Annotated in this window: 90 protein-coding genes, 1 pseudogene and 1 CRISPR repeat array (1 of these 92 cut by a window edge); of the genes and pseudogenes, 43 read left to right on the plus strand and 48 right to left on the minus strand. The window is 42.4% G+C overall.

What is annotated here, in order from left to right; genetic code table 11:
* Positions 1-1,064 precede the first annotated feature (1,064 nt).
* Positions 1,065-1,418, plus strand: a complete 354-nt coding sequence (locus tag V7L31_RS07535; protein ID WP_334695669.1) for a hypothetical protein — start codon at positions 1,065-1,067, stop codon at positions 1,416-1,418.
* A 140-nt stretch (positions 1,419-1,558) separates the two neighbouring features.
* Here V7L31_RS07535 and V7L31_RS07540 read toward each other — a convergent pair whose 3' ends face one another.
* Together V7L31_RS07540 and thrC are read right to left on the minus strand one after the other, a co-directional pair.
* A complete protein-coding gene (locus V7L31_RS07540; protein ID WP_179064724.1) occupies positions 1,559-1,834 on the minus strand; it encodes a ubiquitin-like small modifier protein 1 in 276 nt (91 codons plus the stop codon).
* A 146-nt stretch (positions 1,835-1,980) separates the two neighbouring features.
* Positions 1,981-3,285, minus strand: coding sequence for a threonine synthase (gene thrC / locus V7L31_RS07545; RefSeq protein WP_179064723.1), 1,305 nt, complete (start codon positions 3,283-3,285; stop codon positions 1,981-1,983).
* 827 nt (positions 3,286-4,112) lie between these two features.
* On the opposite strand from thrC, the gene V7L31_RS07550 reads away from it, so the two are divergent.
* From V7L31_RS07550 to V7L31_RS07575, 6 genes are all read left to right on the plus strand, one after another.
* Positions 4,113-6,602, plus strand: coding sequence for a beta strand repeat-containing protein (locus tag V7L31_RS07550; protein WP_334695670.1), 2,490 nt, complete (start codon positions 4,113-4,115; stop codon positions 6,600-6,602).
* A gap of 177 nt (positions 6,603-6,779) precedes the next feature.
* On the plus strand, positions 6,780-7,343 hold the full coding sequence (locus tag V7L31_RS07555) for a hypothetical protein (RefSeq protein WP_334695671.1): 564 nt from the start codon (positions 6,780-6,782) through the stop codon (positions 7,341-7,343).
* A gap of 142 nt (positions 7,344-7,485) precedes the next feature.
* Complete coding sequence (locus tag V7L31_RS07560; RefSeq protein ID WP_334695672.1) at positions 7,486-9,039, plus strand: hypothetical protein; 1,554 nt, start codon at positions 7,486-7,488, stop codon at positions 9,037-9,039.
* Positions 9,036-13,001 (plus strand): TonB-dependent receptor, encoded by a 3,966-nt coding sequence (locus tag V7L31_RS07565; RefSeq protein ID WP_334695673.1) that lies wholly within the window; start codon positions 9,036-9,038, stop codon positions 12,999-13,001. The genes V7L31_RS07560 and V7L31_RS07565 overlap by 4 nt, the downstream gene beginning before the upstream one ends.
* Positions 13,002-13,079: 78 nt before the next feature.
* Positions 13,080-13,238 carry a hypothetical protein gene (locus V7L31_RS07570; RefSeq protein ID WP_334695674.1) on the plus strand — a complete coding sequence of 53 codons (159 nt, stop codon included), beginning with the start codon at positions 13,080-13,082 and terminating at the stop codon, positions 13,236-13,238.
* A gap of 24 nt (positions 13,239-13,262) precedes the next feature.
* The gene (locus V7L31_RS07575) at positions 13,263-15,695 is read left to right on the plus strand and encodes a hypothetical protein (protein WP_334695675.1); all 2,433 of its coding nucleotides are present in this window, start codon (positions 13,263-13,265) and stop codon (positions 15,693-15,695) included.
* A gap of 125 nt (positions 15,696-15,820) precedes the next feature.
* On the opposite strand, the gene argC is transcribed toward V7L31_RS07575, so the two are convergent.
* From argC to V7L31_RS07590, 3 genes are all read right to left on the minus strand, one after another.
* Positions 15,821-16,795 carry an N-acetyl-gamma-glutamyl-phosphate reductase gene (gene argC, locus V7L31_RS07580; RefSeq protein ID WP_334695676.1) on the minus strand — a complete coding sequence of 325 codons (975 nt, stop codon included), beginning with the start codon at positions 16,793-16,795 and terminating at the stop codon, positions 15,821-15,823.
* A 106-nt stretch (positions 16,796-16,901) separates the two neighbouring features.
* Positions 16,902-17,270, minus strand: a complete 369-nt coding sequence (locus V7L31_RS07585; RefSeq protein WP_334695763.1) for a pentapeptide repeat-containing protein — start codon at positions 17,268-17,270, stop codon at positions 16,902-16,904.
* A 137-nt stretch (positions 17,271-17,407) separates the two neighbouring features.
* Positions 17,408-17,953, minus strand: coding sequence for a hypothetical protein (locus V7L31_RS07590; protein ID WP_334695677.1), 546 nt, complete (start codon positions 17,951-17,953; stop codon positions 17,408-17,410).
* Between the two features lie 417 nt (positions 17,954-18,370).
* Here V7L31_RS07590 and V7L31_RS07595 point away from each other — a divergent pair, with 417 nt between their 5' ends.
* Both V7L31_RS07595 and V7L31_RS07600 read left to right on the plus strand, forming a co-directional pair.
* Positions 18,371-19,471: a D-alanine--D-alanine ligase family protein gene (locus V7L31_RS07595; protein WP_334695678.1), complete on the plus strand. Its 1,101-nt coding sequence runs from the start codon at positions 18,371-18,373 to the stop codon at positions 19,469-19,471.
* Positions 19,472-19,672: 201 nt separating this feature from the next.
* Positions 19,673-20,323 carry a hypothetical protein gene (locus V7L31_RS07600; RefSeq protein ID WP_334695679.1) on the plus strand — a complete coding sequence of 217 codons (651 nt, stop codon included), beginning with the start codon at positions 19,673-19,675 and terminating at the stop codon, positions 20,321-20,323.
* 861 nt (positions 20,324-21,184) lie between these two features.
* Here V7L31_RS07600 and V7L31_RS07605 read toward each other — a convergent pair.
* From V7L31_RS07605 to V7L31_RS07615, 3 genes are all read right to left on the minus strand, one after another.
* Positions 21,185-22,117: an alpha/beta fold hydrolase gene (locus V7L31_RS07605; protein WP_334695680.1), complete on the minus strand. Its 933-nt coding sequence runs from the start codon at positions 22,115-22,117 to the stop codon at positions 21,185-21,187.
* 337 nt (positions 22,118-22,454) lie between these two features.
* A complete protein-coding gene (locus V7L31_RS07610; RefSeq protein ID WP_334695681.1) occupies positions 22,455-22,961 on the minus strand; it encodes a DUF4112 domain-containing protein in 507 nt (168 codons plus the stop codon).
* A gap of 88 nt (positions 22,962-23,049) precedes the next feature.
* Complete coding sequence (locus tag V7L31_RS07615; protein ID WP_334695682.1) at positions 23,050-23,949, minus strand: YihY/virulence factor BrkB family protein; 900 nt, start codon at positions 23,947-23,949, stop codon at positions 23,050-23,052.
* Here V7L31_RS07615 and V7L31_RS07620 point away from each other — a divergent pair.
* A complete protein-coding gene (locus V7L31_RS07620) occupies positions 23,914-24,123 on the plus strand; it encodes a hypothetical protein (protein ID WP_334695765.1) in 210 nt (69 codons plus the stop codon). The genes V7L31_RS07615 and V7L31_RS07620 overlap by 36 nt on opposite strands.
* Before the next feature lie 34 nt (positions 24,124-24,157).
* Here the strand turns inward: V7L31_RS07620 and groL are convergent, their stop codons facing one another.
* From groL to V7L31_RS07665, 9 genes are all read right to left on the minus strand, one after another.
* Complete coding sequence (gene groL / locus V7L31_RS07625) at positions 24,158-25,798, minus strand: chaperonin GroEL (protein WP_334695683.1); 1,641 nt, start codon at positions 25,796-25,798, stop codon at positions 24,158-24,160.
* A 104-nt stretch (positions 25,799-25,902) separates the two neighbouring features.
* A complete protein-coding gene (gene groES / locus V7L31_RS07630; RefSeq protein WP_179063948.1) occupies positions 25,903-26,214 on the minus strand; it encodes a co-chaperone GroES in 312 nt (103 codons plus the stop codon).
* A 1,004-nt stretch (positions 26,215-27,218) separates the two neighbouring features.
* Positions 27,219-27,947: a HEAT repeat domain-containing protein gene (locus tag V7L31_RS07635; protein ID WP_334695684.1), complete on the minus strand. Its 729-nt coding sequence runs from the start codon at positions 27,945-27,947 to the stop codon at positions 27,219-27,221.
* Positions 27,948-28,116: 169 nt separating this feature from the next.
* Positions 28,117-28,962, minus strand: a complete 846-nt coding sequence (locus V7L31_RS07640; RefSeq protein ID WP_334695685.1) for a HEAT repeat domain-containing protein — start codon at positions 28,960-28,962, stop codon at positions 28,117-28,119.
* On the minus strand, positions 28,962-29,258 hold the full coding sequence (locus tag V7L31_RS07645; protein ID WP_334695686.1) for a phycobilisome linker polypeptide: 297 nt from the start codon (positions 29,256-29,258) through the stop codon (positions 28,962-28,964). Before V7L31_RS07645 ends, V7L31_RS07640 begins: the two co-directional genes overlap by 1 nt.
* 54 nt (positions 29,259-29,312) lie before the next feature.
* On the minus strand, positions 29,313-30,182 hold the full coding sequence (locus V7L31_RS07650; protein WP_334695687.1) for a phycobilisome linker polypeptide: 870 nt from the start codon (positions 30,180-30,182) through the stop codon (positions 29,313-29,315).
* A 149-nt stretch (positions 30,183-30,331) separates the two neighbouring features.
* Positions 30,332-31,144: a phycobilisome linker polypeptide gene (locus tag V7L31_RS07655; protein ID WP_334695688.1), complete on the minus strand. Its 813-nt coding sequence runs from the start codon at positions 31,142-31,144 to the stop codon at positions 30,332-30,334.
* A 603-nt stretch (positions 31,145-31,747) separates the two neighbouring features.
* Positions 31,748-32,239 (minus strand): phycocyanin subunit alpha, encoded by a 492-nt coding sequence (cpcA, locus tag V7L31_RS07660; RefSeq protein WP_012411562.1) that lies wholly within the window; start codon positions 32,237-32,239, stop codon positions 31,748-31,750.
* A gap of 91 nt (positions 32,240-32,330) precedes the next feature.
* Entirely contained in the window at positions 32,331-32,852 is a 522-nt protein-coding gene (locus tag V7L31_RS07665) for a phycocyanin subunit beta (RefSeq protein ID WP_179063954.1), read from the minus strand.
* Positions 32,853-33,670: 818 nt separating this feature from the next.
* On the opposite strand from V7L31_RS07665, the gene V7L31_RS07670 reads away from it, so the two are divergent.
* The gene (locus V7L31_RS07670) at positions 33,671-34,327 is read left to right on the plus strand and encodes a class I SAM-dependent methyltransferase family protein (RefSeq protein ID WP_334695689.1); all 657 of its coding nucleotides are present in this window, start codon (positions 33,671-33,673) and stop codon (positions 34,325-34,327) included.
* A gap of 157 nt (positions 34,328-34,484) precedes the next feature.
* Positions 34,485-35,579 (plus strand): aliphatic sulfonate ABC transporter substrate-binding protein, encoded by a 1,095-nt coding sequence (locus tag V7L31_RS07675; RefSeq protein WP_334695690.1) that lies wholly within the window; start codon positions 34,485-34,487, stop codon positions 35,577-35,579.
* Between the two features lie 276 nt (positions 35,580-35,855).
* On the opposite strand, the gene V7L31_RS07680 is transcribed toward V7L31_RS07675, so the two are convergent.
* From V7L31_RS07680 to V7L31_RS07695, 4 genes are all read right to left on the minus strand, one after another.
* Complete coding sequence (locus V7L31_RS07680; RefSeq protein WP_334695691.1) at positions 35,856-36,671, minus strand: alpha/beta fold hydrolase; 816 nt, start codon at positions 36,669-36,671, stop codon at positions 35,856-35,858.
* A gap of 453 nt (positions 36,672-37,124) precedes the next feature.
* Complete coding sequence (gene hpnH / locus V7L31_RS07685) at positions 37,125-38,144, minus strand: adenosyl-hopene transferase HpnH (protein ID WP_334695692.1); 1,020 nt, start codon at positions 38,142-38,144, stop codon at positions 37,125-37,127.
* A 107-nt stretch (positions 38,145-38,251) separates the two neighbouring features.
* Positions 38,252-39,238 carry a hopanoid-associated sugar epimerase gene (gene hpnA, locus V7L31_RS07690; protein ID WP_334695693.1) on the minus strand — a complete coding sequence of 329 codons (987 nt, stop codon included), beginning with the start codon at positions 39,236-39,238 and terminating at the stop codon, positions 38,252-38,254.
* Positions 39,235-42,021, minus strand: coding sequence for an efflux RND transporter permease subunit (locus V7L31_RS07695; protein ID WP_334695694.1), 2,787 nt, complete (start codon positions 42,019-42,021; stop codon positions 39,235-39,237). Before V7L31_RS07695 ends, hpnA begins: the two co-directional genes overlap by 4 nt.
* Before the next feature lie 221 nt (positions 42,022-42,242).
* Between V7L31_RS07695 and V7L31_RS07700 the strand changes: the two genes are divergently transcribed.
* From V7L31_RS07700 to V7L31_RS07715, 4 genes are all read left to right on the plus strand, one after another.
* Positions 42,243-42,941, plus strand: coding sequence for a 5'-methylthioadenosine/S-adenosylhomocysteine nucleosidase family protein (locus tag V7L31_RS07700; RefSeq protein WP_334695695.1), 699 nt, complete (start codon positions 42,243-42,245; stop codon positions 42,939-42,941).
* A 414-nt stretch (positions 42,942-43,355) separates the two neighbouring features.
* Positions 43,356-45,068 (plus strand): putative bifunctional diguanylate cyclase/phosphodiesterase, encoded by a 1,713-nt coding sequence (locus V7L31_RS07705; RefSeq protein ID WP_334695696.1) that lies wholly within the window; start codon positions 43,356-43,358, stop codon positions 45,066-45,068.
* Between the two features lie 309 nt (positions 45,069-45,377).
* Complete coding sequence (gene yhdJ / locus V7L31_RS07710; RefSeq protein WP_334695697.1) at positions 45,378-46,310, plus strand: adenine-specific DNA-methyltransferase; 933 nt, start codon at positions 45,378-45,380, stop codon at positions 46,308-46,310.
* A gap of 249 nt (positions 46,311-46,559) precedes the next feature.
* Entirely contained in the window at positions 46,560-47,684 is a 1,125-nt protein-coding gene (locus V7L31_RS07715; protein ID WP_334695698.1) for a site-2 protease family protein, read from the plus strand.
* Positions 47,685-47,737: 53 nt separating this feature from the next.
* Here V7L31_RS07715 and V7L31_RS07720 read toward each other — a convergent pair whose 3' ends face one another.
* The 8 genes and pseudogenes from V7L31_RS07720 to V7L31_RS07750 all read right to left on the minus strand — a co-directional run bounded on the left by V7L31_RS07720 (position 47,738) and on the right by V7L31_RS07750 (position 55,445).
* Positions 47,738-48,460, minus strand: a complete 723-nt coding sequence (locus V7L31_RS07720) for a choice-of-anchor K domain-containing protein (RefSeq protein WP_334695699.1) — start codon at positions 48,458-48,460, stop codon at positions 47,738-47,740.
* 566 nt (positions 48,461-49,026) lie between these two features.
* Entirely contained in the window at positions 49,027-49,572 is a 546-nt protein-coding gene (locus tag V7L31_RS07725; RefSeq protein ID WP_334695700.1) for an imm11 family protein, read from the minus strand.
* 78 nt (positions 49,573-49,650) lie between these two features.
* Positions 49,651-51,864, minus strand: a complete 2,214-nt coding sequence (locus V7L31_RS07730; protein WP_334695701.1) for a tetratricopeptide repeat protein — start codon at positions 51,862-51,864, stop codon at positions 49,651-49,653.
* Positions 51,865-52,102: 238 nt separating this feature from the next.
* Entirely contained in the window at positions 52,103-52,282 is a 180-nt protein-coding gene (psb34, locus tag V7L31_RS07735) for a photosystem II assembly protein Psb34 (RefSeq protein WP_334695702.1), read from the minus strand.
* A 214-nt stretch (positions 52,283-52,496) separates the two neighbouring features.
* On the minus strand, positions 52,497-53,354 hold the full coding sequence (locus V7L31_RS32555; RefSeq protein WP_442944380.1) for a thiazole synthase: 858 nt from the start codon (positions 53,352-53,354) through the stop codon (positions 52,497-52,499).
* A pseudogene (gene thiO, locus V7L31_RS32560) lies at positions 53,343-54,566 on the minus strand (glycine oxidase ThiO); the annotation flags it as partial. The pseudogene thiO and the gene V7L31_RS32555, both read right to left, overlap by 12 nt.
* A gap of 125 nt (positions 54,567-54,691) precedes the next feature.
* Positions 54,692-55,090 (minus strand): hypothetical protein, encoded by a 399-nt coding sequence (locus V7L31_RS07745; RefSeq protein WP_334695704.1) that lies wholly within the window; start codon positions 55,088-55,090, stop codon positions 54,692-54,694.
* Between the two features lie 16 nt (positions 55,091-55,106).
* Positions 55,107-55,445 (minus strand): 2Fe-2S iron-sulfur cluster-binding protein, encoded by a 339-nt coding sequence (locus V7L31_RS07750; protein WP_334695705.1) that lies wholly within the window; start codon positions 55,443-55,445, stop codon positions 55,107-55,109.
* Positions 55,446-55,520: 75 nt separating this feature from the next.
* Here V7L31_RS07750 and cimA point away from each other — a divergent pair, with 75 nt between their 5' ends.
* Positions 55,521-57,176, plus strand: coding sequence for a citramalate synthase (gene cimA / locus V7L31_RS07755; protein WP_334695706.1), 1,656 nt, complete (start codon positions 55,521-55,523; stop codon positions 57,174-57,176).
* A 414-nt stretch (positions 57,177-57,590) separates the two neighbouring features.
* Here the strand turns inward: cimA and V7L31_RS07760 are convergent, their stop codons facing one another.
* On the minus strand, positions 57,591-57,824 hold the full coding sequence (locus V7L31_RS07760) for a hypothetical protein (protein WP_179065172.1): 234 nt from the start codon (positions 57,822-57,824) through the stop codon (positions 57,591-57,593).
* A 160-nt stretch (positions 57,825-57,984) separates the two neighbouring features.
* Here V7L31_RS07760 and V7L31_RS07765 point away from each other — a divergent pair, with 160 nt between their 5' ends.
* Positions 57,985-60,159, plus strand: a complete 2,175-nt coding sequence (locus V7L31_RS07765; RefSeq protein ID WP_334695707.1) for an NAD(P)/FAD-dependent oxidoreductase — start codon at positions 57,985-57,987, stop codon at positions 60,157-60,159.
* A gap of 49 nt (positions 60,160-60,208) precedes the next feature.
* Here V7L31_RS07765 and V7L31_RS07770 read toward each other — a convergent pair whose 3' ends face one another.
* Entirely contained in the window at positions 60,209-61,750 is a 1,542-nt protein-coding gene (locus tag V7L31_RS07770; RefSeq protein WP_334695708.1) for a hypothetical protein, read from the minus strand.
* Positions 61,751-62,953: 1,203 nt separating this feature from the next.
* Here V7L31_RS07770 and V7L31_RS07775 point away from each other — a divergent pair.
* The 4 genes from V7L31_RS07775 (at position 62,954) to V7L31_RS07790 (ending at position 67,906) form a co-directional block, all read left to right on the plus strand.
* Positions 62,954-64,408 carry an aminotransferase class V-fold PLP-dependent enzyme gene (locus tag V7L31_RS07775; protein ID WP_334695709.1) on the plus strand — a complete coding sequence of 485 codons (1,455 nt, stop codon included), beginning with the start codon at positions 62,954-62,956 and terminating at the stop codon, positions 64,406-64,408.
* A gap of 312 nt (positions 64,409-64,720) precedes the next feature.
* Positions 64,721-66,007: a sulfite oxidase gene (locus V7L31_RS07780; protein WP_334695710.1), complete on the plus strand. Its 1,287-nt coding sequence runs from the start codon at positions 64,721-64,723 to the stop codon at positions 66,005-66,007.
* Positions 66,008-66,095: 88 nt separating this feature from the next.
* Complete coding sequence (locus tag V7L31_RS07785; protein ID WP_334695711.1) at positions 66,096-66,887, plus strand: sulfite exporter TauE/SafE family protein; 792 nt, start codon at positions 66,096-66,098, stop codon at positions 66,885-66,887.
* A gap of 26 nt (positions 66,888-66,913) precedes the next feature.
* Positions 66,914-67,906: an RNA ligase (ATP) gene (locus V7L31_RS07790; protein WP_334695712.1), complete on the plus strand. Its 993-nt coding sequence runs from the start codon at positions 66,914-66,916 to the stop codon at positions 67,904-67,906.
* 40 nt (positions 67,907-67,946) lie between these two features.
* Here the strand turns inward: V7L31_RS07790 and V7L31_RS07795 are convergent, their stop codons facing one another.
* From V7L31_RS07795 to V7L31_RS07815, 5 genes are all read right to left on the minus strand, one after another.
* Complete coding sequence (locus tag V7L31_RS07795) at positions 67,947-69,446, minus strand: Ig-like domain-containing protein (RefSeq protein WP_334695713.1); 1,500 nt, start codon at positions 69,444-69,446, stop codon at positions 67,947-67,949.
* A 46-nt stretch (positions 69,447-69,492) separates the two neighbouring features.
* Positions 69,493-70,263 carry a TIGR03943 family putative permease subunit gene (locus V7L31_RS07800; RefSeq protein WP_334695714.1) on the minus strand — a complete coding sequence of 257 codons (771 nt, stop codon included), beginning with the start codon at positions 70,261-70,263 and terminating at the stop codon, positions 69,493-69,495.
* 116 nt (positions 70,264-70,379) lie between these two features.
* Positions 70,380-71,432, minus strand: a complete 1,053-nt coding sequence (locus V7L31_RS07805; RefSeq protein WP_334695715.1) for a permease — start codon at positions 71,430-71,432, stop codon at positions 70,380-70,382.
* Between the two features lie 609 nt (positions 71,433-72,041).
* Complete coding sequence (locus V7L31_RS07810; protein WP_442944381.1) at positions 72,042-73,049, minus strand: WD40 repeat domain-containing protein; 1,008 nt, start codon at positions 73,047-73,049, stop codon at positions 72,042-72,044.
* Positions 73,050-73,187: 138 nt separating this feature from the next.
* Positions 73,188-73,484, minus strand: a complete 297-nt coding sequence (locus V7L31_RS07815; RefSeq protein ID WP_334695717.1) for a hypothetical protein — start codon at positions 73,482-73,484, stop codon at positions 73,188-73,190.
* Positions 73,485-73,710: 226 nt separating this feature from the next.
* Between V7L31_RS07815 and V7L31_RS07820 the strand changes: the two genes are divergently transcribed.
* Positions 73,711-73,836 (plus strand): hypothetical protein, encoded by a 126-nt coding sequence (locus V7L31_RS07820; RefSeq protein ID WP_334695718.1) that lies wholly within the window; start codon positions 73,711-73,713, stop codon positions 73,834-73,836.
* Between the two features lie 287 nt (positions 73,837-74,123).
* Here the strand turns inward: V7L31_RS07820 and V7L31_RS07825 are convergent, their stop codons facing one another.
* A complete protein-coding gene (locus V7L31_RS07825) occupies positions 74,124-74,294 on the minus strand; it encodes a chlorophyll a/b-binding protein (protein WP_094331136.1) in 171 nt (56 codons plus the stop codon).
* A 397-nt stretch (positions 74,295-74,691) separates the two neighbouring features.
* Between V7L31_RS07825 and ald the strand changes: the two genes are divergently transcribed.
* A complete protein-coding gene (ald, locus tag V7L31_RS07830) occupies positions 74,692-75,783 on the plus strand; it encodes an alanine dehydrogenase (protein ID WP_334695719.1) in 1,092 nt (363 codons plus the stop codon).
* 300 nt (positions 75,784-76,083) lie between these two features.
* Positions 76,084-77,052: a CRISPR direct-repeat array (repeat unit 37 nt; unit sequence ATTGCAATTAACCTAAATCCCTATTAGGGATTGAAAC).
* A 137-nt stretch (positions 77,053-77,189) separates the two neighbouring features.
* On the opposite strand, the gene V7L31_RS07835 is transcribed toward ald, so the two are convergent.
* From V7L31_RS07835 to V7L31_RS07845, 3 genes are all read right to left on the minus strand, one after another.
* Entirely contained in the window at positions 77,190-77,402 is a 213-nt protein-coding gene (locus V7L31_RS07835) for a hypothetical protein (protein ID WP_334695720.1), read from the minus strand.
* Between the two features lie 121 nt (positions 77,403-77,523).
* Positions 77,524-78,228, minus strand: coding sequence for an actin-binding WH2 domain-containing protein (locus V7L31_RS07840; RefSeq protein ID WP_334695721.1), 705 nt, complete (start codon positions 78,226-78,228; stop codon positions 77,524-77,526).
* 23 nt (positions 78,229-78,251) lie between these two features.
* Positions 78,252-79,799 carry an FAD-binding oxidoreductase gene (locus tag V7L31_RS07845; RefSeq protein ID WP_334695722.1) on the minus strand — a complete coding sequence of 516 codons (1,548 nt, stop codon included), beginning with the start codon at positions 79,797-79,799 and terminating at the stop codon, positions 78,252-78,254.
* An 83-nt stretch (positions 79,800-79,882) separates the two neighbouring features.
* Here V7L31_RS07845 and V7L31_RS07850 point away from each other — a divergent pair, with 83 nt between their 5' ends.
* Positions 79,883-80,197, plus strand: a complete 315-nt coding sequence (locus tag V7L31_RS07850; protein WP_334695723.1) for a hypothetical protein — start codon at positions 79,883-79,885, stop codon at positions 80,195-80,197.
* Positions 80,198-80,615: 418 nt separating this feature from the next.
* On the opposite strand, the gene V7L31_RS07855 is transcribed toward V7L31_RS07850, so the two are convergent.
* Entirely contained in the window at positions 80,616-81,230 is a 615-nt protein-coding gene (locus tag V7L31_RS07855) for a Uma2 family endonuclease (RefSeq protein ID WP_334695724.1), read from the minus strand.
* A 57-nt stretch (positions 81,231-81,287) separates the two neighbouring features.
* Here V7L31_RS07855 and V7L31_RS07860 point away from each other — a divergent pair, with 57 nt between their 5' ends.
* The 5 genes from V7L31_RS07860 to V7L31_RS07880 all read left to right on the plus strand — a co-directional run bounded on the left by V7L31_RS07860 (position 81,288) and on the right by V7L31_RS07880 (position 87,685).
* Positions 81,288-81,473: a hypothetical protein gene (locus tag V7L31_RS07860; protein ID WP_334695725.1), complete on the plus strand. Its 186-nt coding sequence runs from the start codon at positions 81,288-81,290 to the stop codon at positions 81,471-81,473.
* Positions 81,474-81,871: 398 nt separating this feature from the next.
* Positions 81,872-83,749: an NAD(P)H-quinone oxidoreductase subunit F gene (locus V7L31_RS07865; RefSeq protein ID WP_334695726.1), complete on the plus strand. Its 1,878-nt coding sequence runs from the start codon at positions 81,872-81,874 to the stop codon at positions 83,747-83,749.
* A 181-nt stretch (positions 83,750-83,930) separates the two neighbouring features.
* Positions 83,931-84,644, plus strand: a complete 714-nt coding sequence (locus tag V7L31_RS07870) for a carbonic anhydrase (protein WP_334695727.1) — start codon at positions 83,931-83,933, stop codon at positions 84,642-84,644.
* A gap of 102 nt (positions 84,645-84,746) precedes the next feature.
* Positions 84,747-86,243, plus strand: a complete 1,497-nt coding sequence (locus V7L31_RS07875) for an NADH-quinone oxidoreductase subunit M (RefSeq protein WP_334695728.1) — start codon at positions 84,747-84,749, stop codon at positions 86,241-86,243.
* A gap of 134 nt (positions 86,244-86,377) precedes the next feature.
* Positions 86,378-87,685 carry a CO2 hydration protein gene (locus tag V7L31_RS07880; protein WP_334695729.1) on the plus strand — a complete coding sequence of 436 codons (1,308 nt, stop codon included), beginning with the start codon at positions 86,378-86,380 and terminating at the stop codon, positions 87,683-87,685.
* Positions 87,686-87,945: 260 nt separating this feature from the next.
* On the opposite strand, the gene V7L31_RS07885 is transcribed toward V7L31_RS07880, so the two are convergent.
* The 3 genes from V7L31_RS07885 to V7L31_RS07895 form a co-directional block, all read right to left on the minus strand.
* The gene (locus V7L31_RS07885) at positions 87,946-92,157 is read right to left on the minus strand and encodes a DEAD/DEAH box helicase (protein WP_334695730.1); all 4,212 of its coding nucleotides are present in this window, start codon (positions 92,155-92,157) and stop codon (positions 87,946-87,948) included.
* A 174-nt stretch (positions 92,158-92,331) separates the two neighbouring features.
* Complete coding sequence (locus tag V7L31_RS07890; RefSeq protein ID WP_334695731.1) at positions 92,332-93,933, minus strand: SWIM zinc finger family protein; 1,602 nt, start codon at positions 93,931-93,933, stop codon at positions 92,332-92,334.
* 646 nt (positions 93,934-94,579) lie between these two features.
* The gene (locus V7L31_RS07895) at positions 94,580-95,491 is read right to left on the minus strand and encodes a polysaccharide deacetylase family protein (RefSeq protein WP_334695732.1); all 912 of its coding nucleotides are present in this window, start codon (positions 95,489-95,491) and stop codon (positions 94,580-94,582) included.
* 404 nt (positions 95,492-95,895) lie between these two features.
* Here V7L31_RS07895 and V7L31_RS07900 point away from each other — a divergent pair, with 404 nt between their 5' ends.
* Positions 95,896-96,954, plus strand: coding sequence for a serine hydrolase (locus V7L31_RS07900; RefSeq protein WP_334695733.1), 1,059 nt, complete (start codon positions 95,896-95,898; stop codon positions 96,952-96,954).
* 7 nt (positions 96,955-96,961) lie between these two features.
* Here V7L31_RS07900 and V7L31_RS07905 read toward each other — a convergent pair whose 3' ends face one another.
* Positions 96,962-98,107, minus strand: coding sequence for a SpoIID/LytB domain-containing protein (locus V7L31_RS07905; RefSeq protein ID WP_334695734.1), 1,146 nt, complete (start codon positions 98,105-98,107; stop codon positions 96,962-96,964).
* Between the two features lie 608 nt (positions 98,108-98,715).
* Here V7L31_RS07905 and V7L31_RS07910 point away from each other — a divergent pair.
* The 3 genes from V7L31_RS07910 (at position 98,716) to V7L31_RS07920 (ending at position 101,703) form a co-directional block, all read left to right on the plus strand.
* Positions 98,716-100,647: a TIGR02921 family PEP-CTERM protein gene (locus tag V7L31_RS07910; protein WP_334695735.1), complete on the plus strand. Its 1,932-nt coding sequence runs from the start codon at positions 98,716-98,718 to the stop codon at positions 100,645-100,647.
* Positions 100,648-100,960: 313 nt separating this feature from the next.
* The gene (locus V7L31_RS07915; RefSeq protein ID WP_334695736.1) at positions 100,961-101,374 is read left to right on the plus strand and encodes a XisH family protein; all 414 of its coding nucleotides are present in this window, start codon (positions 100,961-100,963) and stop codon (positions 101,372-101,374) included.
* Positions 101,362-101,703: a XisI protein gene (locus tag V7L31_RS07920; protein WP_334695737.1), complete on the plus strand. Its 342-nt coding sequence runs from the start codon at positions 101,362-101,364 to the stop codon at positions 101,701-101,703. Before V7L31_RS07915 ends, V7L31_RS07920 begins: the two co-directional genes overlap by 13 nt.
* Positions 101,704-101,833: 130 nt before the next feature.
* Here V7L31_RS07920 and V7L31_RS07925 read toward each other — a convergent pair whose 3' ends face one another.
* Entirely contained in the window at positions 101,834-104,845 is a 3,012-nt protein-coding gene (locus V7L31_RS07925) for a leucine-rich repeat domain-containing protein (protein WP_334695738.1), read from the minus strand.
* A 335-nt stretch (positions 104,846-105,180) separates the two neighbouring features.
* On the opposite strand from V7L31_RS07925, the gene V7L31_RS07930 reads away from it, so the two are divergent.
* The 4 genes from V7L31_RS07930 (at position 105,181) to V7L31_RS07945 (ending at position 108,803) form a co-directional block, all read left to right on the plus strand.
* Positions 105,181-105,498 carry a DUF433 domain-containing protein gene (locus tag V7L31_RS07930; protein ID WP_334695739.1) on the plus strand — a complete coding sequence of 106 codons (318 nt, stop codon included), beginning with the start codon at positions 105,181-105,183 and terminating at the stop codon, positions 105,496-105,498.
* Complete coding sequence (locus tag V7L31_RS07935) at positions 105,498-105,890, plus strand: DUF5615 family PIN-like protein (protein ID WP_334695740.1); 393 nt, start codon at positions 105,498-105,500, stop codon at positions 105,888-105,890. Before V7L31_RS07930 ends, V7L31_RS07935 begins: the two co-directional genes overlap by 1 nt.
* Positions 105,891-106,232: 342 nt before the next feature.
* Positions 106,233-106,979, plus strand: a complete 747-nt coding sequence (locus V7L31_RS07940; protein ID WP_334695741.1) for a DUF6920 family protein — start codon at positions 106,233-106,235, stop codon at positions 106,977-106,979.
* A 252-nt stretch (positions 106,980-107,231) separates the two neighbouring features.
* Complete coding sequence (locus tag V7L31_RS07945) at positions 107,232-108,803, plus strand: adenosine deaminase (protein WP_334695742.1); 1,572 nt, start codon at positions 107,232-107,234, stop codon at positions 108,801-108,803.
* A 168-nt stretch (positions 108,804-108,971) separates the two neighbouring features.
* Here V7L31_RS07945 and V7L31_RS07950 read toward each other — a convergent pair whose 3' ends face one another.
* Complete coding sequence (locus V7L31_RS07950; RefSeq protein WP_334695743.1) at positions 108,972-111,176, minus strand: PAS domain S-box protein; 2,205 nt, start codon at positions 111,174-111,176, stop codon at positions 108,972-108,974.
* A gap of 401 nt (positions 111,177-111,577) precedes the next feature.
* Positions 111,578-112,522, minus strand: coding sequence for an AraC family transcriptional regulator (locus V7L31_RS07955; protein WP_442944378.1), 945 nt, complete (start codon positions 112,520-112,522; stop codon positions 111,578-111,580).
* 170 nt (positions 112,523-112,692) lie between these two features.
* Here V7L31_RS07955 and V7L31_RS07960 point away from each other — a divergent pair, with 170 nt between their 5' ends.
* The 5 genes from V7L31_RS07960 to V7L31_RS07980 form a co-directional block, all read left to right on the plus strand.
* Positions 112,693-113,157: a (R)-mandelonitrile lyase gene (locus V7L31_RS07960; protein WP_334695744.1), complete on the plus strand. Its 465-nt coding sequence runs from the start codon at positions 112,693-112,695 to the stop codon at positions 113,155-113,157.
* A complete protein-coding gene (locus V7L31_RS07965) occupies positions 113,157-113,681 on the plus strand; it encodes a cyclophilin-like fold protein (protein WP_334695745.1) in 525 nt (174 codons plus the stop codon). Before V7L31_RS07960 ends, V7L31_RS07965 begins: the two co-directional genes overlap by 1 nt.
* A 24-nt stretch (positions 113,682-113,705) precedes the next feature.
* Positions 113,706-114,449, plus strand: coding sequence for an SDR family oxidoreductase (locus tag V7L31_RS07970; RefSeq protein ID WP_334695746.1), 744 nt, complete (start codon positions 113,706-113,708; stop codon positions 114,447-114,449).
* A gap of 70 nt (positions 114,450-114,519) precedes the next feature.
* On the plus strand, positions 114,520-114,798 hold the full coding sequence (locus tag V7L31_RS07975) for a hypothetical protein (protein ID WP_334695747.1): 279 nt from the start codon (positions 114,520-114,522) through the stop codon (positions 114,796-114,798).
* Between the two features lie 24 nt (positions 114,799-114,822).
* A protein-coding gene (locus V7L31_RS07980; RefSeq protein ID WP_334695748.1) for an aldo/keto reductase crosses the window boundary here: on the plus strand, positions 114,823-115,343 show its 5' portion. 487 nt of this gene lie beyond the right edge of the window; 521 of the gene's 1,008 nt are visible here — the first part of the coding sequence; the start codon lies at positions 114,823-114,825; its stop codon lies off the right edge, out of view.

A 115,343-nucleotide genomic window follows, 5' to 3' on the forward strand; every position in this document is an offset into this window, starting at 1 on the left:
CGATAAAATCTTATAGAACTTAAGTCTTGATAGAGGCTTATACCTAATTGCTTACAATAAAACAATGAAAATCTATTTGATAAGAAGAATTCAGAAGTCAGAATGGGCTAAACGCCCCGCTACCGCTAACAGTATGAATTCTGTACGAGTGGGTGCGTAGCGGTAGCGAGTGTTTTCGAGTCGCGTCTGAATATTGGTTAAAACCGTACTTCTCTATGAGACGCTACCGCGAACGTCTCGGTATGCGCTTTCGCCCCTAGTGGGCGAAAAAAATTAAAATATTCTCACCTTAAAACTCTATCCTTTTATGGGTAGAGTATTCTGAATTCTGAATTCTCGCTCTTGTTTTATAATGCCTCATACCCAATTTTAAATAGATATAAAAAAGGTTTGGTGGTGAGCCAAACCTTTATATAAATCCAGTGCATAACAACATCCCAAGTCAATTTACCCATTATTCATTTCATAGGGCATTTTCCTATAAGATGTGTGCAAATATCTTGAAACCTGATAGCGGATTGCTCGGTATAACTGAATACCTAGAATATAAAATTAATCTGCCATAAGTCAGGGTGTATTAATATAAATGTTAAAGATAGTCATACAACTACTTGATTGTAATTTAATCCTAAAATGTAATCAGCAACAAAAAAGACGGGGGTTAGCCCGTCCTCTGTATAATAAGTAAAAACATCTTGGTAATTTCTGCAATATATCAAAATACTCTAATTACAATCTGCCAAATTGCCAAGTACTTACCAATAAAACTAGAATATAAATCAATACAGTTCAGATATAGCGGTTCCCATTCAGATAAGGTACAACATTACATCGCAACGTGTAGGGGCACGGCAGTGTCCATTGGTATCGACTTAACGTGAAAATTAATCTAGTACAAGCTTTTAGAAATTGTCTCGTTCCCCCTCCGAAACTGGGAATGCTTGTCGTTAATTTCACAGTCATAGTAGATAATTTTGGCACTTGCCAATCCCCATCAAATACTGATTATGATCGGATGTTTGTAGGTAATACTAGAGAAAAAATTACTGGCAACAAAATTCATCATGAACCTAAGTATAGTTGATGATAAATTGCAGATAGAATTTACGTTTCAAGAGCAACTGCTAGCTGTTCGCTTGAATAAACTTTGGCAAATATCACTAGCCCATATTGAACAAGTTACGACAGCCGAACCCCAAAGTAATTGGCGAGAATTGCGTGCCCCTGGTAGCTTTATTCCTGGAGTGATTAAGGCTGGAACTTATTACACTAACCGTGGTAAAGAGTTTTGGTATGTAAATCGAGAGACAAATTATTTAACGATTCAATTGCGAGATGAATCCTACAAACGGATTATCTTAACTATCGATGACAATGAGTCTTGGCGACAAAGACTTTCTCAGATAATTACTGCATAGTTAGCAAAATGAAAAGCGTCCCTGCCGCGAGTAAGGGAGGCGGCAGCCCACTGATGAGAATTCCCAGTCTGAGACTGGGAATGGGGTAATCTTTCAAAGAGTTGTATCGTCAGGTTTCTACTGATTTGGGGTTCTCTATATTAACCACCAGCGACAGCTGGGACAATACTTACTTCATCGCCATCTTTAAGAGTTGTGTTAATACCATCTAAATGGCGGATATCTTCGCTATCGACGTAAAAATTTACAAACCGACGTAGTTTACCTTGTTCATCGCACAACCGAGATTTAATACCAGGAAAGCTTTGTTCTAAGGAATCTAACAATTCAGCAATAGTGCTGCCGGTGGATTCTAGAGTAGCTTGATTATTAGTAAAACTCTGAAGAGTTGTAGGAACTAAAACTTTTACAGCCATAGAAGTACAAAGTGAAGAGTGAAGAGTTAGTAAGGAGTAAGAGTGAAGAGTTAGGAGTAAGGAGTCATCTGTAAGGGGTGAGATGTGAGCAGTGAAGAATAAAGTAAAGAGTTATGAATAAAAAACTCCTAACTCCTAACTCTTACTTAAACGAGGACTTGTTGCCATTCCAAGCGATCTAGAGTACGCGATCGCTCTAGGGCACGTTCAAAACTATCGAGTTTCGCATCAATAGTCAAGGGTTCGCCAACGTAGCCTTGGATTGCTTCTTGAGTTTTCAGACCATTACCAGTAATGTAAATCACGGTAGTTTCATCTGGATCGATTTTGCCAGCTTCTACCAGTTTTTTCAGCACGGCAACGGTTGTACCACCAGCCGTTTCTGTGAAGATGCCTTCGGTTTCTGCCAGCAACTTGATGCCATCAATAATTTCGGCATCATTGACTGATTCAATGTTACCACCAGTCTTCTGAGCTAACTCCACAGCATAAATGCCGTCTGCCGGGTTGCCGATCGCTAGCGATTTCGCAATTGTATTTGGTTTAACTGGCTTAATAAAGTCGCGTCCTTCTTTGAAGGCTTGGGCGATGGGTGAACAACCTTCAGCTTGAGCGCCACTGAAACGAACGCTCTTGTTTTCTACTAAACCAACTTCGACAAATTCTTGGAATCCTTTATAAATTTTGGTAAACAGCGAACCAGATGCCAAAGGAGCAACAACATGATCGGGTAGTTCCCAGCCTAGTTGTTCTGCAACTTCAAAACCTAGCGTCTTAGAACCTTCAGAGTAATAAGGACGCAAATTAATATTGACAAAACCCCAGCCATGTGTATTAGCAACTTCTGAACAGAGACGATTTACTTGATCGTAGTTGCCCTTGACGGCCATTAGGGTGGGACTGTAGATCAGACTACCGAGAATTTTACCGGCTTCTAAATCTGCGGGGATAAATACACAGCAGTCTAAACCGGCGTGAGCTGCGATCGCCGCTGTAGAATTTGCCAAATTACCAGTACTAGCGCAAGAAACAGTAGTAAAACCCAACTCTCGCGCTCTCGACAGGGCAACTGATACCACCCGATCCTTAAAGCTCAGGGTGGGCATATTCACGGCATCATTTTTTATATAAAGCTTGTTTAGACCCAGGCGACGAGCAAGACGGTGAGAACGAACCAAGGGAGTCATCCCCGTTCCCACATCTATAACATTATCAGTTGCGACAGGCAAAAAGGGACGGTAACGCCAAATGGAATTGGGGCCAGCTTGAATTGTTTCACGAGTGACAGTTAGACGTAGGGCGTTGTAGTCATACTTTACTTCTAATGGCCCAAAACATAACTCACAAACATTGCTGGCCTTGAGTTCATATTCTGCACCACATTCTTTACACTTCAAGGCTTGAAAGTAGGCAGTGCTGGTTTGGGTTTGGGTTGTAATTGCCTGAGTCATAAACTAGCTTTCCCTGTTTGTCTGTCGACTGTCGCCTGATACTAACACGAGCAAAAATACCAGTCAAACATACCCGACTATTTTTATCGGGTATGTTTAGTGTTGAATGGAATCATTCTTGTAAAACTTTAATATCAGTAATTCCTATATTTAGTACTTGTACTTATACTATCAATGTTAAAAAAAAATAAAATAGCCTAGAATACTCAGGATTAATACTGTCAATAACTATGACTAAATCGCATCAAAGTTATGATTAAATTGCATTTAGTTAAAATGCTATCTCATTTAAGCAATCTAGATCGCTTAGTTAACTTTCAATTTTTTAATCTAAATAACTCCACAGAGTAATACAGATTTCTGACAGCCAAAACTCAAAAACGTCTTCAAATATAGCTTCTAGTCTTCCTAGAGTCTGAGTTAAATCATTAAAATTTATATGTGTGTTGCCAAAATAAAGCTAATTTCTCCGCTTTGATGCACTCATTCACAGCCAGAGAAGTTACTTATTTACACGGAAGATTTTTTTTGCTTTAAAAGCTACATTTCTATATACATTGATAAGTCAGCAAAACACAGTAATAAATTACACATATTTGCGATTGCCAGCCTTGATTTTCAAGGGTAAGCGTAAAACAAGTAGAGAAATTATTTCTGGTTATTGGCTCAATACGGCTAGGAGTGTCAATAATTTAACTCCTTAAATAGGCATTCCCCAAAGGTTGAAGATTTGGGGGGCTATAATCGGCAGTTCTTTAAGGAATTGCCGAACTTTATCCTGTCTCAAAATCCAAGATACAAGTTCAGCAAACAAACAAACTACTTCTATGGTAAATCGGAATCAATCTGTCAACAAGCAGCGTAAAGTTTACCAATCTCTAGTAGCAACAGCATTATTAACTGGTAGCCTTTTCCAATTTATCGCGCCTGTATTAGCTGACGGAACTACTGGGGGTACATCTATCAGTAACACTGCGACAGCAACCTATGAAGATCCCAACAATCCAGGGACAACTATAAATTCCACCTCTAATACTGTTACCGTGACTGTAGCAGAGGTTGCGGGTATTACTGTTACAGCGTCGGGTGTTACAGATAACAATGGTGGCACTGTTGGAGTTAACGATTTATTAACCTACACCTACACCCTAACAAACGTAGGTAACGACCCCACCAAATTCCATATTCCCAACCAAGCAACAACAACTGGGCCTGGTACGGTTTCTGGTATACTTCCTGCTGATAAAAATGGGGTAACACCAGCTAGTGGCACACTGCAATATAGTACTGATGGTGGCGCAACTTGGACAAACGTAACAGCTGGTGGTGTAGATACACCCTCAATTCCGGTTAGTGGTACTGTGTTGGTGCGTGTGCCGGTAACTGTACAGACTGGCGCTCAATCGGGCGACGTAATTAAAGTTACCCTTGGTAACACTCCTGGTGATGCCCAAAACCAACTGCGGAGTCCCGATGGTGGTGACGTTTATACTGTAGATAATGCTGATAACGCAGGTGGCGGGGAAGTTCCTGGCATACCAGTTAACGGTACACGAGAATCTAGTATTACCCAGCAAATTCAAGTAGGCAACACAGCTAAAACTGTTGCTCTAGCCACAATACTCAAAACTCGGACAGGCTATAACGCTGGTAACCCTTCTGTACTCAATGATGATGTGCTGACTTATGGTTTAAGCTTGCGAGTTGAGAGTAACGACGTAACCAATCGTGGGCTAACACCCGCAGCTTTAGCTGGTACAACCATCAATGTAGATGGTAGTGCAGTTACTCGCATCTTAGTTTCTGATGCACTTCCAGCATTAACAACTCTTAATGGAACCCCAACTGCTCCTTCAGGGTGGATAGTGGTTTACGCTGGTGAAGATCCTACAACTACAACTGCCGATCAGGCTTTGTGGAAAACTAACAGTGCTAATGTTACAGGTGGTGTAGTTAAACGGGTTGGTTTTATTAACGATCCTAACTCTATCTCTTCAGTTGCCACTGGGACAACCGTTACAGGTTTTACAGTACAAGTAAAGACCACTGGAATCACAGGAACAACAGCGACAAATGTTAACAACATCGCTCAAGTGTTCGGTAAAACTGCTGGAGATCCAAATAGCCCTCTACTCTTTGACGATTCAGGCGATCAAAATCCAGATAACATCAACCCCACTAATGGAGTCTTTCCTACTACAGTAGACTCTGGCTATTATCCTGGTACAGTTCCCGCCAATCAAACTGACACAGGTAATAACAACCAAGGTGGTAATTCTGTTACAGGAAATGTCAACGTCTACACAGTTTCAGTCGCCCAAGCAAACTCACTTTTAAACGGGCCGAATAATGCACCGGATGCTGTTGGCCCAACAGATAATAACGACGACTTCACAAACAAATCCTCTTTTGTTCCTCCTAATACATCACCTGGTAGTACGCTTGACCCACAATCAGTTGGTTTCACTAACACAATTAAGAACAGTGGGACTAACCCTAATGACATTACGATAGTACCAACAGTACCAGCTACAGCTACAGATTTGCCTAATGGTACAAAGGTGACTGTTAGCTATAACAGCCAATCTGCTGTCTATACTTACAGCATCACCAATAACGTTGGCACTTTCACCCTAGCAGCCAATAATACACCAATTAAAATCTCTGGTGTTGCTGCTGGGAGCAGTGTAAATTATGGCGTAGAAGTTGACCTACCGGCTGGTACGCAACTATCAACCGATATCAATAAGGGCTTCCCAGTACCGATTACTGCCTTTATTGACACTAATAATAATGGTGCAGTTGATACTGGTGAGGTTAACAACATCTCCATCGATCGCGTTTACACTGGTTTCCTGAAAATGGTGAAGATGTCACGAGTTCTATTAGGAACTGGCCCAGCAGTACAAGGGACTGATGGTACATTCAGTACTACTCCGAAGAAGCCTGCACCAGGAAACATTATTGAGTACCAAATTCAATACAGTAATATTTCCGATCCTCAAGCTGGAAGCGGTAACGTGATTTTGAATGCTAACAAAGTTGTGATTACTGAAGATGGTACGCAAACCCCCAACAACTGGGCGCTAGACAACGACAATAACACTCAAATTGATACTAGCAACATTGTTGGTTCAGCTAAAGATTCTGGAGCTTCAACTATCCAATTCTTCAATGGTAATCCAGCTAGTAACCTTGGTATCGATCAAACTGGAACTACAGTAAGTACTGATGTTGCTAAGTACATAAATACCGTAACTGGCACGATCGCACCGGGCGTTCAAAGAACATTTACCTTCCAACGCAAGGTGAACTAATTCCTTGGGATTGGGGACTCCGAAGTTTGCAGGCTTTGGTACAGAAGAGTCTGCGAACTATTTGACCTTATCCCCAACCCCAAACAGCAAGCAAATAGGAGAGTGACTTTTTCTTACCAAAAGCTGGGAAAGATAAGTCAACAATTCACATTCTGGAAGTTTTTTGAGGTTATTTATATGAAGCGTGTTTCTCTTGCAGGTTTAGGAGCATTCGCACTTATTGCTACAGTCCCATTTGTCGGTCAAATTCCGGGAATCGCAAATGTATGGCATTCTACAAGTGCTGTTGCTCAGAATATCAAAACTCAAGGGCAAATTCAATTGCGCTTAGAAGCAGAAAAGCAAGTAGTAGCACAGGATCAGCAGGGTAAGCAAAGTCAGAAATGGGAACCTTTGAAAGGTCAAGTTGTAGTGCAACCTGGAGATGTGTTGCGGTATACCTTAACTGGTGAAAATAAGAGCGATCGCCCAGTCAAGAATTTAACTTTTAATCAACCTATTCCGAAAGGAATGGTCTACGTGCTGAATTCTACTACTGTCGCCAACAATGCCAAAGTTATTTACAGCATTGATGGCGGACGTAGCTTTGTCGAAAATCCCACTGTGAAAGTTACTCTTCCTAACGGCAAAGTGGAAACAAAACCAGCACCAGCCAGTGCTTACACCCATATCCGTTTGCAGATTCCCTCACTTGCAGCTAAAACAACAGTCAAAGCGACTTATCAAACCCAAGTGCGCTGATTAGAACGCAGGGATACGCCGTCTTTCTGACTGTATTTCGAGATGGAAACTGGAAACGAAATTTTAAAGGGTTTTGGCTTAACTGGATTTCCACAAATAAATAAATGCTTTTATTAACAACAAGCTTGACATTTCATAGGAGATGTGTTCAGTGAGCCGTCCTCAAAACCAAAAGCAAATTACTTCTAGCCGTGGCTGGTGGCGACAGTTAACAGCTAGTGTTCTTTTGGGAAGTTTTTTGCATACTAGTATATCTATACCAGCGATCGCGCAACAGACTAATAATCTAGTTGCGTCTTCGCCATTATTAATAAATCAAGCTACTTACACTTATACAGATTCAGCTAATAATAATCAATATCAAGGAAGTTCTAGTCAGCTCAATGCTAGTCCTACCCCATTATTTGATCCTTTAGGACGGATCTTAGGTTGCGCTGGCACAATTTTATCTGACTATACAGGTTTTTCAGTTGGGGTATATGAACCTAACTCTAGCGATCCAACAGGGACAGAATTAGGCAGCTTGGTTGCTTTGACTCGAACAGAGTTACCAGATATTCCTAATAACAATGTTCCTGGTGGTAGATCGCCAAATACCGAGAATAGTAACCCCTACTTCGTTACGAATAACCCTGCGGGTGTTTACAATTTCCTACTCGATCCGAATAAGGGTCAAACCGATCCAGGTAGAACCTACATTTTTGTAGTTAATCCGCCACCAAATTCTATCTACAGACAGCGGCGGATCAAAATTGAAATCCTTGGTAGCACTGGCACACAAGGTAATAATATTGTGCGATATGTCGCTAGTTCTCTGGATGGTCAACCAATCAGTCTCACAGGCCAAACCAGAGTAGAGCAAACAGTTGTTTTAGTTCCCAATGCAGAAGTTGTGGGACTGGATTTATTAGCCTTTGAATTTACTACAAATCTGTGTCAAGCCAATCAGTTGCAGATTATCAAAACAAGCGATCGCGCTGCTGCTGAACCTGGAGATACAGTCATCTACCGCCTGTCGGTGAAAAATCTCGCTGATGCTGGTTTGAATAATATATTTGTCACCGACAACCTACCTTTAGGATTCGATTTTTTGCCGAAATCTGTACGGGGAGAGGTGGATGGTCAACTCGTCACTATCACTTCAGAACGCAATGGTAATACAGTGACATTCCGCACAGATGTAACCATTCCCACAGAGAAAGTCTTGAATATTGCCTACGCTGCTCAACTAACACCTGATGCGCTGCGTGGGACTGGTCGCAACAGTGCGATCGTTAATGCTCAACGAGCCGATAACCGTTTTAGCACCAAGGATGGCCCTGCAACACACCAGTTGAAAATTAGTTCAGGAATCGTTTCTGACTGTGGCACGATTATCGGTCGGGTGTTTGTTGATAAAAACTTTGACGGTGAACAACAAGCTGATGAGCCGGGGATACCAAATGCAGTAATTTTTCTGGAGGATGGAAACCGCATCACTACAGATCCGAATGGTTTGTTCTCCCTAGCTAATGCCTTACCTGGATATCACACAGGTGTACTAGACCTGAGCAGTTTACCCGGTTACACCTTAGCTCATAACGAAAAATTCCGCGAACGAAATAGCCAATCTCGCTTAGTGCATTTAGAGCCTGGTGGCTTGGTACGTATGAACTTCGCTCTCACCCCCACATTTCAGGAGCCAGTCAAGAAATGAAGCCCAGACTGCACTGTGCAACTATATTTAAGCTGAAATTGATGGGGGCAATGCCAGTAGCTCTTTGCCTGGTTTTGTATCCTACTATAGTCAAAGCTGAAATTACTAGTGAAAATCTCCTTTTTTCTGATTCACCTTCGCAAGTACACAAGGGTGTTGAAGAAGAGGCAAGGGAGCAGGGAGCAGGGAGCAGGGGAGAGGCTTATCTTTTGGGAAGTTCTAAGCAGCAGTTTCCATCTGATGAATTTTCTTCCACTTCTTCAGCACCGACTACTGATAGTTCAATTCCAAATGTCCAGGCAAGTGAAACGGAAATACAACCGTTTCAACCAGTAAACTCTGTTGATTTGCCCACAGCCTTAAGTAAAGTAGCTGGAATTGAGGAAAAGACGGAAGTACCAACGTTTCAACCAGCAAACTCTGTTGATTTACCCACAGCCTTAAGTAAAGTAGCTGAAATCAAGAATAAAAATGATGGAGGTAAAGAAACCGAGACACAGTTGCAAGCTTCTCCAACGGCAATACAACCATTTCAACCAGCAAATTCGGTAGGTTTGCCTAGAGGCTTACGCAAAATAGCAGGAGTAGAGAACGGACAAGGGGTGAATGAAAATCTTCCTGTATCTCCTACTCTACCCATCTCTACAGCCATCAAGATCCTGACTCCAACGGCTGACAGTGTTATAGATGTCCAAGCTAGCACGGTGATTGTGCAGTTTCCTGTTGGTAGTCAAGTGGAATTGCGGGTGAATGGCACTTTGGTAGACCCTTCTTTAGTGGGACGAACGGAAAGTGACGCTACCACTAACCTAGTAACGCAGACATGGTATGGTGTCTCGTTAAAAGAAGGGGCAAACACCATCTCTGCAAAAATTATTGGAGGAACAGAACCCGCTGTAACAGTGCAAGTCGCAGTGCGGGGAGCGCCACAGCAACTAACTTTAGAAACAGTTGAGTCCCGTATTCCAGCAGATGGACGTTCTACAGCAACAATTCGGGGTCAACTGCTCGATGCAAATGGCAATCGCTCTAATCGTGATGCTGTTGTCACCCTCATACCCAGTGCTGGGGAGTTTGTCGGGAAAGACTTCAAGCCCGATGAACCCGGATTTCAAGTGGAGGCGAAAGGAGGACAATTTACAGCAACGTTGCGATCGCAACTGAAGGCCGAAACTGTCCGAATTCGAGCCATAACTAACAATTTAGAAGCCTTTACTCAACTACAATTTGAAACGGCATTGCGTCCTAGTTTAGTTACTGGAGTCATAGATTTACGTTTGGGAGCTAGAGGTACAAATTATTACGGCAGTTTCCGTGATTTCCTCCCTCCTGACAAAAACAACGGTACGCAATTAGATTTCCATTCCGCAGTATTTGCCACTGGTGCGATCGGGGAATGGTTGTTTACGGGTGCATACAACAGTTCTCGTAGCCTCAACGAAGATTGTGACTGTAATAATCGGCTGTTTAGAACTTACCAATCCAACGAGCAAAACTATCCTGTTTATGGCGATAGCTCGAAAGTTGATGTCGTTACTCCTTCCATTGACAGTGTATTTCTGCGTTTCGAGCGTTCATCTCGTATTCCCGGAGTTTCCCCTGATTATGCTATGTGGGGTGACTACAACACAGAAGAATTTGCGCGGGGATCTCAGCAATTTACTGCGATTACCCGTCAACTCCACGGTTTTAAAGCTAACTACAACTTAGGAAATCTCCAAATTACAGGTTTCTATGGCGACCACTTAGAGGGGTTTCAACGGGATACCATTGCTCCCGATGGTACTAGTGGTTATTACTTCCTCTCTCGCAGACTACTACAAGCAGGTAGTGAAAATGTCTTTATCGAGTTAGAAGAACTCAATCGTCCTGGAACTGTATTAGAACGTAAACAGCTGAACCGAGGCCCAGACTACGAAATCGACTACGATCGCGGTACATTATTATTCCGCGAACCGATGCTTCGTACCGATGTCGATCAGGCTGGACAAGTATTGGTACGTCGGATTGTTGTTAGCTACCAGTACGACGATCAAAACTCTGATGGCAATATCTATGCTGGTCGTTTGCAATATAACCTTTCCCGCAAGCTGAATCAGGAAAGCTGGATTGGAGCAACTTATGTCCAAGAAAATCATGGAGTACGCGACTTTCAACTCTACGGTGCAGATGCGCTGATTGCTCTGGGTGAGAACGGTAAGTTAATCGCAGAATACGCCCATTCCACTAATGATTCTGATGTTGTGGGAAGAGTCAGAGGTGACGCTTACCGGTTGGAGGCTGAGGGACAAATTGCTAACGGAATTCAAGGTCGTGCCTATTATCGCTTTGCTGATACAGGCTTTGCTAATAATGCCACTGTCAGCTTTGTCCCAGGACAAACTCGTTATGGAGCGCAGGTTACAGCGAAAGTAACCTCAACTACCAACCTCAGAGCGCAATACGACCACGAAGACAATTTTGGGATTGCTCCCCAACCTCTAGATACCTTTGAAGAACTGTTTGCACCACGTTATGAATCCATACCTGGGAGCAGGGTTGATAATTCGCTGACGACAATTTCTGCTGGAATTGAACAACGTTTAGGTAGTGCCATTATTGATCTGGATTGGATTCATCGCCATCGGGAAGACCGCATCCCCGACAGTAGTTTGAGTAGTAATTCCGATCAACTGCGATCGCGTTTTTCCATTCCCCTTGCAAAAAACCTGACTTTCCAGGCGCAAAATGAACTAAGTTTATCTTCCCAAAAAGATCCTATTTACCCAGACCGCACCATCTTAGGTCTGAATTGGGCAGTAATTCCTGGTGTTAGTGTCAGTTTAGCCCAACAGTTTTATAGTAGCGGTCAATATTCGGGTAACTCCATCACTAGCTTGAGCGTCAACGGCGAACACAAACTCGGATCGGATACTACTTTGACCGGTCGTTATTCAATTTTGGGTGGTGCTAACGAAATGACTACCCAAGGGGCAATTGGTCTAAATAATCGCTGGACTATTGCTTCGGGATTGCGGCTGAATGTTGCTTACGAACACGTATTTGGCAACTTCTTCGGACGGACTGCGGCAGGTCAACAATATGCCCAACCCTTCGCTTTTGGTCAATCTGCATCTGCGATCGGATTTGATGGTGGCGATAGCTACAGCATTGGGCTGGAATACAGTGATAATCCGCAGTTTCAAGCCAGCGCCCGTTATGAACATCGTTCTTCTTCTGGTGGAGGGAATACAGTAATTACTGCTGCTGCTGCGGGTAAAATTTCTCCGGCTCTCACAGCCTTGGTGCGTTATCAACAAGCTGGTTCTTCCAATGAAAAGCTTTCAGGACTAGGAGATACTGCTAACCTCAAGCTGGGTTTAGCCTACCGCGACCCCAATAACGATAAATTTAATGCTTTATTGCGTTATGAATATCGCCAAAATCCTTCATCCATCCCTGACACCATCCTATTAGGAAGTGGTACGGGTTCCCAAGACCATACCTTTGCTTTAGAAGCAATTTACGCTCCTAATTGGCAATGGGAATTCTACGGTAAGTATGCTTTACGTAATAGCACCTCTTATTTAGCTAACGATTTAGCTGGTACTAGCACAGTAAATCTGGCGCAATTACGAGCTACTTATCGTTTGGGATATAGCTGGGATTTGGTAGGTGAAGCTCGTGTAATTAGCCAGTCTAGCTATAGCGAAACAGGCTTTGTTCTAGAAACAGGCTACTACCTCACACCCAACCTGCGTGTCTCTGCTGGATATGTATTTGGTAAAGTTGACGACCGAGATTTCTCAGGCACACGTTCTGCGGGAGGCGCATATTTAGGCTTTACGGTGAAGCTCAACGAATTGTTTGATGGTTTTGGACAGCAAAAGATTCCGCCACGCCAGCCACAAGAATCTGCGATGAAAACTTTGGTGAATAAACTCAAGGCTGCAACAACAGCAATGCAAAAACGTGAAATATAAAACGGTTATTTGTAGAGACGTAGCAGTGCTACATTTCTACAAATCGTCAATTTATAGCCAAGATTTATTAAATTTGAAATGAAATTTTTGTTTCACTATTTAAAAGCGATCGCCACACTCAATCTGAATACAAATGGTAGATTATCTAAGATTTTGGGCAAGCTAGAGACTGGAGATTTATTTGAGGTGAATCAGGCATCATTAATAATTAGGGTTAGGGTAATTAGCATTTTTTAAAGGTTATTTTATGGTGATTTACTAATGAAAAACTTAAGGCAAAATTTTCAGGCGTTGGGCTGGGGGCTGATGAGTGCAACATTAGTACTTCAACCTACATTAGTACAAGCTCAATATATCCAGAGATCGTTCTTAAATCCCGGCTTTGAGTCACCTGTTTTTGGTTCTGCTAATCAACAATGTTACGTCCAAGTGGATCAAAGCCTTATCCCTGGTTGGAGTACGACTCATGGCTCAGTAAAAGCCGGAACAGGTAATTGTACTGGTTATGTATCCCCCGGCTCAGTACCACTCATTGAGATTTGGACTTCAGGATTTCTTGGTGCTAGTACAGCAACCAATGCTGGGAATCAATTTGCGGAGTTAAATGCTGAACAAGCTTCTGAGTTGTATCAGAATATATGCCTAATTCAAAATGAGACGATCTCATTCTCTTTGTTACATCGTGGGCGTTCAAGTGCAACTACTGCTGATGTGGCGAATTTTCTCATTGGACTAAATACTAATCCAACATCAACTGTTTTTGGCAGATTCTCAACAACTAGCGATGGAACAGTTACAGCACAACCAGTAGCGCAGAATGGTGCAACTATTCCTACTGTAACTAACAATAACGCCGGAAATGGCTGGGTACGATACACTGGCACTGTTCCTTACACTGGTGCTTCTGCTAATCAACCTGTAGGATTTGCGGCTGTTTCGACGGCGGGTGGGGATAATACTGTAGGGAACTTCCTTGATGAAGTCCAATTTGCTGGTAAACCTGTGGTTGAGTTTACAGCAAGTTCAGGTGGTGCAGCAGAATCAGAAACTAACCCTACAACTAACCCCCCCAAACTCAGAATCGTTGGTTTAGTGCCAGCTGGAGGGATAAGCGTTCCTATCTCCGTGAGTGGTACAGCAACTTTGGGTACAGATTACAATACAACATCAGGCACATCCACCTTTAATATCACTATCCCTGCGGGAAACTACGATGGTAGTGATGCCACTAGTGTTTTTACCATTCCCTTTACTGTTATTAATAATAATGTTCCTCAAGGTGTGAGGACAATTATATTCACCATAGAAACTTCAACTAGTTTTTTCGCCAGTTCAACCACAACTTGTGGTGGTTCCCCAACAGTCGTCTCCAATTATACGATCTATGATGATGATTTCCTAAGCGGCAAGGTTTGGGATGATGCTGATAATAGCGCTAATAATACTTTTGCTAATATCAATACTGGCTCAGAAACAGGTACTAATGCAGGTGGGTTGTTAAATGCAATTCTGGTGGATGTAAATAATAAGGTTTTAAAAACAATACCTGTCGCAGCAGATGGTACTTACACTTTTCTCGATGTCCCCTTGAATCAAAGCAACGTTAAAATTATCTTAAGTACAACTGCTGGCACAGTGGGTAATACTGCACCTGCACCATCTCTACCCTCTAACTGGGTCAATACTAGCCCACTGACGACGGCTACTTTTGATACTGGCACAAACATCTCCAGTAAGGATTTTGGGATTGAACAGTTACCCGATACTAATAACGTCACTGCATCTCTGCAAACGAATCCAGGGGGAACCAATAAATCGCAAGTACCTACCCTATCAGCTACCGATCCTGAAGATGGTAACTTCAGTGTTGGCAAAAGTTTTAAGATTATTAGTCTGCCAACAAATGGGATACTTTATTACAACAACATAGCTGTGACAGCGAACCAAGTTATTAGTAATTATGACCCAACTCAGCTAACATTAGATCCAAATGATGGTGCGATAACGGTCACATTTACTGTGGCAGGTATAGATGCAGCAGGCAAAGAAGATCCTACACCCGCTACGGTAACCATGCCATTTACAACTAGTAAACCTAAGCTACTTTTAGTTAAACGGATCACACGCATCAATAACCAGGATTTAAACAATATTGTGGATGGTCGCAGTGACGTTTCTACCAGTGCTGCCAATTATGTATCACCCCTTTATGAGACTGATGATGATAGCGATAAACCTTGGCCAATTGGTTATTTGCGGGGATTGATTAATGCTGGGATAGTCAAACTAGGAGACGAATTAGAATATACTATATACTTTCTTTCTAATGGTCTGTCTAATGCTACTAATGTCCGCATTTGTGACTTAGTGCCTGGTAATGTTACTTTTATTCCTAATACTTTTAATGGGATGACTCCTAATGATGGCGGCTTGCCAGGAGCAGATCAAGGAATTGCCCTAGGTATTGGTTCTACTACACCTACGGCTTACCTAACTAATGTAGCGGATAACGATCGCGGGCGTTTTTATACAGCTAATGACTCAGCCACACCATCATACTGCGGTATTAACACCAATGGGGCAGTAGTGGTCAATATTACAGTCCCAAGTTTTCCCAGTCTGCCGGCTGCTACTGGATCTGGTACACCAGCTAATTCCTATGGTTTTGTGCGCTTCCGCGCTAAGGTGAAATAGCTTTAGCTACTGTTAACTGGGGTAATTAATTAACACTACTAATTAGAGAGACGCGATAAATCGCCGTCTCTACAAGTAATTTATCCATCAATTATTTGTTGACAGACTTCTACTTCATCGCCATTTCATGACAATCCCAACTCTTCTGGAAAACCGAGCATGATGTTTAGGTTTTGGACGGCGGCTCCTGATGCACCTTTACCCAGGTTATCAAGACGAGCAACTAACAACACTTCTTTGGTAGTGTCATTGGCAAATACAAAAACCTGAACAATATTAGTACCTTTTAGTGCGGTCGCATCTAGAAATGTTCCGTCTCGTAGTAGAGTAGAATCTTGGAATGGAGCAACCTGTACAAACTTTTCACTTTGGTAGTGGTTAGCGATCGCTTGATGAATAACTTCACCTGATGGCGGATTATCCAAAGTACCCAGAGGCAAAGGCACTTGTACTAGCATCCCCTGTTCAAAATCTCCCACTGCCGGTACGAATAGCGGCGGCGATGCTAACCCTGAGTAATGATGCATCTCTTTAACATGCTTATGCCCAAACTGCAAACCGTAGATGCCATAAGGATAGAGTGACTCTGCCCCGGCTTGCTGTTCATGGAAGCTATGATATTGTTTGATAAGATTCTTTCCGCCACCTGAGTAACCTGACACTGCATTCACGGTGACGGGAAAGTTACTATTTAGAAGTCCTTTAGCAATCAACGGACGGATACAGGCTAAAAATCCTGTAGGATAACAGCCTGGATTGCTGACAAACTGGGCGCTGGCGATTTTCTCTCGCTGTCCTGGATTTAGTTCAGGGAAGCCATATACCCAGTTTTTAGCCGTGCGATGGGCACTACTAGCATCCAGGATCTTAACCCTAGTATTACTGACTAAGCTAACAGCTTCGCGGGCCGCATCATCAGGCAAGCAGAGAATGACAACATCAACGGCATTGATTAGTTTGGCTCGTTCAGTTGCATCTCTATGTTTAGATGCCTCAATGCTAACTAACTCGATGTCATCCCGTTGGTTGAGACGCGAGTAAATCTGTAAGCCTGTGGTTCCCGATTCCCCATCAATGAAAATCTTCGGTTTGGTAGTCATGCGCTTCTGATATATGAGTGATATTTTGACTGATTAATACTTACTTGACCTCTGGTAAATGAATTATAGATGTTAATAGTTCACCAATTTAATGTCTCAATCCCCTTCACACCTTCTGCATTTTTCTACTGATGGGGTCAAAACCTTTAGAAAATCGTGTGCTTTCATCGTAGTAAGCGCCAGTCAGATTCGCTCCATACAACTTGGCATAATTGAGTTTGGCTCCCCGAAGATTTGCTTCATTCAGTTTGACACCGCTCAAATTAGCTCTAGTCAAGTTCGCATTGGCTAAGTTAGTTCTACTTAAATCTGCTCCCCAGAGTTTAGCTTTAGCTAGATTAGCTCCACTCAAGTCAGACCCCCATAAATTGATTCCAGGCAAATAGGCTCCAATTAACTTGTCTTTACTCAAGTTGACGGCTGTAAAATATCTTTCTCCTGCGGCAAAACGCCTTTTTAATTCTTCAGCATTCATCTGTGGCGTTGACCTCTCTTTATCTCTAAGATATTCTTCAGCTTCAGGTTCAGCAAAACAGCAAGCAAGGGAGAAGAGTTTTACCCTCAGCAAGAGCAGCACCCTGCTCCTCTGCCTCTTTTCAATGCCTTTTACATCTACTTAACGGGAATCAGTTCAAACTCGAAAGTACCGATCAAACGGTCATCAATATAGACTTCTATTCTATGCTTACCAACTGGATCGCCAGGAGCGATCGTCCAAAAATTTTCAATTATACCTTCTGGAGCCGATTGTGTACGCCGTGTTATGGATGTAGTGCCATCGGCTGATATTGAGAAGGCTTCACCGTTATCTGTACCCCAAGTTTCTGGAGGTTTTGGTAAACGTAAGACTTCGCGCCATTTCACTTCACCTCGGTAGTCTTTGAGTTTAATCCGCCATCCGTAGGTGTTTCCTTCCTGAAGTGGTACTCTTGTTGTCTGAAAAATGGTAACGTTCCCTTTGGAGTCAACTCTCTTCAGCCCAAACTCGGTGTTACTGACAACAATCTGTTTTACATTCGTTGGTACAGGAGATGATATAGCATTTTCTACCAAAACAGAAGTAGCGTTGATTGGCTCAGAACTGATGGCTCCAGATATTAGCCAAAAAGAAGCTAGCACAGCAGTAGTAGTCCAAATTCTCATTATTATGGTTTTCATGTCAGACTTTTGGTACTTATTCAAGTAATCTGCCATGTTTTCCGGGTCAAGGTTCCCTATGGTTGGGCAAAGATAAAATTATCGAACAGAATTCAGTAGTCAGGAGTCAGAATTCAGAATTAATTTTGACTGAAAAAGCGTATAGCACAGTGTGAGCGAGTATTTTCGAGTCGCGTCTTGATTCTGACCGGAGCTTCGGAGTCTCCGGCTCCGCTCCTGAATTCTGACTTCTGAATTCTTCTTCAATTTTAGGAATTGGGCAAATTGAACCAATCCAATCGCCTTGGGTAAGATCCATTGAATTTTGAATTTCGCCTTGCGGTACTAGTCTTAACAGTAAAAGAAATAAAAGAAAAAGATGGCAACTTTTGTAGGTTATGATACGCTATCTGCTGGAGAAGTGTCGAGGAACCGAAAATGACTAAGCTGCGCGTGGGGTTACTGTTTGGCGGTCGTTCGGGAGAACATGAAGTTTCAATCAACTCAGCACGGGCGATCGCTAAAGCCTTAAGTGCAGAGGAAAATGCTAACAAGTACGAAATCCTGCCTTTTTATATCCAAAAAAATGGTCGCTGGCTTGCAGGAGAAGCACCCGAAAAGGTTTTAGCAACCGGTAGTCCGCTACTGGAATCGGAAGAATCAACTTCTGAGGGAAATCTGACATCTAACCCGCAAGCCCAAACCCTAAGTAAGTGGCAATCTCCCTCTCAAGTTGCCCAAGTGGATGTTTGGTTTCCCATTCTCCACGGCCCCAATGGTGAAGACGGGACAATTCAAGGGTTACTTACTTTGATGCAGGTTCCCTTTGTGGGTTCTGGGGTGTTAGGTTCGGCAATGGGGATGGATAAAATTGCCATGAAAATTGCCTTTGAGCAAGCGGGACTACCACAGGTAAAATATAAGGCGATTACGAGAGCGCAGGTTTGGTCTAATCCTTGCGTATTTCCGAAACTTTGTGATGACATTGAGGCAGCATTAGGTTATCCTGCTTTTGTCAAGCCTGCGAATTTGGGTTCATCAGTGGGTATTGCGAAAGTGCGATCGCGCCAAGAATTAGAAGCAGCTTTAGATAGTGCTGCCAGTTACGATCGCCGATTAGTTGTAGAAGCTGGTGTTGTCGCCAGGGAAGTTGAGTGTGCCGTTTTAGGTAACGATCAACCCCAAGCCTCTATCGTTGGAGAGATTACTTATGACAGCGATTTTTATGATTATGAAACTAAATATACTGAAGGACGGGCAGATTTACTGATACCTGCACCGATTCCAGATGCGATCGCTCGTCAGGTTCAAGACATGGCTTTGCAGGCTTTTGCCGCTGTTGATGCTGCTGGGTTAGCAAGGGTAGATTTTTTCTATGTGGAAGCGACACAAGAAGTTTTAATTAACGAAATCAATACGTTGCCAGGCTTTACTGCAACTAGTATGTATCCTCAACTCTGGGCCCATAGTGGAGTTCCTTTTCCAGAATTAGTCGATCGGTTAATTCAACTTGCGATCGCTAGACATTCTTCTAGTTGATGGAAAAAATAAGCGAACTGATTTCAGATTATTACAGTGAAAAGTCACAATAAATACAGAATTTTGGCAAAAGTCAGCCAGATTTGGTAGCCTATATTTTACAAAAAAGCTACTTGAATCTACACTTTTGTTACGGATACCTGATGCTTGACTCCTCCAGTACAATTTATTGACTAGAGGGGTACAAATCTGAAAGTAATCATGGAAAAAAGTCAGAATGTACAGCGCGAGCCAACCCAACTAAGACGGGCTACTCCAGAGCTGACAAACAGGAAATCGAGATTAAGAAAAAGCTCGAATGTTCTGATCTATTTGGTTGTACATCATCCTTGGCTATTGCTAACTGGGTTTTTAGCCATGTTTATGGGAGGTGGTGCCTTTGCGCTGTATAGCTTAGGCAATGCCGGCCCGATAACACAGGAAGAACCAGAAAAAATCCCAGTTATAGTTGAAGAACCAATTAATGCGCCCTCTGAGAACACTAATCCTACACCTTTATGGATGGTGGCTGCGATCGCCCTCAGCTGTGGTAGTGGTTCCCTGTTCATTTTCCGAATGCTCAACCGGACAAAGCAATCGCAAAAAGTCCAAAAACAGGTTAACCGCCATCAGGCACGTTTGGCACAGAACCATTACCAAAAATTGGAACCACATCTTCCTAAGAACCAACCAATTTTTGTGCCACAGCCACAACTAATGCCCCTTATGCAGATGCAACCCAAAACAAAGCATCTGGTGACGGTTTTACCAGCAGAACACAAGCATCACCTCGATACGCCCACAGAACCTTTAGCAGACTTGATGGATCTTCGTAAAAATAGTTCATTGTCTGCAATTTTACGCCAGTATTAATACTACTGTAAAGTAAAACCCCGTTAAATTAACACTTTTTGCCAATTACTTGGCTGAGATTCCCGACTTATTTAAAAAGTCGGGAATCTTGTTATATACACATTATTTATTGTCATATAGAACAATACGCTTGGGTTAAGGGCTACTGGCAACAATTTTGGGTTTTCGAGACGCGATAAATCGCCGTCTCTACAAGTGTTTTGGGCTGATCTGAACTGTATTGCATTATATTTTTATTACCTGTTCCCTATTCCTCCATGAGTGATTCAGAAATCAAAGACGCTCGATAGCGCAGCGTAAAGCCTTCTCTTTCAGAGACGCTAACGCCAACGGCATGGCTTCGCTTAGAGCGACGCAGGAGCGTCTGACTCGCTATCGGATTGCTATAGCTGCTTCACAGCTTTTAAAAAGTTATATATGAGCAATTAGCAAATTTAAAAACCTGCCAAAATGGCAACCAGCTTTCGATTAACCAAGTTAAATTGTATAAAGATAAACGACTTCAAGGGTTTTGTTATCAGGGGCTACCACGTAAGCAAATTTATTTTTGTAAAACACTATTTACTAAGTGATTGGCAAACATAAAAAGCTATCTCTATCAATTATTTACAGAGTATTTTCTCAGCAAATAAATATCAATAATTAGGTTTAGCATTTGCTGCAACAGGAATATTAAATGCGTATGGGCGTTGTTGTTTAAGTACGCATTAGCCCCCAACTAACGGGCAACGTCTGTATAAATTCCTGTTCACTTCAGCAGCAAATGGCAGAGTGGGAGTTTGAAAGCTGACTGATATGCTTCCTCCCACTCTCTTTTTATGGAAACAGAATTCAGGTTGATTCTAAATTCTGAATTATTCTCTAAAAATTAGTATCACGTAAAAACTTAAGAATCGCTGCATTCAGTACTTCAAAAGCACCACTTGAGGCATCATGACAGCAGTTAGGCAAAATCTGTAATTTGGAATTGGGGATATGCTGATGCAATTTTTCACCATGACTAGGAGGAAACCAACTATCTTGCTCACCCCACAAAACTAGTGTAGGACACTTAATTGCACTCAGGTTATTTTGAATTTTGGTGAGCATATTTGGCTTATTTGCTTGCCAATTCTCAATTTCTTGCGCGGCTATTTGTAACTCTTCGGCAACTTTTGCAATTGTACCAGGCAATTCAATAAACGGGTAAGTGATCCAATAGACATCTTCTTGTGTCAGGATTGAGGGATCAAATAACACCCCACGTCTTTCTATTGCCATAATTTCTCTAAATAGAGGCGCAAACAGATATGCCATACGTAAGGAGTCAATTGTTTGCATTATTTCTAAAGGCGTTTGGGCTAGTAACCACATAGCCCAATGGGGTAGATATTCGCTAAAAACAGGTACGTTTACTACTATAAGCCGCCCGATTAATTGCGGATTTTCTTGAGCAAGGGCAAGGGCAACTAATCCCCCCAAAGATTCAGCCACAATTACTGCGGGTTCATCACATAATGCCTGAATAACTCTTTTAAACTCAATAACTTGATGCCCATTATGTTCTCTACGAAATAATGGTTTTTCTGAAAAACCAAAACCTTTAGCATCAAAACAAATTACCCGATAATATTTAGATAATGGTGCTATGCTGTGGCGCCAATTGTAGCTCCAACTCCCCATACCATGTAATAAAATTAGCGGTTTACCTTTACCTTTTTCGCCATAAGCAATTTGTATAGGATACCCTTTAGCATCAGTAATAATTAGATTTTGCCGCCCTTTAGGAAAAGTAGCTTGCCACCAATCTTTCATTCCGTTATCAATAAATAATTGGACATAATTGAACTAATTCTAGGGGTTTAAAATTATGCACAGATTAAGATTTTACGTTATTACAAGCGTTGACGTAAGTAGGTGGGTGAGAAAATTTATAACTATGTAATTGCGTACTCCTTTGGAGAATCCGTAGGGTACGTAACGTAGTGGAGTGTACCCCTACGGGGAAGCAAGCTACGCGTAGCGTCTCCTAGAGAAGCAATTGCAAGAAGGTTTTCACCGCTTTTACTTTTCGTTACATACATAGTTAGGTTTATTTGTGCCTACCTACTTAGCCTCTCAGCGAGAGCGTCATTACAAATTACGAATTATTTTAACCACCGGTGAAAGCGTTCCACAGGATTCTAATTAGGATCACAGGCAATGCTATTAAGACAATTGAGATTAGCAACAATCCCACTAAAACGGCAAAGATAAACCACCTGTCTGCACTCTTTTGCTCGCTGGGAAACTTTAAGTACTCTTCTAATAGCTTGATATTATTAGTGTTAGCTCTCCAGGCAAAATCAAAAAAGTCTCCCAAAACTGGAACAGTGCCTACTAAGCCATCAATAATCACATTTAAAACCATTTTACCTAAAGTGGCTCTAGATACACCCAGCCGCGCTGCTTCTAGGATGATGTAGCTAGAAAACATAACTCCCAAAAAATCACCACCAATCGGTATAAGTCCGATGATTGGATCTAAACCAAAACCAATCTTTGTACCAGGAATGGTAATAATATTATCCAGAAGCCGACTTAGCTGACGCAGGCGCTTTAAGGTGGGTGCTTTGGCATCAGGTTCAATCATCGAAAATCGAGGAGGAGAATCAGACATGAAGGCGATCGCTAGATTTGTATTGAATCGTTAGATATTTTACTCCCCTACTGATCTTTTGCAATCACTATTTTTAGGGATTTACTATTTAATATTTTTCTGGAGATTGCAACTGCCCTTTTAAGCGCATATCTTCGCCCACAGTTACGTTTAACTGATCGCCGATTAACAGCACAGCAGCGCTCATTGACAGCCAGAGCATTAAAACTATCACAGCCCCTACAGCACCATATACTTTATTATAATTGCCAAAATTCGCCACATACAACCGAAATAAGGCAGACAATATTGCCCAGAAAACAGCTGCTAAAATTGCTCCAGGCATCATTGGCGTGCCTGAGTTCCACTTGCTTGGGCCATAGCGATAGACGAAGCCAAAGGCGACAGCAACAATACTTAAAGCTAGAGGCCAGCGTAACAACTGCCAAAGATGTAATAAGAAGATTAAAGAAGCATTTTCATGTACTACTATTGCCAGCAGCCAATCACTGGTAAACACTAAGAAAGAAGCCAATACTAAAAGCAACATAGTCCCGACTGTTAATCCCAGAGAGACGAGTTTGGCTTTCCAAAAAGGACGTATGTTTTCTGGAGGAATTTGATGAATTTGGTCGAGGGCTGTCATCGCGGTATTCACCGCCCCAGAAGCAGCCCAAATTGCTAAGGCAAAGCTCAGAGAAAACAAACCACTGTTTTTGGAGTTGGTAATCTCTGTAATGGCAAAATCACGAATTAGATCCAAAGCTTGTTCGGGTAGAACTTGACTTAGTTCTACCGCCAGTTGTCTAAAGGTGGCTTGCAAAGATTCTGCCAATAAACCAATGGCTGTAATCAGAGCAAGAATTGCTGGAAACAGGGATAGCATCGCATTGAAGGCGATTTCCGAGGCAAGTCCCAAAAGTCGCCTTTCGATTGTCCTGGTAAAAGTTTTTTTGAGTGTGCCCCAATTGAGGTGGCGAAAGAAGCGGAAAAAACGAGACTTTGGCATAATCTAGAGTTAAAACTGGTTAGGTTTCTTAACTACTGTGCCAAATTTTGTGTAGCGATCGCATTGATCTTTTTACCGCAAGAATACGGGGTAGAAAATGAGGAAGATGAGGTAATATGCAATGAAACAAGAGGCGATCGTTATAATTTGGGACGATCGCCTCTTGAGATTTAGGCAAGACGCAAAAATTTTCGCCAGGGATTAACAATTAATAATCGAAGTCCCCACCCAAGCCGCCGCCACCAGGCCCAGCAGGAGCAGCATCTTTTGGTTCCGGCTTGTCAACTACAATCGCTTCAGTGGTCAGCACCATACCGGCAATTGACGCTGCATTCTGTACAGCCGAGCGTGTCACCTTGGCAGGGTCAACAATTCCAGCTTCAAACAAATCCACAAATTCGCCGGTGGTTGCATCATAGCCCACATTGAAGTCCTTCTCTTTCACGCGCTCCGCAATTACAGCACCGTTTTGACCTGCATTCTCGGCAATCCGCTTCAGAGGGGCACTCAGGGCGCGAGATACAATCAACGCTCCTGTTAACTCTTCATTCACTAGGGTAGATTTTGCCCAGCTTTCCAACTCAGGAGCTAGATGGGCTAGCGTCGTACCACCACCAGGAACGATGCCTTCTTCAACAGCAGCTTTTGTGGCGTTGATGGCATCTTCTAGACGTAGCTTGCGGTCTTTGAGTTCGGTTTCAGTGGCCGCACCAACTTTGATCACAGCAACCCCACCCGATAGCTTCGCCAAACGTTCTTGCAGCTTTTCCTTGTCGTAGGAAGATTCGGTTTCTTCGATTTGGCGGCGGATTTGCTCTACCCTGGCTTTAACGGCTGCTTCATTACCATCGGCAACGAGGGTTGTACTATCTTTGGTGATGGTGATTCGGCGAGCTTTACCGAGTTGATCAAGCTTGGTGGCATCTAGCCTCAAACCGGCATCTTCTGTAATCAATTGCCCACCTGTAAGAATGGCAATGTCTTCCAAAATAGCCTTACGGCGATCGCCAAAACCAGGAGCTTTCACAGCTGCTACATTCAGCACTCCGCGCAGCCGATTTACTACTAGGGTAGCCAGTGCCTCTTTCTCAATGTCTTCAGCCAGAATCAGCAATGGGCGACCTGCACGGGCAACCTGCTCTAGTACTGGTACTAAATCTTGTACCAGGGCAATTTTTTTATCTGTTATCAGTAGGAATGGCTCATCTAGCACTGCTTCCAACCGTTCGGCATCTGTGGCAAAATAGGGAGAAATATAACCCTTATCGAAGTTCAGCCCTTCTGTAACTTCTAGTTCGGTGGTGACTGACTTACCTTCTTCTAGAGAAATCACCCCTTCACGACCAACTTTATCTAATGCTTCTGCAATCAGCGCACCTACAGCTTCATCGTTGCCGGCAGAGATGGCAGCAACTTGAGCGATCGCTTTAGAGTCTTCTACGGGACGCGCGTGTTCTTTAATCTTGTTTACTAGAAAGCCTGTGGCTTTGTCGATACCACGCTTGAGTTCGATGGCATTAGCACCAGCAGCGACGTTCCGCAATCCTTCTTTGACAATGGCGTGAGCCAAAACGGTTGCAGTTGTAGTACCATCTCCGGCAGCATCATTGGTTTTGGAAGCGGCTTGCCGGATTAAGGCTACACCTGTGTTTTCAACGTGATCTTCTAGTTCAATTTCTTTAGCGATGGTTACACCGTCATTGACGATTTGAGGAGCGCCAAATTTCTTTTCCAAAACAACGTTACGGCCTTTCGGGCCAAGGGTGACAGCTACCGCCTCAGCAAGAATGTCAATTCCTCTTTCTAGAGCGCGACGAGCATTTTCGTTGTAAATGATGCGTTTTGCCATAGTAATTCCAGTTCCCTTTAATAGTTTGTAGGTTGAGCAGTTGCGACTGTCATTGGTTAGGGCAGCTTGTGGAGTAGCAATGACCAATAACTAATGGCAATCGACTATGAAACAATTGCCAGGATGTCTTTCTCAGACAACAGGACATATTCTTCTGTACCAAGCTTGATGTCGGTGCCTGCGTACTTGGAGTAGAGGACTTTATCGCCAACTGCAATATCGATCGCTTGACGAGTGCCATCATCGTTACGCTTACCAGAACCCACTGCCACAATTTCACCCACCTGCGGCTTTTCCTTGGCGCTATCAGGTAGAAAAATTCCACCCGCAGTTTTATCTTCTGACTCACTAACCTTGATGAAGACGCGATCGCCCAGAGGCTTGACAGTAGATACACTCAACGTTATAGCGGCCATACAAAATTCTCCAAATTAACTTTTTTCATGTGGACGAATGACTGTAATTAGGCGATCAATTGTTACTCAATGGCGAGTTACAGCTATTTTCAGGTCAATAGACCACACGGTAGGGGCACAGCATTACTGTGTCCTTACGACAGATACATGAAAACTGCTGTAAGTGATTAGGAGGACAGTTCATCATGCTTAGTGTTTCTCCAATCAAAAACTAGGGTGGATAGTTTTCTGATGAAACGAATCTAATGAACAGTGAAGCAGTCCAAGATTAAAATCCGGTAAGTCTATCGAAATACCGGATTTTGCTATGTTAAGTATCATGTCACATGGTCTTGTAAAAATCAAGCGGTTTGGAAGTGCTTGAGCTTAGTGAAGTCAGACGTTGTTTCAGGATTGGATTCGTATTTCGATTCTGGTAGTTCTTGCAGTTGCTAAATTGACGTGAGTTCGATAAACCTCTCCCTAGCCTTGAACTTTAGTTCAAGTCTCTCCCTCTCCGACTTGGAGAGGGACGATTTTGCGTAGTAAAACCAGGGAGAGGTCTTTTTTACGGCTATTATATGGACACTATATGATTCGTCGAACTCACGTTAAATTGGCATCTCTGCCAGGTTCGAGTATGTCTGTCACCAGATGAAATCTGCGATCGCTCCACTAAATTATTATTATCCCAACAGCTGTTTTCGGGGGAATGCTGTCATGGCTGATAGGTTGACCATAAACTAATGCGCTTGGGTTTTCGAGACGCGATAAATCGCCGTCTCTACAAGTGTTTTGGGCTTATGTAAAATTGATAAAATGTTGTTAAGACTGACTGTGCAGCAAATGCCTATTGTCATCAATCGCCAATCTCTCCTGGCATTGGTGGAACAAAAACTGATGCTAAAGAGGTTTTCTAGATAAGCTTGTATTCTCTGCAATTGGAATCGGCTAGAAATTTCTAGCCGATTGTAGAAGTCCCCAAGTACTCATAGCCTGGGGATTGTGAGAGAGTGATGTGTACTTCAACGTCTACCACCACCACGATGAGGTACTTCCGACACATCAGCATCTTCTAGCTTTCTTTTCGGTGCAAACACTTCTTGATGTTGCTGCTGTTGAATTTTTTGCTGTGCAAATTTGACGCGGGTGCGAACTCCCAAATCGGCATCGTTATCGAGTGTTTGCTGAAGTTGATTTGTAATTCGTGATGCTTGATCGGGTAAAGTGGTTGCTATAGCGATCGCTAATGTTTCTAAACTGGTCACTGCTGCATAGCGTACTACCCACTCTGGATCTTGAGAAATTAGTAATAGCGCCTCTAATACCTGAGTCTGAACAGATTCCACTTTCTCCGGCGGTAGTTGATGCCAGCGCAAAGTGCCTAATCCCCTAGCAGCTGCCCGCCGTACACTCAAGGAAAAATCGGTTTTTGCTGCCTCGAATAAAGTATCCAGTGCCCGAACATCGCCAATTCCTGCTAAGGCACGAATTGCCCAGGCTCTAGCACTGTAGTTGTAGTCATCAATTAGTTCCAATAGAGATGGGACTGCGGGTTCCCCGATCGCAATCAGTCCATCGACTGCCGCCACTGCCGCCCCTGGATTGTTGTAGCCCAAAGCTGCAATCAGAGTGGGAACAGATTCCTCTATACCAGCTGCCGCTAACTCCTGAACTGCGTCTAATAAGCGATCTGAGGAGTCTGCTTCTTCTACAGCACGGATCAATATTTGGGCAAGATCGCTGTTATTCATAATAATTTTTCATGGGTCATTAGGGATCAGCCAATTGTAGCTTAAGTTATCCGTAGTTGGCACTACACATAAACCCCCTAGCCCTGATTTTGCAGTTGGGTTGGGGGTTTACATCTGATCGGTATTTTTTTAAACGTATTAATAACAACTAATTCCTGGAAAATTATAACTACAACAGCGAGTCCATCAAATTCATCACTTTTATCGCACCATCTGACAAAGTGCTTATTGCTGTGTGGTTAACTTGATGTTCTAGTAATGCTTTCAGAGAAATTAGTTTCAGGCTATTTTCGGCAAGAGTCTCGGCGATCGCATCTGCGGCGGGTAGATATCCAATCGCTCCCAAATCTGCTAAAACTGCTCGACGCAATTGCAATTTCTCTCCCGCCAAAGCTTGTACCAACCGTTCTGCATAAACTGGCTCTTGGGTTAATTGATACATAGCTCGTGCGGCGGCATATTGCACCAATTCGATTGGATGCTCTAAAAATGGTTTTACCAAATGGGTGAATTCAGTCGCCCTCAAGGTTCCCAAGGCTTCTAATATGGCCTCGTAGGGTTGAGATAAATCAGGCTGCTTTGATATCAGCTGCTCACCATGCAAACCTACTTGTAATAAATTAATCAAGATGGGAATACAACCCGGATCGCCCAGCATTTCTAAGGATTGTGCTGCCGCTTCCCGCACATAAAAATCTGAGCAGTCTAAACACTTAATTAAAGGTGAGACTGCCTGGCGATCGCTTAGTTTTCCTAAGGCTCTAGCTGCGTTCCTTCGCAGAGGATATCCGCCTTCTGGTGTCCGATCGGCTTCATCTTCTAAAGCTTTAATTAATCCTGTAACCGCAGCTGTTTCAGATATCCGAAATCTACCCAACCACCAGGCAGCATAAAACCGCAGACCTAAATCTGCACTTTCTAGATTAGCGATCGCTTGCTCTACTGTTAAAGATTCACCATCGCCAGAGTTCCCTGTCGATGGTGAATCTTCAAATTTCTGCGGACTGGAATTCATTATGAAGATGGATGATCGCTTTGTTCGCTATCTGTTTTAGCTTCAGCGTTCAATGGCTGAATGCTGACTATTTTGCCACCCAAGCGAGTAATTCGCTGCATTTCTTGATTCATTCGGTTCTCTGGTACTGTGAAAAACACAGTGGCACTAGAACGAATGGGATAATTGGTTTTTTCAGTTTCTTCGCTTTGGCGCAGACCCACTACTTCATACCGAAAGTAGCGACTACTTGTTCTACTACTAATTTGTCCAACCATAAAATTAATTCCCAATTCTAAAATTGTCGTTATTGTCATTAGTCTTTTGTCTTTAATAATGACTAATGACTAATGACTATTGACTAAATGATACTAAAGTGGTTTCACACTAGCTATTTTACCACCTTGTTTTACCACTCTTTGGAAGTAACTAGATAGTTCTTCATAAGGTATGATCACCGCTTGATTAACACGGCGAGTGCTAGGATAGCCAGCACCGAAAACGCCTGCTACTTCAATGCGATAAAGTCTGCCTTCTTTGCCAAAAGTTCCCGCACCACCAAAAGTACTGTTGGGGGTAACGCCTTTTTCAGAAGCGACGTATGAAAAGCCGGAGGGGCCACCAGACGGAGGAACAACGATGGATGCGCTATTGCGACCTAGTTCGCTAGCAAGGCGAGAAGATTTGCCTTTGAGTTGGGACGTATCGCTACTGGCATAACCGCGATAAAGCTGGAATATCCGGCTAAATCCGACAGTTTTCTGCCCTGTTTGGGTTTTAAAGCCGCGATAGTAAGGCACTATATTTTCACCAAAGCTAGATTGATACTCTGGTGAATCAATATAAGAGTCAATGTCGGCTTCATATCCCTTGTTTTGATACAAGTCCAAGTGATAGACGACATCAGACTCATCATAAGGGGCACGACCCAACAAATGTTTGTAGTTGAGTTCGATGACGCGAGTTTGGAAGTTGTCGTAGAAAAATTTGGTTTTGTACAGTTCTGATTTAGCTAGTTGACGCACAAACTCTTGTACTGTACTTTTGCCATCGCGCAGGATGGATTCAGCACTTATGAGCCGGTCAGATGTCAAGATGTAGTTGTTGCCCAAAACTTGACGATAGACGGCAGCAATTACTCTCTCAATGTCTTCTTTGCTTGCATTTGGACGCAATTCGACAGGAGACTGATCGCTAAAAGGTTCTGTTCCCAGACGGGAAGCTGCTGTTGTAATAGCCATTGGTAATTTTTCCTTTGTAATTAATAATTGGGGACTGGGGATTAGGGATCGGGGATTGGGTACTGGGTATTAGGTATTGGTTATCCCCTTTATCCTCTTAGTCCCAATTCCTAGTCCCCAGTCCCCAGTCCCCAGTCCCCAGTCTCTATTTATACGGCTGTAATGCTAAGAACTCGGCTGCCCTTGCGATTCAACTGCTGCAATTTACTAGAAAGTTGCTCGTAGGGTACGATCAACTCCGCAGTCCCGCGCCTGACTACAGCTGAGTTTGGGGAAGCTGCTTGTAGCACTCTGATGCGGTATGTTTCGCCGCGACCACCTGTAGAGAGGCCAGTTAAGGCTCCAGCAGAAACGGGGTAAATGGGTGAAGCTAGATTCTTCGCCACTTCCCAGGTTAGCCGTCCTTGTTTTTGTCCTTGAGCGCGATCGCTATTGGCATAACCCCGATACAGTTGGAACAGTCGGCTATAGCCAACGTTTTTCTGTCCTACTTGACTCTTAAAGCCTCGATAGTAGGGGACAATATTTTCGCCAAAACTCTCTTGATATTCTAATGAGTCAATGTAGGAATTAATCTCAGCTTCGTAACCTTGTGAGTTATAAAGCTCAACATGGTAAGAAATCTCTGACTCATCTTGTGGGGCACGCCCCAATAAATGCTTATAATTCAACTCGATAAACCGAGTTTGGGAATTGGAGTGGAAAAACTTATCCCGATACAGTTCCGATTGAGCAATGGCTTGCACAAATCCCCGAACGGAGATTTCACCTTGCTGCAACAGTGATTCGGCGCTGACCAGACGCTCTACCTCAAGTAGATAGTCATTACCCAAAACCTGACGATAAGCCGCCCGGATAACCACTGCTACATCCGCTTCTGTTCTATCAGGACGTAGTTCTACTGGCGCTGAATCCTCAAACGCTCCAATCCCTAATCTTGCTGCTTGTCCCAAAGCTGCCATCTTTAAAACCTCCTCAGTTTTAACTGCAAAACTAAAAACTTTTTAGAAAAATTTTTTCTAGTCTTTTAACAGTCTTTTGAAATTGACACTCACTGCACCTTTAGGTACGGTGATTGTTAAAACATCGCTGCCTTAATATCCTGTTTTCACAGTTTCCCAGGCTCACTTTATGGATTCAGCATTCTCTAATCTGAGAAACTCCCAAACCCTGCACGTAGCTTGCTTCCCTCTAGGGTTATGCATACTCGCTACCGCTACGCTAGAGAAGATTGTACTGCCTCACCACATTTGCCACGAGGGCATAGTGATATCTCCTTACGTTATTTCGGGCGTATACTTTCCCCAGTTCAGGGGTAGGTTTTTAAATCTTGTACTGATAAAAATGTTGTGCCAATTGACGGTAGCTTAAAAGAGGCACTGAGTTGCGAACTTTCCCCAAAGTTGTAGCAAGTACCGCGCTACATCGGCAGCTTTCATCCCTGTCTAACTCTTTCTCCAGGGTATTCAGCTAGCGTTTCCTAAAAAACTGCCCGGAGAGGTAAACAACTCATAGAACTTACTTGTCATAAGAGCTGATTTCCTCTCCGGGCTAAAGAAATACTCTTAGCTTAGAGTATTGATTACATAGTCGATGTATGAATTTGCTTCAACAGCAGGATCGCCGCTTAAACCGTGGTTAGCTTTGATGTACTTGAGGGCTTCAATGTACCAGCTAGGAGACAGGTCAAAAGTCCGGTTGATTTCAGCCAAGCCAGAAATCAAGAAATCGTCCAAGGGGCCTGTACCACCAACAACTAAAGCGTAAGTGATAATCCGCAAGTAGTAGCCGACATCACGTACACACTTGCCTTTACCGCGTGCATCTGACGCGAAGTTAGGGCCTTGTTGTTGGGTGGTGTAAGGGAACTTGTTATATACTGCTTGAGCAGCACCTTCGGTCAAGCGTTGAGCGTTAGCGCTTAAAGCTTTTGCTGCTTGTAAGCTAGCTGGTGCTTGGCGGAAGCGACCAAAAGCAACTTGAATTTCGGTGCTGCTGAGATAACGACCTTGAGAATCAGCCGATGCGATCGCTTCAGTTAGAGGTGTTTTTGTCATTTTGGTATTTCCCTTTTACAAACGTTATGGTTGAAATTTTGTTTTGTCCTATGGACAATTATTTAGTCAACATCAGCAATGCAAGCTTTGCTTAAGCTACAGCAGCAGCAGCGCGATCGAAATAGCCAGCTATTTCAGATGCCAAAGCACTGCAATCGCCTCTGGTGATATTGTTTGTATCGTTGACAATTGCCAAAGAAGCTTGTTTGAGCTTCTGAATACCAACTGCAACTGAAGCTCCGGGAGTTCCCAATGCTAAGTAGGTTTCCCGTAAGCCGTTGAGGGCACGGTCATCTAGCACGCTAGAATCGCCAGCAAAGATTGCATAAGTGATGTAGCGGAGAATGATGTCCAAGTCTCTGATACAAGCAGCTGCACGACGGCTGGTATAAGCATTACCACCAGGAGTGATCAATTGGGGTTGTTCTGCCCACAAATCACGAGCCGCAGCAGCAACAAGAGCTGACGCATTGCTGGTAATACGGTTAACCGCATCTGCACGCTTGTTACCATCTTTTACTAGTTCGCTCAACGCATCCAATTGTGCATCAGAGAGATATTCGCCACGTGTATCAGCTTGGGATACTACTTTTGCAAATGCATCTAAAACCATTGCGTTAAATCTCCTAATTTGCTTGGTTAAGAATAATTTGGACTCAAAACTGAATGGTTCAGTTTATTTTTGATGTCAGCACTGCCTGACGAGTTACGAAAGGGTTAAAACAGACATCCAAGAAATAAGTTTACGATCTCCAGGCTTTCAGATTAAAACTTTTGTTAGAAAACTTCAAACTTCTATCAAGGACTGGAAAACCTGATTAAGATGTTGTTTTTTACTCTCAAGTTCTCTTTATACAATGCTGCCGCATCATTATTTATTACAAATTATTGTTATGTTTGTGAATTTTGTTTACATAACTTCATATCTTTGTCTCTGTCAGACTTTAATGAAATTTATTCTGAGAAATTCCTTAAGGAATGCTTAGGCGTAGCCTGCCGCAGGTATCGCGATTAGAATTATGTATTATTTACTACTTAAATGGCTTTTGGCAAAGGCACGCGTCATAAGTTTTTGTAACTGCTAGAAGTACGGAGCATTTAAGTCTTAAAAAATACAGCTTTAAAGCTTTGCTGTTCAGTATTCAAGTATGTAGCGTATTGTATTATATCTGTCGCATTTGCTCTAGCTCAGTATTTCTGTGAGTTTTTCTAGATTTGGAATACAACGCCGTCTAACTAAGAAGTTCTCAATTGTTAAATTGCAAGATTTACATACCAAAGAAAAAAGACTTGATTTTGGATGAATTTCCATGATAGTCTGCGTTCTATATATAAAATACGGTTTATTGATGTATTTACCGTAGTTAAGCTGTACAGTGTCTTTGTCACTTTGCTTTCCTCATAGTTAATGGAAACGAAAATCACCTCGTTATGGTAAAAAACTGGTTTGAATGGCACGATCTCTACAAGAACGAACCGAAATTGCAACAACGCCTGCAAATTGTGCAGGAATACATTGCCCATAGCTTGAATTTGTCCCAACCAGGGTTAATCCGTGTAGTTAGCGTTTGCGCGGGCGATGGACGAGATTTGCTAGGAACACTATCAAATCATCCACGAGCAAAAGATGTTTATGCCCGACTTGTAGAACTAAATCCCCAACTAGTTGAACGTGGACAAGAAACAATAGAATCGTTGGGTTTGACAAAACAAATTGAGTTTATCAATGGTGATGCAACTATTTCCTCAAACTATGTAGGAGCAGTACCAGCAGACATAGTGATTGTATGTGGTGTATTCGGCAATCTCGCAGATGAAACTGAACTTAATCGCTTACTAGCAAACCTGAGTTTTCTCAGCAAAAAAGGTGCTTTTGTAATTTGGACTCGTGGACACTCTCAAGGTATTGCTCACTCTGAAACTGTTCGTAAATTTTTCCGCGAACATGGATTTGAAGAAGTGGACTTCAAACTCACAGCAACAGGAGATATGGGAGTAGGTATTCATCGTTACTTGGGTGAAAGCTTGGCTGCACCCAAGGAGCAACAGTTTTTCGCCTTTACTGGTACTCCAAGTAAAGCCAGATAAAGAGTGCTGAGTTGAAAGACCGCCCACAATATGCGGGGCTTTTACCATAGTGCGAAAGTACTGAGTAATCTTCTTGTTACTCAGCACTCTTTTTATCGAGGCACTCAGGACTGAGTGTGGTAAATAATATCTCTAAAATTTTTTTGATACAAAACCTATGGCCGCTACAGTTAAGCCTCAGTATACAAATATATTTCGCCGTTTCAAGCGGCTTTTAGCACCTGGGTTGTTAACCTTGGCAACTTCGTTAACATTAGTTAGTTGCACAACCGAAGGGCAAAAAGCTCAAACCCCATCTGCTGCGACAAATGTATCTGAGACCAATGCCAATTCATCTGGAATCAAAGCTAAGGTACTCCGTATGGGGTATCAATCAGCAGGCGATTTGGTCAGATCGCAAAAAGTATTAGAAAAGCGTTTGGAACCTCTAGGGGTAAAGGTGGAGTGGGCACAATTTGTCCAAGGGCCACAACTAATGGAAGCGATGAATGTCGGCAAAATCGATTTAGGTTCCGTTGGGGAAACTCCGCCTATTTTCGCTCAAGCTGCTGGCGCTCAAATCGTTTATGTGGTTGGTTCTCGACGCACTCCAACCACGGGTAGAGCAAGTGTGATTGCTGTCCCGCCAAATTCTCCCATTAAGAGCGTCAAGGATCTCAAAGGACAAAAAATCGTCTTTCAAAAAGCTTCTGCATCTCACTATTTTGTCTTTAGAGCTTTGGAAGATGCGGGTTTAAAACCCAGCGATATTAAAATCTTGAGTATACCTACAGTAGAAGCTAGTAGTGCTTTTCTAGAAGGGAAAATTCCAGTTTGGGTAGCGGGCGATCCTTATCTAGCTTTGGCTGAAAAATCAAATAAGATCCGAGTAATTAAGACTGCTGTAGGACTTGATACCCCCGGTGGATACTATATTGGTGCAAGGCAGTTTGCGGTTGATAATCCAGGAATTCTGCGGATAGTGATTGAGGAGATTGACAAACTCCAGCGCTGGGCTGAGGCAAATCCCAAAGAAGTCGCAAAAATCATTGGGCCAATCCAAAAACTACCTCCTGACATTATGGAAAAGGTAGTTAGCCGCCGCAGTTATGGCTTGAGAGCCATTTCTCCAGAGTTAATTAAGGAACAACAGCGAGTTGCAGATTACTTTTATAAATATGGTGTGATTCCTAAACAGGTCAACATTCAGGAAGCTGTGTTGACACCTGAACAATATGCCGCAATTACTCCAGAATCTATTAGCCAAAAATAGTTTGAAGAAGGCAGCTATGGTGTAATACGGTTCATTTAAGGAAACTCAAAGAAATAAATTATCCAATATTGTCTGTGGGGTGGGCATCTTGCCCGCCATATAGCCTGGGCGGGCAAGATGCCCACCCCACAAGAGTTAATTGGATATTTTTTTGTCAGTCCCTAAGGGTTATTGGTGTAGATAATTGGTCTTTCAAGACGCGATAAATCGCGTCTCTACAACATCAGGGTTTTGGGATTAATGGGTTGAGAAACAAGACGAAATTCCTTTGTAAAATTACTCGAATTTATTTTGGAGAAAGGCGATAACGCGCTTGAATGCTTGGGGGTCTTGGTAAAGAAAGCGATGACCGCCTTGAAAGAACTCTAAATACGAACCTGGTATCTGTTTGTGTATCGCCTCAAGATTGGCAGGAGGAGATATGCCATCGTGATGACCGCCGCAGATATAGACTGGAAGATGCAGTTGAGAAAGTCGATTATGTGTATCGTGAGCAGCACGAGCCTCAAGCTGGCGACGACGGCCAATTTCACGACTTGGTTCGTCTACACCCTCTTGAGCAGCTGCTAGTGTCAGCTTCACTAAATCCTGAAATTGTGCAGTTCGGCTAGATAGCCAAGTTTCCTCTTGCCAACGGGTATCAGCAATTGTGATTTGCCGATGAGCCACTTCCTCAATTGGGAGGTTCACAAGTTCATGTAGTGGATATGATGAACCACCAGCGCCGCCACTACTAGTACAGGCTAAAACCAGACGTTCAACACGGTGTGGATAGCGCAGTGCTAGCTCTTGGGCTACCATACCCCCAAAGGAAATTCCGATCGCATGAGCGCTTTCCCAGCCGACTGCATTTAACAAAGAGTCTGCGTCGGCGGCGTAATCTGCTATGGTGTAGGGAATATCAGGTTTTGAAGTTTGACCGAGACCGCGCTGATCGTAAGCCAGAATCTCAAAGTGTGGGGCTAGCGGTGAGTCAAAAATAGTAGGCGATCGCCGCAAGTCTCCTCCAGTACCACTAATACTAAGTAGGCGTTGACCACTGCCGCAAATCTCATAATACATTTGCAAATCACGAACCGATACAAATGGCATGAGTATTTTTCCTGATTAATTTCGTAGAAGTCGATCGCAATATCTCTAAATAAGTATCCTCTTTTTATCCTCACTGGATGTTGTTGCATACATTCCAATGGAATCAGAACCTTTAAAGGGTGCATAGGCATAGCCATTGGTGTCAACTTAACGCGAAACCGCTTGTCCGCCGGGAATTGAAATTCCCGTCTCATAGCTAAAGTCATCTGAAGATGACTAAATATCGCCATATCACCAAAAATCTCCAGTCTACTTCAGTAGACTTAAACTATTAGCCCGAAAATTTATTTTTGAAGTAATAAGTAATGAGTAATGAGTATTACTTATTACTCATTACTCATTACTCATTACTCATTTATTTATTTCCGGGCGGGCATAGAAGCCAACAGTTAAGCTATTTCCAGCTTAAGTTGACACCAATGAGGCATAGCCCACCACACCCTTTAGTATTTACTAGTTTCTACCAAACACACTGCCAAGGGCACGCGCCATATTTTGCGGTTGCATTGCATCCATTGCGGCGGTGGGTTCGTAGCCGCAGTGAACCATACAATCGGCACACTTGGGATTACCACTCTTCTGGCCGTATTGACTCCAGTCAGTTTGGGCTAGTAATTCCTTGAAGGTAGAGTAATAACCTTCGTTTAGTAGATAGCAGGGTTTTTGCCAACCGAGAACGCTATAACTAGGGCTACCCCAAGGGGTGCATTCGTAGTCCTTATCACCAGTGAGAAAATCTAGGAATAACGGATTGTGATTGAAGTTCCAGTTTTTTTCACCACTTCTGTATGGAGCCAGAATTTGCCGGAAGAGGGCGCGGGTTTGTTCGCGGTGGAGAAAATGATCTTGATCCGGTGCCCACTCGTAACTGTAGCCGGGAGAAATCATCATCCCGTCAGTATTTAGGGTTTCCAGAAAGTCGAAGAACTCTTGCATATCTTTGGGTTCAGTACCTTCAAAGATCGTGGTGTTAGTGGTGACACGAAAGCCTTTGGCTTTAGCGGCGCGAATGGCTTTGACAGCAATATCAAAAACACCTTTGCGATCGACACACCGATCGTGTAACTCCCGCATTCCGTCTAAATGCACGCTGAAAGTTAGATAAGGGGAAGGTTGAAACTTATCTAGGCTCTTTTCTAACAACAAACCATTGGTACACAAGTAAATATATTTCTTGCGCTCAATTAATCCTTGGACAATCTCATCAATCTGGGGATGCAGCAGAGGTTCTCCGCCAGGAATTGAGACAACTGGTGCGCCGCATTCTTCCACTGCGGTAAAACATTGTTCTGGGGTGAGGTTTTGCTTTAAAATTTCCTTGGGATGCTGGATTTTACCACAACCTGTACAAGCGAGATTACACCGAAAAAGAGGTTCCAACATCAATACTAAGGGGAAGCGTTTACGTCCTTTCAAACGCTGCGTAACAAGATACTTCCCAATATCCATAGCTTGTTGTATGTTAACTGCCATTGTTGCGATCGCTCCTCTTTTAGAGATAAATACACCACAGTCATTGTCGGTCTGGGTACTTGTGCTACCCTAACGCGTATTGCATCTACACGTGAATCGCTATATTTTCATTTGACGTAACCTTGTGCAACAAACCAATCCACAGCATCTTTGAGTGCGGCGTTCAGCGAAGATTGAGGTAGACCCAACTCTCGTACAGCCTTTGAAGTATTGTAATACATAGGTTGTTTCGCCATCCGAACACCATCCAATGGCACTGAGGGCGATTTACCCAGTGGTGCGAGAATCTTTTCATCAACCCAGGCAACACTCAAGGGCAGCCAAGCGGGTACGGTTCTTTGAGGTGCCCTAAGACCTGTGATATCGGCGAGTTGTTCGAGTAGTTGCTTGAGACTGAGGTTTTGATGACCTAATATATAGCGATCGCCAGATTTACCCCGTTGCAAAGCCAGTAAATGCCCCCATGCCACATCCCGCACATCGATAAAATTTAGACCAGTATCCAAGTAAAAAGGCATTTGCCGTCGTAAAAACCGAAGTATTATATCACCAGTCGGGGTAGGTTTGATATCTAACGAACCAATGGGGCTGCTGGGATTGACAATAACTACTTCTTGACCTCTAGCAACGGCTTGGATAGCTTCTTGTTCAGCCAAAAACTTAGACTTTTTGTAGTCACCCACCAACTTTTCTAAGGGACTTTGATGTGTTTCATCGACGACTTCACCAGATAAGCCTACCCCAATCGCTGCTACTGAACTGGTGTAGACGGTGCGCTCAATCTCCGCTTTGCGAGCTGCTGCTAACACATTGCGCGTACCCAGGACATTGTGATGGTGGAGTAACTCTCGGTCTTTTTGCCACAGGGAATAATGGGCTGCGACATGAAATAGGTATTGACAACCTGCCATCTGTTGCCAAAGATTTGGATCGTTCAAATCGCCTTTGACAATTTCCACATCCAAACCGCGTAGATTCTCCAAATTGCTGCTTGAGCGTACCAGCGCTTTAACTGTGTAACCTTGTTGCAGAAGCAACCGTACTAAATGGGCACCAATAAAACCCGTACCTCCCGTGACAAAAACCTGGCTCAAGGTGTCCCCCTCTGCTTAAATCGGGGAAACCAATCATCCAAAATGGTGTAAACTACTGGCACAACAATCAAACTGAGGATAGTTGAAGTTACTAGCCCACCAGCGATCGCTACGGCCATAGGCGATCGCAATTCTGAACCTGCACCTAAACCTAAAGCGATCGGTAACATCCCTAAAATTGTAGAGGCAGTGGTCATCATAATTGGTCTGAGGCGCACTAGTCCGGTGCTGAGAATCGCTTCAGTGCGCTCTAAGCCAGCGTTGCGTAACTGGTTAATGTAATCCACAAGTAAAATGGCATTTTTATTTGCTAGTCCCAATAAAAAGACGAAACCGATCAGTGAGATCATGCCAAAGTCGCTCTTGGTGATTAGTAACGCCAACATTGCCCCTACCAGTGCTAAAGGTAAAGATACACCAATAATTAGAGGGTCTACCCAGCTTTTGAATAACAAAATTAGTACGATGACAATGCACAGGGCAGATAGAGCCAGAGTAGTGCCGAAACTGCTAAATACTTCACCTTGACGGGCAGAGTCTCCCCCTAAATCTAAGGAAACATTAGAGGGTAACACCGCCTTTGCTTCCGCTACCACTTTGTCAGTGGCATCACCTAAAGATAGATTTTTGCCTAAATTAGCACTGATGTAGGCTACGCGCTGATTATTCAGACGCTCGATCTGAAAAACCGTACCCTGTGGATTCGTTTCACCTGTAATTGTGACATCAGCGAATCCTGGTAGCCTCTGAATCCTTTCTTTAATCGCTTTAACTGCTTTGCTCAAAGCTTGGAGATTATCACCTTGTAATGCTATTTGCAGAGGTTTTTGACCGCCAGAATCGACAAATTGAATATCTTCAACACTAGTAGTTACTCCAGAAAGAGCAGGTAAGGAGGAGCGCAATTGGTCTTGTAGTTCTCCAGTGGTGATTTTGCGATCGCCCTTTAACTTTACATATAGTGTCCCTTTATTAGGCTCACCCTCACGAGAACCAACAGTAGTAAATACTGTTTCAACTGCTGGTGATTTTCTCACAACATTTTCTAATTTCTTCGCAACCTCTAGAGAATCGTTCAAGGGATTGGGAATTTGAGACTGGGGAATAGAGTTTCTCCCCTGCCCCTCTGCTCCTCTGCCCCCCTGCCCCTCTGCCCCTCTGCCCCCCTGCCCCTCTGCCCCTCTGCCCCCCTGCCCCTCTGCCCCTCTGCCCCTCTGCTCCTCTGCCCCCCTGCCCCCCTGCCCCTCTCCTCCACTCGGAATACTCGGCAAAGGAGCCGTATAAGCAATATTAAATTCGCCGCGATCGAGTTTGGGAATAAAGCCTTTGGGAATTAGTGGAATCAGGACTATACCTACGATGAAGCTGAGGACAGCTAACCCGATAACTATCTTGCGGTGATTTAAAGACCAACTCAGCAAGTTTCTGTAAAATTGGGTAAATGCTAACCAGATTTTTCCTTCTCGACGCGGGGAGAGTGAGGATTTAGGTTTCAGCCAGTAGATAGCTAGTACTGGAGATAAAGTCCGAGCAACTAGCATAGAAGCAAGCATTGCCGCTGAAACCGTGATGCCGAAAGGCTTGAAGAATTGACCGATGACACCACCCATCAAACCTATGGGCAGAAAAACTGCGACTGCTGTCAAAGTGGCGGCGGTAACTGTCAACCCAATCTCATTTGTCGCTAAAAGCGCCGCTTGACGAGGAGTTTCCCCATCTTCAACGTGTCGCATGATGTTTTCTACATCGACGATCGCATCATCAACAATACTACCAATCACCAAAGCTAAAGCCAGCAGGGTGATTGTTTCCAAGTTAAAGCCGAAAATCGCCATGACGATAAACGTCGCCAACAAGGACGTAGGAATCGCCAAGGCAGAGATAAGAGTTGCCCGCCAATTCCATAAGAAAGGAAAAATGACTACTATTGATAGCAAGACTGCTTCTAGCAAAGCATCAATTGTTGACTGGGTAGCTTGGCGGATATATTCTGCTTGGGTGACAGCTAAAGTGAGTTTGACATCTTTAAGGGTAGAGCGTAGCCTTTGAACTTCTTTCTCAACCTGACTCACTACTTCCAAAGTGTTAGCATTACCGCGTTTTATCACCTGAAATGCCAGTGCATCTTGACCATTAAACCTAACTAATGTCGCCCCACCTTGGGGGAGAGCCGCTGCACTCGCATTTGCTGGATTTACTGGAGAAGTTGCAGTAGCAGCGCCTAGTAGTGAGACTTTTAGAACTCCTGGTAGTTTAGCGATCGCACTGACAATCTCATCTTGCGCTAACTTCGTCAAATCTTTGAGATTCCGTGTAGAACTCTCAATGGCATAACTAATGGCGGCTGATTCATTTAGATTTAGGGGAATAATTTTGGAAGTTGCTCCTGGAGGCAAAGTTAGCTGCTTCAGGGCAGTTTCAACCTTTTTAGTCGATGTTTCTAAATTCGTCCCAACGGCAAAAGAAAGGGCAACGGCTGTTTGACTAGGATAGGTGGATGAGCGAATATTCTCCAATCCTTCTAGGGAGCGGAGGCGTTCTTCTAGGGGTTTTGTGAGCTTCGCCTCAGTATCCAGGGCAGTTGTCAGGGGGGCTGTAGCATTCACAACCACCACTGGAAAAGTTATATCTGGAAACAAGGCATACTTAAGAGAACTGAAAGCCAGAATCCCGGCTACCGTTACGGCAATCCAAAAACTCACCGTCAGCCACGAAAATTGAATCGCCAATTTGGAAATATTGAAGAGTTCTCGTGCGGATTTTGAGCGATCAAGCTTTACCATCTTGGAAAATTATCGTGTGGGTGACACAATTATTAAGCAATTCAAAATTCAAAATGAAAAAACCTAATCCTAGCCAGTTGTTTGGCAGCAGCAATTACCTTGGGATTACGAGTTTTGGTGACTAGTAAATGGCAACATTATTTATTGTCACTCAGATATGACCCAATCTTGAATGCGAAAGGAAACTTCAGAGATGAAACTTAGTTCTACTGAGATATCTAGTGTCTAATTTTTTACCCATCGACACAATTCTGGTGCCTCAGGGAGCAGAATATAAAGCTGTGTGTCGCGGATTAAGCGGCATTACTGGCTCCATTCCAATAGTAGTAGCTATACCTGTTGGGATGAAACCTTTACTCAAATATTTGCAACAAGGACAATTTCTGACTCCAAAATCCAGAGTGCTGATTATGGGTTTATGTGGCAGCTTGAGCGATCGCTATACAGTTGGCGATCTTGTGCTGTATCAAGATTGTATTTATCAGGGAAAGCAGCAAGAATGCGATCGCACTTTAACAACACAATTGCACTCCCTAATCCCTACTCCCCACTCCCCACCAAATTTAGTCAAGTCACTGACGAGCGATCGCGTTATTTGGTCTGCTGCCGAAAAACGCCGTTTGGGTAAGACTTTGACTGCTGATGTTGTTGATATGGAAGGATTTACCGCCCTAGAATTTTTCAACACAGCCGAGGTATCCGTAGCAATACTGCGAGTAGTCAGCGACGATTGTCAGTATAATATCCCCGATCTCACATCAGCAATTAACTCTGATGGCTCTTTAAATTATTTTCCTTTGGCAATGGCAATGCTTCGACAACCCCTTGCTGCTATTCGGTTGATTCGAGGTTCATTAACAGCATTAAAGGTATTAGAGCAAGTTACAAATCTGCTCTTTTCAGGCTCTAGTCAGAAATAACCTGTTGCATCTTTACAGCAATTTTTAGGTAAATAGACTATGCGTAAGGGCACAGATAGCAATCCTAAATCATTCGTGAAAATCTCTCTTTAACTCTGCGTCATCTGTGTTTATACAGTTAGTGATAAAAAATTATTTTTCACAAATAACTTAGAAGGCTACATATTTTTTGCTCTTATACCATCTGAAGACAAACTAATAACAATCAACATAATTTAAGTATTGATTGTGAAATTTATTCGGGAATAAGTTTTACAGAAAATTTATCGTTATACATATCAATTGAAACCTATATTGGGAAACATAATATATAACCTCATCAGGGTTGGGTTCCAGGAGAGCTAATTCTACTGAATTGTGAATCAAAAACACCCAATAGCTCGGAACTAATTTAGCAGCTACCGCACAAAATTTATGAATCTCAATCACAACCTATACTTGTACTCGTTCCTAGCTCATTTTAGATGGCTCAAAAAAAGTTACACCGGTAAAATAATGTTGGTGGCATTTTTGGGAACTCACGTACCACTTTTGACTTTACTCTTGAGTTTCGTCATCTCAAACTCCTATTCTTTAGAGATGGCGATCCGAATTATGAGCATTGCTTTGTTGGCTACATTAGCAGGTACGGCTGCCACCCTCTACGCCCTACACCACCTCCTCAAACCGGTTATTTTGACATCTGCTGCGTTGCAAAATTATCTGAACACCAAAACCTTACCTGAATTGCCCACAGAATTTGCTGATGAAGCGGGTACATTGATGGCGGATACCTCACAAACTCTTCACAAATTAGATGAGTTAATTCACTACATCAGTAATTATGACGAGCTAACAGGATTACCCAATCGTGATTTATTCTGCGATCGCCTTCATCAGATTTTATCCAAACCTGAAAACAACCAACGCCTTGTAGCCGTCTTTTTACTGGCTATTGATGATTTCACTGATATGAGTCATGGGTTAAAGCCTGAAACAACAAATTTGTTATTAAGAGCAGTTGCTCAGAGATTATCAAGCTGCATAGGACAAACAGATGTTATTGCTCATTTGAGTGGAGATGAGTTTGCCATTGCTCGGATAGAGATTGTTTCTTTTGAAAGTGTAATTAAGCTGTCTCAGCTATTGTTAAGTACCCTCAATAAACCTTTTTCTCTAGAGGGTAACTTGATTCATATCACCGCCAGCATCGGCATCACCATGAATGGCATAAACGATCAAAATAGCGTAGATCAACTTTTGCAACAGGCTCACATCGCACTGTATCAAGCAAAACAGCAAGGACGTAGCCAATATCAATTCTATTCGCCGGAAATCAATGCTCAGTTGCAAGAGCGACTAACTTTAGAAAATGAATTACGTGGAGCGCTTACCCGCAACGAAATGCTGGTTTATTATCAACCTCTGATTGATTTACATAGCGGACAAATTACAGCTATGGAAGCGTTGATTCGCTGGCAGCATCCTACTTTAGGTATGATTTCTCCAGCAAAGTTTATCCCCATTGCAGAAGCCAATGGTGCGATCGTCGAAATTGGTGAATGGGTTTTGCGAACTGCTTGCGCCCAAAACCGTACTTGGCAGCTTGCTGGATTCACCCCGATTCGGATATCTGTGAATCTTTCAGCTCGACAATTTGAACAACCTTATCTGGTTGAAATAGTCAGCCAAATTCTTGAGGAGACTGGACTCCAAGCATCCGATCTCGAACTGGAAGTCACGGAAAGCTTCTTGATGGGTGACATAGAGCGATCGGTTAAAACCTTAAAAAAATTACGAGAACTGGGTATATGGTTGGCTCTAGACGACTTTGGCACCGGTTATTCCTCCCTCAACTACTTGAAGCGCTTTCCTGTGAATATGCTGAAAATTGATCAGTCATTTGTGCAGGATGTCACGTCCAATCCTGATAGTGCTGCCGTCACTAATGCGATTATTGCCCTGGCAAAAAGCCTGCGATTGAATATCACAGCAGAGGGTGTAGAAACCCAAGAACAGGTTGAATACTTGAAAATGCAGGGATGTCATGAAGGACAGGGTTACTACTTCAGTTGTCCTATCCCTGCCGATTTAATTACCGCGATGTTGCAGAAAAGTTCTCAGCAGATGGAGACAATTGCAGCATAAATAGATGCCTAAGCCATTACAACGTGTTCCATTTTGCACCTATCTCGGCGATCGCCCGAATACTTGTATAGCACTATGCACTAGATTGAGATTCTTTTTGTGTGGAAGTCTCACTACCACACAAAAAATTATCTGGGTTGAGCCGTATTAGAATCTATTTTTATTACGAAAATTAGCAGACTCATAGCACCTAGTTGTGGTTTTAATATCCAATCCTCAGGTGTAAGATATAATCAAGCCTTGCAATATTCAAATCAATACTGTAGATTTTAAGTCACATTTTTGTGTTACTTGCTCAAGGCGCGAACTGTGATTTCAAAAACTAAAATAGATATCAAAATATACAAAGACGATTTTCACACTATCATTCATGGCGATGCTCTTGAAAATTTAAAGCATCTTGAATCAGAATCCATTAACCTAATTTTTGCTGATCCGCCTTACAATATTGGCAAAAACTTCGATGGTTTAGTTGAAAATTGGTCGGAAGAAGAATTTCTTAACTGGACATATCAATGGATCGATGAATGCCATCGTGTCCTAAAGCCTAATGGTACTTTTTACCTAATGAACAGCACAGAGAATATGCCCTACCTTGATATCAAGTGCCGCAAGAACTTCTATATTAAAAGTAGGATTGTTTGGAATTATGATAGCTCAGGAGTGCAAGCAAAAAATTACTTTGGTTCTATGTATGAGCCGATAATTATGCTAACGAAGCATGAAAAGAACTACACGTTTAATTCCGATAATATCATGGTGGAAGCAAAAACTGGTGCAAAGCGTCAATTGATTGATTATCGAAAAGAACCTCCTCAGCCTTACAATACTCAGAAAGTACCGGGTAATGTTTGGGATTTTGCACGAGTACGTTTCAAAATGGAAGAATATGAAAATCACCCAACTCAAAAACCAGAAGCACTTTTAGAACGTGTTATTTTGGCATCTTCAAATATTGGAGATATCGTATTAGATCCATTTTCTGGTAGTTTCTCTACATGTGCAGTTGCTAAACGCTTAGGAAGAAAATCTATCGGGATCGAAATAAATAAGGAATACGTAAAAATAGGAATTCGCCGCTTAAATCTGCCGTCTAATTACGCTCCTGAAGAGTTAGCAAAAGAGAAAATAAGAAAAACAAAAAATCTTTCCAAGAAAGCCAGAGCTTTGCTTGAGGAACAGTCATGTTGCTTTGCTCAGAATTCAGAATTCAAAATTAATGATTCCCCTAAATTTATTTAGGGGTCAGTACACAATATTTTTCGGTTAAGGTAAGAGACGCGATGAATCGCCGTCTCTACAAGTGTTTTGTTGCTCATTCTGAACTGCATTGCTGTATCATCAGTCGTCTTTTATTACCAATAACCACACCTTTACGGACGGACACCACTACAGCCATCAAGATTAAAATCTCTTAACCTTTCGTTACAATAAAGACATCGAGTCGGAAGAAAGCAAAACCTCTCGAAGCTGAAATCAAAGGTGAACGACATGAATGGCACAATTCGCGTTGGTAATCTCTTCGGAATTCCCTTCTATATCCATCCGTCATGGTTTTTAGTTCTGGGTTTGGTAACTTGGAGTTATAGCAGTGGACTGGCGGCGCAATTTCCCCAATTGTCTGCGGGATTAGCTTTGCTACTAGGATTGATGACAGCGCTGATGCTATTTGCCTCTGTCGTCGCCCATGAATTAGGTCACAGTTTTGTTGCCATTGGTCAGGGAATTGATGTCAAATCCATCACGCTGTTTATATTTGGCGGTTTAGCAAGCTTAGAAAAAGAGTCGAAAACTCCAGGTGAGGCTTTTTGGGTTGCGATCGCCGGCCCAATGGTAAGTTTACTACTATGCGGTATCGTTACAGCCATTGGTGTTACTACTCCTGCATCAGGGCCATTAGCTGCAATTCTTGGTGTTCTAGCTTCTGTTAACTTGGCATTAGCCCTGTTTAACCTGATTCCTGGCTTACCCTTAGATGGCGGAAATATACTGAAAGCCATCGTTTGGAAAATTACAGGTAATCCTTATAAAGGTGTAACCTTTGCTAGCCGAGTTGGGCAAATCTTTGGTTGGGTCGCAATTCTTTCAGGTGTAGTTCCCCTACTATTATTTGGCAACTCCGGTAACTTTTGGAACCTGTTAATAGGCTTCTTCTTGTTGCAAAATGCTGGTAATTCGGCTCAATTTGCCAGAGTCCAAGAAAAACTCACAGGTTTGACAGCCGAAGATGCTGTAACTCATGATAGCCCGATTGTATCTGCTAATCTTACCTTGAGAGAATTTGCCGATGAGCGAGTCATCAGTGGGCAAAACTGGCATCGGTTCTTAGTGACTGATGATGATGGACAATTAGTAGGTGCGATGGCAATTGATAATTTAAGAACCATCCCCACAGCACTGTGGTCAGAAACTCAAGTCAAAGAAGTCATGCGACCAATTACCGAATCTACCACAGTCCAATCCGATCAACCTCTGCTGGAAGTTATGCAGTTACTCGAACAACAAAAACTATCTGTGCTTCCCGTAGTTCGTGAGAATGGTGTTCTAGTCGGAATCTTAGAAAAAGCTGCAATTATCCAGCTACTTCAAAGCCGAACCCAACCTAATCCTGCATAGTTAGTTGTCTCCAAAAATGGCAATCCTTTGTAGAGACGTGATTTATCGCGTCTCTACATTTTTATGCTCTTAGTATTTCTTCTCCAAGAATTTTTACGAGATATTAGGTATATTCCCAGCAAAGATAAACCCGCTACTGCCGTAGGTTCGGGCACAGCTTTGATTTTGGCATAAACGGCTGTTGTAGTTGTGGCCCCTTCAAGAGCCTTAATACTTATCTGGGGAACGTCTGGATTAAAGCCAGTTAGCTCAAGGGTATAATTATTGCCTTCAAATGTGAAATTTTGATTACTCAAATTTGTGTCTATATATACAAAATCTGCACTATTTTCAGGATCGGTTGCGTCGTTAAGTGTATTTATTAGACCCAATTTGAAGTCAAAAACTTGGCTGATGCCAACGGGAGGGCTAAAGGATACATTGAGATTTAAAGGTACAGATTCAACGCTTGTACCGCTGAATACCGTTCCGTTAAAGTAAATTAAATCAGCTATTTTGAATACAGAGTTAATATCCGCAGAAAACGAAGTTCCATTAAAGGTTAGTCTATTTGGAAGTCCTGTTGGTAAATCAGGTTCACCCCAAGTAAATGTATTGCTCCCCACACCTGTATATAGGGGTTCAGTATTAGCGCTTCCTGGAGTAGGTTCTCCCCATGTAGCGCTAGAGATACCAGGAAAAGTTAGAGCATAAGCTTGAGTAGAGAAACCAAATCCTGTAGCAGAACTCACAAAAAAACTAGATATAGCAGTAGCAAAAATAAAACTTAGTTTCATAATTTTAGGTTTTAATTATCATTCTGGAGTTTATTTTAAGTAGACCTCAAATCTACCTTAGTAAATTTACGTAAAATACGCCAATGTCTTATTGTGTTTTTTATAAAATATTTATATGGATTTAAAAATAAATTAATGAATAATTTATATTTGTGAAGTTAAGTTTATGGATTGCTAAAAGATTTCATAGCTTGGTAATTATTAAAAGAGGAGTTGCGTAAGCGTAGCCCGTCGTAGACATACCTACTTTACTTGGTTTTCTAATTAATTGTCAAGTTGATATCAAGTTACCATTTTTTGGCCGAAAACGTAAAGGATACAAGCCCCTGAATTTATTTATGGAGAAGCAAAAAAAGTATTTCTAGACGCACAGCGCATATTTACTATGTCCTTATTTCAAGCCCCTAAATTTATTTAGGAGAATTGTAATTTTTAATTTTTAATTCCCCAAAGGGGTTGACACCCTCTGTGATATTGGGGTGGATTTGATGTAAACTCCATATCCTTATCTTTGAGTCTTTCTGGCAATTTAAACTGTGTAATTAATTCTGTCTTGGTACTTAATCCTAAGCCACTTGCTTAAACTTCAGCCCTTTTAATTGACTCTCCTCTACTAAGTCCTTGAACTTTTGAGATACTAATATTCCGAATTTACATTCTGGGATGGCAAAAAAATGCTGATCTTGAATTAACTCTTCTTTAAAAGCATACTTTTCTATGCCCAAAACTCTACCAGTTTCTTCAAATATAAACAAATCCGCCTTTGAACGATCGAGGCAATCAATAATATTAATTACTTTTAAAATATTAAACTCACCTTCATCGCATTGCAAGGGCAGCAGTTTAACGCTATCACCAATTAAAGGCTCTAAAATTTTCCAAGCTCTATTATTACAAGCAAAAGTCCATCCAGTAACTCCAAGGAAATCACCTCGTTTAGTACTGAATGATTCAATTCCCACAGGTAAAGGAATCCATTCACTCTTTTCTTCAATGTCTTGATACATGGCAAAATTAAGAAACCTTGATAAAATGCTATGTGCATACTCTTGATTCAGAGGATAGAAACCATCATAATTATCGCTATCAGGAATAGGAATATATATATTCATGTAAATCCATCTCCATTAAGTTTTTGAAATATATTATGGGGGAAGCTCCAAACCCTGTTCCCTATTCTCTGCTGTATTTTATAACTTTGACAAAATCTCTGGCAACAACTGACTAGGAACTTTAGATAAAGCCAGATTTTGCCCCTGTATTCCTAATTCATTATGAAAAGCACGAATAGTTTTCACCACATAAGTGAAGGTTGTTTGGTAAGCCTCGGATTGTTTACTGAATCCGTTTAAGGCTTGCAAATGGTTATCTAATGCTACTTCTAAGTGTTGAGAACGTGTTGTTTTGTCGCCCTTAAAAGACTCATCTATTACTAGCTGATAATGAGCTAATCCCAGGTTATTGTAAGAGGCGAGCAAATCAAAACTTAAAGAAGTATCGCTAAGTGAGTGAGCCAAAGCTATAGCTTCTTCGTAAGCGTTGATACATAGTTGCAGATAATTTTGCCGTGCCTCTTTAGTTGTCTGAGATAGGTTTGCTAGATGCCAGTAAGCAGTACCCAGATTATTTTGTGTAGCGGCGCAGGCGGTGGGGAAATTTGCTGGAGTGCGATACTTGAGAGCTTCGTTGTAGACATTTATCGCTAACTGGAGATTTTGGGCAGGTTGTTCGTATTGTGCCAGATTCCAGCAAGCAGTACCGATATTATTTTGAATCATGCCATACTTGAGCGGTTCCTCTGCGGGGTTGTAGTGTACAAGTGCTTCATTGTAAGCTGCGATCGCTTTCTTTAAATTTAAAATTGGTTGATTATATTGCCCTAGATGCCAGTAAGCAGTACCCAAATTATTTTGACAAGCCGCATACTTTAATGAATCCATATCGGCTGTACGGTAGTTAAGTGCTTCACTGTAAGCTAAAACTGCTTGCTGCCAATTTTCAGATGGGTGAGAAAAACGGGCTAAATCACCATAAGCTGTCCCCAAATTATTTTGCACACGAGCGTAAGTTTCCAAATGTGTCTGGGGCGAAATCATCTTTAACGCCAACTGATAAAACTCTATAGCCTGCTCTATATAAGTTTGTCCTTCCTCTGAATTGGGTGGTGTGCGGTATAGCATCCAGTAGAGTGTACCCAAGTCATTCAAGATATCTGGAAGTTGTGGTGAATTTTCGTCATAGCTAATTGCCTCTTGATAGGCAATAATTGCCACCATCAAGTTTTCTAGGGTTGACTCTCCTTGCTCAATGCGAAGGCGGTATAAAGTGCCCAGACGATGATAAGCCTCTGCCAGTATCTCTTCTGAAACAAGATTTTCGTGTAATTCTTCAATTTCCAACAAAATCTGTTGTGGTTGTAAAGAATTCTCAATATTCTGAGCTATACCTGTATTGATTGTTGCTATTACTAGCTCCGTTAACTCACTGCTAATATAAGATAAAGACAACAGTGATTGATTATTAATTCCACTACCAGACCTATTCGTAGATTCCTGCGGTTGTGGCGTAGCCTTCAATAAATCCGCTGTTGATGATGAAGCTTCCTGAGTTTTATCTACGCGATTCCCTTGTATCTCTGGTGGGAAATCAGAATTATTCTCAAACTTGAACTCGGTGGCTGCGGTTCTAAGTTCTGCTTGGTTAACTGATTCATCTAGAATTGACTGTTCAATATTCCCTAAATCTAAGCTTCCAGAACGTGAAAAACGTTCTGGATAGCCCGAATTCTGATTTGCTGGTGTGGGTTCTCCAGCAAACACAAATACGCCAGTACGGCAACGCCAAAACTGTGGTGCTGATTGCTTGATAGCAGATAACCAAGGACGTGGTATCCACAGCAGCAAGTTAGATTCTAGGAATCGGCTGGATTCTTGTGTAGAGAAATATTGTTCACTTAAGCGGAGATAGTGTAAAAATAATCGTTGTGTGGCGACTGGTTGCTTAGTGAGATGCTCCACGCCGACAATCTGAAATGCTGGTACTGGAAAAGGTCTTCCAGGGCTATCTTTTGATACTCCAACCATTGGTGGTGGATAATTAGCCAACCATTGATTAATTTGGATTATGGGATTGGGATCGTTTAGATTCAAACGCAACGTTACTAATCGCGGATAAGCTGGAGTGCTATTTTCTTGAGCATTTGATGACTGATATAGCACCTGTCCAACAGGATAAGCCAATGTAGAATGCAGGCGGGCTGCTACCTGATTTCTTAAGTGTAGATTATCACATACAGCTAAAAATAGTTGTCGTCGTAAGCCAAGACTGAGGGCAAGTTTTAGGCGGTGGTATACTTGCCGATTCCAAGTAGAATTATTGTTGTGTGGAGTATCATTCACGCTCATAGCGGCTAAAGAGCCAAAACACAGTATATATCACCTTTTTAGGTGTATCTAAGTAGGATCAATTCATCATAAAAATGATTTTTTAAGGTGTCGCGGAAGTCCCCACTTTCTCTGCAAAAAGTATATAATTATACTTTGATTCCTCGCCCAATTTTAACAAAAAATAAAAAAGCAGGCCCCTATTAAAATTGGAACCTGAAAAACTATAAAGATCAAATTTTCTTAAAGTGTTTTACGATTAACTACTTTTAGAAACAAAGAAGGCGACTATAATCAAGCCTACAACCAAAGCTGTAGCGGCAATTCCTAGTAGGAGATAAGTTCGCTTTTGTCCTTCTGTGGGAGGTTCTGCTTGATAAACCTTTGGTTCCCGAGCAAAATTATTCAGAAGACCGCCTTCTTCATTGGTATAGGGCATGAATTAATTCCTTTATCTTTATCGTTAATTTAATGTTACATAAATGCTAAATCTGCTCTTAAACTGCTAGATAAATCGTTACATTAGGGATTGGGGATTGGGGATTAGGAATTTTGAGCTAGATGAATGAGTCTTTGAACTCTGTTAATTAAGTTTTTAAGGTAGATTAATGAGTTCTAACTCTTCCCAGTCCCCAGTCCCCAGTCCCCAGTCCCTAACTAGTAATCGTCCCAGTCAGAGGAGAACTAGGACTAGCGTAATCTTTAATAGGCATTCTGCCAGCAAGGTATGCTAGGCGACCTGCAACTGCTGCCAAATTCATGGCACGGGCCATTGCTGCTGGGTTGGGAGAAAGAGCGATCGCACTATTAATCAACAAGGCATCTGCTCCCAATTCCATTGCCTGGGCGGCTTCTGAGGGTGAACCAATACCAGCATCTACTACCACTGGCACACCTGCATTTTCAATGATGATTTGGATATTGGCAGTTGTTTTCAGCCCTTGTCCAGAACCAATTGGCGATGCCAAAGGCATTACTGTCGCACAGCCTACTTCTTCTAAACGCTTGGCTAACATCGGGTCAGCGTTAATATAGGGCAATACTGCAAAGCCCTCTTTTACTAGTTGTTCTGCTGCTTGCAGCGTCCCAATTGGGTCTGGGAGTAAATACTTAAGGTCAGGTATCACTTCTAACTTGACAAAATTATTATCTTCCTGCCCTAACAATTTCGCCATTTCTCGCCCCAAACGCGCTACCCGAATCGCCTCTTCAGCAGTTTGACAACCTGCGGTATTGGGTAACATCCAAATTTTCGTCCAATCCAAAGCTTCTGCTAAACCTTCATGTCCAGGAGCCTTGGTTTGTACCCGTCGGACTGCTACGGTGACGATTTGGCAATCGCTGGCGGCGACGCTTTGCTGCATTTCCTCGATGCTGCGATACTTACCAGTTCCCGTCATCAAGCGGGATTGGAAAGTTTTTCCAGCAATAATCAAGGGGGAGTGGGGAGTAGGGAGTGGGGATATAGCAGAGTGATGCCCGTTGGAGAAATTAGCAGAGTGAGTCAGCATTGGGGTGGAGGTAGATGGCTTGGACTGGAAGCGCGAATAGTGAAAATTAGCAAGTAGAGGGTCAGACTTTTGTTCCAAGATGAAATCGGCAATCAATGCGGCAGTTATGGGCGCAAGTAGAATTCCGTTGCGGTAATGACCAGTCGCCAGAGTTAAATTTTGACAGTGGCTAGTGCCAAGGATGGGTAATTCATCGGGGGTAGCTGGGCGAAATCCCCACCAAAATTCTTGAATGGGATAATGCTTTAGTTGCGGATACAGCCGGATAGCAGCTTGTAGTAATTTTTGAATACCTTCTGGAGTGTTGTTGGGGATAAAGCCAACGTCTTCGCTGGTTGCGCCAATCACGAGGCGATCGCGTCTTGGGACGATGTAAATATCCTGCCCAAACAAAACCCGCTTCAACGGCAATTCCGGCGAAACTTCTGGTATCCGCACACTCAGCATTTGTCCTTTTCTAGGTAGCACAGGTAGCGGTAACAATTCATTTGACCAAGCACCTGAAGCTAAAACATAGTGCGCGGCGTGAATCATTCCAGCATTGGTTTGTACACCAACCACTTGCCCTTGCTGCTGTAAAAATGCTTCTACTGTAATGCCGTCTTTGAGTTCGACACCAATAGACTCTGCCGCCGTCCACAGTACGTGAGCCAGAGCCTTATTATCAACTTGTGCGTCTTCAGGATACCACCAACCACCAACCACGTCTGCTCCCAATCCTGGCTGATATTGATGAATTGCCTCTTTGTTTAACCAATAAGCTGGGGACTCTTCGCTAGCAGAGGGGCACAGGGGCAGAGGGGCAGAGGAGAGAAGTTTTCCCTGCTCCCCTGCTCCCCTGCTCCCCTGCTCCCCTGCTCCCCTGCTCCCCTGCTCCCCTGCTCCCCTGCTCCCCTGCTCCCCTGCTCCCCTGCTTTCTTCAAAGACGGGTACAAGGATACCACAGGCACGGTAGCCAGTATTTAAGCCAGTCAATTCTTCTAATTTGCGCGTCCAGTCGGGATATAAGGCACGCGATCGCCAGCACAAGGAACGCATTGCCCCCGCCGGGATGTTTTCTGCATCTGGTGCTAACATACCGGCGGCGGCGTGGGTAGAGGCAGCCTGAAAGTCACGACAAAGCACGGTGACGTTTGTCCCGCGCAGTTTTAGTTCAATGGCGATCGCCAAACCAATAACGCCGCCACCAATAATTACAGTCTCACTAGTCATTAGTCATTAGTCATTGGTCATTAGTCATTGGTCATTAGTCATTAGTCATTAGTCATAACTCATAACTCATAACTCATAACTCATAACTTATAACTTATAACTCGTAACTAAAGACGGATCGAGAGTTACCACAAGGCGCGAATTGGTTCGCTGTTTTGATTTGTATCGCTGGATGGGGTGTTTGTGTCGGAATTATTTGTACTACCATCTGTTGTACTGTCAGCCGGTGAGGTTGAGTCAGTGGAAGGATTCTGGGCAACACTACTTCTGTTATCAGGTCTTGGGGCTACAATGCTGCGCCTGTTTTCGTTTGTTTCAGTTTTTTCATTTCCTTCAGTTGCAGTTTCATCATTCTTGCTGCCTGCACTGCTATTAACATTGATATTAGCTGGGAGAACTTGGGATTTTTTTTCACTGGGAGCGTTAGCGGTTTGTACTCCCATCGGAAAGTTGATGCCTAGTAACGTACCAAGCAGAATGGCCAAACCTCCAGCCATCAAAATTAAGGGTGTCCATCTACCCATCTTGTCTTACTCCTTTTTAACCTTTTGGTGTCCACACTATTCGAGAACCTTGTCCCCAAAATCCATCAAACTTTGTCACTTTCACATCGCCTAAAACCTGAGTTTGACAGGCTAAACGTAAGTCTGTTGCGGGAAAATGGGGAGGAAGCGAACGCCGCGCAGGGTCGCGCCAATTCGCTGCTGATACTTTGCCCTCTACCTTAACTGTACAGGTACCACAACTGCCAATGCCCCGACAGTTTATTACCCTAGCACTGCCATTGTAGAGTTCAATACTATTTTGCAGCAAAATTTCTCGGAGATTGCTTCTTTGCTCACAATCAATTGTTTTACCTTTAGCTAGTACTTTAGGCATTTTTAAACTGCCAAAATGGCTTTTTGTTGTATATTGACACATTGCCTTGAAAGTTGTCTCGTCGATCCCAGTTTTATGACCACAAATTCATCACCTCAACTTTGGCTCTATGACACTACATTACGGGATGGCACCCAGCGCGAGGGGCTATCAGTATCGATAGAAGATAAGTTACGCATTGCCCGTAGACTCGATCAACTGGGAATTCCCTTTATTGAAGGCGGTTGGCCTGGTGCCAATCCCAAGGATGTACAATTTTTCTGGCAACTTCAAGAAGATCCGCTAAAACAAGCTGAAATTGTGGCTTTTTGTTCGACTCGACGCCCCAACTCCACCGCTGCAACCGAACCGATGCTACAGGATATTTTAGCTGCGGGAACTCGCTGGGTAACGATTTTTGGCAAGTCTTGGGATTTACACGTGACAACAGGACTCAAAACGACATTAGAAGAAAATTTGGCGATGATTCGCGACACAATTGAGTACCTCCGTTCTCAAGGTCGTCGGATTATCTATGATGCCGAACATTGGTTTGATGGCTATAAGCACAATCGAGATTATGCTTTACAGACATTAGAGGTGGCGATCGCATCTGGTGCTGAATGGCTAGTTCTCTGTGATACCAATGGCGGCACTTTACCCCACGAAATTAGCCAAATTGTTCAAGATGTTGTCAGGGTGACTGGGGACTGGGGACTGGGAACTAGGAAAGACTCTTCCCAATCCCCAATCCCTCAAATTGGAATTCATACTCATAACGATTCGGAAATGGCGGTTGCTAATGCAATAGCCGCCGTGATGGCCGGGGCAAAGATGGTACAGGGCACAATTAATGGTTATGGAGAACGTTGCGGCAATGCTAACCTCTGTTCGTTAATTCCCAATTTACAATTGAAGGCGGGTTACAGTTGTATCACAGAAGACCAGCTCACCCAACTTACAGAAGCTAGTCGTTTTGTGAGTGAGGTTGTCAACCTTGCGCCAGATGAACATGCCCCTTTTGTCGGACGTTCGGCTTTTGCCCACAAGGGCGGTATTCATGTATCAGCCGTGGAACGTAATCCCCTAACTTACGAACACATTCAGCCGGAACAAGTCGGGAATCGTCGTCGCATTGTGATTTCTGAACAGTCTGGACTGAGCAATGTTTTAGCCAAAGCCCGCAGTTTTGGCATTGAATTGGATCAGCAAAAGGCAGAAGCGAGGGAAATTCTTCAGCGCCTCAAAGATTTGGAGAGTGAAGGATTTCAATTTGAGGCAGCAGAAGCCAGTTTTGTACTGTTGATGCACGAAGCTTTAGGAGATCGCTGGAAGTTTTTTGAAGTCAAAGGTTTTCAAGTTCACTGCGACTTAATTGAGGGGAAAGAAACTAGCAATGCCCTAGCTACAGTCAAAGTCGCTGTTGATGGCAAAAATATTCTGGAAGCGGCGGAAGGTAACGGCCCTGTAGCAGCGTTGGATGCAGCTTTACGCAAGGCTTTGGTAAACTTTTATCCCCAAATCGCAACCTTTGATTTGACAGATTACAAAGTGCGGATTCTCGATGGGCATACGGGTACTGCGGCCAAAACCCGTGTGTTAGTAGAGTCAGGTAATGGCCGTCAACGCTGGACGACGGTAGGGGTTTCTAACAATATTTTGGCGGCTTCCTATCAAGCGGTAGTGGAGGGACTGGAATACGGTTTGTTGTTACACTCCCAAGCTTCAGCAGCGGTGAAAGCTTCTAGTTGACAAAAGGGGTATGTATAGTGGCTCTCATTTGGATGTAATACACAATAAGGGACTTCCAAGAAATAAATTATCCAATCTTGTGGGGTGGACAACATGAGCGCCTTTGGTTACTGGGCTCTCGTGTCGCCCACCCCACAATAAATAGTTGGATATTTTTTTATTTGGAAGTCCCTAAGAGAGGCGGAGCCTCAACGACGAGCATTCCCAGTCTCCGACTGGGAACGAGATTTAAAACGCTAATATGGTTAATCTAGTGGCTTCTGTGCCATGAACACAAAAATAGTAACCCAATTGTTACTTCTATACCTATATACCTAAAATGCGTAGGCGCAGCCCGCCGCAGGCATCGCTAATATTTAGGTGCAAACTGAGAAATCTCATGCTGCGACCAAAACTTCATCATAATAAAAGGTTTTAGGAGAACTTTTCCCATGATTGGGCAACTAATTGGCTCAACCAGCGACGCTGCTGCTGATCCAGCAGTGGATCATCTGCTAGTAACTGAGCGGTTAATTCTTCCAAAGATTGACCCTGAGCGCGGACAACTTTAATTACTCCAGCGATCGCAGCAGCAACTAATTCTTCATCAATCGGCTGTTGTCGCAGAGCAAAAATTTCCTGGGGACTGTCTGGAATGGGATAATTCATGGCGTGGGTTTACAGAAATACAAAATGAACAATAAATTCAACAAATTCTTAAAATTTCTTTACTGAATCTTTACCAAACTAATAGGGCGGAGTTTACCTTACTTTGTGCCTGAAGAAAATCTGTCTTAGTGAGTAGATTGATCGGAGATATCAGGAAACGATGAGAGAAATCCTTTATTTAGAAATTCCAACTCCAGATATGGCAACTGTGCGTAGCTGGCTACAAACAGATTTTGAACCTGGAAATGGAGAAAAATTGCTTACCTCGGAAGGCTTTCGCCTCAAAATACCTAGTGCTACTACACCTGCTGGCACGGCTCTTTCCGAAAACTTGCCTGCGGAACTTTCGGTATTTGTCTGGTCAGTACAACGAACTACCTATCTGAAAGTGTTTCGTTGGGCAGAACAACCCTTTCCCGGAGAGGGACAAATTCTGCGACACCTAACCAAAGAAATCAGAAGCCGTTTTCCGCATCATTACCCAGAACCGCCAGCGATTGATTTATCCCAGCAATCGATTTTTGCCGCGCTAGCCTCTGCTTACCCCCTCACGGTCAAGTATTTTCAGAAAATGCCCAACGGTGAATATGACCTCACACGTGCCTATTGGTGGGAGCAACGATGGCGCGAAGGGGTACGGAATCCACAGCAACCGCGTCAAGTGGTGTTTTCGCAGAGGAGCAGGGGAGCAGGGGAGCAGGGGAGCAGGGGAGAAGTTGCAGGAAGTCTTTCCTCTCTGCCCCTCTGCTCCTCTGCCCCTCTGCCCCTTGTGTCCCATGCCCAATACGACATAATTTATATCGGCGGCGCATTAGGTGCGATTCATGCAGCACTGATGGCAAAACTGGGATATAAAGTCCTGCTGGTGGAACGAATGCCCTTTGGGCGGATGAACCGAGAATGGAATATTTCGCGCGATGAGATTCAAAGCTTGGTTAACCTGGGTTTAGTCACCCCCGCTGAGTTAGAAACCATCATTGCCAGGGAATACAAAGATGGATTCAATAAGTTTTTTGATGCGAATAATCCAGCCAAACTGCGATCGCCCGTCCTCCACACGCCTACAGTCCTAAATTTGGGCTTGGATTCCGAAAAATGGCTCCAAATGTGTGGGCAAAAGCTGCAAGCCGCAGGTGGCGAAATCTGGGATGAAACAGAGTTTATCCGTGCAGATATTGATATATCACAAGTCATTTTGAAAGTCAAGCACTTACCCAGTCAGGTTGAAAAACAAGTAAGTGGACGACTGCTAATCGATGCAATGGGAACTGCATCGCCCATTGCTTGGCAATTAAATGGTGGTCGTGCTTTTGATAGTGTCTGTCCGACAGTGGGAGCAGCAATTGAGAGCGGATTTGAGCCAGGAGTATGGGATTCCCAATATGGAGACGTTCTTTACAGTCATGGGGATATTTCGCGGGGAAGGCAGTTAATTTGGGAATTGTTTCCTGGGGCAGATGATGAACTGACGATTTATTTATTTCATTACCACGAAGTCAATGCTGAAAATCCTGGTTCTTTGCTAGAGATGTACGAGGACTTTTTCACGATTTTGCCAGAGTATCGCAGGTGCGATATGGACAAATTGGTGTGGAAGAAACCGACATTTGGGTATATACCGGGGCATTTTAGTATCGGAAGTAGTGATCGCACAGTTGCCTTTGATCGATTGATGGCGATCGGTGATGCGGCATCACTCCAATCTCCCCTGGTCTTCACTGGTTTTGGTTCGCTAGTTCGTAACTTAGAGCGCTTAACAACACTGTTGGATACTGCTCTCAAACATGACTTGTTAAGTTTCCGACACTTGAACCAAATTCGCGCTTACCAAAGCAACGTTTCCGTGACTTGGTTATTTTCCAAAGGCATGATGGTGCCCACAGGGAAATTTTTACCGCCGCAACGGATTAACGCCATGCTCAACACCTTTTTTGGACTGTTAGCAGACGAACCGCTAGAGGTAGCAGATAATTTCATCAAAGATAAGTGTGATTGGTTAACCTTTAACCGCCTAGCACTGAAAGCCGCCAGGAAAAATCCTGCCTTGCTTTTATGGATTTGGGAACTTGCTGGCCCTAGAGATTTAGTGCGATGGCTTGGTAGTTATTTCAACTTCGGTCGTCATGCCCTAGTTAGCGCTTTGCTGAGTCCGTGGTTTGAGCGCTTCTTGAATCGGGTAGGTTTTTGGCTAGAACCCCGGAATCCAGGCTTGTGGCTGTGGCTATTGGCGATTAATTATGCGATCGCTACAGGCAAACCGCGATCGCACAATCAAGTTGCAAAAACTAACCCACAAGCCATAATTCCGAAGTCAGAAGCAAGAATTAGTCATTAGTCACTTTATTCTCCCAACTCTTGTACAGACGCGATTAATCGCGTCTCTCTCAACTCTTGGAGCGAAAATTCGGTAGTTCCACAGATGCCAATGACTTACGCCCCTTGGGTGGACGCTGGGGATAAACTACTGGTGAAGGTGAATTGGCATCATTAGTGTTATCACCTGATGACTCTGAGGACAAATCAATTGTTGACAATTCCAAATTCGTCAATTGTGAAACTTCTGACCAGTAGTCTTCAGCTTCTCCAACAGGCGTTTCGGTGTGAGTTGGAGTAGAGGGAACCAGTAAGTTATTTGCTGGTGAAAGCACAGAGTCCGTCGTCCAAGAAGTGGAGGTAGTTGCAGGAGGATTAATTTCTGCTTCTACCGACTCCTTGTGTGGATTTTCTAGCTCCTCATCGTCTTCTAAGATTGTTGCTAAAGTCTCCCAGATCGGCGCATCACCTACATCCGTTTTCGCAGCAGGTGGTGGTGATGCAGATGCAGGCTGGGAGGTGAAAAACATTTGAATTAGACTATCTAATTGCTGATCTAAATTATTTGATGAACCCGAAGATGAAACAGCTTCCGCCGTATTTGGGGAATCATCAACTTCTGGAGATGACTCTGGTTGTGTCGGTGTTGGCGTATCTTTCTTAACTGTCCAGCTCCAAGGAGATGAGGGCGTCGGTGGGGCTTCATTTCTTTGGAATGGAATTGGTGCTGAAGGTTCGCCCCAAGAATTATCTAGATCGTTATTCAAGGATTCTGCTTCTGCTGACCAAGGTGTAATTGGCTGTGCGTTAGGAAACAAAGACCGAGCTTTTCTAGAGAATCTTCCTTGGCTACTAGTTATGTCTTTAGGATGTTTTGCCGCATCCTCTAGGGAGTCATAGCTAGGAACCGATGTATCTAGACATTTTTCCAAAGCTGCTTTAAATTGCAGCGTTTGGCGTTGTTGTCGCATTAGTCTAGTACGTAATTCCCGACAAACATTTTCTGACTGCAATAACTGCTCAGACTGTTCGTTGTTGTTAGTGTGTAGCAACGTACATTCTCGCTCTAACTGCGCCAGGCGTTGTTGGCTAATTTGCAGCTGTGCTTTATAAGTATCAGTAAAAATTTCCTGGCGCTGAATAGTTTGTACAGCGATTTCTAATTGTTGAAATAGAGATTTTATCTGTTCTTGAGCGGCAGCGAGTTCCTGAGTATGTTGGTTGAGCATCGACTCACTAACGCTAGAGCGCGTTTTTTGCCACTGCAAAACCTTTTCTGACTCAGCTAGGTTATCTTTTAGCTGCTCTACTTGTTCATACAAGTTATTGTTAGCCGCACGTAATTCTTCGTTCAATGCCAGCAGGTTTTGAAACTCCGAGTCAATAAGTGCTTGTTTACCGCTTTCCGGCTCTGCAACCCAGTCCTGCTGGATGGTATTTTGTGAAAATTGTGTATCTTCAGCTGGCATGAGGAGTGGCAGCTTTTTAACTGCCATATTGTCATTAGGCACAACTGAGTAAAAGGGACAACTCGCCTGTTCTGATTGTGGCGAATTAGCAGAATTTAGGGATTCCATCACAACCCCCTTATTTGAGGTGTCAGCTTCATTCATCACTCTTGACTCACCTGCTTAAAAATATTCAGCAGTGCTGGCATTAGCATTGCTTATCAACTCTGTCTAATCAGGGTTTGCTCTAGAAGCTAAGTTTAACTCTCTCCAAGCACCAGCAATTAATTATCAATTGGTGTTCCCCATTTTGTATCTAGACTGATGCCGTTATAACACTATGATGCTCTTTCCCGTCAAGGATAGGCAGAAAGCGAACTCCGGCGATCTTTGAGAATAGGCAAGAGAGAGGAGAAACGCGATAGTTAAAAACTAAATTATATTAGCTGAGGAAGTTTTTCTATGTGAAAAAACTGCCTAAACATATACTTTATTGTTTAAAACCGCATCTGTCTTTAGAAATAAACAACAAATGTGTTTTTAAATACATTTACATACTGGCTTATTTCTTACTTAGGATATATCTCAGTACAAGTATCTTATATTCAATAGTGATTCTGTAACAATACGGTTTGGTTAATGGCTACTGGCAACAATTTTGGGTTTTCCATACGCGATTTATCGCTGTCAAGACAAGCGTTTTGAGCTTCCAAATACAAAAATACTCAACGACTTCTTGTGGGGTGGGCGTCTCGCACGCCCGTATCCAAAGGCGACTTAAGATAAAAGCCTCTTCAAATCTCGTTTTCAGGCTCCGGCTGGAAAATTGCTATTTAATGTTAGCAAACAACTAAGAGCTTCTACTAGAACTAAAATGTTAAAAAATTCTGCTGCCAACGAATAAATACTTATAAAGAGTTGTTGAAGAAGTAGTAATACATCTAAGTGTATTCATGAAACTTTTTTAAAGAGTAATCTCAACTTAGTACTGGCTTTTATCTGGGTAAATGCAGTTCTAGTAAGCAATTATCGGCTTAGTTCGTCAGGGGTTTTTCTCTTAACTTACCTTGAATGCGTCAAGTTTGTTTAATGATTACAAGAAAATTATTTAAAGTATACTTAACTACTTAATAACATTATTTACATTGTATTTTTATTAACAATAAATATACAATAATTAAGTATTAACATGGATACACTTTTTAATCATTTTGTTAAAGAATAATTTATGTAACCGAGTTTTCCACTAGTGAAAAAGTAGTTATAAAGACTATGATTACTGCCATTAAGATGGTTTGGGTGTGAAATAAAGCGTTATGGCAGTTAGGCTTGTCCAAAAAATTCAATTTTAAAATAGGGGTGCTAAAGATGACCGATATACTTGCAATAGGTGTAAATATCAAGCAAGAAGCTGCCAAACTATCGCTGTCGTCAGAAAATTTTGACAGTTTTTGGGACAAAGAAATCAGACCGTTATTTACAGATGAGTCTCTATTTTTCAAGGTTAAAACTCTCAACGGAAACTATATCAAGTACGTAAACTTGGATAATGGAGCTACAACCACTCCCTTTGCAACCGTCAAGCAGCATGTGGACGAAATGCTTGACACTTATGGCAGCGTACATCGAGGTTCTGGGCAAAAGTCTATCATCACTACACGAGAATATGACGCTAGCCGAAACATCATTCGAGACTTTGTAGGGTCATCTTTAGACAACTATGTAATCTTTGCGAAGAATACAACAGAAGCAATTAATGGAGCCGCGACACTTTGGGCAAAAAAACCGGGGAAAATCTTAGTTTCTGATATTGAGCATTCATCCAACCTACTGCCTTGGGTGACTAGAGACGAAGTTGTGCAGTATAGAACTCAGCCGGATGGAAGTGTAAGTGTTGCAGAAATTGAAGATATCTTCAAAGCACACCAAAATCTCCCCGAAGCCGAGCAAATTAAGTTAGTAACTATTACAGGTGCTTCGACAATTACAGGTTATAGACCTCCGATTTACGAGATTGCAGCTTTAGCACATCGGTATGGCGCGAAGATATTTGCTGATGTGTGTCAGTTAATTCAGCATGAACGAGTAGATATGCGTGCTGATGATGACCCATGTCATTTAGATTTTGTGGCTTTCTCTGGACACAAGATGTATGCTCCTTATGGAACCGGGGTTTTGCTAGGGCCAAAGGAATTTTTTGATAGCTCTTACCCTTATCAAATTGGTGGTGGAAACCTGCCTTATATCACCAGAAATTTAGAGATCAAGCGTTTTTATACAGAAAGGGCCCACGATCCTGGAACACCAAACGCAATGGGTGCGATCGCCATTGCCAAAGCGATTGAAATTATCGAAGCAGTAGGGCGCGATCGCATTGCTCAATATGAACACTCTTTAGTTGAATTTACATATACACGGCTGGGGATGATTACGGGTGTCAAAATGCATATTCCCGGAGATAATTTAGCCCATGTTATTCCCTTCGATATTGATGGGTTTGACGGACGCTTAGTAGCAGAGATTCTGGCACAAGAATACGGCATTGGCGTTCGGGCTGGGGCTTTCTGCACGTATGAATACATTCGCAAACTCAAGAATGTTTCAGACGAGCAAGACTCCGAAATTGCTCAGGAAGTAGACAGAGGAATTACGCGCAACATTCCTAGTATTATCCGAGCCAGCTTTGCAGTATATAATACATTAGAAGACTGCGATCGCTTTATAAATGCGATCGCTCAAATAGCTAAAAACGGATTTGCTCATTATTTGCCCAACTACACACAAGATCAGATAACTGGTGTTTGGACAGCGATAAATGGCTAATCTCGCCTCTTCTTCTCGCCAAAAAATATATGGCAGTAGGGGCACGGCAATGCCCACAGGTGTCAAGTTAAGCTACTTTTGCTTAACTGTTGGCTTCCATGCCCGCCCGGAAATAAATTTCCGGGCTAATAGCTTAAGTCTACTGAAGTAGACTAGAGATTTTTGGCGATATTTAGTCATCTTCAGATGACTTTAGCTATGAGACGGGAATTTCAATTCCCGGCGGGCAAGCGGTTTCGCATTAAGTTGACACCTATGAATGCCGTGCCCCTACCCACTGAAAATTACAAATAATTAAAAGGGGGTAATAGCTTGAGCGATGAAAACCTCTTTGACCAAGAAGATTATTTACAGACACGGGTTGAGCAGTGCATCTGGCAAAAAAGCACAGATGCGGGTATTTCGCGCCAGCGCTTTCTGAAAATACTAGCTACTATGGTTGGCGCAACAGCCATTGGGGGATTGGCTAAACCTTCATCTGCTCACAGTCAGACAGCTGTTAAAACTAAAGGCAGTAAAATACTTAAGCCATTACCACCAGGGTATATCTCTCATAGCAAAGGCACATTAGAGATGAACTGGGAAACGATGTATGGGCGTGGTTATTTAGTACCTAATGACTGGTTCTATGTTCACAACCGCAGTACACCTCCCCCGTTTGACCCGTCTACGTGGCGTTTGCAAATTCATGGAACTGGCGTTTCTGCACCTTGCGAGTTTACTTACGATGAAATCATCGCCATGCCATCCGTCTCAGTCACTTGTGCCATTGAGTGTGCTGCTAATGGTCGGCGCTTCTTTGAAGAAGCTTACAACACACCACTTCCTGGAACACGTTGGAGGCTTGGGGCGATTGGTGTGGCTGAGTGGACTGGTGTACCACTTGGTATGTTATTAGAGCGGGCTGGATTGAAATCCACAGCCAAAGATGTACTCGTAGAGGGTGCAGATGTAGATTCGCTGGACTCAAAAGAGACAAATAAATCCAAGTTCAGCAGTGTAGTTCCAATTAGCAAAGCATTAGCAGATAACTCGCTCGTCGTCTACGCCATGAATGGAGAACCATTACCTCCAGATCATGGTCAGCCTTGCCGTGTCTTATTCCCTGGCTGGGGAGGAAACGCCAACGTAAAATGGATTGAGCGGATTGAGGTTTCTGAAACACCGATATATACCCAGTGGGTAACAGAACAGATGGTGCTAGTTGGTGCAGACTACCCAGCGATCGCACCGTATAAAGGTAAGCTGATTACCTATCAAAATGTTAAGAGCGCTTTTGAGTTGGCTTGGCCAGCTAATATTTCGGCTGGAAACCGTTTACTACGTGGACGTTCTTGGTCTGGGAAAGGAAAGATTGCACGTGTAGAAGTCAGCCTGGATGGCGGCAAAACTTGGCAATTTGCACGACTGAGAGAACCCAATTTTCCATTTGCGTGGGTACGCTGGGACATTGAATGGAACCCACTTCCTGGGGAATATTTTCTCCAGGCTCGTGCTACAGACAATTTAGGTAATACACAACCGATTACAGTTCCGTGGAATGATTCTGGATTGCTCTACGGTGGCGTTGTTAATCATCCGGTGACAGTACGGGGATGAGGGAGCCTGGAAGAAGCAAGGGAGAAAAGTTTTCCCCTCTTCCCAATGCCCATTCAGCACTATCAGTTGTCTAGAAAAAGAATTATTTATGATTGATTTTAGTTGGTTGATTTTAGTGAGTGGCGGTTTAATATCGGGAGTCATCGCTGGACTTTTAGGAATAGGTGGCGGTATTATCACAATTCCTCTTTTAGTCACACTAGGTTATACTCCCGTTCAGGCGATCGCTACTAGTAGCCTTGCTATTGTGATTACTTCAATTTCTGGGAGTTTGCAAAATTGGTGGATGGGCTACTTTGACTTTAAACGAGTAATCTATTTAGGAATTCCAGCTTTTCTAACTACTGGAATAGGTGTATATTTTGCCAATAAAATTCCATCCTATATAATACTCTTTACATTTGGCATCATACTACTCACTAATATCTATCTAATTGAGCTTCGTAAACAACTAGCCTTTAAAGAAATAGAGAATACACCCCCAGTATTTAACCCATTAGTTTCTAAAATTGGCACTGGGGGAGCAGCAGGGATTTTAGCAGGTTTATTTGGCTTAGGTGGCGGTACGATTATGGTTCCGTTGCAAATGTTATTACTGGGAGAAGAAATTAAAGTAGCAATTCAAACTAGTTTAGGTGTGATTGTCATCACTGGTTTAGCTGCCTGCACAGGACACACGTTAGAGGGAAATATTCTGTTTGCTCAAGGTATAGTTTTGGGATGTGGTGGTCTTTTAGGCGTTCAGATGAGTACTCGCACGTTGCCAAAACTACCAGATTATACTGTGAGTTTAGTGCTTCGTATTTTCTTAGGAATACTATCAATTTATATTTTTTGGGAAGCTTGGATAAATTATCAACAAATAATTACTATTTTGTAATTTCGATGTTTTCAAAGAGGTGAGCTATGAGTATTTTTAAAGTTGAAGTTGTCAAAATCAACAGCATTAATCCTCATCCCAATGCCGATCGGCTAGATATTGCCTCTATTGAAGATATGGGGTATCAAGTAATTATAGTCAAAGGTAAATTGCACCCTGGAGATTTAGCTTTTTACTTTCCTATTGATAGTGTGATTCCAGAAAATTTTTTAGATGAGTTTGGTATTCGTAACTACTACTCAAAAAAACTACGTGCTGCCAAACTTCGCGGAATTTTTTCTGAGGGTTTGCTTATTCCCGTTGGTAAAAACTTTACAGGAAATGTCGGAGACGACTACACAGAGTATTTTGGTGTCACAAAGTACGAATATCCAATACCTCAAGGGATGAGTGGAGAAGCAGAAAATGTTATTGGACATTACAAATTCCCCAGTCCAGAAAACCTAAAACGTTACAAAAACATCCTCATCGAAGGTGAAGAAGTTGTTGTAACAGAGAAGTTGCACGGAACTAACTTCACTGTTTTAGTTGATGCTGATGGCACAACTAAAATTGGTAGCCATAATTACTTCTGGAAAAACAGCGAAGTCAACAAAAGATTAGTTTATATTCGTGCTTACAACGAAAACGAAGCTTTCCAGAAACTTCCACCAGGAACTCAGATTTTTGGAGAAATCTACGGCGTACAAGATATCAAATATGGCTTGAATAATGGGAACATTGGAATTGCTATATTTGCTGTGCGTCGCGGCAGTTATTTTCTCAATTACAGCGATTTTGTGGCTTTTTGCGAGGAGTTTGCTTTGCCAAAAGTACCTATGCTTTATATCGGTGCTTACACTTGGGAAGCGGTGTCTCAATTCAATAATGCCAATAGTGTAGTCAGTCCCGACTGCATCATGGAAGGCGTTATTGTGCAACCAGTCATTGAGAAAACGCATCCAGAAATAGGTAGAGTAGTCTTAAAGTTAATTAGCGATCGCTATCTGCTCCGTAAGGATGGAACTGAACTCCATTAGGTTCAGCTGAACTGCCGAAATCGACTTACGAATTATCCTCTCAAGGTAGCCATCGGGGATGAAACCCGGCTAAGGGGAGTTGTTCTGGTTTAATTTCAACAGTCGTAGCATCAGCGATGGGCAATAGAGGCATCAACCACAGGCTACTGGTAGCTATGGTATCTCCATCATCAGTTTTTAAAGTGTTTGGGGGTAATGATGCTGTGGTGTTTGTCTGCGGTACTACTTGGTCAAATAACAAGCCCAAACCGTCGGATGATAAACTCATTTGCACATTCCGTTGAGCGGGAGGCAGTACTAACAGTGGTTTCTGTTGTCCGGTTTTCAGATCAATTGCCACCACATAAGGCTGTTCTATGTATTGTTCCTTGGATACTAGCTGTGTCAGCAAACAATAGAGAGTGGGTGAGGCGATGTCGAATTGGCAACTGACAATTGAGCCTGTTGTTTTTACTAGTTGTTTCTGCACACCTTGGTTTGTCACTAAAAACAAATCTCGCGTGTAATCTGTATTAAACCTTACCATTGCTGCTTGAGAGCCATCTTTAGAGAAAGCCTGTACCAAACCAAACTGCGGCAGAAAATCTAAAGGTTTACTTGCATCACCTTGCAGTGGTAAAATCGCTGCCCCCTGTCCTTGGGCAACTGCAACAGCTTTACTGTCAGGCGTGATCATAAAGTCTCCGCCTGGTTGGCTTTTGAGGCGTTTCGGGACGGGTTTTTCTGCGGAAGCGTCACTGGTTGCTGGCATAAACCAGAGTCCAAAGTCGCCAGGATTATTTTTGTTTCCCCGTTGGATGACAATAGTTTGTCCATCAGGAGATAAGTCAAATTTCAGATTTTGATAATCTTTACTATCTAAAGTCAGGTCAACTTTGCCTTCTGGTTCTGCTTTTTGTCCAGATTTAGCAGAAACGCCTGTTGTCACTGTATATATTTGGGCTGAAAGTAAGTCTTGATTGTTTGCGGCGCGAGCAGAAAATAAAATTTTCTCCCCATCAGGAAATGATTCAAAGTCTATTACTACCAAGTCTTTAGGGGTAAGTAGCCTTTTTTGTTCTTGGGTCAAGTTGTAAAGAACTAACCGCCCTTTTTCTTCTTTATCAGTGCCGATATAAAGGATAACGCGATCGCGTGTACGAAAGCTACCCGTAAAGGGCTGTATCAGGCGATTGTTGCCCTCTTGCAGGGCAAACTTATCTTTGGCTCCCTGTAAATGCACTTTATAATTCGTGCCATAAGGTGCTGGTGTTAGCAGTGTATAAACCATCCGCCGCCCTGCCCAACTGTATTTACCTGCGAGGGGTGGCTCAATTTTCAAGTTATCCTCGACGCTTTTGATTTCCATTGGGCGGCTGAAGGTGAGGGTGAAGGAATTATCTTCTGCCCCAATTTGTTGATTTTGCCAAGTGAATTCCCGGACACGAGCAGTTACCACATCACCTTGTAAGATGATTAACCCAATCAGCAGACTCAGCAGTAACATTAATGCGATCGCGATCCGATCTAGTGGTTGAATAAATGTTTTAGATTTAGTCATTGGTTATAGGGCATTGGGAATTGAGCATTGGGCAAATGACTAATGACTAATAACTATAAGGATTTTGGGGTTGAGGAATCTTTTTGAGAGAAGTGGCAGCAATGGTAAGTTGGCGTTTACCTGACAAATTTTCTGTCACCATTTGTCCTTCTACTTCCAGCCAGGTATCAGCGCCATAAGCCTCTTGATTATTTAGTTTGACGGGCAATCCCACAGGGTAAGCATCTGCTGCACAGCAAGTTAAGACAAATCTTGCTAAGAACAAATATTCTTTTCCTAGATCCTGCGGGTGAATGACAAATCCCTGTACTTTGACTTTTTGTCCTGTATATGTATCTGGTTCTGGATAGACATTGACAGTACGCACCCAGTCTACAAGCGATCGCTCTTCTGGGCGAACGGTAGCGCGAAAGGCTTGAGGCTTAACACGTGTGCTTCCCAATAAATCAGTCGTTACACCTCTTTGGAGTGCTTTGTCACTAGCAAAAACTTGCGGTGTGATCATAAAACCTAAAATCGCCGTAGTCAATAACAAAGAACTACCCCAACCAGGGGGAAATAAACTAATATGCGGGGCGTTTGATGTCACATCATGGCGACGGCGTTGCCAAAGTTCCTGCATCTTGAAGAAACCAATAATAATCAAGCTGATACCAGTCACAACCACGAACCAAATGTAATTTGGGTGAATCAACAGGTTCAGCTTGTTAGTTAACCAATATCTCAACATCAAAGTTCCCCAAGCTGTAATTGCTATAGCATCCAGCCAAGGGAGTAACAGATTTGGGATTTTAGATTTGGGGGTTTTGTTAGTCATTAGTCATTAGTCATTGGTCATTAGTGAGTCAGCACGGTCTTGGGGGTTTCCCCCATGAGTGACTGAACCCGTAAGGGTCATTGGTCATTAGCAAAGGACAAATGACAAATAATTTTTTAAAAGACGTGCAAGTTCAGGAAAAGGGTGAACACAAATGTTAATTGTGCTGCTAAAGCAAATAGGTAAAAGACCGTTTTGGGTTTAAAAATGGATAACATCAAACCAATACCTTTGATGTCAATCATTGGCCCAAATACTAGAAATGCCAACAATGAACCACTGCTAAAGGTTGAGGCAAAAGATAGGGCGAAGAAAGAATCAACTGTAGAACAAATTGACACCACTACTGCTAATATCAGCATGACCACAATTGAGGTAATGGGGCCAGCACCCAAACTGAGAATTAATTCACGGGGAGCGAGAACTTGAATCGCTGCTGCGATCGCACTTCCTACAACCATGACTCCACCGAGTTCTCGGAATTCTTGGATGCTATTATCCACCACTAGACGCAGTTTCGCTGCTAACGGTTTATTGGTCGTAGACGCTGAGGTAGGCGGTACTAAATTAGCATCTATCCGCAGAGGTATACCTGCTTTTCCTCCTAAGATATAAGTCCCAGATTGCAAGAGATTTGGTACTGTTGCATCCTCTTGCGCTTGGTAACGCTTCCCACGGCGCTTGGTTTCAGGCGGCGCGGATGGGTTAAACTTCATATAACGAGCGATCGCAGGCTGAATTATCGGATTTAAGTCCTTTTGAAAACTGAAAACATACCCGATAATTGTGGCAATTGCTAGAGAAAATACGACTCGTAAGACTACTATTTCTGGCTGATCTCGAAATGCTGTCCAAGTTGACCAAATTACAATTGGGTTAATTGTTGGTGCTGCTAGCAAAAAACCAATTGCCACTGGTGTGGGTACTCCCTGAATCAGGAACCGCCGCGCTACCGGTACATTCCCGCACTCACACACCGGAAATAAAAAGCCAATCATGCTGCCAACTAAAGCACCCAGCAGCGGATTTGTGGGCATTTTTTCTACGAGTTTGCGCTCATCAACAAAAAATAGCAGCAAACTGGAGAATAAAACCCCAAGAAGCAAAAAAGGCATCGCCTCGACTAGCAGACTCAGAAATAGCGTAAAACCATTGTTCAATTGATTCATGGGCGTCGCAGTCAAAAGCGGTTTTTAGTTTTAGGGTTCTGCCTAGTCATTCTATCGAAATGGGGATCAAAAGCAGTTCGGGAAAATTAAACATTATTTAAGTAGCAAGTTATCTAATGTTTGAAATTGCGCTTCAGCGCTATAAACCTTTGCTTTAGCCAAGATAGTGATTTTTACTTGAGTGCATTTACTGACGATGACCATTTCTAAGATTGTCTAAGTTCAAAATTTGTTCCGGTCTAGAGGGCAAGTAGCTGCATAGATGATTTGAAATTCCCTATGTTTATACTTACAGTAATTTCCTGGATTAGATATTAGCTCGGCTCTATTTTCATCAAGTATTCACAGTTATGCAACATTTGGGGTAGGCGTAGCCCGTTGTAAACATCGCTCTTGGTTGCGACTATCATTGATTTTGGCTTGTTTTGGCAAGATTTTATCCGATCCTTGATTGATTTTTTACTATAACAACTCTAAAAAGGCAAGACCAAATTTTAGCAAATATGGTAAATGCTGAAGTCCCCAGGCCCTTTTCGGTCAAAATATAAGACAATCTAGAACCCCGACTTCTTAAAGAAGTCGGGGTTCTACTTCACTAGTAGTTCGCGATTATTTACGTTTTACTGGAATCCCCCAAATCTTGATTTGTCGATCGAATCCACCACTGGCAAGAATTTTACCATTGGGACTAAAAGCGATCGCACTTACCCAGTCTGTATGTCCACTCAGGGTATTTATTAATTCGCCTGTAGTTAAATTCCACAATTTAATTCCATCTCTGCCGGCACTGGCAAGGGTTTGTCCATCAGGATTAATAGCGATCGCATTTACCCAGTTATTATGTCCTGTAAAGGTGCGGACTAATTCTCCAGTATTAATATTCCACTGTTTTATGGTGCGATCGCGGCTAGCACTAACTAATGTTTCTCCATCTGGTGTAAAGATAACAGCGCTAACAGCATTAGAATGAGCTACTGATTCACGGATTAATTTACCAGTACTCAAATTCCACAGCTTGATTACACCCTTATTATCACCACTAGCCAAGGTCTGCCCATCAGGACTAATAGCCAGGGTATAAATCAAATTATCAAAGCTGACTAGAGTCCCTAGAGGGCGCTGCTGTAGCAAATCCCAGAGACGAATCCCATCCAAAGCTCCACTGATGAGAATTTTACTATCAGGAGACACCGCTAAAGATAATACATTACTGGTATGTCCAACAAAAGAGCGGCTAAATCTAAAATTTTTCAGGCTCCAGAGGTTAATCGTGTTGTCATCACTACAGCTAGCGAGGGTTTGACCATCTGGCGAAATTACTAAAGATTCTATGGCTGCTTTGTGTGCTTTGTTGATATCCGCCAACTTTTTGCCATTTGTTGGATTCCATAGGCGAATTATACCCTCGTTTTCTGCACCTCCACTCGCAAGAATTCTGCTATCTGGACTGAAAGCAAGGGATTTGACGGTTCCGTTATGTCCTCTAAGTGTGTAAAGTAATTGGGCATTAGCAAAGTTGCTAGTAGCTTGGGAGTTTGGCGTTACTTCAATAGCAGCATGAGCCTGATGAATGTAAAACCCTTTCCAGATAGTCACTGGAAGGGCAACAGCTGCCATAAATGCCAAAATAATATACGGCCGCAGAAAATTACCGCCACCTCTTCCCTCACTACTCACTCTTTTTCCTCACTTTTATAAATACAGTTAAACCCAAATTAATTTTGCAGAGTTATTTGGTAATAACTCTGCAAATTCTTAAAGAGGCGGTTTTTTCTTAGAAACGCTTAACATTGGTAAGGGCGTACTAGAAGAAGAAGGAGAGGGCAAATAATGTTGCGCTACAGGTTCCTCTGGTAAAGGACGACGCTGCTGGAAACGCCACAACTTAAAGCCTAGCGCTATCCCTGCCGTTCCCAAACCAAAAGCAAACAAAGACCAGCTATCATTCAATCCGCCAATCAGGGCATCCATAACGCCCATCGTCATCAATACACTGATTAATGGCTCTTTTCGGTAGGTTGACTTCAAAAAACGAGGTAATACAGCATTCATCACAGCTTGCTTGGTTCCTGTTCACCTTTTGTGTATATTTACCAAGAATACCTCACCCGTAATTTGCCTTTATCATCCAAGGCAGACACTAATTTATGATTTTCTTTAGTAGGGGAGGAAGTTTAGTCATTAATCGCCTTGCATCGGCTAGTTGCAAGTCTATGATATTTCCATCAAAAATAGGTATTTCGATTCCTCTCTTACTTACATTTTAGGGCAATTATTTATGAATAAGTCTAATTTAAAGTATCTAGGGCGAACTACTCCGCTATCAATTATTGAAGTCAAAACCAATTGGTTGTTCCAACTGGTTGAAACTCTTTTGATTACTAGTACAACACGGCGTAAATAAAGCATCCATTCAAAATCAATGAAACGCTTACGCTGTATTAATTTTGAATTTTGTTAGCGCAGCGTTAGTGAGTCCGCGTACCCTTACAGGGAAGCAAGTTACGCTTTTAGCGTCTCGTAGAGAGCGTCATTTTGTTTGAATTCCGCCTTGCGGTACTAGTGGTCTGTCAAATTCATTTTGGCGGTTAGAGAAACGCGATAAATCGCCGTCTCTACAGAAAATTTATCGTCAATTAGTTCTTGACAGACCACTAGCTTACAACTTCAAAATTGTGCTTGTTGATGGCACTACTTTAGACCCAGCCATGATAGCACCCCTTGATTGGTGACATATTCAATCACCAGCAGCAAAGCGAAGCCAATCATTGCGGCTCGACCATTCAAGCGTTCGGCATATTCGTTAAAGCCAAACTTCGGCTCTTCTAGTTTAGGTGTAATTGTTGGTTGTGTTTGTGTCATTTTTTTTAGAAACCTTTTTTCGGCAAACGGGAATTGATATCAGACTTCTGGCAGAAGTCGAAGAAAGTGGGGGTTTTTACCCTACACTTGGTAACTTATAAGACCGATTACACTGCTTGAATGCCAAGATGACTTGAGAAATTCAGCAATAGCTTCCTAGTCGGGAGCTATACAATCGCTCTTTTAATAAATTGTTACTATTCTTTATATATTGTATAAATACTGGGGCAATAGTCAAGGGTAGGAGTTTGGGGCTACTCAGATTTAATTGAGAAACTTTGAACACAGATTAATTATCTCTAATGCAGCTATCTGTAATAGGTCAGCGGCAATAGGAAAGTAGCAAGCTGGAAATTGGCAGGCTACAGTTAAACAAAAAAATTATCAGAGGCGATATATGGAAATTGGTGTTCCTAAGGAAAATAAAGATCAAGAGTTTCGGGTAGGGTTAAGTCCTTCTAGTGTGCGGGTGCTGCGAGAAAATGGTCATAGCATCTTTGTGCAGACACAAGCAGGTAATGGTGCTGGTTTTTCCGATGATGATTACAGAAGTGCTGGAGCCGAAATTGTCCCCACATCAGAAACGGCTTGGAATCGGGAATTGGTTGTTAAAGTCAAAGAACCGCTGATATCTGAGTATAATTTTTTGCAAAAAGGGCAGATATTATTTACTTATTTACATTTAGCAGCCGATCGCAAGTTGACAGAGCATTTAATTGATTCTGGCACAACTGCGATCGCTTACGAAACTGTAGAACAACCAGGCGCTAACAGATTACCCTTGCTCACCCCCATGAGCGTAATTGCCGGTCGGTTAGCAGTACAATTTGGGGCCAGATTCTTAGAACGTCAACAAGGTGGTAGAGGTGTACTTTTAGGCGGTGTTCCTGGAGTGCAACCAGGTAAAGTCGTAATTTTAGGTGGTGGTGTTGTCGGCACAGAAGCAGCTAAAATTGCTGTGGGCGTGGGTGCGATCGTCCAGATTTTAGATGTAAGTGTTGAACGCTTATCTTACTTAGAAACCCTCTTTGGCTCTAGAGTCGAATTGATTTATAGCAACTCTGCTCATATTGAAGCCGCAGTCAAAGAAGCCGATTTGCTCATCGGTGCAGTTTTAGTGTTAGGACGTAGAGCGCCAATACTAGTATCTCGTGAATTGGTCAAAAAAATGCGTCCTGGTTCGGTAATAGTTGACGTAGCCGTTGACCAAGGCGGCTGCATAGAAACCTTACACCCTACATCCCACACAAATCCGGTATACCTTGAAGAAGGCGTAGTGCATTATGGCGTTCCCAATATGCCAGGTGCAGTACCTTGGACAGCAACTCAGGCACTCAATAACAGTACATTACCTTATGTTGTCCAGTTGGCGAATTTGGGAATTAAGGCACTGGAAGTTAACCCAGCCTTAGCTAAAGGTGTGAATGTGCAGAATCATCAATTAGTACATCCGGCTGTGCAAGAGGTATTCCCTGACTTGGTAAATTAAGGTATGCAAGTGTCAGGCGATCGCTTATTTTAATGGTGGTAGCGATCGCTAATTAGACTAATTTTCTTGCCTTATGCGCGGATGGGTAGGTGTACAAAATGAGAAGGAGCAAAAAAGGCTGTATGCTCCATCTATACAAGGCTTTGAGGGCAATCATACCTTTAAACCATCCGCGCACCTTATGGGGACTGCGTTTCAACGATTTGCATCTTGTGCTATGACTATTCCCTGTGTTATGATTTACTTATTCGCGCAACCGTACCTTGAAAACCAAATACAGCAGCGCTTTCAGCTTCCAGCATTGCAATTAACCTAAATCCCTATTAGGGATTGAAACCATGTTGAGGCGCACAGCTTCCGCCTGCATTGTTTCATTGCAATTAACCTAAATCCCTATTAGGGATTGAAACAGCATTCCCCATAGAAACGCTCTTGAGAGTACTTATTGCAATTAACCTAAATCCCTATTAGGGATTGAAACGGATTTGTAGTTGGGTATAGCATTTATGCGTAACCATTGCAATTAACCTAAATCCCTATTAGGGATTGAAACTCGCCCCCCTCCCCGGATACCCTTATGTTAATCATTGCAATTAACCTAAATCCCTATTAGGGATTGAAACTGTCTTCATTCTGATTATGAAGGTATACCAGATATCATTGCAATTAACCTAAATCCCTATTAGGGATTGAAACTCCCAGCCATGAGGGGTAGTTAGGTGACACGCCGTATTGCAATTAACCTAAATCCCTATTAGGGATTGAAACAGCTTAATGCAGCCTAGAGAGCCATCTGGACTATATTGCAATTAACCTAAATCCCTATTAGGGATTGAAACTCTTAGGTTTATCACCTTTTTTATTTTTTTTGTTATTGCAATTAACCTAAATCCCTATTAGGGATTGAAACAAATACTAGTTGAGCTTTTTCGGTTAACCAACGTGAATTGCAATTAACCTAAATCCCTATTAGGGATTGAAACGCTGTTACTAATTCTGTCGAAACAGATGAAAATATTATTGCAATTAACCTAAATCCCTATTAGGGATTGAAACCAGAAGTAAAGCTACAGTTATTAATTGCAGCTTTATTGCAATTAACCTAAATCCCTATTAGGGATTGAAACCCATCAATCGCACTGCCTACGGATATGGATTTGTAATTGCAATTAACCTAAATCCCTATTAGGGATTGAAACTTCATTCATAGCTGACTCCTATTAGGCGAATAAATTGCAATTAACCTAAATCCCTATTAGGGATTGAAACAAAATAGTCTTCAACTCAAAACCCCATTGAGTTAAATTGCAATTAACCAAAATCCCTATTCTGGATTTTCTGACTCTACACCAACCGCTTTTTTATAGGTGGCTAGATGTTCACCAAAATACACAAGTTTGATAGATTTAATGACAGTTTTTTTTGTTGACCCTAGCAATAATTTTAGCTTGTGGAATCAATTTGTCAGCAGTCAAGATACTGTTGTCTTTCAGCCTAATAGTAGTTGGTTTAGGAGTAGTTACAGGTTTAACTGGTTGTCTGGATGGTACGGGTTGAGCTAGTGTGCATCCGACAGGAATCAAAAGTGTTAACAAACTGCCAATTACAAATTCTTTCATGAAACCACCTTGTAATCAATAAACTGCAATTTGGGTAAAGCTAGCACTGTGTTATCTAGCTGAATACAAGTCAATTGCAATTTTGATACTTTTTATATTTTATGGAATTACTAATGATTAATTAGCGGAATCCAAAGAGATAGCTAAGAGATTTAATGACACTTAAATAAAAATTACCTTCTCTTTCGCGGAATAGTTCAAAAGCCGAACCAGGCGTGCCAAAAAACGGTCTGAGAGTCCATCCTAGCTGACTACCTACGAACGCGTAAAGAAATAGCCAAAATTGTAAAATCTTTTGGCGTGTCTTCCTACTTTCATCATCTTGTTCTAAAACTAAACTTGTGGCTTGATATAAAGACGAAATACCAATAAATCCAGTTATGGCGAATATAAAGACATTTAACAAAATCAAAAATTGGTAATTATTGGTGGTAATTAAGAAAAACAATGTGATTGGTGCAAAGCTAAATAAAAGTACGCTGGTGACAGAAACCGCAGTTAAAACTAATGCTAAATGCTGTCCAAAAGTCCGCTTGGAACCAAAGATAATGTTAGCAAAATACAACGTCGGGATACAAATCAAAAGTGTAATTAAATAGAGGGCTGGGAGTTTAATGGCGGAAGATATAGCCTGCATCCAGCTATGGTATGCACCAATGATTCCGCCATAGGCAGCGATAAATAAAGAACTGCAAACTAATAGCGAAATGATTTTATTTGGTAATCTTATCCCTTGACGAACTTCCTCTAGAAATCCTTGGCGATCGCGCAGGAATCCAATCAGCACTGCAAAGTATTTGATTCCTGATGATTTTCGTTCAATCATATTATCCTCACACCGATAAAATTCTAAGTTTCATCTGAGTAATCACCGCCAGAACCATACTTCCAAGCATCAATCAAACGATGCCAATAATATTGTTGTGCTTTTGGTTGATTCTTAATCCACGTTTCTAGCATTGGACTTAGCGAAAACAAGGCAGTGTATACACCTAAATTACTGTAATGTAACATCCAATCTAACAAACTTGCTAAACCTACTTGCGGAATTATCTTGGCAACTATTCCAGGATGATATAAACCAGTTTTTAACAGTGTTTGCGTTAGTGCCGAAAACTGCACGATATCTTGTAAAAATGGTTTTAGCACTGGTGTACCCAACTGTTGCATTTCCTGAAATACCGCCGAAAGTAGTTGGTTAATTTGATCTGGGGCAATTTTCTGATTTACACCAACACTCATCGCCTTTTGAAACAACCAGGTGACAGTTAAACTTGGCTGATAGGGTTGTAGCTGTACTAAAGCTTGTGCAGATAATTGTTCTGTTTCCAGCGCTTCGTAAATGCCATAAGTTAAACGCTTCAAATGACGCACCATCGCCCCAAAACCACCAAAACTCAAGGGAGATTGACTACCACTGCTATCTCCGGCTGGGAGAATGCGATTCCAAGGGGTTTTTAAGGGACTTTGGCGATAGGTGGGAAAGAAACCAAATAGCGCCCGTTGAAATTTCAGTTTGCTCAACTCCACTCCCTGATATTCTGGTAAAAGACGCAGATATTCTTCAAATAGAGCTTCTAAACTCAAACGTTGAGGTTCTGCATCCATATAGGTAAACAAGTAAGTGGTTCTACCATCCTTAGCTGGAAAGGCTTCCCAGAAGTATTGACATTGATTCTGCAAGGATGTGAATGATAATAATAAATCGCCTGAGTTATTTTCTGGAAAACCTTGAGCGCAACTTCCCACAACCAAGCACAGCGCATCTGGTTTTTTGCCTTGGCGGGCTTGTTGGGTGATGGGTGAAAAATGTCCCATCGCGTCGATTAATAACCGAGTTTTGAATTGGTTATTTACCATCACCCCATCGGGATGAACCACTGCTTCGGTAAAAGGTGTGTTTTCTAACAACTTTCCCCCGGCGGCAAGAAATCGAGTTTTCAAGGTAGCGAGTAGATAAACTGGATCTACGCCGATATTTAAGACATCCTCTACCCAAACTTCTGTACCGCCAGCAAAACTAACTCGTGCTGGGTTATATTGAGTGGCGATCGCACTCTCTAATTCTTCCTCAGTCAGCAAGTTCAATTCCACAAATACATCTAATTCTTTGCGAGAAATATTCCATTCTTGTTCCCTCCCCCGCAAAATACCCCTTTCCAGCAACGCTACCCGCAATCCCTTCACCGCCAAGGCGCAACCAATTAAAATCCCTAAAGTGCCACCGCAAATAATTATATCGAAGTCAGTATCGCCTAAAGGCTGTTGACTTTCTTTAACTAGCGTTGGCACTGGTGCGGAGTTTTCACGCCCAGATGTGAGGATGCGATCGCCTTGGCGCAATCCTCCTAAAACATTGCCTGGTAATTGGGAAAGAATTTCTTCAGTTAAAGACATTTTGGAAAAATTTAACTCTACATTCCAAAACTACCTGAGAATGAAGAAAGTAGATACGATATTATTTATGGAGAGCTAGGAGCGTGGTCAACAATAATAATCAAATAGTACCATTACCCTCAGAGGTTAATAGAGAAGAGTTAGAAGGCGTTGTGCAGGTGTTAGCAAACGTAACTAAGCTCCCTGCTGAAGTGGTTAAGCCACATTTAGATGCATTGCTTGAGCAGTTGATGAAATCAAAACAGGAGCAACCATTTTACAAAACTGCAACGGCTCTTGAGTGGATAACAGCTTTTCGGGAATGGGCAGAGAGCCATAGGCGAGATACACCTTTATTATCAGAGTATGCTTTAAGTCGGGCAGGAATATACGATGATGAAGAGTCTGAAGATATTTAAGTGACTTATCTTGTTGATACTAACTTATTGCTACTAAGCGTACAGCCACACCACCCAATGTATGCAGATACACTGAACGCAATTTCAACTTTACGAGGAGCAGGGTTAGAGCTTTTTATTACCTCACCGAAGAGGCGGAGGGGCAGTTCTTGCTGGGAGCAGGGGGAGGAAGAGAAGAGTCCCGTTCGCGTAGCGTCTCGCAAAGAAGCTGTGAAGCGGAGCGGAACATGGGTATGAAGCCCCGCCATAAAGGGCGCTCTTACTGGGGCGTAGCTTAAGTCTACTGAAGTAGACTGGAGGTTTTTGGTGATATTTAGTCATCTTCAGATGACTTTAGCTATGAGACGGGAATTTCAATTTCCGGCGGACGAGCGGTTTCATGTCTTTTAGCGATCGCACATCGGTAGTAATTGAGAGTTCACTTCCGTCCTGTCAAGACTTGTTCGGCACTCAAATCCAATTGTGGAAAAGTAAAAGAGATGATGCGTTCTTGTCCTCGGAATGCAACAGCATCATAGAACCCTTCTACTAGAGTGCATATTGTTACTATCTCTTGAATCGGGTCAACAATCCAATATTCGGGAATTTCCAGAACAGCATACTCAGAACGTTTGCTGCGATAGTCTGTAGTTTGTGTAGATTCGCTGACGACTTCTACCACTAATATGGGGGGAGTTTCGTTGAGTTCGATTACAGCCTCTCGATTAGAAAGTGCTTCCCATTGCTGTGTTGGTAATACTACTACATCTGGAATTCGTGAGGTGTCCCAGCGTCCCCCGCGTGGCGAACGCACTCCGACAGAAAACTTTTGTGCTGTCCAATTCTGGCCAATTTTGGCACTTTCATCATCAAAGCTTCGTTCTAAAAACTTGGAGATGCCACCGTGCTTGCCAGTGCCAAGGCTCATGGGAATTAATTCTCCATCTACCAATTCATATTGAGTATCCGTGCCATCGTTATACTTAAGATACTCTGCAAAAGTAAATTTTTTTGTGGTTGCAGTCATAGCGATGCCAATAGCTAGCGTAGCCATCGCAATTCTCATCGATGACTCAATACAGTTATTCTACTTGCATTACAGGAAATACTGATGGAACGTTCAAAATTAATTGCTATTCTTACAGGTGCGATTTCGGTGATTTTAGCGATCGCTTACCTCATCGTAGTCCAACTCCTGGACTACCGCGACATGAAACCCGCCCCCATCAGCCAATTTGACCAAGCGCCTGCAATTATTTCTGTTTGTTGGCAGATTGACAAAATTACCAAAGTGTAAACTACATTTAGCTGACTTGTAGAGAAAGACGCAACTGATTGCGTCTTTTGTCATTTATGTCAACAAAGAAAAACTAATGATGAATATTGATTAAGCTAACAGTTAATTCATAGATAAAAAACAATAGCTATTATTCATTACTCAAATAGTTTTTTATATAAGATTTCTTTAGATCAATTATCTCAAATTTATTTAGATAAAGTAATTCCCTTTTGACAAATATAACGGTAAGCTGTTTCTAACAAGATTAAATAAAGATAAATTTGCATTAGTCAACCTTCGCTTTTAGCGTCTCGTAGAGAGCGTCATAACTCGTCGTAGACATGGCTGGGTTAACAGGGATCAACGCTAGTTGATTTAGAACCCCTAACTTTTGATGAAAATATAGAGGTGAATTAATGGCTCAGTTTCTACTAGAGACTGTTTGGCTAGTTCCGTGCTATGCCTTAATCGGTGGCTTGTTAGCCGTGCCTTGGTCGCCGGGGATCATTCGGAAAACGGGACCAAGACCGGCGGGTTATGTAAACTTGGTGATGACATTTTTGGCGTTTGTGCATAGTGCGATCGCTTTACAAGCAACTTGGAATCACCCAGCCCAAGAAGTATTTATTCCGTGGTTATCTACGGCTGGTTTAGACCTAACAATTGCTTTGGAAATATCCTCAGTGAGTGTCGGCGCTTTAGTTGTGATTACTGGCTTGAATTTGCTGGCGCAGATTTATGCTATCGGTTACATGGAGATGGATTGGGGTTGGGGACGCTTCTATTCTTTATTAGGATTATTTGAAGCGGGACTTTGCGCCCTTGCTTTGTGTAATAACCTGTTCTTCAGCTATGTAATTTTGGAAGTCCTGACGCTAGGAACCTACCTACTAGTCGGTTTATGGTTTAGCCAGCCGTTGGTAGTCTCAGGTGCGAGAGATGCTTTCTTAACCAAGCGGGTGGGAGACTTATTCTTGCTGATGGGCGTATTGGCATTGTGGCCCCTCGCCGGCACTTGGAGTTATCCAGAACTAGCCCAGTGGGCGGCTACAGCTAACGTCAACCCGACAACAATGACACTGGTAGGTTTAGCCTTAATTGCTGGGCCGATGGGTAAGTGTGCCCAGTTTCCCCTGCATCTGTGGTTAGATGAAGCGATGGAAGGCCCGGTTCCCAGTACGATTTTGCGGAATTCGGTAGTAGTCGCTAGTGGTGCATGGGTGCTGATTAAATTGCAACCTGTGTTAACCATTTCGCCCGTAGTTTCCTCAGCGATGGTGGGAATTGGAGTCGTGACAGCGTTGGGTGCTTCATTAATTGCGATCGCTCAAATCGATCTTAAACGCTGCCAATCTTATTCTGTCAGTGCATACATGGGTTTAGTATTCATCGCCGTGGGAGTGCAAGAATATGAAGCAGCGCTATTGTTAGTACTTACCCATGCCATATCCGCAGCCCTATTGGTGATGAGTACCGGAGGAATTATCTGGAATAGTATCACCCAAGATGTCACCCAATTAGGCGGATTGTGGACACGTCGCCCAATTTCTGCGATCGCTTTTATCGTCGGGACATTGGGATTAATTGGTTTTCCACCACTGGGTAGCTTTTGGGCGTTGGTGAAACTAGCAGATGGTTTGTGGGAAACGCAACCTTGGTTAGTGGCAGTAGTGATTGCAGTAAATGCTTTAACAGCCGTGAGTTTAACCAGAGAATTCGGCTTAATTTTTGGTGGTAAAGCCACACAAATGAGTCAGCGATCGCCTGAAGCCCACTGGCCGATGATTTTGCCAACGATCATTCTACTTGGTGTCAGTCTACATCTTCCTTTAGTGTTGCAAAGCTTATCACTTTTACCCGATTGGGCAAGTCTCAATAAAGATGTTGCACTGCTTTTAATTTGGTCGAGTATTTTCGGTTGCAGCATCACTGGCGTGATTTACTTAGGCAATATTCCTAAACCGATTCGCCTCCCTTGGAAAGGATTACAAGATTTATTTGCATACGACTTTTACACCCCCACACTCTATAAAATGACCATCATTTTTGGAGTTGCCAAAATTTCCCAACTTGCCGATATGATTGACCGCTTCGTAGTCGATGGCATCGTTAATTTTGTTGGTTTATTTTCGCTATTAGGTGGCGAAGGTCTCAAATACAGCACCTCTGGACAAACCCAATTTTATGCACTCACCGTTCTTCTAGGAGTGAGCGTTTTAGGAATGTGGGTAACTTGGCCTTATTGGGGAATGCAATTTTTAAATTTGGTTTTTCAAATCTCGACAATTGGATAGCAGTAAAATAATTCGTAGTTCGTAATTCGTAATTCGTAATTAAATGAGTTGAATGAGTTGATAACTTGAGTCTCAACAGTTAACGACTACCAATAAAGATAATTACGATCGAGTGTTTCGCCAATAATTACGAATTACGAATTACGAATTACGAATTAGTTAATATTGTGAGGAGAACTTTATGAGCATACAACATCCCCAAATCAATCTTTCCAGAAGAGGTTTATTGAAGTTTGGTGCAGGTGCGATCGGTACAGGTGTATTGACAGCCGGACTTGGTTCAAAACTACTTGCAGCCGAAAAAAAACCAGTACAAGAAGATATTACGCCCGATAAAGCATTGCAAGAGCTATTAGATGGAAATGAAAGATTTGCTAAAAGAAAACGTCGTTATCCCGACCAAACATATTCACGTTTAGTCGAAGTTGCCAAAGGTCAAAAACCCTTCGCTTCTATTTTAGGTTGTGCAGATTCACGAGTTCCTTCAGAGATTGTTTTTGACCAAGGACTTGGAGATTTATTTGTCTGCCGGATAGCTGGTAATATTGCCACGACACAGCAAATTGGTAGCTTAGAATTTGGCAGCTTAGTATTAGGTTCCAAAGTCATCATGGTCGTGGGGCATGAAAGATGCGGTGCAGTAGAGGCCGCAATTAAAGGTGCTGAAGTCCCAGGGCAAATTGGAAGTTTGCTTGAAGCTATTAAACCAAGTGTAGAAAGCTCAAAAAATAAATCAGGAGATAAGTTAGCAAATGCTTGTAAAGCAAATGTTTTAGCGCAAGTTGAAAAATTGAAATCATCGACAGTTTTATCTGAGTTAATCAAAGCTGAGAAGCTGAAAATAGTCGGTGGCTATTACGATTTAGATACTGGAGAAATTAGTTTAGTAAGTTAGATTTTTTGTCCTTTGTCATTAGTCATTGGTCATTGGCTAACAGTAAGTCATACAGGACAAAAGACAAAGGACAAATGACCAAGAACAAAGGACAAAATTACCATGTTAAGTGTCTTAATTTGGCTACCGATATTCGCTGCTCTTTTGATAGCAATATTACCGATAAGTATCCCTAAGCATCGCATTCGTTTAATAGCATTAATCTTTTCAGGAATAGTTCTTTTCTGGAACCTGTTTATCCTACTAAAATTTGATATCAGCAATCCAGGAATGCAATTTAAAGAGTATTTACCCTGGAATGAAACCCTTGGCTTAAGCTATCAATTAGGTGTTGATGGACTTTCAATCTTGATGTTGGTGTTAAATAGCCTCCTCACCTGGATTTCTATTTACAGCAGTAGTAAAGAAACTGAACGCCCCCGGCTGTTCTACTCCCTGATTTTGTTAGTTAGTGGTGGAGTTGCAGGTGCTTTCCTTGCTGAAAATCTGCTACTATTCTTCCTATTCTACGAACTAGAATTAATCCCCTTTTATTTACTAATTTCCATTTGGGGAGGAACAAAACGGAGTTATGCTGGGATGAAATTCCTGATTTATACTGCTGTATCGGGAGCATTAATTCTGGCGACATTCTTAGGCATGGTGTGGCTGAGTGGTTCTACCAATTTTGCTTTTGATGCAGTCTCTACAGAAAATCTGTCAACAGCAAAACAAATACTTTTACTAGCAGGAATAGTATTAGGTTTTGGGATTAAAATTCCCTTAATTCCCTTCCATACTTGGCTACCTGATGCTTATGTTGAGGCTTCAGCACCAATTGCCATTCTTCTCGGTGGCGTGTTAGCAAAACTGGGAACTTATGGATTGCTGCGATTTGGGTTGGGTATGTTTCCCCACGCTTGGAGTATTATTGCACCGACTTTGGCAATTTGGGGAGCAATTAGCGCCATCTATGGGGCAGTAGTTGCGATCGCTCAAAAAGACATCAAGCGCATGGTAGCATACAGTTCCGTTGGTCACATGGGCTATATCTTGCTAGCTGGTGCTGCTAGTACTCCCTTAGCACTTGTGGGTGCAGTCGCCCAAATGTTCAGCCACGGCATTATTTTAGCCATCCTCTTCCACTTAGTAGGAGTTGTAGAAGCCAAAGTTGGTACACGCGAGTTAGATAAACTCAATGGCTTAATGAGTCCCATACGCGGTTTGCCTCTAATTAGCGCCTTACTAGTTTTAAGTGGGATGGCTAGCGCAGGTATTCCCGGTTTAACAGGATTCATCGCTGAATTCATCGTCTTTCAAGGTAGTTTCTCTATCTTTCCCATCCCGACAATTTTGTGTGTAGTCGCTAGTGGATTAACCGCAGTTTATTTTGTCATCCTTCTCAACCGCACCTGTTTTGGCAGACTTGATAACTTAGCTTACTATCCCAAAGTCCTTTGGTCTGAGAAAATCCCAGCTTTAATTTTGGCAGCTTTCATCATCTTTTTAGGAGTACAACCTACTTGGTTAGTCCGTTGGAGTGAATCTACAACTACAACAATGGTGGCTGCAATTCCCCCCTTAGAAAAAACCGTAATCTCTGAAGTAGCCTTGAAATAGAAAATACATCAAAACACTTGTAGAGACGGCGATTTATCGCGTCTTAAAATCTATCTCCCCAAACGCGATAAATTGCGTTTCAAAACCTATCCCCCAGACGCGATAAATCGCGTCTCTACCAATTTACGATTACCATGACAGCAATTAAAACAGCAATTAAACTACCTCCTTCTAATCACGAATTTGCCGAAGTAATTCACCGCTTAGAAGCAGGCGGTGCAATGTTACCCGATACCCCAGAAAATTTAATGCAAATCATCGGTTTATACAAAGCTTATGCTGTACCGATGGATTTCTACTGGCGTGACCTACTTTATATCGCCGAACGCGAATTTTTAAACCCGTTACCATTCTTTAAATACTTCTTACCCAAAGAGTATTTAGAACTGCATAATCATTACGCTGGTGATGATGCCGATTTACGAATTTGGCGCGGTGAAGCGACTGCACATCCCGAACTTTTGGCATTTATTGAGAAGGGTGAAACTTTCAAAATGCCAAAGTTGTTGCATCACTTGTTCCACGATCGCATTAACATGGAATTTGCAGAAGCTTGTATGCGGGCGATGTTGTGGCACAGAGGGATGGGTGGGCAATTTGACCCTTACCTAGATTCAGACGAATACAAAGCCAACGCCGACAGGGCAATTAAAGCTTACTTCCAAGGAAACCCCGTCATGCTGGGACTTTACAAGCTGTTCCCCGATCTGTTTTTGGAACAGTGCCGCCAGATGTCATACTACGCTAATCTGGGCTTATTCTGGGAAATCATGGCCCCAGTATTCTTTGAAATGTCAGACCGCTATGACGAAGGTAGCATTAGCAGTGTCCCAGAGGCGATGAGCTTCATAGTTGATGGTATATTTGCGATCGCAGGTCGTCCCATTTATCATCACGTTTATATTCGTGGCGAATGCTACGAAATTGTTCCCAAATCCAAGGGTTTCATGTGGCTATACGAAGCCGCATTACCTTATGTAGAAGCAGTTTTTTACCGCACCGCACCTTTCCGGGGGACAAAATCTTATAATGCTCAAGCGCGTCAAGTACCAGAAGACCAGAAAGACTTTCATTATGGTATTCTTTACGCTGATGTATTTCCAGTCGGTACTGCTGGCATTCCTCCCACATTATTAATGCAAGATATGTTGCATTTTTTGCCACCTTATCTTGTTGATTACTACAGGCAACATTGCCGGGGTGATGAAGATATGTTGATTCAGTTGGGAGTTAGCTTTCAACGGTCGATGTACTGTGTCACTTCTGCGGTAATTCAAGCCTTGCGAACGGCACTTTTATATCCTTTAGATGACCAAAACCCCAAACATTTGCAAGCCAATCGAGATTTTTTTGAAATGCAGCTAAATCGCTTTACTCGACCTGAGTATAACATTCGTGATGCTGCTCGTTTGGGAAGTATTCAAAGTCAAGATTATAGATAACCGTTTCCCAACAAGTGTGAGGTACACCCGTAGGGACACAGCAATGCCCATTCCATTGGTGTCAACTTAACGCGAAACCGCTTGTCCGCCGGGAATTGAAATTCCCGTCTCATAGCTAAAGTCATCTTCAGATGACTAAATATACACTAATGAGCAATGCCCTACGTGTTAATACTGCTCGAATAAGCAGGGGAGGCAAAACTCTTTCCCTGCCTCTATTTCTCCCCATGCCCCTGTCCCTTTTCCTCTTCTTTGACAGCTTAACTTTCACTAATCAACTGTAACAAGTCTTCTGTTGATATCTTGCCACTCATCTCGGTACCTTCCAACAGGCTGTCTGCCAAATCTCGCTTGTGGTGATGTAATTCCACAATTTTTTCTTCAATCGTATCCTTTGCTACCAAGCGATAAATTGTCACCGGGCGTTGTTGCCCAATCCGATGGGCGCGGTCTGAGGCTTGGTCTTCTACTGCGGGATTCCACCAAGGGTCTGTATGGATGACATAATCAGCCGCAGTCAGATTAAGTCCTGTACCCCCTGCCTTGAGACTAATGAGAAATACATCCCCTGAACCAGCTTGGAACGCATCTACCCGTTTTTTGCGCTCTGCCACGGAAGTGCTGCCATCTAGATATTGATAACTAATACCTTGCTGTTCGAGGTAATCGCGGATGATGTGCAAATGGTCAACAAACTGACTAAACACTAATGCTTTATGACGATTTTCCAGCAGTTCACCCAGCACTTCACCAAAAAGTTGCAACTTAGAACTGGGTAATTCAGTACCAGGCATCACTAAACTAGGATTACAACAAGCGCGACGCAGTTTCATAATCTCAGCCAAAACTTGCAAATGTTTCTTTCCTGCCTCGGCATCACTTTCGGTTAATTTAGATATGGCCTGACGGCGCAATGCTTCATAGAATGCCTTTTCCTCTCGACTTAATTCCACATGAAGGAGAATTTCGGTACGAGATGGCAACTCTTCTAATACCTGATTTTTTGTCCGCCGCAACAGAAATGGTTGAATCAGTTTTTTGAGTTTATTACGTGCAAGTTTATCCTGATATTTTTCAATGGGGGTAGCAAAGCGTTGATTGAAGCTTTCAAAAGAACCCAATAATCCAGGATTAATAAAGCGGAACAAATTCCATAACTCACCCAAGTGATTTTCAATGGGAGTCCCAGTAGTCAGCAACTTAAAATTAGATTTTAGGTTCATGGCTGCCTGAGAACGTTTAGTGGTCATATTTTTAATCGCCTGGGCTTCATCCAGGACAATTGTTTGCCACTGTACACCAGAAAGCATTTGCGCTACTTCTTCCTGCTGCAATAAACCATAACTGCATACCAACATATCCAAAGGTTGTAACCCATCCAATAATTTTTGGCGGTTAGCACCAGAAAATTGAATGATATTGAGAGTTGGGGCAAACTTCTGCGCTTCACTCACCCAATTCATGCACACGGAAGTAGGGGCAATAATTAGGGTTGGCCCTTCATGGGCATTTCTAAGAATGACCGCCAATGCCTGCACGGTCTTACCCAATCCCATTTGGTCTGCTAAACAAGCCCCCACACCCCAATGTGCTAGACGCGCTAGCCAACAAAAACCCTCCATCTGGTAGTCACGTAGTTCTGCTTGAAGGGTAGATGGCAGTTCCGGTTGGAGGTTTTTCACCTCATGGAGACGCTGGATATGTGTTTTCCAGTGTTTATCTGCTTTTACCTTACCTACCTCATCGACAAAATCTTCTAACCCTAATGTTGCTAAGGGGTGAAAACGAATACCTTTACTATGTTTTTCCGAAAACATCCGCAATTCGTCGAGGCGTTTCCGAAAAGCTTGAGTTAAAGCCAAAAATTGACCATTACCAAGGGGGATAAAACGGCTAGGAGTTTTCTCTAATAGTTCTAGTAGTTGCTGCATATCCAGCACTAGGTCGTTATTCAATTTCAACTCCCCTGTGGCTGCAAACCAGTCTTGCTGACGTTGAATTGATAAATTAAAGTCTTTCAAGTCGGCATTGTGACTAACACGCAGTTTTTCTCCTTGTGGCCATTCAATAACTACGTTATTTCCCAGTGATTGCAGTTCTAGCAGCAGTTCCAAACAGTCTTCGGGATCGTCTATAATCCATTCACCATCTTGTTCTTCAGTTTGAGTCAAGGTGGCGCAGGCGGCTACAGCATCTTTGGCAAGTTGCTTCTCTTCAGACAGATTTCGTCGGGTTTGGAGACGTTTACCGTCAATCTCGGCAATTACAGTTTCACCACCTGTACCAGGACGGTAGTAGGGGCCACCTTGGGCAAAGGGACGCGATAAAATGCTGATTTTCAAACCGGCATTTGCAGGTAAAAGGTGAATATGGGGTAGAGTCAAGGCGGGTACTTCTTCTGCACCTTCGGAACCGCCACCAATGTCAGAATGTACGGTAACGATGCCAGAGACGGCATTAATGGCTGCCAAAACTTGCTTCTCGGCGATCGCAGGTACATTTAATTTGTTATCTTTACCAATAATCTCCGCAATACGTCTGTGTTCGGCAGTAATTTCAATAACTTTGATGCGGGTTGGAGTTTCTTTGATATGCAGAATATTCTGTGATTCTGGTAATTTGGGAGAAAATTCTAAGGTGAGACGGCCAAGTTTTTCTTTTTTAACCAATAGTTCCGGTTCTCCCTTGACAATTTCTACACGGATAGTAGGTGTATCTTCCCAAAAAACCAACGGGTGTCCAATTAAAGCAGAGATGGCTTTTTCACCGAAGGTATAATCAACTTTGCCATAATAGCCATCACTATACGCCTCAATACAACTACATACCCGCATATCTTGGGGGGTGATGTAATCAAACTCAGATAATGCACTGCTTAGACGTTTGAGGGATATGGGGCGACCTTTACTCCACTCTCCTTTGGCATTAACTTTTTGTTCTCGTGGTTGTAAGACACATCTGCTGGGATAGAAGGTTATGAACCATGCTAAACGCAGTTCGGATTCTGGTTTTCCTGGTGTTTGTGGTTCTTTTTGGAGATTTGCCAAGGCATTGAGGCACATTTCCCAAGCTTCTTGCGGTCGAATTAAGTCTACGATGGTTTGGATATTGCTATCTTCTCGCAGTGCCTCTGCAAGTTGTTTATAGTTACTACTTGGTTTGAGCTTGGATAGGAGTTCTGCGGTTTCCATTGCCAACCAGTGATAACCGGAGGCGAGCGATCGCCGATACAATGGTTCTAATAAATTAGGTAAGCGTTTTTTAGCACTCTCAGCATCCATCCAATAAAGGCATAGCGAACAAAACAATGTTTGTAAGCTATTTTCTTCTTCTACGGAAGAAATATGACCACTGACTACAAATTGTTTTTGGGTAATATCACCTTGGTGGACTTGCAGTACCTTTTCCAGTCTGCCATAAGTGAACCTCAGCCAATGATCTGATTGACGGGACATCAAACTAGTGTACTCTTCTGCTTCTTTGAGGCTTTGCGCTGAACCATCTTTTAAAAGTGCGAGGATGAAAAATAAGCCCCCAATTGTATTGAAATACATTTGGCGTTTACCAGTAGCCTTTTTGATGGCTTTCAGGGCATCTTTATAATATTTGATAGCTTGTTCATTATCACCCCGCAGAAAACTTAACCAACCCCAAAAGATCGCAGCGTTATTTTGATATTCTTTTGATATACGCTCCAGACTTTCTTGTGCTTCTTGGGTACAACCCTGTAACAGCAGTTGTTCTGTCAAAATCAGATGTAGATAATCTGAGCAATGTTTTCCATGCGTAGAGCATTCTTCTTCTAACAGCGTCAACGCATCTTCAGAAGCGGATAATTTTAAGGCTGAATTGAAGAGAATACTTGATATGCCACTTTCGTATAATCCTTGTGGTAGGGTCTTAAACCAATCTGCATCAAATGGATTATTGTATATCTGCTCAAAGATATTTTCTATTACTATTTTTTCTTCGCTATCAGCGTACTTCTGATAATCTTCAATTTGCTGATTAATAAAAATAGGGTCTTGGCGATAAATGCCAATGCGGATTTCTCTGATACACTGGCGTAAGTTGTAGAATATCCGAGAATCTCTGTTCCAGTGAGTACGTATTGGTAGCTTCTCTTCTACTGCTGTGACGAGGATTTCAAACTGTCCGGTTTGTACAGCATGACGAGTAGCTATTTCTGTGAGTAACGGATGACATTCAGCACCTTGCCTGTTTTCCTGTATTAACAAGCCTGCTTTTAACAATTTATCAATTTGGAAACTGAGGGTTTTAGTAACCCAAGGTTTATTGTTCTCATCTAAAGCGTCAATTTTACTAAGACAACTTACAAATGAATTTTTGTCTATCGGTGCATAAATTACCGAAAATAACTGGATAATCCTTTGTATGGAAGGATGTAATTTGAAGTATTTATCCGCAAGTTGTGTTTGTAATTTTGTGGTCTCAGTTGCCAAATTAATCATACTATTTATCTATTTATTCAGTTCTTTAAATAATTCCATTAATTTACGTTTACGTCCATGAGCGGCTTCTAGTTGTGAGCGATAAGCAGACCATTCAGCTTTTTGTCCTAGTTGCAGATACGCAGCTTTTACTTTTTTGAGCCAATTAACCGCAGCGTCATAACGGTCAGCTTTTCATTGTTGCATTATTGGTTCTGCCCGTCTGCGAGCATTATCAATTACCCAATCTGGACGATGGGAAACTGCTGCATCCATGACTCGATGAACTAGTTCTGAAGCATAGTAACTATCTCTTTCTACTGTTTTAATTGCATCATCAATTAATCCTTCATGGAGGAAAATATCAACTTGAGCTTCTTTGATTCCCCAATCTGGCTGATCTCGTAGTGTTTGCAGTAAATCTTGTTTGAGCGCCAACCAAGTTTCTCCTGCATAGTCTTGAATCTTACCATAGTCTCGAAACGATGGTCTGATTTTAAAAGCAATGATGCTGGCAGTTAAGGCAGTGGCATTATCTTCTAATCCTTGGGCTAAATCACTTGTCCAAGTAGCAAATTCATATAAACAGTTACCTGTTAAGCTGATACCAGCTTGGCATATTTCCAATGCTTCTACTAAATACCCATCTTCCCGCAATATTTTTGCTAGGGCAAAACCCTCTTCTGCTTTTTCCATCAGGATTTTAGCCGCAGACATCGCTTCTTCTACTCTTCCCAAAGCTGCTAATTGCGTTAGGTATTGCAGAGTCATTTCTTCTGCTAAAGCTAGATTTAAATACTCTGTATAACGATTTTGACGTTCAAGAATTTGCAAGCGAATCAATGCTAAATCATCAGCAAAGCTTGGTCGTTCATTTTCCCAAAGTTCTGCGGTATCATCTCCTTGCATGATCTGTTGCAGTGGTTCATAATCCCAACCTTGACGCAATGCTTCTAAACTCATACTAAAGTCTGCACTGATTTCGTCTTGCCATGATTCCAACATCAACTGCAAATCTACTATTTCTCCTGTAGACATTTCTGCACACAAAATTGCTTCTGTCCAGGCGCTATCAAGAGGTTCTGCGATGGAATAACTGTCTCCACCGTAATCTAGTAACTCGTCCCATTCTTGGGCATAAGTTTCGGTAATAGTTTCGAGAATTGCGATCGCATTATTGCCATCTCCACTTTCTGCTAACTCTCGCGCTTTCTCAATTACAGCCAGCAAATCATCTGTAAATGGGTCTTCTTCTGAACCATACTCTAATTCTTTCAATCCATCCCGCAAAATCCGCTTGACATGAGAGCGAAAAGGTGATGTGTCAATTTTGCTTTGACGGGTAGAAGGCTGTTTGGTTTTTGGTTTTGGCAAGTCTATCAAACTGACAAACTCATCAATATCATCAATTATTTCTGGTCTATTTTCCACCAGTTCTTGTAATAATCGCTGAGTTTGAAGAAGATCGAGGCGATTTAATAATTGTTCTAGCGTTGGACGTTCTTCAATGATCTCTGATTGACGTGAACAGCTTAATAATGTGGCAACAATATGTTTGCACCAACCATCATAATCATAAGGGCAAGTACAACAAGCTGAGGTAATTCCACCTGCATCAAAACGAATACTGACTTGATATGGTGTAATTTCGCCGCCTTCTACCTCTGCTTGAATTAGATTACCGCGTTTTTTGAGATCAGCGATCGCACCCCTGCGATAATATTCTTCACCACGACTGTAGGATGAAGCGTTGGAGTTATGACGGATTATTGCTTCCGAAATTCCTGGAATCGACATAGTATCAGCACCCAAGTCTTTTATTTTTAGCTTACGCTTAAACTGCGTTTATTTTCTCTTGGGCTGTATCCGAATGACACTAAAAAAAGCTCAAAAGCTTGTGTAGCCTTGTTCCCAGCCTCCAGGCTGGGAACCAGTCAGCATTATTTCACTTCCTTTAACTTCCTATGAGATGAAGTCGCCACAGGGGAAAACTCAGAGTCCAGCACAGTGCTACCTCCGGTGGTGACTCACTACTATCTCTACTGCAACGGATAAAGTCACAGTCTCGCCCACAATAAGTTCATCTCTTATTTAACTCTTGTGGGGTGGGCGACATGAGAGCCCTATGGACTGGGCGAGATGCCATTAGTGTCAACTTAAGGTTAAAACCCATTTGTCAACGATGGGTTTTGTGAGTCACGAAGTATAAAGGTGAACTTGTTCTGACTTTTATACGCAAGCTGGGAGTGATGCTAATAAACAAAGCATTAATAGTCCCTGAAAAAGTTCGTTTTTTGTCCCTTTCAAACCAAGTTTTTGAACATAAATGCTTATTGACACAATCAGTTTGAGGTTAACTTGACACCTATGGCGAGATGCCCACCCCACAAGATTGGACAATATTGGATAATTTATTTCTTGGAGTTTCCTAAGCAGGGTTACTTTACTTTTTATTTTCGATCAATTTTTGGTTTTTATCTTGAATTTCTAAGAGTTCAGGGATAGTGACAAAGCGATATCCCTGATTGCGAAAGTTGTCTATAATTTCTGGTAAAGCTTGTACAGTTCTAGAACGATTCCCACCACCATCATGCATCAACACAATTCCACCAGATTTTGCTTCTCTGAATATATTACTGATTAATCTGGGAACCGGAGGACGGGAATAGTCTACAGAGTCAGATGACCACATAATAATAGCGTATTTACTATTTCTAGCATAGTCAACTACCCCATTATGCATCACTCCTCCAGGTGGTCGAAATAAATTTGTTTTTAAGCCTGTAGTTTTAAAAATAATATCTTCGGTGTGGTCAATTTCATAAGCAGCGGCTTGGGGATTCAAGAATTGATACCAATGATGCCAAGTATGGTTGCCAATAACATGACCTTCAGCAATTTCCTGCTTGAGTAAGTTGGGATAATTTTTGACATTCTCTCCAACTACAAAAAACGTCCCTTTAATCTGATTTTTTTTCAGGATATCTAACACTTCTGCTGTACTTTCAGGCCACGGGCCATCATCAAAGGTGAGAGCAATGACTTTCTGAGATGGAGAGAGTTTTGCTGAGTCAATTATTGCACCTTTAAAACTTGATGGAATAGAGTCAGAAAAACCCTTTACTTGTGCTTCCCCTTGCCAGCTTTTGAGCATCGCTATCTTTAATTCCTCAACTCGCTGTTGAGTTCCGACATTTGCCGCTACGTTATTTACATTTATAGTCTGTTTTGAATCAAACTGAAAAAGATTTATTTTACTAAAGATGATTAAACCCAGACTAAAGCCACCACATAATAAGATAAGCAGCCCAACTAATTTACCTGGAGTCCAAAGACTCTCCTTATTATTGATCACGTCAACTTCCTTCAATGCTTAAACAGTCAGTCACCCTATTGATAGTAAGTTTAGACTATTTATCTGCTTACTTTCAGAGAAAGTATAACTATCTATTGAGAGATTGCCAAGAGTGCGATCGCTTATTAGCACCATTTAATTGTTCACAGTTGATGCTTGGAAGTGCAATTCAGATAAATCAAACATACTTCCGTCATAATTTTGTAATATCTTTATCAAGAAAGTATGTCATAATCTTGAGTCTAAATTTTAGATTAGTTGTCGATTATTTAGATAACAAGATAATCAATTGAAATCTTGACATTGTAAATAAATATAACTACAATCTGGTCAGATTAAAGGTACACTACATAAATTGTCCAAAAAATTGTCTAATTAAATTAAGCTATCACGGAAATAAATCAATGAGATTGCGCTGGTTTTTACTACCTATTCTTAGTATTTTGTTACTAACATCGCCCAGTTTGGCAGCAAGATTAAAATCTCAAAAAATTGACTCAACCCGGAATTCTCTAGAGTCAACAAGAGATTGGAAGTATTTATTGGCTAACTTTGAAAGTACTGGAACTGTGCAAAAAAAGTTGCTTCCTCAACTCAATAAACCGGAAATTTTCAGTAAAACAAACGATACTTCTTTATTTGGTGGAATTATTCCATTAGGAAAAGAAATACCAGAGTTAAAGTCTCAAGTTAAAGCATTAATGGCTCATTACAGTTTCCTCAAACCGGGAATGTTTTTTTTAGATATAGAAACAGGTAACTATTTGAATATTGATGGTGAAAAGGTATTTCCGGCAGCTAGCACTATTAAATATCCAATTTTAATTGCTTTATTTGAACAAGTAGATGCTGGGAACATCAAACTTGATGAAAAGCTAGTAATGCGACGTGACTTAGTAGCAAGTGGTTCCGGCGACTTACAGTATAAACGAGCAGGAATCAAACTGAGTGTAATAGAAACTGTTAACAAAATGATTACTATCAGTGATAATACTGCTAGTAACATGATTATCGATCGTCTAGGCGGAAAAGCAAAACTCAATCAGCGTTTTCACAGTTGGGGACTAAAAAACACAGTCATTCGCAATATGTTAGGAGACTTTAAAGGCACTAATACCACTAGTCCAGCAGATTTAGTGCGGTTGTCAGCCTTGGTTGACCAACATAAGCTGATTTCAGATGGTAGTCAAGGACAAGTTTTAGATATCTTGCGTCATTGTCATAATAATAAGTTACTGGCGGCTGGTGTGGGTAAAGGTGGAACTATTGCTCATAAAACTGGAGATATTGGATTTTTGGTTGGGGATGCAGGAATTATTAGCTTGCCAAATGGTAAGCATTACTTGGCAGGTATTTTTGTGATTAGACCCCATGATGATGAGCGAGGAAGGGAGTTTGTACGCCAAGTTTCTCATCTAGTTTATCAGTATTTAGATCAACCAAAATTATCCCAGAAGTATTAATTTCATATTACTTAGCATTGATTGTACTTAAAGCTACGCCCTGATAATAATGCCCTAAAATTTGCAGGTAGTTTACTCCTCTTTTAGCTAAATTGTATGCGCCCCATTGACTCATGCCTAAAGCATGACCATAGCCAAGTCCTTGAAGTACAAAACTACCATCTGCGGATTTGGTAAGGATAAAGTGGGTACTTTTAATCTTCAGGGCTGTACGTACTTTTTCGCCAATGAGTACTTTGGTAGCTTTGTCACCAACGATTTTTAAGGCTTTAACACTACCAAAAGGTGAGTATGTTTGTACAATCATCTCTTTAACATTGCCGACATCAGAAATTCTGGCACTAATTTCTTTAGGAGAGAAAGTTTTCACCCATTTGCACTCGCTAACATTTTGATCGTAATCTTCAACAGCACGCAGGTAAGGCTCGTGACTTCCCCAAACATCTTCAACATTTTCAGTATGTCCTCCAGAACAATCATGAAAAACTGAGAGAATAACACTGTCTTTATAAGTTAGTACTTGTTTATCAGTTGCATCGACGGCGGCATAAGTACTAGGAGTTTCATTGATTACTCCTTTATAATTCTGCCAGTGATCTGGACTATCGCCTAAATCGTAAACAGGATTATTGCGTTGTTTTTCTCGCTCATAAAGAGCAAAAGTCCGGGCGGCAACTGCTTGTGCTTTCAAAGCTTCAGCAGGCCACTCAGTATCCATTTCGCCACCAACAACACTGTAGAGATATTCTTCGTCATCAACCCAGTTAACGGCGGTTAGTCCTTTATCTGTTGGGACAACAAGAGTTCTGCCTCGATACCAGCGTTCGCCAATGTAAACGAATCCCTTGCCTGTGGGTTCAATCCAAAATAAACCAGACTGCCATTTATCTAAAGCGACACCGCCTGGAACTGCTTGGGCATAAAATGAACTCATTGCTGGTAATTTTCCGAGAGTATGACCAGTGCTATCTTTAACCAACGCAGTTGTAGAACTGCCAACTGTTACCTGATTAACTCCCCTCTCAATTGCGATTCGCAAGATTACAGATGCATTGCTTGGGGTAGCTAAAGTCATCCATAATAAGACACTGATCCACCAATGCGCTGCTTTCATCTGTGCAAACAAGGCGTTGAGTAAGAATTGATATTTCATATTTAGCATTTTATCCACAGTGTTCAATTTCTATAAAATGTTATCGCTCATACTGCTCTGTGCGTATAGGGTTTCTCCCACAAAGCTGACATACGCGATCGCAAACTCACGTTTATATAGGGAAGGCGATCGCACAAAGGTACTGTGCAGAGTGCAATCATGTCAAATATCGCCAGTGTTTTAAGCCACAAAGCGCGATCGCACGGACTCCAAGCAGAAATAACAAAAGCTTGTATCTTGTAAACAGACTGCTGAGGCTGCTATTAAAGTGTGATGTTAAAAGCGGCAAAGATGAGTTGAGTTTTGATTTGCAATTCCTTTGGTGCTGTAGTATGGCGATCCTAAATGAGTTGTAAAAATCGAGAGACTCAGATCCCCGACTTCTCAAAGAAGTCGGGGATATTATTGTTCAGTGTTAAACTTGTATCAAGATTTAATTATCTAAGCAAATTGTTAGAAAAACCAGTGTTTAGGGAAAAATTAAAAGAAGGAACTATGCTTTAAGTATTGATTAGTTGGCCACTAATTCTTAGAGGAGTAAAACTGTGAAATCGTTTTAGAATACAAGTTTCTACGGAATATTTTGGCTCTGGAACTTGGCATTTTTAATGTTAGTTTATATAGGAATATTACCTTATGTAGGTGTGCCATTATTTCAAGCAACATTAACAGGTGATATCCCAACTGAATGCTACCTTAGCAGCAAGCAAGAAAATAATCACATCAGTGCTATGTATCGTCATGTATTAGGCTTAGATAAATCGGCTGCTGATGGATTGCAAGCAACTTATAACTTTCTCATGTCGCCATTTTTATATAATGGTTCTGAAAAAGATCCCGCCAAGGCAGAAAAACTTTACGCCAATTTTTTTGATACACCTCTACAAAAAGCAGAAAAAACAGCAGTTAGCCACGCAGTACAATCTACTTTTAATGAAGAAGAAGTTAAAGCAGGTTTATTGAATATTAACGAAAAAAAAGTTTTATTGGGATCACAAGAAGTCACAGTTAAAGAACATGGTGATTGGGCTGATGTGGAATTGCACGAAGTTTATAAAAACCAAACACGAGAAGTTCAAGAAGTTTTTTACTCCTTTTCTTTACCAGAAAGCGCTGTAATTACTGGCTTATGGTTAGGAGATACTAATAAATTAGACCAACGTTTTCCTTTTGTTGTCTCTCCTCGCGGTGCTGCCCAGAAAGTTTATAATTCTCAAGTTAGACGTTCACGGCCTATAGATCCAGCTTTGTTGGAACAAGTAGGGCCGAGACATTATCGCTTACGGGCTTTTCCTATTCCTCCTAATAATGTACAACAAAGAGAAAGGCAAACAGCACTCCCCACAGAAATGCACCTATGGTTAACTTACAAAGTTCTAGGACAAGACTCTGGTTGGGAAATGCCCGATTTAGGTGAAAGACGTAATATATTCTGGACTAATCAAACCAAGCGTATCCGTAACGGTAAAGAAATCGGTTTGAAAGACGATGCTTGGTTAGAAAAATTCATCCCTGCAAGTGGAAAAATTCAGCCTGTATTGCATGAAGTAAATTTAGAAGAAGGCTACAAAATATTAGCTAAACCCTTATCTAGTCAAGATTATACCTTACCCAAAAACCAACGAGTTGCTGTAGTTCTCGATACTTCTCGCAGTATGGGGAAACATATTAAAGAATTAGTGCAAACATTATCATGGTTGAAAAAATACGGCTTTGCAGATAATGATTTGACAAACAACGATGCAGATTTATATCTCAGTGTTTCTCCAGGAGCTACACCCAAAAGGTTAGACGATCTCCAGCAATTCCAACCGGAAAAAGTTACCTTTTACGGCACAATTCAACCCCAAGAAATGCTGACACAATTTAACAATTTGCGTGGAGATACAGTTTATGATGTCGTTTTGCTGGTGAGTGATGAAGGTAGTTATGAATTATCGAAAAACAATAAAACCGTTACCGATTCGCCCGCACCTTTGTGGATGATACATCTAGGTGGATTACCTGGAGCTTATAACGATGGCATCATTAAATCATTACAAGATAGTGGTGGTGGAGTTGGTGTTGATATTTCTGAGGTGCTGCAACGAATTGCGACTAAATCAATTTTAAGTAACTCTGTTGTGAGTGTTGTTAATGGTTATGCTTGGTATCTGCAAACATTAGACACAGCAATTGCAGCTAGCAATCAACAAGATGATTTATTGCCATTAGCAGCCAGACAATTAATTTTAGGGTTGAGTAAAGAAATTAAGTTAGACAACCTCAAGGGTTTGGATGCGATTCATGCCGTAGCCAAAAAGTACAAGATTGTCAGCCCTTATTCTTCGATGTTGGTACTAGTCAACGATGAGCAAAGACAGTTACTAAAAGCAGCAGAAGCCCAAGGCGATCGCTTTGATCGGAAAGTTGAGAATGGCAAGGAAAATCTCTCTAAACCCATTAATCCCTTGACAGTTAGCGTCCCTGAAGCATCAGGGGGATGGCTTTTAGGTGTGAGTGCGATCGCCCTATTCATCCTTGTGAAGCGTCGGCGTTAATTAGACATCTAGTGAAAATGACGTAGGGGCAATTCATGTAGGTATAAATTTCATACAACTGGGTGATAGCAAAGCGTTGGCGAGTCCACAAGCGTCTGAATATCGTTTTGAAGTACCCAAATATCGTTTTGAAGTACCTGCGTTGCTTTTATGAAAAGTAAAATCAAATTGACGCTGATTAAAATTATTCACAGCGTAACCATGCCGTCAGACTTATTGCGCTGACGGTTTTGAGTCCGTCAAATTTTAGCTAAAATATTCTAGTGCCGTGATTTATTAGCGATCGCTCAAGTTACTCAACACAACCCATAATATGGCAAAAGATTTGTATCACGAGCAAGTTAAACGCGCTCTTGAAAAAGACGGATGGCAAATAACTCACGATCCATACGAATTGCGTATAGGTGGAGTTGAAATGTATATAGACATTGGGGCAGAGCAGATTATTGGTGCCCAAAGGGAAAATGATAAAATTGCGGTTGAGGTGAAAAGTTTTATTAGTCCCTCAAGGATTTCTGATTTTCATTTAGCGCATGGACAGTTTTTAGATTATCGCTATGCTTTAGAAGATAAAGATCCAGAGCGGATTTTATATTTAGCAGTACCTCGTTTTGTTTATCAAACCTTTTTTAACTTAGCTTTTATTAATAGTGTGGTAGAACGCAGTCAAATTAAGCTTTTAGTTTATGACTTAGAAAAGGAGACGATTGAGCAATGGATAAAGTAGCTCTCTACAGGCAATATATTCAACAACTAATCCAAGCAAAAGCCGATCGCTCGATGAAATCAGCAAAAGATGTTGAGGCTCAACCTATTTTTGATACGGAGCGAGATCACTATCAATTAGTGTATGTGGGTTGGAAGCAAAACGATATCAGGGATTATGGATGTTTGCTACATTTAGATATTAAAAATGGCAAGATTTGGATTCAATATGATGGTACGGAAGATGGAATTGCCTATGAGTTATTAAAATTGGGTGTGCCATATCAAGATATAGTTTTGGGTTTTCAACCTGTTAGAGTGCGCTCTGATACTGAGTTTGCTGTAGGTTAGGTTTAAATATTGATTGATGAATAGCGATCGCTAGTTCAATTTTCATCAAGTCAAAGGCGGGTATCATTTCCAGCCATGCGATGGTCGCTTTGCGAACCGGCGAAGCCATCGCCCCTAGAGTTAGAAAAGTCTATTTAACAGGGGGAAGCTTTAGTTCTATGCCTAATTTGCTTCCTATTTCCAGAACATTGTTTGTAAAGTCTGTTATACCTGCGATCGGGGCAGCAACTACAGTAGCAGCAGTTAGTAAAGCTACTAGACGCTTTTTGAGTTTGGGTAAATTGCGTTCTTTTTCTGGCTTTTGAATTTCTACTTCTACATCATCAATATCGATAATAATGTCGTCGTGGGTTTCTGGTGGAAATTGGGCAGCAGTTTGGCGTAAGTTGCCGATCAGGTGCAGAATTTCGCTGATGTTTGCGCCGCTTGTTTGGTTGAAGTTAGAGGCTTGCTGACTGGCGTTGTCTTTGACTTGGTTGGCAAGGTTGGCGATGTTTGCGCCTTGAAGGTTGTTTGTGAATTGAGGATTTTCTGACATAGCATTTGCCTCGGCTTTATTATTATTATTATTAATTTTAATTTCTCTGCTGACAGCTAGTTTAGCAATATCTCGCATATCTTCATAAGCAGTCCTATCATCTAAATCATTATCTGCTTTTTGTGATTTTCGACGCGATTCTACTGATTCATAGCCATCTAAAAGTTGACGTAAATCGAGTTTTAATTTTAGTTTGCCGATGGTTATTATGCTTTCACCCATTGATTCGAGTCCGAGGAGTTCTTGGTAGTCGAGGGGTGGATGATTGGGATGGCCGGGGACGGGAACCCATTCGGTGATTTCGAGGTTGGGGAGACTTTTGTGGATTTTTTGGAAGACATCGCGGAGAATGCCGAGAAATAAGCGCCGGGTTTCTTTATGTCCGCTAATGGTGATAAATATTTTTTTGTCTTCGGGGTCGGCTTTGATGCGAGCGATGTTATAGATTTCCTTGCGGTATTCACTAATACTGCCATCCTTGTTATAGATTGTCTTGTTTTCTTGATATTGCAGCATTACACCACTGCGCCAATAGATTTGATTATGGATTTTTTCGTGGGTGTTGACAATGAAGCGGGAGATGATGCTTTCGGGGAGAACTTTGTAATGGTATTGAAATTCCAGAGTTTCCCCTTCTAGTTCTGTTTCCTCTGGTTGGTCTTTAGGCAGAAGTCCCGCAATCAAAAATTGTGGTGGATAACATTCTAGTGCAAAGCAAAGCTCAAATTCTTTCATCAGTCCGATCAGATAGTCGTGACGCTTGGTAGGGTAACGCTCTGGATTGAGGATGCGTGTGAGATCAGCGGGGGTAAAAATGCCTTTGGTTTTAGTTTTCAGGTTTTCATCGCTTAGGAGTGCATAAATACCTTCTGTCACCCAGTTGGGTTTGAGGACATTGGTATCTTTGAGGAGGGGATGCTCGCGGAAGTTGAGAACTAAGCCGAGTCGATGGAGGAGATCAATCAGTTGGTCATGGTTTTGTTCTTCGGGAATCATGTTTTCGTAGCAAATACCGATGTAGCGGTTGTAGGTGATGAAGTCTTCAGTCATGGATTCGAGTTGTTGTTTAACCTCAAACCATCTCAGGGGTAGAAGATCGTAGACTTCTTTGAGGTTGCCGATTTGGTGCAAAATGGCGTTACGAAGTTCATCAATGCCGATATTATCTTGGCAGGAGGTTTCGATAATTGCTTGAATATTGGGATATTTTTCTTGTAGTGCCTTGCGGTTGATATCCAGAGGTTGTTCGTCTTTTTTGTTGCCAACGATAATTGCGGGGGACTTTCCGCCGAAGCTTTCGATTAGTTTCAGCCAATATTCGATGCGGTTTTCTTCTTCGCTGGTGCGACAATTACAAACTAGGAGATAGAGGCTGCGCTTAGTCAGAAAAAATTGATGGGTAGCATGATAAATTTCCTGTCCGCCAAAGTCCCAAACATTGAGGCGGATGTCTTTGCTATTGACCTGCACGTTCCAAGTTTCTACGTTGAGTCCGTCGGTTTGGGATTGATTTTTGTCATATTGATTGCGGATTAGTCGCTCGATGAGGGATGTTTTGCCGACGCTGCCTTGTCCGATGAGCAAGAGTTTAGCTTCATGTAATGGGCGAGTTTCACTTGCGCTAATTTGCCTCAAGTAATTCAAAATCTCTTTTACATTTTTTGAATTAAGAATTTCTAATGGGATCTCGGTGATTTGGTTGTTACTGAGGTCAAGCTGGGTGAGATTGGTTAATTGCCCCAGCGCCCCTGGGATCTTGGTGATTTGGTTGTTACTGAGGGAAAGCTGGGTGAGATTGGTTAATTGCCCCAGCGCCTCTGGAATCTGGGTGATTTGGTTGTTACTGAGGGAAAGCTGGGTGAGATTGGTTGATTTAGCCAGCGCCTCTGGAATCTGGGTGATTTGGTTGTTATAGAGGTAAAGCTGGGTGAGATTGGTTGATTTAGCCAGCGTCTCTGGGATCTGGGTGATTTGGTTGTTATGGAGGTAAAGCTGGGTGAGATTGGTTAATTTAGCCAGCGTCTCTGGGATCTGGGTGATTTGGTTGTCACTTAGGGAAAGCCCAGTGAGATTGGTTAATTTAGCCAGTGCCTCTGGTATCTCGGTGATTTGGTTGTCACTGAGGGAAAACCCGGTGAGATTAGTTAATTTAGCCAGTGCCTCTGGTATCTCGGTGATTTGGTTATTACTGAGGTCAAGCTGGGTGAGATTGGTTAATTTAGCCAGCGTTTCTGGGATATGGGTGATTTGGTTGTTATAGAGGTAAAGCCCGGTGAGATTGGTTAATTGCCCCAGCGCCTCTGGAATCCGGGTGATTTGGTTATTACTGAGGTAAAGCCAGGTGAGATTGGTTAATTTAGCGATTGCCTCTGGAATCCGGGTAATTTGGTTGCCACTAAGGGAAAGCTGGGTGAGATTGGTTAATTTAGCGATCGCCTCTGGAATCTGGGTAATTTGGTTGTTATAGAGGATAAGCTGCGTCAGATTGGTTAAATTAGCGATCGCCTCTGGTAACTCAGTCAACTCTTGCCTCGACAAGTCTAACTCTTGCCAACCCTCAGCCACGGCGCGATCTATCAGTTGCAATAACTCTTCCTGCGTCATAATTCCAAGGAGAAGGGTAAAAGGAAAGAAGATTGATGAAGATTATCTTAACTGATTAGAGAAAATGCTAGACCATCATTTTTTGGCGATCTGTCAGTTTGCTGTTTGGGATATTGCGGATTTAGGCGATGCCTGCGGCGGGCTACACCAATGCGCCTTGAGATGATGGAAAAAGGCGATGTCTACGACGGGCTACGCCTACGCAAAACATATAGGTCGGTTTTAATGTTGGCGATCGTTTATCCGAAATTGAGATTGGGTTTCAAGACAGTCGCTAGGATAATTACTATAAAATTTCAAATTAGGATGAAATAAGCGAGAGAGATTTTGTTGTCATGAATAAGAGGACTCAACTGCTCGAAGTAATTGCAGCTTTACCAGAGGAATTAGTTGACCAAGCATTGCATTACGTGCAAATGTTACAAAATCCTATTCAGATTACACCAGGAGTTTGCGGGGGACAAGCACGAATTAGAAATACACGAATTCCCGTATGGACTTTGGTAGCATATCGTCAACAAGGTGCCTTGGATGAAGAATTATTGGCAAATTATCCTGGATTGACTGTGGAAGATTTAAGTGCAGCTTGGCATTACTACGAACAAAATCCTGAACAAATCGATCGAGAAATTGCCCAAGATGATTTAGTTTAATGGCATTACAATTTTACTCCAATGAAAATTTTCCCATCGCAATGATAAACTTACTCAGATCGGAGGGACACAATGTATTAACTTCCTACGAAGCAGGTCAAGCAAATCAAGGGATTCCTGACGATGTTGTTTTGCAGTATGCCACAGCGACAGGTCGCATTTTGATTACGGAAAATCGCCAAGATTTTATCGATCTACATCGCACTGCACCAAATCATGCTGGCATGATTATTTTTAAACACGATCGTGATTATGCTGGGAAAATCAAGGCAATAATTGATTTTTTGGATGAGGATAGTCGAACCTTAGAGAATCATTTGTTGCGGGTTATGAAGCAAAATATAAAAGCAGTTGGACAGATTTTTTTTGTACAGGAGTATGGTAAAAATTGATTGCGATCGCTCTTCAGCCAATTATCAGATATGCTAGAAACATAAACGTAGCCTATAAAATCTACTAAGCCTTGGCGATCGCTGACCTCGGTACTTGGTGACAACACTTCAAAAATCACACAAGGATAATTCACAAAATAGTTATCTCGAACCTCAGAGCTACAAGTAACCACTACATCAGAATAATAAAATATCGTCTGATTTTGATTAGCTGCCTCGAACTTGACCTTCATATCCGAGTTAGTTAGCCAAATATACTAAGTCGAGCTATACATCTATTTTCATAATCATTTTTATCATCACAATCTATCAAATTCTGAATTAAAAATACTGGCGGCAATCATGACTAAACAGATTTCTCTCAATACGCTATGGAATTCTGCGACATCTAAGGATCGTGTATTTAATTCAGACGAATTTGCTCATTTACCAGAAGCAGCAAGACGATATCTCGAACACGCGATCGCTCCTAGAACTGCGATCGCATCTGCGGTTCGATTGCAAATGCATGGTGAAATTAAATTAAAAAGTTGGATTCCATTCAAAGCAGAACAGGTCATTTGCTGGGAGCATGGACTGATTTGGAGTGCTACAGCATGGATGAACGGTTTGCCAATTGTTGGATCTGATCGGATTATAGACGGTGTAGGTGCAATGCAATGGAAACTTCTGGGATTGTTCCCCATGATGACCGCGACTGGTTCCGATATTACGCGGTCTGCGGTTGGTCGTCTTCAATCTGAGTCAATCTGTTTGCCATCTGTGTTTTGTGATGATCGTGTGTCATGGACAATAACGGATTCATCACATTTACATTCCAGTTTTGTAGTGCAAGGCGAGAGAGCAGAACTAGATTTCACCATCGATCAAACGGGTCGGCTCAAAACCTTCAAGCTACCGCGCTGGAATAACCTTGATGGCTCTGAGTTTCATTATATTGACTTTGGTGGAATTATGGAGGAAGAACGCACATTCTCCGGCTATACTATTCCAACTCGTCTGCGAATTGGATGGTATTTCGGCACTGAGCGGTTTGAGTCAGAGGGCGAGTTTTTCCGAGCCACAATCGATAATGCAATCTATCGGTAGAACGATTAAATAATTCGTAATTCGTAATTCGTAATTCGTAATTCGTAATTAAATTTTGTGTTAGCGAGTAATCGAGCGTCGAGTCCGGGGATTTAGACCTCGACCCAAAACTTGCCGATTATTGAAACGGGGGATTTAAACCCACGGTACTCGGTTAAATATCAAAAAGTCTGTGCTTAATTACCGCAGATAAAGGCTAAAATGATGCGGAAATTTAACCAGAGAATTCTGGTCATGAAAAAATGAATCTATATGCATAGACGATCGCCCTTATTTTTGTTTTTAGGAGTATTAACGAGTTCTAGCTGTTTTATCTTCAGCGTAGTAGCCCAAGTCCCATCTAATTCGCAGCAGTCCTCAACTCGGAGTGAAGCTGAAGCTGCTAGTTGGTTTGAAGCCCATCGCGCCCAGTCAGCTGCTTTACGAGCATTTGTACAGCGAATGCCGAAGGGAGGAGATATCCACAGTCATCTCAGCGGGGCTGTGTACGCAGAACACTATCTAGAGTGGGCTGCCAGCGATGGGTATTGTGTGAATCCAAAAGCGGAGGTTTTAGTTGAACCTAAGGCTTGCGGGCAGGACAGTAGCTATTTTCCCGCCTCAGAATTGTTCAACCGAACATCTGTTTATGATTCCCTAATAAATCGTTGGTCTACTCGTAACCTCCGATTTACTGGAAAATCAGGACATGACCAATTTTTCGAGGCTTTTAGTGGTTTTGGGCCAATATCAGACTCTATGAGCCGTCGAGATGATATGGTTGCAGAAGTAGCAAATCGCGCAGCTTCGCAGCATATTACCTATCTAGAGTTAATGCTTACCGTTCAGGGCAGCGAGGTTCGACAGCTAGGGCGTGAAGTTGGTTGGAATAAAGATTTCCAAGAAATGCACCGTCAATTGCTCAAACGAGGATTAACCAAGCTAGTGACACTCGGCAGCCAGCAACTTGCACAGTTGGAGGGCGAAGTCTCGAAAACACTCGGTTGCGGTACTCCATCAGCACAGCCTGGATGTGCAGTGAAAGTGAGCTATTTGCAGCAAACGACAAGAACAAAGTCGCCCGTTGAAGTGTTTGCTCAGTTAGCTTATGCCTTTGCACTAGATTCATCAGATTCGCGGGTAGTTGGTATCAATCTTGTCGCCCCAGAAGACAACCCGATTGCACTGCGCGACTACACCCTGCAAATGCAAATGCTGCAATTTCTCAAACGCCAATATCCCAATGTCAAAGTCGCGCTCCATGCCGGAGAGTTAACCCTGGGTTTGGTTCCAACCGAGGATTTACGTTTTCATATTCGGCAAGCTGTAGAAGTGGCACAGGCATCTCGCATTGGACATGGTGTGGATATTCTTTTTGAGGAGCGTCCCTTCAAGTTGATGGAGGAAATGCGGCGACTTGGCGTGTTGGTCGAAATCTGCCTGACCAGTAATGAGGTTATTTTAAATGTCCAGGGAGATCAGCATCCTTTTATGGAGTATTGGAAGGCTGGAGTACCAATGACCCTTGCTTCCGATGATGAAGGCGTTTCCCGCATTGATTTAAGTCATGAGTATCTGTTAGCGGCAACAAGATATAAGCTGGGATATAAAGACCTCAAACGACTGGCTCGCAACAGCTTAGAATATAGTTTCGCTCCGGGAAATAGTCTCTGGGAGTCGCCTGAGTTTAAGGCAATAGTTTCAGCTTGTGCAAGCGATACCCCTGGTAAAACCTCTGTTTCTCAAGGGTGCAGTGCTTTTTTACAAAAGAGCGATCGCGCCCAGATTCAATGGCAGCTAGAGTCGGAATTTGCTCGGTTTGAGTCATTGCAGAACTGGCTTTGATTGACTTTCATGAAAATGTAGAGCAACAAATTATTTGACCGCAGCGACAAATTAGAAATCAAGTTTTTCATACCTGCAAGCTTTACTGAGAGACTTCCAACAAATAAATTATTCAATCTTGTGGGGTGGACATCTTGTCCGCCCTTGCCTACAGGTGCAACACACATATCAGCAGCCATCTCCCATAACTGATTTCAGTTCTTGAGACAGGGAATGTGTGTCTCTGAATGTAGAGGCAGGCAAGTACACTGTAAATTGAGTACCTCTGCCTATTTGACTATAGACATTGACAAAACCACCGTGATTTTTAATAATACCCAGCGCCGTAGAAAGTCCTAAACCTGTACCTTTGCCTATTTCTTTGGTGGTGAAAAATGGTTCAAAAATCCGTTGCTGGACTTCCGACGACATCCCCATACCAGTATCCGTCACCACGATCGCAATATAAGAACCTACTTTCGCATCAATGTTTATCTGGGCAGAATGTTCGCCAATCACTAGATTTTCCGCCGCAATCCTTAAAATACCGCCATTGGACATAGCATCGCGGGCGTTGATTACCAAGTTTATTAGCACCTGATGCAGTTGAGTAATATCTCCACGAACATACCAGAGATTTTTCGGGATCTCTATCTGGCAAATAATGAATTTGGGGAATGTTTGAGCGATAATTTGCTCAATTTCTGCTATCAAAGGCTGAATTTGCACAATTATCCGTTTATCTTCAATACCCCGTGCAAAAGATAAGACTTGCTTGAGCAAATTAGCACCGCGTTTCACATTATTTTCTAAAGTTTGTAGTATTTGCTGACTCTGCGAATCGGGCAATTTCTTCTGCAATAGTTGAACTGACATTAAAATTGGAGATAGTATATTGTTGAGGTCATGAGCGATACCGCCAGCTAGAGTACCGATACTCTCCAAACGTTGCGATCGCAGAAGTTGAGCTTCCAGTTGTTTCTGCTGCGTGATTTCGGTGTTCACACTCAAAATGGATTTGGGTTGTCCATTATGATGTCGGATCAGTGTCCACCGACTTTCAACGATAATTATTTTGCCTTCCCTGGTTAGTTGATGCAACTCACCCCGCCACTCACCTGTATTTATCACCCTCAAATAAGCATCTTCTAACTCTGGTGAAATCTCTGTATACAAAACTTGTAAAATATTTTTCCCTATAACTTCCTCAGCCTTCCAGCCATATAGACGTTCAGCACCTTGATTCCAAAATAAAATTTGGTTGTAGATATTTCGCACCAGAATTGCGTCAGTTGATACATCCAGCAGCGCTGCTTGTTCGCGGATTTTCTGTTCTGCCTGTTTTTGCTGGGTTATATCTCGCGTCAGTGCCAAATGGATGAATGTGCCATCAGATTCGTTACGTAGTGGTACAGCATGAGTTTCCATGTAGCGATGAGTACCTTGAAATCCCACCATTTCAAACTCCAAAGTCCCCTTATTACCTTGGCAGACACTTTTATGCAGGTCGGCAAAGGCGGCTCTATACTCTGGTAAAATTACAGTATCAATTGGTTTACCAATTAAGACATCAGCACTTTCCACTTCCATTATTGCCAACCCTTCTGCATTAATTTCTAAAAGCGTGCCATCCCTGGCAATTAACTGGATGCATTCTGGTTCTGCATCTATCATCGCTCGTAAACGATTTTCGCTTTGGCGTAGGGCCAGTTCCGTTTGCTGAAGTTGTCTGATATAACGCCACAACAAATCATATAGCAGCGCCACCAGCACCAAATCCACAATCGCAGCGATAAAAAATGTCACTATTGCCTTTTGGGAACTTACTTGTGACTGCTGCATCCCCTGGTGTAACAAATTTTGCTCTGCCTTTAAAGAATCGTGAATCAGTTGTTGGATTTCTTTACCGATTTGCCGATCTCGATCGGATAAGATTAGTTGCCGAACTGCTTCTAATCCCTGGTTTTGTCTGAGATAAATTTCTTGTTGGAGAATTTTCAACCTGGTGGTAATTTTTGGTTCCAGCAAAGAAATCCACTGCTGCTTTTGATGATTTTTAGCAGTTAGCTTCGTGAGAATCTGAATATTGCTATTAGTTTGTTGATAAGCTGCAAGATAGGTTTTTAGATCATCTGCATCTGCTGTAATTAGATAATTACGTTGGGCAGTTTCAGTATCTTTAAGTGCAAATTCGATACTTTCAATTTGGGTAATGACTTGATATGAGTCTATTACCCATTGCTGGTTGTGAATCAGCTTCATAGTGTTGCTATATGAAACTACAGCATTAGTAAATACAACTGCCAATGCTAGTACGAATATAGCTTTTAGCTTTTGGACTCGATACCATTTTTTGCTCATGCGATCGCCCCTTCTGCCGCAGATTACCTCCATTAGTTAAGATTAAAGATTAAAAACAAATACTGAGAATATTTTAAGAATTTTGATAACACTGGTAGCAAAATACAATCTATTATAGTTGTAAATATCTGGATTTTTTGGGATGATGATTTATACATAATAGTCACAAATAAATCCGCTAATTTTTAATATAAATTCATTTTTACAGTAATGTGAGCAATGCAGTTTAGCTCAGATAAGTTTCCTATTAACAGAGAGTAGCTAAGAATACCAAAAATAACTAATGACCAAACTACCACGTTGCTTTGTCTGCAAGACAACTTTTTTACAGGGTCATAGCTTTTACCATACTCAGCACTCCTTATACTGGATTTCTCACAAGTAAGAAATCCAGGCTTGTCCCCCTTGTCCCCCACAGTTTTCTGAATTGTTCTTCAATATATTGAACTAGCAGTCTCCCTCGCAGCTTCTCGCAGCCGCTCCACATCGCGCATCGGTGGCGCACCAAAGAGCCGCTTGTACTCCCGGTTGAAGTGCGAGGCATCATCATACCCCACTCGATAAGCAGCACTGGTAGCGTCAAGGTTTTCCCCCAGCATCAGACGGCGAGCCTCCTGGAGCCGCAGTTGCTTCTGGAACTGTAAGGGACTCATGGCAGTGACAGACTTGAAGTGATGGTGAAACCCAGAGACACTCATTCCCATTTCTCGGGCGATGTTTTCAATCTTGATCGGCTCGTTAAAGTCTTTACGAAGTCGCTCGACGGCTCTGGCGATGTGGTAGGTGTAGCCACCGAGAACTGCAATATGGCGGAGCCGATTACCTTGCTCTCCTATTAGCAGTCGGTAAATAATTTCCCGCTTAATTAGTGGTGCGAGAACATGAGCTTCCGCAGGGGAATCTAAAAGCCTGACAAGTCGCACCACAGCGTCCAACAGATTTGCATTCAACGGACTTACGTCGATCGCTTTCACATAAGCACGGTTGCGCGATGAGGAATACCCTGCCTCGACCATGACTGAGCCAACGAGGGCGGGGTCAAGATCCAGGCGCAGGCTCAGGTACGGTTGCGCCTGAGACGCTTCCAGAATTTGGCTGATAATGGGCAGTTCGACTGTAGCCAGCAGATAATTCATAGGGTCGTACTGATAGCGATCGCTACCCAAAAGAACTTCTTTGCTGCCCTGAGCGATCGCACAAAAGGCAGGGATAGAGACACTATGTAGGCATTCCGAAGGCGAGGAGGCGCGGTTGAAGTGCAAACCTTTCAGTGGCTCAATCGTCCCATCATGACGAATCGCCTGGGCAATCCGCTCAGTCAGTTCATCTCTGTAAGCTTGCGCTCTGTCTGCCTCGCGCTTTGTCTGGAGGTCGTTCATTAAATTGATATTGGCAGCGTTCATTTCTAAGTTTGCAGGATTGTACAACAATCATAGACGATCGTCCTATTGCTTGCTCTTCAAAATGCCTAAGATGAAGCTAAAGCAAGGAAAAATGATTTCGGCTTCTTGTAAAGATTCTGGATTTTTATTCAAGATAAAACTCAGTTTTGATTGGGCAAGATACTTGCCTACTAGCGATCGAAATGGCATCAAGTAAAGGAATTAAGAAAATGGACATCAAAAGAAGTGGCTCACAGCCTTCCGCCAAAGGGCCGGCTGAGTATTTTACCGGCACTGTCCGCGTTGACCCCCTGTTCGAGGCACACGATCCAGCACGCACATCTGGCGCTAGTGTCACATTTGAGCCTGGTGCTAGGACAGCATGGCACACTCACCCATTGGGACAAACCCTAATCGTGACAGCTGGCTCTGGCCTCGTACAACGCTGGGGCGGTGCGATCGAGGAAATTCGACCGGGAGACACAATCTGGATATCGCCGGGTGAGAAGCATTGGCACGGTGCTACAGCAACCACATCCATGACGCACATCGCCATTCAGGAATGGCTTGATGGCAAGCCTGTGGACTGGCTGGAAAAGGTCAGCAACGAGCAGTATGAAGGAATATCTTAATGCTTTTGAGATGGTTTTCCATCAAGGGGAAAAACTGCCAGCAGAGAACGCTGATTTTGGTTCTCGCCCTAGTGATGTCCCTGAGTTATTCAGCCTGCCGTGCCGACAAAAGTATGACTAGCAGTGCCTCGTTGAAGATGCCGACTGAAATATCAACCAAGCAGGCAGACAGTATGCAGATAAACATCAAGGTCAAAGATAAAGTCGTTACAGCCACTTTGATCGATAGCAAAACCACTCAGGATTTTATTTCCCTGCTGCCATTAACGCTGACGTTAGAAGATTACGCAAGAACCGAAAAAGTCAGCGATTTGCCAAAAAAATTATCTACAGAAGATGCACCCCCAGGGAGCGATCCTGCTGTTGGAGATATTGCTTATTACGCTCCCTGGGGAAATTTGGCGATCTATTATCGAGATTTTGAATACTCAAACGGACTCGTGATCCTCGGAAAAATAGACGGTGGCATCGAGGCATTAAATGTGTCTGGCTCTGTAGAAGTAACAATTGAACGAACTCAGTAGTTACTCAATAAAAAGAGGAATAAGATGATTAAAGACAAGGTTGTGATTATTACCGGCGCATCATCAGGGATTGGTGAAGCAAGTGCGAAATTGCTTGCAAGCAAAGGCGCTAAAGTCGTCTTGGGCGCGCGACGCGAGCAACAATTGAGACAACTGGTTGATGAAATTCAAACAGCTGGCGGACAAGCAGTCTATCAAGTGATGGATGTGGTTAACCCATCTGATAACGCCCAGATCGTCAAGCTTGCCAAGGAAACATTTGGAAGCGTTGATGTTATTTTCTTGAACGCTGGCATAATGCCAAATTCTCCACTTTCTGCATTGAAAACTGATGAATGGAATCAAACCGTTGATGTCAATATCAAGGGTGTACTAAATGGTATCGCTGCTGTGTTACCAACGTTTATTAGCCAAAAGTCTGGGCATGCGATCGCAACTTCATCGGTTGCTGGATTAAAAGCTTATCCAGGTGGTGCGGTGTATGGTGGGACGAAATGGTTTGTACGCGATTTCATGGAAGTTCTACGCATGGAATCTGCTCAAGAAGGGACTAACATTCGTACTGCGACCATTTATCCTGCGGCAATTAATACTGAGTTGTTAGATCGGATTACCAACCAAGATGTGGCTGAAAAAATGACAGCGTTGTATGAGCAATATGGCATCTCACCAGATCGAGTGGCCAATGTTGTGGCGTTTGCGATTGACCAGCCAGAAGACACAAACGTGAACGAATTTACGATTGGCCCAACGACGCAGCCTTGGTAAGGATAGTACTGGTGGTTAGACTGAGTGCGATCGCCTCACCCAGGGCGGTACAGAGTCAGTACTGGAGTATGTGGGCAGTGAGTCTGCAATGACAACAGCGATCGCCTATGTGGGTGTGCCACACGGTAGCGGTCACAATTTAAATCTGGGTCGTTTATTTAGACAAAACATCACCTTACGAGGCGGTGTTGCCCCTGCCCGTTATATTCCAGAACTGCTAGCCGATACGGTGGCAGGCAAACTCAACGCCTCTGCTGTTTTCGATTTAACGGTTGATCTCGATGATGTTCCCAGAGGATATGCCTTGATGGATAGTCGAGAAGCGATCAAAGTCATGGTAAGACCTTAATTCTCAAAGACAGGAGTTCAAAAAATGCAAAAGCGCAAACTTGGAAATAGTAATTTAGAAGTCTCAGCGATCGGGCTGGGCTGTATGGGTATGAGCTTTTCTTATGGCCCACCCAAAGATGTACAGGAGATGACTGCCCTTCTGGGGGCTGCCATCGATCGCGGAATAACATTCTTTGACACCGCCGAAGTCTACGGCCCGTTCACCAACGAAGAGCTTGTGGGCGAAGCCCTCGCTCCCTTCCGTGGGCAAGTAGTCATTGCCACCAAATTCGGGTTTGATATTAGTCCTAATTCCGATCCGCGCGGAATGACGGGTGCGCCCGGATTGAATAGCCGACCGGAGCATATTAAGGAAGCCGTGGAGGGTTCGCTCAAGCGCCTCAAGATCGAGACAATCGACTTGCTCTATCAGCACCGAGTTGACCCGGACGTGCCGATCGAAGACGTAGCAGGAGCGGTGAAGGAACTAATTGAGGAAGGGAAAGTGAAGCACTTTGGACTTTCGGAAGCAGGAGTGCAAACAATTCGTCGCGCCCACGCGGT

The organism is Nostoc sp. (assembly GCF_036916655.1).
Classification (GTDB): domain Bacteria; phylum Cyanobacteriota; class Cyanobacteriia; order Cyanobacteriales; family Nostocaceae; genus Nostoc.

Bases quoted from the DNA above. Each gene is read 5' to 3' on its own strand.
- cpcA (WP_012411562.1), bottom strand. From the start codon at position 32,239: ATGACAAAAACACCTCTAACTGAAGCGATCGCATCGGCTGATTCTCAA.
- V7L31_RS07725 (WP_334695700.1), bottom strand. From the start codon at position 49,572: ATGAATATATATATTCCTATTCCTGATAGCGATAATTATGATGGTTTC.
- V7L31_RS07695 (WP_334695694.1), bottom strand. From the start codon at position 42,021: ATGGTAAAGCTTGATCGCTCAAAATCCGCACGAGAACTCTTCAATATT.
- V7L31_RS32555 (WP_442944380.1), bottom strand. From the start codon at position 53,354: ATGCTGACTCACTCTGCTAATTTCTCCAACGGGCATCACTCTGCTATA.
- V7L31_RS07720 (WP_334695699.1), bottom strand. From the start codon at position 48,460: ATGAAACTAAGTTTTATTTTTGCTACTGCTATATCTAGTTTTTTTGTG.
- V7L31_RS07765 (WP_334695707.1), top strand. From the start codon at position 57,985: ATGAGAGAAATCCTTTATTTAGAAATTCCAACTCCAGATATGGCAACT.
- V7L31_RS07965 (WP_334695745.1), top strand. From the start codon at position 113,157: ATGCTTTTGAGATGGTTTTCCATCAAGGGGAAAAACTGCCAGCAGAGA.
- V7L31_RS07715 (WP_334695698.1), top strand. From the start codon at position 46,560: ATGAATGGCACAATTCGCGTTGGTAATCTCTTCGGAATTCCCTTCTAT.
- V7L31_RS07915 (WP_334695736.1), top strand. From the start codon at position 100,961: ATGGCAAAAGATTTGTATCACGAGCAAGTTAAACGCGCTCTTGAAAAA.
- V7L31_RS07785 (WP_334695711.1), top strand. From the start codon at position 66,096: ATGATTGATTTTAGTTGGTTGATTTTAGTGAGTGGCGGTTTAATATCG.
- V7L31_RS07760 (WP_179065172.1), bottom strand. From the start codon at position 57,824: ATGAATTATCCCATTCCAGACAGTCCCCAGGAAATTTTTGCTCTGCGA.
- V7L31_RS07705 (WP_334695696.1), top strand. From the start codon at position 43,356: ATGAATCTCAATCACAACCTATACTTGTACTCGTTCCTAGCTCATTTT.
- V7L31_RS07665 (WP_179063954.1), bottom strand. From the start codon at position 32,852: ATGGTTTTAGATGCATTTGCAAAAGTAGTATCCCAAGCTGATACACGT.
- V7L31_RS07775 (WP_334695709.1), top strand. From the start codon at position 62,954: ATGACCGATATACTTGCAATAGGTGTAAATATCAAGCAAGAAGCTGCC.
- V7L31_RS07635 (WP_334695684.1), bottom strand. From the start codon at position 27,947: ATGAATAACAGCGATCTTGCCCAAATATTGATCCGTGCTGTAGAAGAA.
- cimA (WP_334695706.1), top strand. From the start codon at position 55,521: ATGACCACAAATTCATCACCTCAACTTTGGCTCTATGACACTACATTA.
- V7L31_RS07750 (WP_334695705.1), bottom strand. From the start codon at position 55,445: ATGCCTAAAGTACTAGCTAAAGGTAAAACAATTGATTGTGAGCAAAGA.
- V7L31_RS07860 (WP_334695725.1), top strand. From the start codon at position 81,288: ATGGAACGTTCAAAATTAATTGCTATTCTTACAGGTGCGATTTCGGTG.
- groES (WP_179063948.1), bottom strand. From the start codon at position 26,214: ATGGCCGCTATAACGTTGAGTGTATCTACTGTCAAGCCTCTGGGCGAT.
- V7L31_RS07855 (WP_334695724.1), bottom strand. From the start codon at position 81,230: ATGGCTACGCTAGCTATTGGCATCGCTATGACTGCAACCACAAAAAAA.
- V7L31_RS07875 (WP_334695728.1), top strand. From the start codon at position 84,747: ATGTTAAGTGTCTTAATTTGGCTACCGATATTCGCTGCTCTTTTGATA.
- V7L31_RS07550 (WP_334695670.1), top strand. From the start codon at position 4,113: ATGGTAAATCGGAATCAATCTGTCAACAAGCAGCGTAAAGTTTACCAA.
- V7L31_RS07865 (WP_334695726.1), top strand. From the start codon at position 81,872: ATGGCTCAGTTTCTACTAGAGACTGTTTGGCTAGTTCCGTGCTATGCC.
- V7L31_RS07795 (WP_334695713.1), bottom strand. From the start codon at position 69,446: ATGACTAAATCTAAAACATTTATTCAACCACTAGATCGGATCGCGATC.
- V7L31_RS07570 (WP_334695674.1), top strand. From the start codon at position 13,080: ATGAAATTTTTGTTTCACTATTTAAAAGCGATCGCCACACTCAATCTG.
- V7L31_RS07925 (WP_334695738.1), bottom strand. From the start codon at position 104,845: ATGACGCAGGAAGAGTTATTGCAACTGATAGATCGCGCCGTGGCTGAG.
- V7L31_RS07610 (WP_334695681.1), bottom strand. From the start codon at position 22,961: ATGTCTGATTCTCCTCCTCGATTTTCGATGATTGAACCTGATGCCAAA.
- V7L31_RS07815 (WP_334695717.1), bottom strand. From the start codon at position 73,484: ATGAATGCTGTATTACCTCGTTTTTTGAAGTCAACCTACCGAAAAGAG.
- V7L31_RS07970 (WP_334695746.1), top strand. From the start codon at position 113,706: ATGATTAAAGACAAGGTTGTGATTATTACCGGCGCATCATCAGGGATT.
- V7L31_RS07910 (WP_334695735.1), top strand. From the start codon at position 98,716: ATGTTAGTTTATATAGGAATATTACCTTATGTAGGTGTGCCATTATTT.
- V7L31_RS07840 (WP_334695721.1), bottom strand. From the start codon at position 78,228: ATGATTGAACGAAAATCATCAGGAATCAAATACTTTGCAGTGCTGATT.
- V7L31_RS07835 (WP_334695720.1), bottom strand. From the start codon at position 77,402: ATGAAAGAATTTGTAATTGGCAGTTTGTTAACACTTTTGATTCCTGTC.
- V7L31_RS07595 (WP_334695678.1), top strand. From the start codon at position 18,371: ATGACTAAGCTGCGCGTGGGGTTACTGTTTGGCGGTCGTTCGGGAGAA.
- V7L31_RS07955 (WP_442944378.1), bottom strand. From the start codon at position 112,522: ATGAACGACCTCCAGACAAAGCGCGAGGCAGACAGAGCGCAAGCTTAC.
- V7L31_RS07800 (WP_334695714.1), bottom strand. From the start codon at position 70,263: ATGACTAACAAAACCCCCAAATCTAAAATCCCAAATCTGTTACTCCCT.
- V7L31_RS07930 (WP_334695739.1), top strand. From the start codon at position 105,181: ATGAATAAGAGGACTCAACTGCTCGAAGTAATTGCAGCTTTACCAGAG.
- V7L31_RS07810 (WP_442944381.1), bottom strand. From the start codon at position 73,049: ATGGCAGCTGTTGCCCTTCCAGTGACTATCTGGAAAGGGTTTTACATT.
- argC (WP_334695676.1), bottom strand. From the start codon at position 16,795: ATGACTACCAAACCGAAGATTTTCATTGATGGGGAATCGGGAACCACA.
- V7L31_RS07790 (WP_334695712.1), top strand. From the start codon at position 66,914: ATGAGTATTTTTAAAGTTGAAGTTGTCAAAATCAACAGCATTAATCCT.
- V7L31_RS07560 (WP_334695672.1), top strand. From the start codon at position 7,486: ATGTGTTCAGTGAGCCGTCCTCAAAACCAAAAGCAAATTACTTCTAGC.
- V7L31_RS07650 (WP_334695687.1), bottom strand. From the start codon at position 30,182: ATGGCTATTACAACAGCAGCTTCCCGTCTGGGAACAGAACCTTTTAGC.
- V7L31_RS07805 (WP_334695715.1), bottom strand. From the start codon at position 71,432: ATGAATCAATTGAACAATGGTTTTACGCTATTTCTGAGTCTGCTAGTC.
- V7L31_RS07680 (WP_334695691.1), bottom strand. From the start codon at position 36,671: ATGCCATTTGTATCGGTTCGTGATTTGCAAATGTATTATGAGATTTGC.
- V7L31_RS07670 (WP_334695689.1), top strand. From the start codon at position 33,671: ATGGTAAAAAACTGGTTTGAATGGCACGATCTCTACAAGAACGAACCG.
- V7L31_RS07870 (WP_334695727.1), top strand. From the start codon at position 83,931: ATGAGCATACAACATCCCCAAATCAATCTTTCCAGAAGAGGTTTATTG.
- V7L31_RS07585 (WP_334695763.1), bottom strand. From the start codon at position 17,270: ATGAATGCTGAAGAATTAAAAAGGCGTTTTGCCGCAGGAGAAAGATAT.
- ald (WP_334695719.1), top strand. From the start codon at position 74,692: ATGGAAATTGGTGTTCCTAAGGAAAATAAAGATCAAGAGTTTCGGGTA.
- V7L31_RS07655 (WP_334695688.1), bottom strand. From the start codon at position 31,144: ATGGCAGCTTTGGGACAAGCAGCAAGATTAGGGATTGGAGCGTTTGAG.
- V7L31_RS07565 (WP_334695673.1), top strand. From the start codon at position 9,036: ATGAAGCCCAGACTGCACTGTGCAACTATATTTAAGCTGAAATTGATG.
- V7L31_RS07540 (WP_179064724.1), bottom strand. From the start codon at position 1,834: ATGGCTGTAAAAGTTTTAGTTCCTACAACTCTTCAGAGTTTTACTAAT.
- V7L31_RS07745 (WP_334695704.1), bottom strand. From the start codon at position 55,090: ATGGGTAGATGGACACCCTTAATTTTGATGGCTGGAGGTTTGGCCATT.
- V7L31_RS07590 (WP_334695677.1), bottom strand. From the start codon at position 17,953: ATGAAAACCATAATAATGAGAATTTGGACTACTACTGCTGTGCTAGCT.
- V7L31_RS07845 (WP_334695722.1), bottom strand. From the start codon at position 79,799: ATGTCTTTAACTGAAGAAATTCTTTCCCAATTACCAGGCAATGTTTTA.
- V7L31_RS07575 (WP_334695675.1), top strand. From the start codon at position 13,263: ATGAAAAACTTAAGGCAAAATTTTCAGGCGTTGGGCTGGGGGCTGATG.
- V7L31_RS07945 (WP_334695742.1), top strand. From the start codon at position 107,232: ATGCATAGACGATCGCCCTTATTTTTGTTTTTAGGAGTATTAACGAGT.
- thrC (WP_179064723.1), bottom strand. From the start codon at position 3,285: ATGACTCAGGCAATTACAACCCAAACCCAAACCAGCACTGCCTACTTT.
- V7L31_RS07880 (WP_334695729.1), top strand. From the start codon at position 86,378: ATGACAGCAATTAAAACAGCAATTAAACTACCTCCTTCTAATCACGAA.
- V7L31_RS07600 (WP_334695679.1), top strand. From the start codon at position 19,673: ATGGAAAAAAGTCAGAATGTACAGCGCGAGCCAACCCAACTAAGACGG.
- V7L31_RS07825 (WP_094331136.1), bottom strand. From the start codon at position 74,294: ATGACACAAACACAACCAACAATTACACCTAAACTAGAAGAGCCGAAG.
- V7L31_RS07935 (WP_334695740.1), top strand. From the start codon at position 105,498: ATGGCATTACAATTTTACTCCAATGAAAATTTTCCCATCGCAATGATA.
- V7L31_RS07555 (WP_334695671.1), top strand. From the start codon at position 6,780: ATGAAGCGTGTTTCTCTTGCAGGTTTAGGAGCATTCGCACTTATTGCT.
- V7L31_RS07770 (WP_334695708.1), bottom strand. From the start codon at position 61,750: ATGAATGAAGCTGACACCTCAAATAAGGGGGTTGTGATGGAATCCCTA.
- V7L31_RS07675 (WP_334695690.1), top strand. From the start codon at position 34,485: ATGGCCGCTACAGTTAAGCCTCAGTATACAAATATATTTCGCCGTTTC.
- V7L31_RS07905 (WP_334695734.1), bottom strand. From the start codon at position 98,107: ATGAAATATCAATTCTTACTCAACGCCTTGTTTGCACAGATGAAAGCA.
- V7L31_RS07820 (WP_334695718.1), top strand. From the start codon at position 73,711: ATGAATAAGTCTAATTTAAAGTATCTAGGGCGAACTACTCCGCTATCA.
- V7L31_RS07950 (WP_334695743.1), bottom strand. From the start codon at position 111,176: ATGGAGGTAATCTGCGGCAGAAGGGGCGATCGCATGAGCAAAAAATGG.
- V7L31_RS07920 (WP_334695737.1), top strand. From the start codon at position 101,362: ATGGATAAAGTAGCTCTCTACAGGCAATATATTCAACAACTAATCCAA.
- V7L31_RS07730 (WP_334695701.1), bottom strand. From the start codon at position 51,864: ATGAGCGTGAATGATACTCCACACAACAATAATTCTACTTGGAATCGG.
- V7L31_RS07645 (WP_334695686.1), bottom strand. From the start codon at position 29,258: ATGACAATAACGACAATTTTAGAATTGGGAATTAATTTTATGGTTGGA.
- hpnH (WP_334695692.1), bottom strand. From the start codon at position 38,144: ATGGCAGTTAACATACAACAAGCTATGGATATTGGGAAGTATCTTGTT.
- V7L31_RS07885 (WP_334695730.1), bottom strand. From the start codon at position 92,157: ATGATTAATTTGGCAACTGAGACCACAAAATTACAAACACAACTTGCG.
- psb34 (WP_334695702.1), bottom strand. From the start codon at position 52,282: ATGCCCTATACCAATGAAGAAGGCGGTCTTCTGAATAATTTTGCTCGG.
- V7L31_RS07640 (WP_334695685.1), bottom strand. From the start codon at position 28,962: ATGAATTCCAGTCCGCAGAAATTTGAAGATTCACCATCGACAGGGAAC.
- V7L31_RS07940 (WP_334695741.1), top strand. From the start codon at position 106,233: ATGACTAAACAGATTTCTCTCAATACGCTATGGAATTCTGCGACATCT.
- V7L31_RS07615 (WP_334695682.1), bottom strand. From the start codon at position 23,949: ATGCCAAAGTCTCGTTTTTTCCGCTTCTTTCGCCACCTCAATTGGGGC.
- V7L31_RS07890 (WP_334695731.1), bottom strand. From the start codon at position 93,933: ATGTCGATTCCAGGAATTTCGGAAGCAATAATCCGTCATAACTCCAAC.
- groL (WP_334695683.1), bottom strand. From the start codon at position 25,798: ATGGCAAAACGCATCATTTACAACGAAAATGCTCGTCGCGCTCTAGAA.
- V7L31_RS07900 (WP_334695733.1), top strand. From the start codon at position 95,896: ATGAGATTGCGCTGGTTTTTACTACCTATTCTTAGTATTTTGTTACTA.
- V7L31_RS07535 (WP_334695669.1), top strand. From the start codon at position 1,065: ATGAACCTAAGTATAGTTGATGATAAATTGCAGATAGAATTTACGTTT.
- V7L31_RS07605 (WP_334695680.1), bottom strand. From the start codon at position 22,117: ATGAAAGATTGGTGGCAAGCTACTTTTCCTAAAGGGCGGCAAAATCTA.